Origin of the sequence: Psychrobacter sp. ER1 (assembly GCF_048631835.1) — a bacterium.
Lineage (GTDB): Bacteria > Pseudomonadota > Gammaproteobacteria > Pseudomonadales > Moraxellaceae > Psychrobacter.
The window spans coordinates 3,113,633-3,228,975 of record NZ_CP184640.1; the positions used below are offsets into that span (position 1 = coordinate 3,113,633).

Sequence of the window (115,343 nt, forward strand, 5' to 3'; positions counted from 1 at the left end):
AGCGGCATATCCAAATCAATGACGTTTATCAGTCAGTAGTGTTCACCTAACTAGTAACGTTCAATAGTGTCATATAAGAACAAAAAAATAGCGCCTAATTAAGGCGCTATTTTTGGATGATAGGATCGTATTTTTATGAGCGACGGTCATGATTGTTTCTGTCGTGACTGTTTTTGTCGTGGCTGTTTTTAGCATGGACATTTTTGGCTGTTGCTTTGTGTTTAGCAGCCACTACGTTCGCTTTGTGATGTGACTTTGCTGCCTTAACTTTGGCATGCTTATAGTTATTACTCGCTTTATTGCTGCTGTGTTTTTGTTGCTGTACTTGAGCTGAATGATGCTTATCAAAATTAGGTGCAGCATTGGCTTGACCCACCATCGACAAACAAGCAGTAGCGGCTAAAATCGAACTAACTAGTATCTTTTTCATCATTTTATTCCTTTGAATTCATATTTAGAGTAGTTATAGATAATGCATTTAGTGTTAAATGAACTATCGTGATAAAGCTTTACTCTATCGACAAAGAGAATGATAAATGATTCTAGTATTAAGTAGATTTATGAAACTTGAAGAAAGGTTGCGATTGTTACGAGGGCATACGCGATCAAAGGCATGTTAGGCATTGCCGTAATGTTTGGTTAAATAACAGCGTATTTACGCTTTATCGGTAAGCATCGTAGACAAGGTGTTTACAAAACGCGAATGACTATCTACTTAATGAAGGATATGGATACGGTTAGGCCAAATTTTCTGATATCAATACTTCTGCTATTCGAAAAACCTAACTCATTAGAAGTTAATGGCTAATGTTTAAAGCGAACATAGCAATACTCCATACTGCTATGCTCTAAATGTGCTAAACAGACGTTTTTTGCAAAATATAAACCACAAACTTGGCCTCTGTGCTAAATGCCGCTGTTTCTACGGCAGCCAATAGTACTTGCCTTTTTCGCTGCGGGCACGGTACGCATAAGGCGTCATCGTCATCAAATCAGCCAAATCCTCTGCGGATAACGTTAGCTCTGTACTGACACGGCAGGTCTCAACCAATGTAAAATATGGTGCCAATTCTTGCAAGAATTTATCAGAGTCATGCTCACGCACATCATCAAATAGCGCATCACGCATCGTTGCCAAATGCCCAACATCAGGTTTGGCAATAATTAAATAGCCACTATCCATCAATACATTATCAAACGCCTCGGGCAAAATAGGGCTAAAAATACTACTAATACCCGTCATACTGTGCGGGCGTAATGGTAAATGTGCAGCACTGGTCACTAATGGATAGACCGCTGTCGTCTTGGCAGTACCTTCTTTACGCGGCTGATACCATAGACGACCTGCTACTTTACTGACTTTGGCCAGCTCAACCACTGCAGGCTTACTGATGTCAGCGGCTATCAGCGTGTCTATAACATCCGAGCCCATTTGCGCCATTGCCTGCGTGTAATAGCCTTCTCCGCAGCCAATATCAAGCCAATTGACTGGCTTATTATCTTGCTTATCTATTAACTCATCGTTAGACAGCAACTCTGTCATTTTTTGGCTAATTAGGTTTTGGAGCGGTGCGTAGTGCCCATGATTCAAAAACCGTTTACGCGCATCGATAGATTCTTGGCTATCCCCAGGTGCTTTGGACTTTTTTGTTGTACTGGTAGTAAGTTGACATAGCCTTGACGCGCCACATCAAAGGGATGTGAAGTTTGCTTAGGGTGCAAACTACCATCACAGCGCCAAGTATCTACGGCAGGCTGTAGTGGTGACTGACAAAGTGGACAAATAAATAACGACACGGGCATCTCAAAGTGATAGCAATATGTTTCGCATTTTAACAAAATTCATCTGCCTTGAGCGATAAAAAGCCGTCTCAATCATGATTGAAACGGCTTTTTGGAGTTTTGCAAATTGATATCCATATAGATATTTGGTGGTTATAGCTTAACGCAGTTTTAGCGTCATTAGTCCAAGGATGACAAGAATAATGGCAATAATCCAAAATCTTGCCACCACTTGCGTTTCTTTCCAGCCAATTTCCTCAAAATGATGATGCAGCGGTGCCATACGGAAGACGCGTTTTTTGCGTAGTTTGTACGAGCCAACTTGCAACATCACTGATAGCGCTTCTGCGACAAACAAACCACCCATAATCGCAAAGGCAATCTCTTGACGGGTCATCACGGCGATAGTACCTAGCATTGCACCCAATGCTAGCGCGCCAACATCACCCATAAATACTTGTGCTGGATGCGCGTTGAACCATAAGAAACCAAGACCTGCTCCGACCATTGAGCCACAGACGATGATGACTTCGGAGTTGTAAGGAATATAAGGCACATGTAAGTAATCAGCAAAGCGTACATCGCCTGATACATAGGCCATCGCGCCCAAACCTGCAGCGACGAGAACGACTGGCAAAATCGCCAAACCATCCAAACCATCGGTTAGATTGACTGCGTTAGAAGCACCATTAATCACAAAGTAAGTAAAGATGATGAAGCCAATACCAAATGGCACTACTGAAAATGGAATCATCCAGTCTTTGAATACTGGCAATAGCAGATCCTGCATCTCACGCGTGGTGTTGATATCTGGTTGTAGCGTTGCGATATAATATAAAGACACACCGACAAACAGTGCCCCCATAGACAGCCAAAAATACTTTTTGCGCGCGATTAAGCCTTTTGGATCTTTGTACTTAATTTTTAGCCAATCATCAGCCCAACCGACGGCACCAAAGATAACCATAACCACGAGCAAAATCCAAACATAAGGATTGTTTAGTCGTGCCCATAGTAGCGTCGATATACCAATCGCACTTAGGATCAATACCCCGCCCATGGTTGGCGTACCAGTCTTGGCCAAATGCGACTGAGGCCCATCATTACGAATGGCCTGACCATATTTGAGCGATCGCAAGTGCCGAATGACACGGCCACCAAACATCATGCTAAATACAAGGGCGGTAACAACTGCAAGCAATGCTCGTAGCGTCAACGAAGAAACCGCAGAAAACGGCGTATAATACTGGCCAAGCCAGCCGAACAACCAAACTAACACCGCCTACTCCTCTACTAGCGCATGAATAAGTGTTTCCATTCCCATGGAACGAGAGCCTTTGAACAACACAGTACAAGGCTTAGCTTGTTGCGCCTGCAAATACGGCTGTAAATACTCTAATAAACTGTCTTTGTCGGCGAAAGCATGAGCACTGATATCAGATACCTCTTGCGCACCCGCAACGGTGTAAGGGGCATATTCGCCAACACAAAGCAGCACGTTGATACCTGTGGTCGCAATAGTACGGCCCAAGCTCTGATGCTCACTGATAGCCGCCTCGCCTAGCTCACCGATATCGCCCAGTACCATCACTTGCGTACCCGTTTGCGCAGCCAATACTTTGGCAGCGGCACGTACCGAATGAGGGTTGGCATTATAAGTATCATCAATGAGACGATGCATACCAAGTATCTGGCTATTTAGACGACCTTTAGCAGGACGCGCATTTTCAAGCCCAATGACGATATCACTCACCTCAATATTCAGCGCATGCGCACAGGCAGCAGCGGCCAAGGCATTATTGACATTGTGTTCACCTGCCAATGGTAAGTTGATATCATGGACTTGGTTACCGATATGTAGTTTGAACTCACTACGTTCAGGCTCTACGTCTAGATGGCTTGCGCTCACATCCGTATTACCAAAGCCAATCACATGTGAGGTGTGCTTTTCAGCGATACGGCGTAGCTGATTGGTAAAATCATCCTTATCAGGAACAATCGCAAACTGCGCGTCCGTCAACGTATGGTAAATCTCTGCTTTGGTTTGGCAGATACCTTCACGGCTACCAAATTCACCCAAATGGGCTGTACCGATGTTTAAGATACAGGCCACGTCAGGCTGAACGATTTCAGTCGTATAAGCAATCTCGCCAATATGGTTTGCACCCAACTCTAAAATAGCATAGCGATGATGATCTGATAGCTCAAGCAGCATCATTGGTACACCCAAATCGTTATTGAGGTTACCACGAGTGATTAAGGTCGGTGCCAATCTACCAAAAATACTGCCTAGCATTTCTTTGCAAGTGGTCTTGCCGCTAGAACCCGTAATAGCAATCACGGTTAAATCTGTATGCTGCTGACGACGATACGCTGCCAATTGACCTAGTGCCAAACGAGTATCGCTGACTACCAATTGCGGAATAGCATTTGGGCCAGACAACGAGGTAGGACGCGAGACGACAGCGGCAACAGCGCCTTTTGATATTGCTGTCTCGATATAATCGTGACCATCGAAATTATCGCCGCTTAGCGCCAAAAATATATCGCCTGGCTTTATCGTGCGGGTATCGGTGGCTACACGTTTACTGGACAAGGCCGTCTGCTCTGCTCCATGGCCTTGTGGTAGTTGCCACTGCCCATCGAGCGACGTGGTCGCTGCGAGCAGATTGTCCATTTGCCAGACATAGAGCCCTTGCGACTGGGCAGTATTATCGGTGTCGGCTGTCATAATGATTACCTTATATGATGATTACTTAATTTTTATATTTAATGATCAATTTTTACTAATGCATGTACCGAGGGCCAATCAATTACACACGGCCAGCTTGATTCAATGTCTGCTGCAAAACAACACTGTCATCGAAATCATAGCGGACGTTGTTAATCTCTTGATAGGTCTCATGACCTTTGCCTGCGATGACAACGATATCATCTACACCTGAGTGACTAACTGCATACTCAATAGCGGTTTGGCGGGCAGGCTCGATATGGGTTCGTTGATATTGCTCAGCGGTCATACCAGCCTGCATATCTTGCAAAATCATATTGGGATCTTCGGTACGTGGATTATCCGCAGTCAAAACAACTTGATCAGCACCTGTGAGGCCCGCCTGCGCCATCAACGGTCGCTTGCCTGCATCACGATCTCCGCCGCAACCAAATACCGCCCAAAGCTGACCTTTACAGTGGGTTTTTAAGCTTGCCAACACTTGGCTTAGCGCGTCTGGAGTATGCGCATAATCAACGATAAAGCAGCCATCATTTGACGGTACACGCTGCATACGCCCAACCGCACCTTGCAACTGTGCAACAGTAGGCGCAATACGCTCAATATTTATAGCCAAGTCAACATCAAGTGCTACGACGGCTGCTATCGCTGCGAGCAAATTGGCTACATTGAAGCGACCTAATAATGAACTGATAATCTCTATGTTGTCAGCTTTGTCATCGCCAAAATCAGTACGCAGATTGATTTGGACGCCTTGCAGACTTGGTATGATATCAGCGGCAACGAAAGTCGCAGTTTTTGATGAATCCAAACTGTATGTCCATACCGTTAAACCGCTGGCGTTTGCCATCTCTAACATAACCTGAGCGTGCTCATCATCGATATTGATAATGGCATGGGTCAAATCTGGGAAATGAGCTTTATCAAACAGCTTTGCTTTGGCAGCGGCATATTCTGCCATATCGGCATGATAGTCTAAATGGTCACGACTCAAATTGGTATAAATCGCTACAGTGACTGGCATACCTTGTAGACGTTGCTGGTCCAGCCCGTGAGAGCTGGCCTCTAATGCTAATATTTCTGCTTGCTCTGTTCCCATTTGATATAGGAACTGCTGGACAGCTAACGCATCGCCCGTGGTATGGCTGGCTTGCACCAGAGCACCAAGTCTACCATTACCTGCAGTACCCATTACTGCGCTACTCTGATCCATCAATTGAGTAAGCTGTGCTACTAATTGGCTAATGGTTGTTTTGCCATTCGTACCAGTCACCGCAACCACGGTCGGTAGAGTCACTGGCTGCTGATATTGCAGGCGCGCTTGAATTAAGCTACCCAAAAAGTCGCGAATGTTAGGAACGTATAAGACAGGGCACGGCAATGCTGCTAGTTGCTGCATACTAGCGATACTATCCGTCTGCAGTTCACTACTGGTATTTGAGAGATTTGTTGCTTCGCTAAGCAAAATACTAGGGTCAATCTCTGAGAGAATAAACGCGGCTTGTTCAGCGGCTTGCAGTAAATAGTCGCGACTTTTTTCAGAATTGGCTGTTTGACTTTTTAAAAGGACAAATACGTCATTCGCTTCCAACTGGCGATTGTCTAAGCGAAACTGTTGAAACGGAATATGGGCAATAGATTGAGCTTGATCTAAACTCGCCTGATTAGATGCTTTCTGAATCGATGTTGCTATCATCGCTGTAAGCTGCTCAGCCAGTTTTTGCTGCTGGCTTTTATTGGCATCTATAAGCTGTTGTAAAGTAACAGTAGCGCTATCTAGCGATGATATAGTCATAGATAAATCCTAAACAGTTAAAACGTGTCAGCTCAGTAGAACTGGACATTTAAAATAATTGAACGCTTACTGCGCTTCCGTTTTTAGTGGCTTATCCAAAGGCACATTATACAATCGCAATGCTTCTTTCATCACATTATGGAAGACCGGTGCGACCGTTAGACCAGCATAAATTTGACCGCGCGGGTCTTCGATAAGCATTACGCCTACCAGCTTTGGATTAGATGCAGGCGCCATACCAGCAAAGACGTTACGATACTGATCGGTATAATAGCCACCATCTGGATTGATACGTCGTGACGTACCCGTCTTACCTGCCACGCGATATCCATCAATGGCGGCGGCTTTCGCCGTACCACCAGGCTCAGTCACGCTCTCAAGCATCTGTACAATCGACATTGCCTGCTCATGCGCCATAATACGTTTGCTTGGCTGCGACTTGTCATCTTTAATTAAAGTTAATGGATGCATGACTCCACCTGCTGCTAGGGCTGAATACGCCTGTGCAACCTGTGCCAATGTCACTTGTAGACCATAACCATAACTAACCGTCGCACGACGCGAGGTTTCTTTTTCTTTTGGCGTGACGATTAAACCACTGCCCTCACCTGGGAATTGCAAAGGTGTTTTTGAGCCAAAGCCAAACTGTCGTTGCATATTACTAATAGCATCGGCTGGCAGTGATAGCGCAATCTTGGTCGAGGCAACGTTACTAGATTTCTGTAATAGCGTGGCCATGTTAATCATGCCCAAATTATTATGATCTCGAATGGTATAGCCACGTACGCGAATCGAACCAGGATTGGTATCAATCAAGGTCGTTGGCGTATATTTACCCGAGTCTAGCGCTGCCGCCACGGTAAACGGTTTCATCACCGAACCTGGTTCAAACACATCTAACAGTGCGCGGTTACGCTGGTTTTCACCCGTCATCTCGTTAAGGTTGTTCGAGTTAAACGATGGCCATGTCGATAACGCTAACACTTCACCAGTTTGCACATCAACAATCATACCCGTTGACCAGCGGGCTTTTTGCAAACGCCCAGCTTTTTCTAGCTCTTTATATAGCAAATACTGCAAGCGCGAATCAATCGTCAACGCCACATCTTTGCCAGGTACTTCTGGCTCGATCTGTTTGATTTCTTTTAGGCTGTTTTGTTTGGCGTCTTTTAGAACCAGTACTTTTCCGTCATCACCTGCCAAATCTTTTTCATACTGACGCTCAATACCAGCACGGCCTTCGTAGCCGCCTTCGGGATCCTTGGCGTTTTGACCCATAAAACCTAGCAGCTGTGCATTAGACTGTGGCTGCGGGTAATAACGCTGAAAGAAATTCTTTTCGTAGACGCCTGGGAAATCAAGTGAGCTGACGCTTTGGGCAATCTCAGGTGTGACTTTATTAAGCAATGGCAAATAGTGCGATCCTGCGCCAGATGGCAAAGCAGCTTTTACCGCTTTCTCATCGGTCACATCGATACTGTCATCAATAGCCGTGACTTTTTCAACTCATCGACCGAGATATTGGCAGCAGCGGCTAGCTTGGTCAGGTCCATATTATCTAGACGCTTTTGCATACGCGCCTGTAATTGGGGACTGCTAGGGTTGGTGATGATAATGCGCTTTAGCTCGTAATATTCACGCGAATAATCATGCGGACTAAACGAAACCGTCGCGAGCGGCGCGCTGACCGCAAGCGGTAGATTATTACGATCGGTAATCATACCGCGATAAGATTTTTGGGTGCGCTCACTGGTAATGAGCTCATTACCTTTGTCTTGATAAAACTGTGCATTAGCAACCTGAATATAATAAGCGCGGCTAATGAGTAGCGCTAATATGACCAGCGCTAGACCCCAGACCATACGAAAACGGTTCTTGTCTTGTTCGAAACCACCGAGAGCAGAAGCACCTGACGCTTTGCTCGAAAAAACCATTTTGCTTTTGCGGTTTTTTACACTGGTATAAGCGCCTTGGGTATCGCTTTTTTGATGCGACCAAACAATTTGGCCTTGCGATTACTTACAGCTTTATCGGGCTTGCTACTCGTTTGACCAGATTTAGCAGCACTGGCTCGGCGTAGAGGTTTGGTTACCTTGCCGCTGGCTGGTTTCTTGCTAGTGTTTTTTGCGGTGGATTTAGGCTTCTTCTCACTCATTGTCCTGCCTCCGTCGCTGGTTCTTCAGGAGAAATATCGGTAGAGGCACGTGACCCGATGACGTCAGATGTATCTTCATCTGAGTCTTCCGTAACCACTGGCACCAATGCAGTTGCGACGCCAGGCTGGATAATCAGCTTATCCTTTAATGTTGGCGAATACATACCCAATTCAGCAACCGCTCGACTGGCAATCTGCGGCGTGGCGCTAAAGGTTTGTTGCTCAATTAATAGACGCTGATGCTCTACTTGTAGCTTACGTTCTTGTTTTTTCATGTCTTGCAAAGTTTTGTAGTCCTGATGATATTGCTGAACTTCTTCGGCAGTTTTGATACCACTCCATACAATCGTGGCTGCCAATAGCAATAGCACGACCACATAAATGCTCACCACATTAAACCGGCGCACGAACAGCTCGCCGACATCGGTATTATAAGGTGTAGCAGTGCGGCGATTCGCAGGTTTGTCAGATATTGCCATGACGATCTCAAAAAGGTGAACGTAAACGATAGAGTAGATAACGGATTGCGAAAGATGAACGTGTCATTATTCGGTCATACCATCGATAAATATAAAACCAAAGACACTTATAAGTGTAAAAACCACACTTAAAAAACGAACGTAAAAAACACATCCAATAGCCAATTTACTCAGGAGCCATAAATCATCACAACTCATGGCTATCAATATGTCATACCACAACCAAACACGTTGAATGGCTATACTATATAAAACCATTCAACTATTAAGCAGATAAAAACTAACTGCTGAGCCTAACAGACAATATTTACAGATTTTTAACAGTGGCGTAGCCATTAGGACATTTGCGCATCATTTAGACAAATATTAGCAACCTCAGGCAACTCACTAATCATATTCGACTATGACTTGTGGCGTCGTGATGTTCTTCTATAACCCTGTTGTCTGCTCATAAGCTGTGTCAGTACGCGTTGCCATACGCAACCATGCGCTACGCGCACGTGGGTTTTGACTCGTCTCAGCTTTGCTTGGGCCAACACGTTTTGGCTTGCTAAAATAGCGTGGACGATTCGGCGGCATTGGCAGGTTTTCGTCTTCTGGATACTGCCCTTTGCTATGTCGCTGCAAGAACTGCTTGATACGGCGATCTTCTAATGAATGAAAACTAATGACCGCTAGCTGCCCACCTGACTTTAAGATAGGAATGCTTTGCGCTAAAAAGTCGTCGACATCGCCCAGCTCATTATTAATAAAAATACGCATGGCTTGAAAGCTTTGCGTCGCTGGATGTTTACCGCGTTGCCAATTAGGATGCGCTACTTTGATCACTTCTGCCAACTCAAGCGTAGACTCGTAGCTCTCCATCTGTTTGATAGCTCGTGCAATACGGCGACTGTGACGCTCTTCGCCAAACTCATAAAGCACATTGGCCAACGTTTCATCATCGACTTTTTCAAGCCATTCGGCAACTGACTGGCCACGGCTGGTGTCCATACGCATGTCTACTGCCCCGTCACGCATAAAGCTAAAGCCGCGACTACCGTCATCAATCTGCGGTGATGAAATGCCCAAATCCGCCATTAAGCCATCAACTTCACTGATGCCCATAGCAGCCAGACTGTCGGTCAACGTCGCAAAACTATCGTGAACCACACGCACACGGCTGTCTTTGCTTGCCAGCTCTTGAGCCACGCTAATGGCTGTCGGATCTTTGTCAAAGACAATCAGTGTTGCATCATCGGCGAGTTGACTTAATAGCAGTCGGCTATGGCCACCACGGCCAAAAGTTGCATCAACGTAGATACCACTTATATTTAAGCTATTTTGGTCACCTTCTGTTTGCTTGGGCAAGGATTTTACGCCGAGCACCGCAGCGACAGTCTCTTGCAGCAGCACCGCATCATGGACAAAACTCAATTCATCAGACGTGATATCGCCCTCATGACGGGCGTGAGTAACATCCAGATCGACATCTTGCGTAGACGCACCCTTTACAGCAGAAGGATTAGACACTGACTCAGAGAGATCAGCGGCGGCAGAAGGACTGGCTTTCGATTTTGGCTTAGACTTTGATAGGGACACAAACAACTCAATAGATGACGACCGTACTGGCCAGTAATTAGATGAAAATAAACAAGTTATGACTTGCTTAGCATTATTATCGCAAGGATACACCTGTAGTCAAGCACTAGAAGGGCTTTTCATTAAAAATATCACATGTCTCTGTTATACTAGCGCTATATTTTACGCTATTTCTTAACATCGACTTCATATCTTTCATCGCTATTTATACTAATAGCTTATATCGATAGCAAACTTTGAGACTTTTATCATGCAAACCTCTACTGACAGCACGCGCCCTGTACGTACGCGTATCGCCCCATCACCAACTGGCTTCCCACACGTAGGTACTGCCTATATTGCCCTGTTTAACTTGGCCTTTGCCAAAGCTCACGGCGGCGAATTCATCTTACGTATCGAAGACACTGATCAGACTCGCTCAACTGAGCAATCAGAACAAATGATTTTGGATGCCCTACGTTGGGTTGGTTTAGATTGGAGCGAGGGCCCAGATATTGGCGGCCCACATGCCCCTTATCGTCAGAGCGAGCGTAGCGATATCTACAAAAAACACGCCGAGATACTCATAGGAAAAGACCATGCGTTCCGCTGTTTTTGTACCAGTGAAGAGTTAGACGCTATGCGTGCTGAGCAAATGGCTAATGGCGAAACTCCTCGTTATGATGGTCGCTGTGCTCATCTTGCACCAGAAAAAGCCGAGCAATTGGTAAGCGAGGGCAAGCCGCACGTGATTCGTATGCGCGTACCGACTGAAGGCATCTGTCAGGTACATGACATGCTACGCGGCACCGTTGAGATTCCTTGGACTCAAGTCGATATGCAAGTACTGCTAAAAACAGACGGCATGCCAACGTATCATTTAGCCAACGTCGTTGATGATCATTTGATGGAAATCACTCATGTGATGCGCGGTGAAGAGTGGCTGAACTCTGCGCCTAAGCATCAACTACTTTATGATTATTTTGGTTGGGAAATGCCAACGCTTTGCCACATGCCGCTACTGCGTAACCCTGATAAATCAAAGCTGTCTAAACGTAAAAACCCAACTTCTATCACCTACTATCGTGATGCAGGCGTGCTACCTGAAGCGCTGCTAAACTATCTCGGTCGTATGGGCTACTCAATGCCCAATGATGCTGAGCAGTTTACGCTAGAAGAAATGATTGCCAGCTTTGATATTCAGCGCGTGTCGCTTGGCGGCCCTATCTTCGATATCGAAAAGCTAAACTGGCTCAATGCAGAATGGCTACGTGCGCTTAGCCCTGAAGAGCTAAAGAATAAAATCCTTGAGTGGGCCAGCAACAGTGACAAGCTAACCGCTATCGCAGCGGCGATTCAGCCACGTATCGAGCTATTGTCTGATGCGGTTAATTGGGGTGGTTTCTACTTCCAAAACCTACCTGACATCAATGCTGAGAGCTTCACTCATAAATCACTCACCCCTGAGCAAATTATCGAGATGCTGCAATTAGCGCTTTGGCAATTAGAAGTCTTGCCAACGTGGTCAGAAGAAAATATCTACGCCACGCTAAAAGGCCTTGCTGCTCACCTGGATATTAAGATGCGTGACTTTATGGCACCGTTCTTTATCGCTATCGCTGGTAGCACCTCATCGACGCCAGTCATGAACTCTATGGCGATTATCGGCGCTGACATGACCTTGACTCGCTTACGTCACGCCGTTGATGTATTAGGCGGCCTCGGTAAAAAGAAACTGAAGAAGTTAGAGAAACAAGCGGCAGAATTGCCAGATTTTTTGGCTGCTGCTGAGTAGTTTAGAAGCTGAACAACTTATCTACTAAACAGTTAACTAGCTAAACTTGTCGAATGTAAAAGGGTCAGGCCATCTCTGACCCTTTTTTCGTTAAGCGCAGTTATTACTACCTCAAATTATTAGACATCTTTTACTAAACATTTCAATTGGAAATAAACATGGCTACCAAAACCGTCACGATAGAAAACAAAGATTATGTGTTTAACACCCTAAAAGAAGCGCAAAAATACTACGATACCATCGTAAAAGAGCTTTTTGAGGCAAACCTTACCCTAACCACAGGTCAGGATTTTGAAGATTTAAAATGGATATACCGCACTTACTGCGGTTATACCAAGCATAATCTAGATAAATTAGGCAAATATGATGTCATTGGGGTCAAAAGTATCAGAACAATCCGAGAAAAATGCGGTCAATATGTACCAGCGGAGTGCTGTGCGATTATTTTTTCTGATGGCAGCGAAGCAGAGTTTTATACCGATAAAGCCATCAAAGAGATCGCGCTTAAGCAAAATCCACGCTAATTTAGGTGTGTTGAGCCTTTAAGACAGGCTAAATCGCTTTTTTTGCATATTTATGAATTATTTTTAAAATAGTGGTTGACAAGACTGCCGCTCTTACATAAAATACGCACACTCTTAGCGAGGGGCTATAGCTCAGTTGGTAGAGCACTTGCATGGCATGCAAGGGGTCAACGGTTCGACTCCGTTTAGCTCCACCATACTTATTTATAGCAACGCTCAGTATTACTGAAACGTAATCGTAAATACTCGCTAGTAGGACGATATCAGCACCTAGGCAAGGCTTGCTCTATTATTAATAGATAAGCTATCTGATATTGTGAAGTACCGTTGTAACCACTGGTTATAACACTCTATGCGTCCCCATCGTCTAGAGGCCTAGGACACCGCCCTTTCACGGCGGTAACGGGGGTTCGAATCCCCCTGGGGACGCCACTATTCGGCGTCACTTGTTAGCACTTTTGCTTAGCATCAGGTTAGACTAATAAGCGAACAATAAAAAAGCCCAGTCATCATCCGGTGACTGGGCTTTTTTATGTCTGTCGTTTTTCAACATCCTCTATTCTATTGTCGTTAGCTTATTATTAATAGCTGCTAGCTTGCTGTTGATAGCACTATTGCCAACCTATCTAATACTCGTTAATATCGATCTGACAGACGTATTGATAAAATGCAACCCCATACTAGAAATGATGGGGCTTGGCGTGATTAAAGGGAAGTGATTGCGATGTTTGGTATCGAGAATTATCTGGGGTTTATCTTGGCAGCTATTTTGTTAAACCTAACGCCAGGTACGGATAGCATGTACATCATCACCCGTAGTATTTCACAAGGACAAACAGCAGGGTTTTATTCTGTTCTTGGCATTACTTCGGGTATTTTGGTACATACTTTATTGGCGGCGCTAGGGTTGTCCGTGTTACTTGCCAACTCCCCTACGGCGTTTATGATCGTCAAATATATCGGTGCGGCTTACTTGTGCTATTTGGGTCTAAAAATGCTACTGAGCAAAAACTCGAGCTCGATAGCAAACAATTTGTCCAAAGATCAGAACGTGACTAGCCGAAAGGCTGTAGATGGTTGGCAAATATATAAGCAAGGTGTGTTGACCAATACTTTTAATCCAAAAGTCGCTTTATTTTTCTTGGCGTTCTTCCCGCAGTTTATCGACGCTAGTTATGCTTATGGCATGCTGTCATTTTTGATGTTGGGACTGACTTTTGCCACCACAGGTTTTATATGGTGCTTGTGTTTGGCGCTGCTGGCGTCAAAGTTCAGCAAAAAACTAAGAGAGAATCCAAAAATTGAATCCATGATGAATAAAATAAGTGGTATCGTATTTATGGGGCTAGGAATTAAGTTATTGACTGAAAAGGCGTAGAGTAAAGTAACAAGAAGAAAAAACGTCTTCCATAAAAAAGCCCAATCCCCTACTTTGAAGGAGATTGGGCTTTTTGTCATATAAAGCTTAACTAACTACTAGCCAGCTTCTTTGCTCTCAGCAGCCAATTGACGTAGTACATAGTGCAATACGCCACCATGACGCACATATTCGCGCTCTTTTGGCGTTTGTAGACCGACATTTACCTCAAAGGTTTCTGCCGAACCATCAGCACGTGTAGCCGTAACCGTGGCTGTTTTACTCTCACCATTATCTAGACCCGTGATGCTCAGCACTTCAGAACCATCTAGTTTGTAGGTTTCTGCATTTTGACCATCTTTAAACGTCAATGGCAGCACACCCATACCGACTAGGTTTGAACGGTGAATACGTTCAAACGAGCTGGTTAAAACTGCTTTTACGCCTAGCAGGATGGTACCTTTAGCTGCCCAATCACGGCTCGAACCAGAACCATACTCTGCCCCGCCCAATACCACTAACGGACGCTTATCTTCTTTATACTTCATCGCTGCGTTATAGATAGGCATTTCTTCACCCTCTTGTAGCGTAGCGCTGTCACCCTTGAAGTAATAGGTATAGCCGCCTTCCTTACCGCCCATCATGGTATTTTTGATACGGATGTTGGCAAAGGTACCACGAGTCATGACTGCATCATTACCACGGCGTGAGCCATAGCTGTTGAAGTCTGCTTCCATCACACCGCGCTCTTGCAAGTACTTACCTGCTGGTGAGTCTGGATCGATATTACCTGCTGGTGAAATATGATCGGTGGTGATCGAGTCACCAAACAGACCTAGGATACGCGCGCCTTCGATATCAGGGATACCTTCTGGCTCCATGGTCATACCATCAAAGAACGGTGGGTTTTTGATATAAGTCGACCCTTCATCCCATGGATATAACTGGCTATCGGCTGAACTAATCGCGTTCCACGCGGCACTACCATCAAATACTTCGCCGTAGTTTTTGCGGAACATATCAGCATCGATATTGTTGGCAATCAACTCGTTAATTTCTTCTGAAGTTGGCCAGATATCTTTTAGGAATACATCATTGCCATCTTGATCCTGTCCTAGCGGATGAGTGGTCAGATCGATATCGACTGTACCTGCTAACGCATAAGCAACGACTAACGGTGGTGATGCTAAATAACTGGCTTTGACATGCGAGTGAATACGACCTTCAAAGTTACGGTTACCAGACAATACAGCCGCTGCGACTAAGTCATTTTCCTCAATGCCTTTTTCGATCTCTTCTGATAATGGCCCTGAGTTACCGATACATGTCGTACACCCATAACCGACTAGATAGAAGCCTGTTTTTTCTAGCTCATCCATCAGATGGGTTTTCTCAAGATAGTCGGTGACCACTTTAGAACCCGGTGCGAGCGATGTCTTAACCCAAGGCTTGGCTTTAAGCCCTTTGGCAGCCGCTTTTTTGGCCACTAGACCTGCACCAATCATTACTGCTGGATTGGAAGTGTTGGTACAAGAAGTAATGGCAGCAATAACTACCGATCCGTCTCGTAGTTTGTGTTGCTTATCATCGATACTGACATTTGAGAAGACATTGTTTGCTGGCGCATAACCTGCATTGTCATCACTGGTATCAACTTCGATATTTGGCTCAGCCGCTAAGTGTTCAGCTTGCTCTTGCTCGCCGCCTTCTTGATCAAAGCGTACTTTGCCTTCTACTTCTGACTTGCGATCTTTGGTCATTTTTTCTAGCGTTTCGCCAAACTTCTCATGCATATCAGACAAATTGATACGCTGCTGTGGCAAGTTTGGACCAGCAAGTGCTGGCTGTACTGACGATAGATCTAGTTCTAGCTTGCTCGAATAAGTCGCCGCAGGTGTATCGGCATCGTGCCATAAGCCTTGCGCCTTAGCATATTTTTCAACCAGTTCAATCTGTTCTTCGTCACGGCCAGATAGACGCAGATAATTAATTGCCATCTGATCAATTGGGAAAATACCACAAGTCGCGCCATACTCTGGTGACATATTGGCGATAGTGGCACGATCCGCTAGCGGCATACTATGTAAGCCTTCGCCATAAAACTCGACGAACTTACCGACCACACCATGTGCGCGCAACATCTCAACCACACGTAATACCAAATCGGTCGCCGTGACGCCTTCGGTTAGCTTGCCTTTTAGCTCAAAACCGACTACTTGTGGAATCAGCATCGAAGACGGTTGACCTAACATCGCGGCTTCAGCTTCGATACCGCCCACACCCCAACCAAGCACGCCAATACCATTAATCATCGTAGTATGGCTATCTGTACCAAACACTGTATCTGGATAAGCTGTCAGCTCGCCATCGACGTCTGCTGCCATCACGACACGGGCTAGATACTCAAGGTTAACCTGATGCACAATACCTGTCGCTGGCGGTACCACGACGAAGTTTTCAAAGGCTTGCTTGCCCCAATGCAAAAATTCATAGCGCTCATTGTTACGCTTAAATTCAATCTTTTCGTTCAAATCTAGCGCATCTTCGCGGCCATAAGCATCGACCTGTACAGAGTGATCGACGACCAACTCACTAGGGATAAACGGATTGATCTGCTCAGCCTTTCCGCCAAGCTCGACCACTGCATCACGCATCGCCGCCAAATCGACAACCGATGGTACGCCAGTGAAATCTTGCAATACCACACGCGCTGGCATAAAGGCGATTTCTTTTGATGCCTCAGCCCCTGCATCCCAGTTGGCAACCGCTTCGATATGGTTTTTGCCAACTGACTGGCCACCGTCTTCGTTACGCAATAGGTTTTCTAATACCACTTTCATACAAAATGGTAGTGTCTTGATATGCTCATAAGTTTCGGTCAGCTTTGGCAGACTGTAGTAGGCATGTTCCTTGCCAGCAACCGAAAGGGTGTCTTTTACATCAAAAATATCACTCATGATAGCTTCCTTATCGTTGTTATAAATCCTGGACATAAATTATTATAAGTTTATGTATGACTGGTGGCTCAATAAATGATTGATCTGTCTTGAATCAATATCGCAGTTTCGCAAAACTGTCTGATAGAAGTCAGTGTTAACAAAAGAGATAATCATATCTGTAGTGATTAACAGAGACTCCCTTTTACCATAACAAACATACAAGGCTTTGTTAACGTCTGGACGTTGTCGAATCGTGGCACAATCGTAAACGTAACAACGGTTTAGCGAGCTATCTTTAAATGATTTATTCCTATTTAATTTTTATCTTTTTACGTCGTCCACTGCGAAATACGTAGCTGTCCTCATAGAAGCCAGTATCGGCATTTTTTGCCCAAAAATGCGGTACCCCTAAAATCGGTAACGGCGCAAGCTGGCGCGGCTTGACGTCATCATTGGATAACAATGTGTCCATGTATTTGGCAACCTTGTCATCCAAATAGCTCATACGTTCAGCTAATGATAAGGTAAAGAATTCTTGTGCAACGTGAATGACAATGCTGTGAGCGCATAGAGGTTTGCGTGGGTGTACCAACTGCTCAAGCAATGCATGGCCAAAGATATAAACTGCGGCTTGAGCGCTGTTATCAGGCTGAGTTGGGTTGTCCCATTTAGCACGCGGTTTCACCAAACTTGCCTGCCAGTCAAAATCCACTAATGCTTCACCAATATTTGGGTCTGCCGTGACCAGCACTGCGCCATTCTCATCAAAGACAGTAATAGTGTCGCGCACACGCCCTCGACGCTCACTAATGCCTTGTTTAGCGATTTCTAGCATATGGTAGTAATTGAGCATAGCTTTAGTCTTCGGAAAGGTCAGCCAAATACTGCCATTAAACAAATCATGTAAGTTATCTCGCGTCGGGATATTGCCAGTTGTGCCGATGAAATGCTCATATACTTCCCCTTCAGGCAATGCATTTTGAGAGACGAACTGTAGCGTCTGAGATTTGTGGTCATGAGCAGGTTTAGTATGTGGTAACGGCTGCTCTAAATGATTTGCCTGCTGCGTCATCGCCGTTTTTAAGACTTTGGCAATCGTGTCAGGCGTATTGATGCCAGAAGCATTTATATCGTGTCTATTTGGGCTTTTCACATTATCCAAACTTTCTGAGTCACCCAAATCACCCAAATTATCCAAGCTATTTCTCTGTGATTTCGAGTGACTAAGGTGTTCAATCGTGTTGCTGATATAACTCAATTGAGTAATATGAGACAGCCACGGCACTTGCCAATCAATAGTAGCAAAGCTGTGATCGAGCTGACCTTCTACTACCGGCAGCTGCTTAGTATGAGTATCAGAGTTAAGTGTGGCGGGTAAATCACTGGCAGGCATAGAAGCTCTCTCTTACAGGCTATCTCTATTAGACGTATGGATGGTCTATGGTATCATGGTGCGCTTTTTTACTGCTAGATACGCCGCTCGAAAGGACTTTTTGAGCGCTATGGATGAATGAGTTTTATGGCAAATTTTAATACCCACTTAAATGTCGCCTTTATGGTCAGCGGCACACTGAGTTTGACAGTTTATAAAGCTGGATTGATTGATGATTCAGGATTTTTGGTGTGCGTAGCGCTTGGTACTATCGGTGGATTGCTGCCAGACTTGGATTCTGATAATTCAACACCGATTAAGCTCGGTTTTAATATCACCTCGTTCATATTTGCTTTTGGTCTGGTCATGCATTGGCGTAGTGACTTGAGCTTACTGGCATTGATAGTATTGTGGCTAGCAGGCTACGGTTTCATGCGCTACGTGGTTTTTCATATTTTTACTACTATGACGGTGCATCGCGGTGTCATCCACTCTGTGCCGTATATGGCGATACTGGGATTGGGTCTGACGTGCCTAAGCTATTATGGCTTGCACCTACCACTGACGACTAGTTGGTTTTATGGTCTGTTTTTATTTGGTGGCGCGATGGTACATTTGTCATTGGACGAGCTGTATAGCGTTAATTTGTCCAATATGAAAATGAAACGCTCATCGGGCACAGCAATGAAGTTTTATCAGCCAAAAGATAAATGGTGGTATTTGCTCTTATATACTATCCTTGCGCTACTGGTATATGCCGCCCCGCCTTTTGAGGTGTTTTGGTCACGATTAAGTGATCCTTCCGCATGGGCGCAGCTCAAAGTCGGCATATTGCCAGAATTAATAAAAAGCATGCTGCAATAAAGTTATCAAAAGACCATTAAGCCTAAACGAATAAGCCCAAACAAAAAGTAGAGTAACTCATGCAACCTTACCCAGATACTTGCCCTTGCCAAATCAATCCAACAGCAGAGACGACAGACGGTCCACTATCCTATCAAGACTGCTGCCAGCCTTATCATGATGCTTTTTATAATGATGAGATTGATAAAGCAGATGGTATAAAAGCGGAAACAGCCGAACGGCTCATGCGTACGCGCTATAGTGCCTTTGTATTGATTAAACCAGACTATATCGTCAACACCACAGTACCTGCGCAGCAAGGCTTGCTTGACGTTCAGGCAATTAAAAGTTGGGCGATGGATACAGACTGGGCAGGATTAGAGATTGTAGAACACAAGCCAAAGCTTGGTAAAAGGCATGCACAGGTTGAGTTTAAGGCTTATTTTAATACCAAAGATAATACAAATGATTTAGCAGGAAAAATACAAGCGCATCATGAGCTGTCCACCTTTGTAAAGGTAAAAGACAAGGCTAATAACGATGTGCGCTGGTATTTCTTAGATCCGACGGTTGCGATGACTGTCAGCCAAAAACAACCGTGCATTTGTGGGTCTGGTGAGAAATTTAAGCGGTGTTGTGGGAGTTATATTTAAACAGTATTGGATATTCATTAACCGCTAAACACTCGCCCCAACGGCTCGTGCAATCGCAATGCCTTCGTCCACTGTTAAAAACTTGCGCTGGCTTGGGCTGTCTTTATAAATGACATCGCCATCTTGAAAGATTAAGCATTCATTGACAGCCAATTGCTGCCATTTCTCATTTTCAGTCAATGGCACAGTGACCAAAATCGTGACTTTATCTGTGTCTGTAGTCACATCACCAAAGTTAATCGCCATATCATCATCAGCCAGTTTGGCTTCACCAAATGGCGCTTTACGTGTGAGATAAAACAGCAAGCTACCCGCATAAGCCAGTTGCCACCTGCCATTCGATATTAAGCAATTAAATAACCCATTGGCAGAGAGATAGCGACACTGTGTGGTCAAAAATTAAACAGCGTTTTGTCATCAGGACGCGACTTAAAGCTGCTTTTTAGACGATTGACCAAATAACAGAATGCCATTTCAGAATCAGTTGAACCGACTGGCTGACAGTGTGAGGCATTGCCATTGTCTTGTAAGCGCTGACAGCGTTTGATAAATTCGCTATTCATCTGCCCATTGTGCGCAAATACCCACTGTTCGCCCCATACTTCACGGACGAATGGATGGGTGTTTGCCAAACAGTTCTGCCCTTGCGTCGCTTTACGAATATGCGCGATGACATTCATGGCTTTGATTGGGTAGTTATTGACCAAGTCAGCGACTGGCGACAGATGGCTTGGACGATTGTCATGAAACAGACGCAGACCCGTTGAGTCATTTGCCGTCTCATCGTTGGTTTTGTCGTTATTACTGCATTCGCTGCGCTCAAAAAGGCAATACCAAAGCCATCTTCATGACTGTCCGTCATCCCGCCGCGCTTGCGAAATCCTGCAAAGCTAAAGCCAATATCCGTTGGGGTATTACAGTTCATTCCTAAGAGTTGACACATTTAATCATTACCGCCGTTATTATCGTCTATTATCGAGTTACCTTGAGTAGCATTGCTCTGAGCGGCAGATAGCGCATCAAAGTCAGCATCACTCATCTCATCCAGTAAGGCGGCACCATCAGTTGGGATGGTATCCAAAATGCGCTGAGCTTCTGCCAGATCGGTACTTTCTACCCAAAGAACGATACCCGAGTTCATACCTGGGATAGCGCTTAGCGGTTGCAAGGACACGGTAATGCCGTTATTACGTAGTAGGTTTGCGTGCAGCTCACCCTGCATATTGGTATCGTAGCGCGCCAGTTTGTGCCAGTTATCAAATTGATCGGTCATGGGGTCGCCTCTAAGGTTTCGGTGCTAAAATTATTACTAGCATTGGTACTAGAATAAATGAATAAGCAATGCTTACGATAATTGATCTAGCATATATTCTTTGATTGCGAACTCACTACTATTTAATGTTTCCTGCGCTTGCTCAGCTTGCGAGATACTGCTAAATACACCAACTATTTGATTGTCTGGTTTGCTTAATAGTACAAATACGGTATTTTGCGACTTTTCAACATGCGCCCAATGATAAGCGGCCAAGCGTTTCATCAAGTCAGGATTTTTGACCATGATGTTATCACCCGTACGGCCTTCGGTACGATTGTAGTGAATCACATTTAGGCGTAATAACCAGAAAATCACTGCCGCTTTTGCCAGCATAACAGGTAGTGCACGGTTTTCATCGTTATTTAACGGGCGTATCGATTCATAACCTTGTAAGAACGCCGCCATTTTACTGCGGTCAAAGTTAACGGATTCGCCTTGTTCTGCAACGCCCCACGTGGTACAAAAATCATTGATAGTAATGGCAATATCCATCACATAATGCTCGACACTGACTTCGGTGAAGTCCAACAGACCCGTCAAACGCGCTTCGCCTTTTTGTAGATTCCATAAGGTATTGTCGGCAAACATATCTAGATGACACAGGCCTTTTGGCAAGGTTGCCAGTGGTAATTCCGAATAAGAGCGCCAGATATCGCTCATCAGCTTGGCTTCGTCACCTGGCATAAACTGCATTTCACGGTCGCGCACATCTGCCCATGGGTACAAAGGCACGCCATATTGCTCACTTGGTTGTAGTGCTTGTAGCGTTTCATGCAGCATCGCTAATGCCGCGCCAATATCATGACACATTGCTTGCGTGGTTTGATCTGGATGTGAACCTGTTAGACACGGCACTAGCGTAATCGCTTTGTCTTCATAATGGATGACATAACGCTTATCATCGTTATCCGTTTGCGAACCATTTGATTCAACAACGGCTAGCGGCGCGGCAACTGGTAATTTGCCATTTAATTGATTAAGAATAACGGCCATTTTTTCGATATCAGCAGGTGGACGCTCTTCAAATAAAGTGAATACGTAAGAGTATGTACCATCTACATCGTCAGTCGTTTGAATAAACCAGTTTGAGTTTTTAATACCTTGAGTGATCGGAATCGCGCGGGCAAACGACACGCCAAAGCTTTGGCAAAAGGTGGCAAACTGATCATCGGTTAACTGGGTATAGACGGACATGACATCTCACTTATAGCAATTGGATAAGAAGTTAAATAGGATAAATTTATGCGGTAATGACAGCAATTGTACCGCGCATGATAAAACTATGGTGAAAAGCGTAATAATCTTGCGAAAACCTGCCTGAAATAGCAGTGATTTTGCTAGACTAGCGCCTATGAATTGATTATAAGGTGAAAGACCCTATGTTAGCAAAGCGTATCATTCCTTGCTTGGACGTTGACAATGGCCGCGTGGTCAAAGGCGTGCAATTTGTCGATATAAAAGACGCAGGCGATCCTGTTGAAGTAGCCAAACGCTACAACGAACAGGGCGCTGATGAGATTACTTTTTGGATATTACTGCGACCAATGATGAGCGCGATACCACTTATCATACTGTTGAGCGCATGGCAGAAACGGTATTCGTTCCGCTGACCGTTGGCGGCGGCGTACGAAAAATCGCTGATATCCGCAATTTGCTCAATGCTGGCGCGGATAAAGTGGCGATTAACTCAGCAGCCGTATTTACGCCGGAGTTCGTTGGTGAAGCCGCGCAGAAATTTGGCAACCAGTGTATCGTCGTTGCTATCGATGCCAAACGCGTCGCTGATATCAACGTCGATGGTATTGTCGTGCCACGTTGGGAGATTTTCACCCATGGTGGCCGTAAGCCAACAGGTATCGATGCCGTTGCTTGGGCGAGCAAAATGGCAGAGCTGGGCGCTGGTGAATTACTGGTCACCTCGATGGACGGTGATGGCACCAAAAAAGGCTATGATTTGGCGCTCATGCAGCAAATTACGAGCCGCGTTAATGTACCAGTTATCGCCTCAGGCGGCGTCGGTAACCTGCAACATTTAGCAGAAGGCGTACTAGAAGGCGGCGTCGATGCCGTACTTGCCGCCAGTATTTTTCACTTCGGTGAGTACACGGTATTGGAGGCCAAAGAGTATATGGCAGCGCAAGGAATACAGATGCGTCTTTAGCACGCTCGTAATATACAAATAAAACCTAAAAAATGCTATCATAGCGCTAACCATTTATTTTCGTTCAATTAACTGGGGCAACGCCAAAACAATAGGCGACCGAGTCGATTGAACGCATCAGACTATTTAGCTATTTATTGACGCCTATATTTCAATTGAACGCTTATTAAGCAAAGGATTTTTTATGTCGAATTTACAACAGCAGCGCAACGACGTGACTCATATAGATGGTAACCTACATCAAAACGCTGATGCTCGCATTGGTATCGTTGTTGGTCGTTTTAACGGTTTTGTCGTTGAGTCATTGGTTGATGGTGCAATCGATGCCCTACTCCGTCATGGTGTATTGGGTAGCAACATTACTGTTATTCGTGTACCTGGCGCATTTGAGCTACCACTTGTGGCCCAACGTGCTGCTGAATCAGATCGTTTTGACGCGATTGTGGCACTGGGTGCAATCATCCGTGGCAGCACTCCACACTTTGATATTGTAGCTAGCGAGTCGGCCAAAGGTTTGAGCGCTGTGGCAATGGATTATAATATCCCTGTTGCTAACGGTATCATCACTACTGATAGCATCGAGCAAGCCATTGAGCGCTCTGGTACTAAAGCTGGTAACAAAGGCTCTGAAGCTGCGATGGTCGTACTAGAAATGATCGCTGTTTTGTCACAGCTAGATATTGATGACAGCATCGATGAAGCATAAGCTTTAAAGCTCAAATTTATTAGTTTAACTGGTGCTGCTATCTAGTAATAACAGCACCTTATAGCACTAGCCAGCTATCGAAACAATTGGCTATTTTTTGAATTTTCGCCGTATTTCTATACCCTTTGAAATTTTGAATAAACAAAGCTAAAAAGCTACTTTGTTAATTTATGTTTTGACTGGGTATCATCTCAAAAATTTAGGTACAGACCCCCTATGACTGACCAACTCAAGCGCGCTATTAGCGCTGCGAAAACCGCACAAGCCAATGATGGACAAGCTGAAGCTACCCGTATAGCGAGCAGTAGTGCGGGTGATCAAACATTCGATATGAGTGAGTCTTCTTACAAGACCAGTCACACTGCTATCCGTAAGGCACGTCGCTTTGCGATGCAAGGCCTATACGAATGGCTCGTCACTGATCGCCGCTTTGATGTAGATGGTAAGCTTGGCTGGAAAGCCAATGCTCCGCACGATATTGCTGCTCGCACGCGTGCAACCAATGCCATGCATACCGTCCATATCGGTTATTATCATGAAATGATGCGCGACATCCCAGAGCAAATTGAAGCTCTCGATGCGCTTATCAGTCAGCATCTCGATCGTGAGGTTGATAAGCTAGATACTGTTGAACACGCTATATTATTGATTGGCGCGTATGAGCTACAAAACCGTGTAGAGATTCCTTATAAAGTCGTGCTTGATGAAGCGATGAAGCTAAATAATCACTTTGGGGCGACTGACGCTCATAAATTGATTAATGCGGTACTGGATAAAATGGCTGGTGAGCTGCGTGCTTTAGAGGTACAAGCAGATACCAATGCCAATCTACGTACGTCACAAAAAGCGGCGGCTAAACAGTCTGAAGCAAATCCAGTCGATAGCACCGAAACTGCTGCTGAAACAGAAAGCGCGATCGTCGATGAGCCGACTGCATCAAATAAGCCGCGTATCAGTGCTAACAAAACCAACGTTAAACGCAGTAGTGCCAGTAAAGCCAGTGCAAATATCAGTGACTTTAAGGCGAGCAAGAAAAACGCTAACGATACCAAAGACTAAGACTAGCCATGAACGAGTTTGAGCTGATTGAGCGTATATTCTCACAGATGCAGGCCACGCATGCACCATTAACTGGTATCGAAAAAGGTATCGGAGACGATGCAGCTGTGATGGCATTGCCAGCAGGATCACGCTTGGTTAGCTGTATTGATACACTGGTTCAAGGTCGTCACTTTCATGCTGACTGGCAAAGAGTTGACGAGTTAGCGTTTGCGATTGGCTATAAAGCCGTGGCGGTTAATGTCTCAGACATTGCTGCTATGGGTGCATCGCCGCATAGCATTATGCTAGCGCTGGCATTACCTGAACGTCTAGCAAATCACGAATGGCTCACTGAATTTGCCAAAGGGCTGTTTCATGCGTGCCAGCTGTTTGGCGTGACGCTGATAGGTGGTGACACCACACGCAGTGAGCGTTTAGTACTTAGCATCAGCGCGCAAGGGTTGCTCGCCGCAGATACATCAGCTGTTTATCGATCAGGTACGCAAGTTGGTGATAAGGTTTATGTCTCAGGCACCCTTGGTGATGCCGCTTTTGCCTTACAACATCCTGACAGCGCACAAGGTATCGAGTTAGCTCATCGTCTACATATGCCAACGCCGCGTATTGCACTAGGTGCAGCATTGGCAAAGATGGGTGCAACAGCGATGATAGATATCTCCGACGGTCTTTATCAAGATCTTGGTCATATCTGTCAGCAAAGCTCTGTCGGCATGCGCATCCATTTAGATAAGCTACCGAGTAGCGAGTCATTATCTACTGTCGATTTGTCTGATCGCTTGTTAGGTCAGCTAGCGGGCGGCGATGATTATGAATTGGCATTTACTTTGCCTGCGCATATCAAACCGCCTGTAGGTAACACACCTGTCACCTGTATCGGCGAGGTAATTGCACTATCAGATCCTATAGCGATAGATACCAAGTCTGCTGATAACTCACGTCTTGAACTGTTTTATCAAAATCAGCCAGTGACGCCAACTCAGCCCGCACCGTTTTTAACGTGGCCCAATCTTACTGGTTACCAACACTTTACAGGCTAATCCATGACTGATCACGACTTATCTAAGCCTGACATCCGTAAAGCAAATGACTGCCCACCGCTACCAGACGGTGCCAGTATGCTTGACCGTGCAGTCTATTGGCTTGGGCTAGGTTTAGGTAGTGGTCTGCCGCGCCGTGCACCTGGCACTTGGGGTACTGTTGGTGGGTTAATCATTGCCATACCATTATTGAGCTTGGGCTTTGTACCCTTTCTCATTTTGACAGTTTTATCTTGTATTTTTGGTGTTTGGATTTGCGGACGCACTGCTGAGCTTATGCAAGGTCATGATGATCCGCATATCGTTTGGGATGAGTGGGCAGGTATTTGGATTACCCTACTACCCTTGTCTTATATGGGGATTGCTGACGATAACTTCTGGCAAAATGTGTCTCAAGAGCTTTCTATTGTCGCCATTGTTTTCGCTTTTATCTTATTTCGCTTTTTTGATATCGTTAAGCCGCCACCGATTGGATGGGCTGACAAAAGAGTTGCTGGAGGGTTAGGCATTATGCTTGATGACATCATCGCAGGTATCATGGCAGCAGTAGTATGGGTAGTGGTTATGTTTGGTGTGCTGTTATAAGCTACCCTAACTACTACGATGCTGAATTGGCTACTCTACAACCGCTAATCCTAGCAACGTTATCAATTTGAACGCTACTCTCCTGCATAGACAATTGATCTATTGTTAGCAGGTTGTATTACAAAGCCTGCACATCACAGCATTTTTATAAATGAACATTTGCGCTATAATCCAATATTATATTTTGTTACATTTGTGAGCCTATTATGACATCTCCTCTTTCTGTAATTATTTTAGCTGCCGGTAAAGGCACACGTATGCAATCGGCAAAGCCAAAGGTATTGCAGACATTGGCTGGGAAGTCTTTATTAGGTCATGTGCTAGATACTTGTCATCAGTTAACTGTTGATGAAACCATCATTGTTCATGGATTTGGTGGTGATCAAGTAAAGTCAGAGATTACCAATCAATATACACAAGCATCGATTACTTGGGTTGCCCAAACTGAGCAATTGGGAACTGGCCATGCGGTCAAGGTGACACTGTCTGATTTACCCAAGTCAGGACAAAGTCTCATTCTTTACGGTGATGTGCCATTGGTCAGCTGTGAGACGCTAACGGCATTAAAAACTGCCAATACTAATGGTATGTCGATGCTGACGTTGACTGTCGATAATCCATTTGGATTGGGTCGTATTAAACGCGACCAAGCAGGTAATATTGAAGCCATCGTTGAACAAAAGATGCCGATGCTGAAGAGCAAAGTATTAAAGAAATTAACAGCGGTATCTACTGCGTCGATAATGCATTACTGCACAAATATTTGCCTGAGCTCTCTAACGATAATGCACAGCAAGAATATTATCTGACGGATATCGTCAAAATGGCAGTTGCCGATGGTATTACTATCGCAGCGATTGAGCCTGAGCATACGTTTGAGATTGAAGGAGTTAATAATCGTCAACAGCTTGCTAGTCTAGAACGCACTTGGCAACGTAAGCTAGTTGCTGACTTACAAGAAGCTGGCGTACAGTTTGCCGACCCTACTCGTGTCGATATCCGTGGTACGTTAACCGCTGGTCAAGATGTGTTTATTGACGTTAATGTGGTATTTGAAGGTGACTGTACCTTGGGTGACAACGTCTATATCGAAGCGGGCTGTGTCATCAAAAATGCCAAGATTGGTAATGCCTGCTACATCAAACCGTATTGCGTGATCGATCGCGCTGATATCGGTGCTGGTGTTGATATCGGGCCTTTTGCGCACTTGCGTCCTGATACCGTACTATCTGATAATAGCAAAGTTGGTAACTTTGTCGAAATTAAGAAATCGACTATCGGCAAAGGCAGTAAAGTAAATCACTTAAGCTATGTCGGTGATGCAACTGTCGGTACAGGCGTGAATATCGGTGCTGGTGTCATTACTTGTAATTATGACGGTGCTAATAAATCGCAAACCATCATTGAAGACAATGCTTTTATCGGCTCCAATGCTAGCTTAGTCGCTCCAGTGACGATTGGCGATACAGCTACCGTTGCCGCTGGTTCTGTGATTACCAAAGACGTTGATTGTAGTGCCTTAGCGTTTGGTCGTGCGCGTCAAGTACAAAAAAACGACTTTCAAAGACCAACTAAAAAATAATTGCTCATTGGTGGTTTAGCCAACCTCAGTCATTTTTGAATAAACCTAAGCAGTACGGCAATCTTTGTGGTGCTGCTTCATCATATTTATCTGTTGATGATTCATCATTAGTGACCAACCAAATTTTTTGATCTTGCACCATTATATATTGAACTACTAAAATTTAAATCTAAGGAATAGCCATGTGTGGAATTGTAGGCGCCGTTGCTGAGCGAAATATCGCTAATATCTTACTTGAAGGCCTAAAGCGTTTAGAATATCGCGGCTATGACTCAGCTGGTCTGACCGTTATTCGTGATGGTGAACTACACCGTGAGCGCCAAGTGGGTAAAGTACAGGCACTAGTTAATGCCGTCGCTATCAATCCAGAGTTTTTTGATGGTCATATCGGTATTGCTCATACGCGCTGGGCAACCCATGGCGAGCCAGCACAACGTAATGCGCATCCACACGTGTCAGGCAAAATTGCGGTCGTTCATAACGGTATCGTCGAAAACTACGCTGAACTAAAAGAAGAGCTAATAGCCAAAGGCTACGTGTTTACTTCACAGACAGATACTGAAGTTGTGGCGCATCTAATTCATGATATCTACAAAAAGACACCTGACTTGTTAGAAGCAGTACGCACCATTATCCCGTTACTGCACGGTGCTTTTGCATTGGGTATCGTCCACGTAGATTGCCCTGATGAGCTCATTACTGTACGTCTAGGCTCACCTTTAGTGATTGGTGTTGGTATCGGTGAGAATTTTATCGCATCAGATCAGTTGGCTTTGCTGCCAGTGACTAACCGCTTTATGTATCTAGAAGAAGGCGATATCGCCAAATTAACTCGCAATAGCATTCAAGTTTATGCAGATGGTGTTGAAGTCCAACGTCAGATACATGAGATTGATGCAACCCAGCATAATGCAGATAAAGGCGAGTTCAAGCATTATATGCTCAAAGAAATTTACGAGCAGCCAGATGCCGTCGCTCGTACGATCGAGATGGCTTTGGACAATGGTGAAACGACTAAACTACGCGACGATTTTTTACAGCGTCATGAGACACTGTTGTCAGGTATTCGTCATGTACAAGTGATTGCTTGTGGTACCAGTTATCATGCCGGTATGGTCGCAAAATACTGGTTTGAGAACCTTATCCGTATACCTTGTTCCGTCGAGGTTGCCAGCGAATTCCGCTATCGCAATCCTGTCGTCGTCGATAATACTTTGGTCATCTGTATTTCTCAATCTGGTGAAACGGCTGACACCTTATCAGCATTACGTGATATCCAGAAGCAAACACCAGCAGGCTTAGTCAGCTTGGCACTATGTAATGTACCGACGTCATCGTTGGTACGCGAAACAGATATCTTCTTGCCAACGTTAGCAGGACCTGAGATTGGCGTAGCCTCTACCAAAGCATTTACCACTCAGCTTGTGGCCTTGATACTATTGATATTAAAAGTTGGTGTCACGCAGAAGCGCATGACTGACGAACACTTAAATACGTTATTAAGTGAGTTACATCAATTGCCAGGACAACTCTACGCCAGCTTAAACCTTGATGCTCCTATCAAAACCATGAGTGAAAGCTTTGAAGATAAGAAAAGCTGTCTATTTTTAGGTCGCGGGCTACAGTTCCCGATTGCGCTAGAAGGCGCGTTAAAGCTAAAAGAAATCTCTTACATTCATGCAGAAGGTTATGCAGCAGGCGAGCTCAAACACGGTCCATTAGCATTGGTCGATAAAGACATGCCCATCGTCGTATTGGCGCCCAAAGACAGTATGTTTGATAAATTAAAAGCCAACATGCAAGAAGTGCATGCGCGTCATGGCGAGCTATTTGTATTTGCTAGCGAAGCCAGTCAAATGGTCGCGGAAGATAGACTACACTTAGTATATGTACCCGATGTTTGCGAGACGCTTGCCCCTATTGTCTACAGCGTGCCTGTGCAGCTGTTGTCATACCATGTAGCAGTAATGCGTGGCACAGACGTCGACCAGCCACGCAATTTGGCAAAATCAGTCACGGTAGAATAAGAAACACTACTCTATGCTAATCTGAAAAAGACAAGTATTTACCCCTGCTATTGTAAACTCAGTAGCAGGGGGTTTTTACGATTTTAAAACGACCTACTAGCAGTTTAAAAAAGTAGTAATAATTACCTGAGCAAAAATTAAATAAAGATACTTAGATCCAGCTCCAAATAATCCTCATATTTTAAAAACTGGTGAAAAGTAGAATTTCGATACAAAAAATAGTGACACTCTATCTATTAATTAGAGCATCACTATTATTGTGCTTATTTAGTGGCTACATTGAGTTGCCTGTAACGACGTTTAGTCTCTTTCTAGCACCACTCTATAGCGAGCATTACCACTCTCTAGTCGCTCAAATGCTTCATTAATCTCAGACATTTTATACGTTTCAGTGACTGGCTGAATATTATGTCGCGCAGCAAAATCTAGCATTTTACGCAGCGTCGCTGGTGAGCCAACTGGCGAGCCTGATAGACTGTTCTGAGCCATAATCATTGGCGCAGCCGATATCTCTAGTGGCGCTTCTAACAGTCCAACAAAATGCAGCTTACCTTTTGGTCTTAGCGTCTTGATTACGACATCCCAGTTCATATCAACGTTCACTGTTGAAATGATTAAATCAAAAAGAGCCTGCAGCCTTTTCAATTTCGCTATCATCTCTTGAGTTTAGTGAATGGTGAGCACCCATCTCTTTTGCTTCTTCCATTTTTGATTCACTGGTAAATGCCGTCACTTCACAGCCCCACGCATTGGCAAACTGCAATGCCAAATGACCCAAACCACCAATACCAATTACAGCCACTCTAGAATTTGGTTTGATGTCGTACTGCATAAGTGGGTTAAACACTGTGATACCGCCACATAGCAGTGGTCCTACTGCGTTAAAATCAAGCCCTTCAGGTATCTTAATAACGCTAGTATCTTTTGCGCGTACTTTATCTGCAAAGCCGCCGTGGTTACCGATAATTGTACCTTCTTGCTCAGGGCATAAGTTATGATCTCCATCGATACATAGATCGCAGACGTTGCAATACCCTTTATGCCAGCCAAATCCGACTTTATCGCCCAACTCTAGATGCTTGACGTGTTTGCTCTTGTTAAGGACTTTACCTGCAACCTCATGCCCACCGACAAACGGATATTGAGTCATACCCCTTTCGTTTTGCCACATCGATAAATCACTATGGCAGATACCGCAGCTGTGTACTTCGATTTCTACTTCGTGATCGCCTAGCCTAGAGCACCTGGGTCATATTCATAAGGCTCAAATTTGCCACCTTTCTCTTGTGCTGCATATGCGTTAATCATAGTTATTCCTTATTTTCTAGTTTTTTAGAGATTAGTTTGTAGAGATTGGTTTATCGTTCTAGCAGCTACTCACCTATTAGTAAAATTAAAATAGTGCTATAAGATATAAACAATTTCTTCAATTAATTTGATTGGACAGACTATAGAAAAGACTAACCCAACTAATCCATTCAACTTACCAGTTTTAGACTAACGTCATACAAAGAGTCATACTTAATAGGCAGTAACTCATCAAAAATACTGCTTATCGTCAGAAATATTGCTTTGTTACTTATATTGCTTTGTTACTTGTACAGTGCACGCCTTCCTCGATAACCTGTCAGTTTTGGCGTCTTTATTACTTGCAGCAAGAGACAGATTATCATGAGTGATATTCCTAGCCAGCCGATAGGAGAGAATGTTTCACCGATTATAATGATAGCCAATATAGTGGCTACAATAGGTTCTAATAACGTAATAAGCGTCGCTTTGCTCGCCTCAATCACTCTCAACGCTTGACCAAAAGTAAATAACCAAAGAACATCGGCGCAATTGCCAGATATAGGGCAACGCTTATATGTTTTGCATCCAAAAACAGGTTCTCCCCTGTTAATAATAATGATGGCAACAATAAGATGGCCGACAGACCAAACATACTGGCCATTGCTGATTTAGAATTTACCCCGTTCTCTATCATCTGACGTGCTGTCCATGAATATGTGGCATAGGTCAATCCTGCGACTAATCCTAATAAAATGCCTAATATTCGATTATTCGCTTGTGCGTTTATATCTAAATATTGGGTTTTCCCTAAAGTCAGTAAAATAACGCCAACCACACCAAATATAAAACTTACCACCCATCGACTAGTGACTCTTTTATTGCTAATCAGACGCTCCATGACGACAGTGAAAAATGGCGCGCTGGCAATTGAGATCACTGTACCAATAGCGACACCTGCCAATCTCATAGAGGAATAAAAAGCTAAAGGATAGATAGCAACGCATAGGCTACCGATGAATAAGAGACTAGGTTTGGAAAGTAGTTTCTGTCTATCGCTTAATAAATCATTCTTAGCATTCAATACTAGCAATACACCACCCACCCCCATGGAAAATGCACCAACGGCTAATGGGCTAACGTCAGGTATAAAAGCAGAGGCTGTACCTGTCGTTCCCCAAAGGACACTGGCAGCTATCACACATAAAATAGCACTTAGACTAGATTTATTCTGCAGCATAGTAGCTACCTCTAACGTTATAATGAATAACATCATTATAGAGAGTTATAGACTACTATTTATGCAGATTAGACGGTTTGCATGTCTGGTTAGACGTGTTTTAATTTGGAAGGGGCAATACCGAAATATTTAGAAAAGCGGCGGCTAAAAGCGCTAATATCGGTATAACCAACCAGTTCGGCTATGATAGCGATAGGTGAATCAGTATGTAGCAACAAAGCTTGCGCCTTTTGCATTCTGATCTTTGTAATGTACTCAGTGACGGTCTGGTTTGTTTGCGATTTGAAGTTCTTTTTAAACTGTGTGGCACTGAGACAAGAGATATCCGCCAATACTTCAACAGAAAGGTTTTTAGCAAAATTATGATGAATATATGCGACGACTTCTCTAATTCGAGCGTCATATTGCACAAATAGATTTTGTTGTTCTAGAAGCTTATAAAAGGTATCAAACATCAGTCTCTCAACTTCAGGATTGATTTGATACCTTAACTGACTTTCTGAAAACTCCAAAAATGCCAACAATGGCGAACTTATAGAAAAGACAATTTGTGATGAATGAAACACATTTTCTGGCAACAGATCTGTATCCACAACGATAAACTTTGCATTCTCTTCAGCGCTAAAGTAGTGCTTTTCATTTGTCTTAACCACAACACATTCGCTTGGGATAACTTTTCCAGTATAGCTCCCAACTTCGATATTGATTGCCCTCGCAAAGGCAAAACAATCTGATGAAAGTCATGAGAATGCCCTCTAGTCTGACGAGTATATGACCTGATTGAGAGCGTGTTAATCATACAGCGTTTTCCAGATTGCTATTATTGTGTCGTGTCTTGGCCAACTGTTTGGTTAGCTATTTGGCTCTCTATGAGAAGTGACTATTAGAAGTCACTAGGCTTACCATGTGGAGCCAGCCATTTAGCAAACCATCCAGATAAATCATCCATCAAGGTATAGACGACAGGAATGACAACCAAGCTCAATAGCGTAGAAGTTACCAGACCACCCAATACCGCTGCTGCCATCGGTCGCCTAAAAGTAGGATCTGCATCGCCCCAACCAAATACCAATGGCAACATACCTGCACCCATCGCAATGGTCGTCATGATAATAGGCCGTGCACGCTTGCGGCATGCATCTACGATAGCTTCAAAGCGTGCCAGACCTCGGCGCTGGGCAATCAACGCGTAATCGACCAGCAGGATTGAGTTTTTGGTCGCAATACCCATGAGCATAATAAAACCAATCATCGAAGGCATAGATAAGCTGCTATTAGTAATAACCAAGCCGACAAAGGCACCACCAATAGATAATGGCAACGCCATCAAAATAGTAAAAGGCTGCAATAAACGCCCAAATAGTAGAATCAGCACACCTAAAATACAAACCACACCGACGGACATCGCAATGATAAAGCCACTAAAGAGGTCTGCCATGTTTTCGGCTTGGCCTTGATCAATGATGGTAATCGAAGGCGGCAGTTGCTGCATGGTCGGTACTGCTTTTACCGCCTGTACCAAATCGCCAAGCTCGCCACTAGCAGGTTGTACCGTGATACTAATAGCACGCTCTCGATCCAGTCTACTAATCTGCGCAGGTCCAGTGCCAAAGTCTAGCGTAGCTACCTCACCGACGCGCACGCCTTGACCGGCAGGCATAGTACTCGGCACGTACAAACCTTCTAGCTGGCTAACATTTTGCTTAGCCACGTCAGGTAGACGTACGACGATTGGTACTTGGCGCGTATCAAGATTGAGCTTGGACAATTGCTGCTCATAGTCGCCTACGGTCGCCACACGTAGAGTCGTAGCGATATCTTGCGTGGTCACCCCTTTATCAGCCATTGCCAATCTATCTGGTGTTACCGTTAGCTCTTGGCGTGGTAGACTGCGATCACTGGTCACAGCGCCTGCACTTGGTAGCCCCCGAATCTCAGACATGATTTTTTGTGCAGTTTGTTCAAGCAGTTGCGGATTGGTACTAGTCAATGAAAAGTTATAGCCACTCTCACCACCACTCGATAAGCCGACTGTAAACCGTGCTCCTGGCACTTCTGTCATCAGCTTACTAATTTTGCGTTCTATCTCTTGCTTAGTGCCTCGTTCTACACGCGGAGCAAGCACGATATCCAAACCTGCGATATTTTCAGCCTTACCGCCACCACCATCTGACGCACCCATCGACGCCTGCGCCTCTCCCACTGAGGTAAAAATGTTGGTCACCTCAGGCATGGCCAAAATGCGATCACTTGCTAGCGCCGCCACGCGCTCAGTATCTGCCAAAGAGACGTCAGGTGTCAGCTCAATAGCCACTCGGGTTTGATCGATATCATTATCAGGGATAAATGACGTCGGTAGCAGCTTAACCAAAGCTAGCGATGCCACAAATAAAACAAGCGTTGCACCCATGGTCAACCAACGATGATGTAGGGTCCAAGACACAATCTTAAGATAGTACTTCATCATCGCGCTTTGTTTTTCGACGTGCTTTTTCTCAGGTCGTAAGATATAAGCTGCCATCATCGGGGTAATCAGGCGAGCTACCATCAGCGAGGCAAAAATTGATAAGGCAGCCGTCCAACCAAACTGACGGAAAAACTGTCCAACGATACCGCCCATAAAGGCTGTTGGTAAAAACACCGCAATCAAAGTAAAGGTAGTGGCGACAACAGCGAGACCGATTTCATCAGCGGCTTCCATCGCCGCTTCATAGGGTGTCTTACCCATGCGTAGATGGCGTATGATGTTTTCGACCTCAACAATCGCATCATCGACCAGCACCCCAATAACCAATGACAATGCCAGTAGTGAGATGATATTAAGACTAAAGCCAAACAGATACATACCCAAAAAGGTTGGAATGACTGATAGCGGTAAAGCGACTGCAGCGACGATAGTCGCTCGAATATTGCGCAAAAACAGGAAGACTACCACTACAGCCAACAGACCACCCTCGATGAGCATTCTTAATGAGGCTTCATAATCTTCTGCAATGGGTGTGGCTCGGTCATAGACTTTTTCAATACTGATATTGCCGACATCAGCAGTCAGCTTGGCAAGCTCCTCATCAACCAGATCCATCACGTCGACCTCACTGGCACCGCGCGAGCGAGTGATGTTAAATGCCACCACTGTTTGACCATCTAGCTTGGCAATCGAGCTTGGATCTGCTGCGCCGTCAGTGATTTCTGCCATACGTCCTAAAGCTTGTGTGCCCCCTGTAGGGACAGCCACTTGCAAATCGCTTAGCTCATTTGCTCGCTCAACAGCACCGAGAACACGGATGGTCTGAGTCGTATTGCCAACTTCCGCCTCCCCACCAGAACTGTCTTGCTGGATACCAGCGATTTGCTGTGATAATTGCGAAATAGAAAACTTTAGACCACTTAACGCAATCGGGTCGGCAGCAACCGTGATTTCACGCTGCAACCCGCCAACACGGCTCACGGTACTAACGCCTGGTATGTCTGATAGCCGCTTGGTAACGGTATCATCAACAAACCAAGATAAATCCTCCACGCTCATATTCTCAGCAGCGACAGAGTAAGTAACCACTGGAAACCCAGCAGTAGATACTTTGGTAATAATAGGATCATTAGCCGCAGCTGGTAGATCACCACGTACTTCACCGACTGCTGACCGCACATCGTCTACCGCTTCTTGAATGTCTTTTTCTAAGGTAAATTCAGTGGCAATGGTTGCCGCACCCGTTTGTAGCGTGGTGCGAATATGACTCACGCCTTCGATACTGGTCAGTTTATTTTCAATCTTTTTGGCGATATCGTTTTCGAGCTGTGAAGGCGCAGCACCCGGTAGCGTCACCGTGACTACCACCGCTGGCAAGTCTATATCCGGAAACTGCTGGACTTTCATTTTCATGAAACCGTAAATGCCGCCCAACGTCAGCAGCACAAACAGCAAGATAGCAACGAGCGGGTTCTTTATCGAATAAGCGGAGACGTTTAAGCTCATGGCTGTGCCTGCACTGGCTTACTAGTTTGAGTTACATCATCAACAACGCGCACTAGGTCACCATCATTTAAGAAGCTACCGCCCTGTTTTACGATACGACTGTCACTTGGCAAAGGCTCTAACACTGCTACGCTCTCGCCCAATCGCTCACCCAATGTGACTCGCTGCTGCTTGATACGTCCCATTGATCGATCGTCTCGAGTAGTCGATTCAGTAACGAGCATCACATAATCATAACCATCATTACTGACCACGGCGCTATTAGGAATCGTTTGCGTGCTGGTACTTCCTAATAGGAATTCGCCTGTTTGATACATGCCTGCACGTATCTTTGAGTTGCTAGCTAGGCTGGCATAAATCGTAATCTGACGGTTGTTGTCTGCGGTTGGTGCGATGCGGTTTACTTGCCCCATCACTGTATCACCACCCGGTAGACTGACTTGTACAGGCGTACCGACGTTTATATCCCCGATAAGCTTAGGATCTATATCTGCTCGCCATTCCAAAATGCCGCCTTTGATAATCGTAAATAACGGATCCCCGCCTGCCACCTGCCCGACTTCTACCATTTTTTCACTGATAATACCGCTGACAGGAGCGACGACTTTTGCATTCTCTAATGTTAAACGCTGATTGCTCAAACGAGCTTTGGATGCTTGCAAAGAAGCTCTGGCACGTACTTCCGAGGTACGGTAGCGGTCGGCTTCTTGTTTGCTGATGGCATCGATATCGATCAATGGCAACACACGTGCAGCATCAGCGCTAGCATTGGCAAGAGTGGCTTCCGCTTCTGCGACATCTGCTTGCGCCTGTAGCACTTGCTGCTCCATGGCATCAGTATCGAACACAGCTAAAACTTGACCTGCTCTGACGCGGTCGCCTTCTTCGACCAAAATACGCTCGATAGCCACACCATTGACTTTTGCACTGACGTTCGCAGTATCCTTAGCATTGATGGTTCCATCGGCACTGAGCGTGCTACCGATATCATCTTGGCTTGGACTGACTGTTTCTACTGAGAGTACCGATTGCTCAATACTGGCATCGCTACCAGTTGCCTGATCGTTTGCGACAGAATTAGAAGTTGCTGACTCATCTGTAGCTGCATTACTCTCATTGCCCCAATATTTGCCAAGCAGCACCCCTATCACTAGCACGGCTGCCAACACGGGCCACAACCATATTGGTGGTTTTGCGGATGGTCTTTGAGATACAGTGTCAGTTTGACGATATGGCGGCAACTCAGCTTCAGCTGACGGCTTAGAATGGGTTTCTTCAAAATCGCTCATGATAACTCTCTGTAGGTACAGTCAATATGGAAATACTCGATATAGAATGACTAAAAATATCAATCAGTCATAGCAATAATAAAAAGTGGCACGCAATCGAAGCAATTTTTGGATAGCCTGATATAGGGCTATGAGCGTTACTTACAGAGAGTGTTACGATGTTCTCTAAAGCACTGTTTATTATTATAATAGTTCATCAAATTATCGAGAATAGCATATATTTAGTCATCATCTTATTTTTATATATAGTGTCTAGCGTTCATAAATTTAATTGAAACTTAGACCGAGTATCTGTGCAATACTAAAGGCATATCGACTGATTTAAAGAAATAAGAGAGCATGTAGCCAGTCGCTGAATATCCGATGTATTCAGTGACTGACTATGGATGGAGTATCGTCTATAAATAATTTTAACGTTGTGGCCATACTGTTTGATTATATCCAGAGCTATATTCAATGACATATTAAACCCACTTGCCGATACCGATACTAAGCACTGATTACTAGGCATTGGTATAGCGACTTGCCTCAGGCATCCAGCGATGAATCAATTGACTGACATCTGCTTTTCGCGCAGGGTCTGCTATCAAATGCTTCGCTAACCGCTGAGCAATGGCAAATAATTGCTCATCACGGATTAGATCAGCCAAATAGTAGCCAACATTACCCGTTTGACGTTTGCCTAACAGCTCTCCTGGCCCACGTAGCTCTAAGTCTTTTTGAGCAATGACAAATCCATCAGTACTATCGCGTAGGACATTTAGCCGCTCTGTGCCAGTCTCTGATAGCGGTTTTTGATATAACAGTACACAGAAGCTTTTGGTCGAGCCACGTCCGACTCGCCCGCGCAGCTGATGCAATTGGGATAACCCTAAACGCTCCGCATTTTCGATAACCATCAATGACGCATTGGGCACATCAACCCCTACCTCGATGACAGTCGTCGCAATCAATAAGTCCAGATTACCTGCTTTGAACTCTTGCATGATGGCTTGCTTATCGGCAGACTTCATTTTGCCATGCACCAGTCCAATGCGAATATCTAGACGTTCGTTTAAGTCCTCATAAGTGGCTTCGGCTGCCTGCGCATCCAATACGCTAGATGCCTCTACCAGTGAGCATACCCAGTACGCTTGCCTGCCCGCTTCGCAATTAATCGCAATACGTTCTATAACCTCGTCGCGTCGATTGCGATCGATAGTTACCGTCGTAATTGGCGTGCGCCCCGGTGGCAACTCATCAATAATTGAGGTATCCATATCGCCATAAACGCTCATCGCTAAGGTTCTTGGAATCGGTGTTGCGGTCATGATTAGCTGGTGTGGGGTACTGTTAGCCACGCCTTTATTGGTCAATGCCATACGCTGCTCAACACCGAATCGATGCTGCTCATCAATGATAACCAAGCCTAATTTAGCGAACTGAACTTGCTCCTGAAACAGTGCATGAGTACCGACCACCACTTGTACGGTATTTTCCGCGACTGCTTCCAACGCTTCGCGGCGCTGTTTGGCCGTTTGCTTACCTGCGAGCCAACCGACACCAATGCCCAATGGCTCAAACCATTGCTTAAAATTCAGTAGATGCTGCTCTGCCAAAATCTCAGTCGGTGCCATTACCGCGACCTGCCAGCCACTATCGAGCGCATAACCCGCTGCTCCTGCTGCAACCAATGTCTTGCCAGCACCCACATCTCCCTGTACCAGTCTTAGCATCGGAATTGAGGTCGCCATATCCGCAGTGATGTCTTTCATCACTCTTTTTGCGCACCCGTTAGATCAAAAGGCAATGCAGAAAACAGCTTGTCAGCAAGAGGACTATTGATAGTGCATTTAGGCGCTTTATGTTGATGCAGCTGTTGGCGACGATATAGCAGACTGAGCTGATGCGCAGTCAACTCTTCAATAATCAAGCGCTGGCAGGCGGCATGCGTACGGGCACTGAGTTGAGTGAATAGTTTGTACTGCTGAGACGCACTGGTATAAGTAGGCGGCGTATGCAGCAGTACCAATGCTTCGAATATCGTTAAATTATAGACATTGTGCTGAGCAATACTGGCAGCGACGTTATGTATGTCATTATCTGCCTGATAGGTAGAAGGATTGGGTTTATATACGCTATTGCCAATCGCATTGCTAGTCACATTGTCAGGCACGCTGCGTGCTAACGTCGAAAAAATATCTTCGGTATAGTCGGCCTCTGACACCGCTGATTTAGATGGCTCAAAAGGCACTAATGGCAAATCGGATACAACTGCAAAATCTTCAGCCGTAAACAATGTCATGGGTAGACCTTGGCTCCGAACCGTTTGCAATGCCAGCTTAATTAAAGTACGCAGCTTGTTTTGATGTAAACCTTTGACAGTAGGATAAATAGGCTGCAATCCCGTATCAGTCATAACTGCATTGTCAGTGATAATTTGATATTCAGGATGATGTATCTGCTTGCCGTAACGGCTGACTTTGACTTCACCAAATAGCTGTAAGCGTGTTCCCAAATTCATGGTCTGTACCAGACCACGATAGACCTTAAAAACCGCAACGATATCGTACCCGTATCATCGTCCACCGTCACAGTCATCCCACTGCGCTTGGTATCGACATGGACGATGTGACCAGTAATTAGCGCTGATTGTCCATGCTCTACATCGGCGATTGATACCAGTCGACTACGATCTTCATAATCACGGGGCAAATGTAATAGCAAATCGAATATCCGCTTGATATTCAATTGCGCCAACTGCTCTGCGACTTTTACCCCCACACCTGCTAGCGCAGACACTGGCATATCTAGTGCTGACAACGGCATGTCAGATCTAAAGTGATCTAATGAGTTGGCTGAGGCATGACTCTCCGATATTGGCATTAAAGATCCTAACAATATTATTTTTAATTTTTGTATGCTAAATCGAGCATTTTTAGTAGGCTGCATATAATGGCTTATGCCATAAAATAGCGATAACAATAGTATGCATAAAGACATCGACTCATTTCATTATAGCTGACAATACAATTGCTTATGCTAGGCTATTTAGTAAAATAGCATCTATACAGTCCATCTACTATAGATAAACCGCTTCTTCTCATCATATCAATAACTGATGTCTTATTTTTTGAGTTCTGGCAATTTCGTAAGGTGTTTTTCTATGCTTATTTCTATTTTGCCTCGTCAGTTTCGTCACAATCTGATTCGTCATAATCTAAAAATACTGAGGTTGAGTTTAATACCTATTCTCGGTTTTTATATTAGTGCGTGTAGCACGTTGACATCTACTACTCCCAAAACTCCAGAGCCTGTTATTAAAGCCCCTACTGTCGCACTGGTGTTGGGTGGTGGCGGTGCAAAAGGGTTTGCCCATGTGGGCGTCATCAAAGCTCTAGAGGAAAACGGTATCAAACCAACATTGGTGGTCGGTACAAGTGTGGGGAGTTTGATTGGCAGCTTGTACGCCAGTGGTTACACGCCTGCCCAGCTTGAGCAATTGGCATTGACTACTACTGATAGCCAGCTCACAGACTTTACCTTGTCCAATCAAGGATTTATCGAAGGTATTAAGTTAAAAAACTTTATCAATAGCAAAGTGAATGCGCGTGCTATAGAGGATTTCCCTATTGCTTTTGCGGCAATCGCAGCAGAAAAACACACACTAAAGAAAACAGTCTTTACCACTGGCGACGCTGGGCTTGCCGTACAAGCATCCTGTAGCGTACCCAATATTTTTATTGCCCCACGCATTCCTGAAAAAGTCGGTAAAAAATATATCGATGGTGGTGTGGTCAGTTTAGTACCAGTGGATAGCGCCTATGACTTGGGTGCTGATATTGTCATTGCTGTAGATGTGACGGGAGCTCAAGGCAGTGATAGTACTAATAATCTAATACCGACTATGAACTCATTGAGTGACTTTTGGGGCTTTCTAGAAACCAATATTCTAGCTACCAACCTGACGGCTAAGCGCTCCGCATCAAGTCAGAGTGAGCGGAATCGAGCGGATATTGTTATTACTCCTAATATCGGTCGTAACAGTTCAATAGATACTAGGCAGCGACGCAGTCTAATACAAGCAGGCGCTCAAGCCACAACACCGCAAATCAATGCTATCAAACAACTTATCCAAGAGAAATCTAATAGCCAATATACCACGCTGTAGCTCAGTATTTTTACTTACTTATCAGCAAAATTATCAAACGTCCTGACATACAGTAAAAAAGCACCGCAGCTATAAACTGTGGTGCTTTTTTATTGATAGCTTTCAATACTAAATGGATAGTTTTTAGTGCTAATTATATCAATACTAGCTAAATTCTAATCCAAAAATTCAGAACTATTTAACGCGCGCACGATATTTTACAGCGACAGTATCATTTAGACCTACGCCTTCTAGGTCCCAACGTACCGCTTTATAGTATTTAAGCGCGACATCTTGTAGCTGATTATCTACTTTGGTACGTAGTGGCATACGAGCAAAGTTATTGCCATCTACACTGCCGTACGGAAATTCAGGAGCAACTGTCTTCAGCAGCTCTACCTGCTCTGGGATGCTCATCGTAACGGTCATTTTACGGACGCGATCTGCATTAGTATTGGTAAAGTATCCTTGATATTCCAATACATTGCCTGACTGCAAACGAGTATTGGTATCTACAGGGACAAGTACTTCTTGACCATTGGCATCAACGCTGACCAACGACGCTGTAATTCTGCTGTTAACGGCTTGAGCACTTGAGTTGCTGTTCTTGTTGGCATTTGTCTGAATAGCCATTGAGCTATCAACCGCTTGCTCTGGTGTTGGTAACATCGCTGAGGCTTGTGTGACTACCATTGCACCGATGAGCGTACCGGCAACAACGTGAAATAAGCGGTGGCCGCTCCAAGCACTGAACGGGCTAGCAAACTGGTTACTTTTTTTCATGATTTTCATTATCCCTGGTTGATATATCGGTAAAACACAGATGGTGCAACTTAAGTTATTTTTATAATTTGTTCAACAGATAAAAAGCATTGCGATATCTATAAAATATTGCTGTGAAATAGTTCATACAATCCATTAAAAACCTGAACTCACTTATCTAACCTGATTATCTTCGCTCAGCATCTGTAAAGCAATAGCACTTAGCATAACAAAAAGCATTTGTGCGTACATTAACCCAGTGTTGAGGTTGTGTATATCAGCGATTGGCAATCAGAATGCTTGAATACAGCTGAAATAAAAGATAGCTCATAACCGCGTTTTTTGCTATGGTAAATCTTTAGCGTTAGGCATTTTTTGCTGCGCCCCTTTTCTTATTCTAACGACTACTGCTCCCATTATGACTACTAGCTCCATGCCCCAGATCAACCCTGAATACGTCCATTGGTTCCGTAACTCTGCACCCTACATTAATACTCATCGCGGCAAAACTTTCGTGATTATGTTTGGTGGTGAAGCGGTCAATCATGCGAACTTCAGCACACTTATTCATGATTTTGCCTTGTTGCATAGCTTGGGCATCAAGCTAGTACTGGTACACGGGGCACGACCGCAAATCGAGAAGAACTTAAAAGACGCTAATATTGAATCGCCGCTACATCAAGACATCCGTATTACGCCACGTGCAGCGATGCCATCTATCTTACAAGCCGTTGGTGCTATTCGTTTACAGATTGAAGCTCAGCTATCAATGGGGCTGGCCAACTCTCCGATGTATGGTTCGCGTATCGATGCGATTTCAGGTAATTTCGTGACAGCGCGCCCATACGGTATCCGTGAAGGTATTGATTATCAAATGACGGGTGAAGTGCGTTCTATCGATGTGGAAGCCATCAAAAATAACCTACTTCATGACCATATCGTTGTACTAGGCTCGATGGGCTACTCTGCAACTGGCGAAGTATTTAACTTGTTGGCGGAAGATGTTGCCCTAAGCGCTGCCGTAGCACTGGGTGCTGACAAGCTTATATTCTTAGGTGAAGAAGCGGGTATCAACGACGATGATCGTTTATTACGTGAAATGATTCCAAACGAAGTTGATCGCTTCTTACGTGACCGTGATCTAAATTGCGAAATCAATTATTTCTTAAACTGTGCAAGCTTGGCCTGTCGTCAAGGCGTGCATCGCACGCATATTATCTCGTATGCCAAAAACGGTGCATTACTAGAAGAGCTATTCACACGTGATGGTTCTGGCACGCTTATTAGCCACGACCCTTATGAAGAAATTCGCCGTGCCAATATCGATGATGTGGTTGGTCTTATTGAGCTGTTGTCACCTCTAGAAGAGCAAGGCATCTTGGTCAGCCGCTCACGTGAGCGCTTGGAGCAAGAGATTGACAACTATAGTGTGATTGAGCGTGATGGTATGATTTTGGGCTGTGCAGCATTGCATACGCTAGATTCAGAGTCAGCGGAAGTTGCCTGTGTTGCCGTACGTCCTGAGTATCGTAGTGGTAGCCGCGGCGCAGATTTGTTAGCGTTTCTAGAACAGCAAGCGCGTAGCCATGGCTTGTACAAGTTATTTGTTTTGACCACTCGTACTGCCCATTGGTTCGTCGAGCAAGGCTTCGCTGAAGTTGAAGCCAGCGCTTTACCTGAAGCACGTTTAGAAAAATACCATAACGGCCGTAACTCTAAAGTCTTTCAAAAGAATCTATAATTTATCACCAACTTGATATCGGCTTTGTAAGATCGAGATCAGTCTGAGATAAAATATTAGTCGTAAAAAAGCCTTCATAATTATATGAAGGCTTTTTTAGGTTAAGTATTTAAATTAAACAATATCTGCTTTAGATACTTATTTTACTTTTAATAGCTCAACAGTAAAGATAAGGGTGCTGTTAGGCTCGATACCAGCGTTACCCGCTTCGCCATAAGCGATGTCTGATGGGATATAGAACTCGTATTTTCCGCCTTCTTTCATCAACTGTAGACCTTCAGTCCAGCCAGCGATTACTTGGTTTAGTGGGAACTCGATTGGCTCACCGCGCTCATAAGAGCTGTCAAATACTGTACCATCAAGCAATTTACCTTCGTAGTTTACTTCAACCACGTCAGTTGCCTTTGGCGATTTACCAGTACCTGCTTTGATGACTTTATACTGTAGACCAGACTCTGTTTGCTTCACACCTTCTTTTTTAGCGTTTTCTGCTAAGAATGCAGTACCAGCGGCTTTATTTTCTGTCGCTTTGGTTTCCATGTCTTTAACAAACTGCTCTTCTTGCTCTTTTTGATAGTCCATCAATACTTGTTGCATCTGCTCTTGGGTCAATGCTGATTCATTGCCTTCGTAGCCATCACGGAAGCCTTTTTCAAAAGTATTTAGGTCTAAATCTTTGACAGCGTCTTTGTTACCTTCTGCCATCATGAAACCTAAGCTATAACCTACTTTTTCACTAACTGTGCTTTGTTCAGTAATGGAAACGCTTTGAGCGGCTGTTTCTTGATTGCCATTGTTGGTGCTACAGCCTGTTACTAACAACATAGCGCTAGCAAGTGCACTAACGCCTAAAGTAGTGATTTTTTTCATAAAGTACTCTCTAATTGTAAGAATAGTGGCGAGATGTCACATTCCTCTATAATAACAAATCTTAGTTTTGGGAACTACGCTTTGCACGAAATTATCGGGTCAATGTATAGTCTATGTTAATATCTTCTATCATAATAACAAGTTATCACACAAATATAGTAACAGGTAAAGCTTTCTGTCTTTAAATCCATCAATACATCAGCTAAGCTGAATTAGTTAAGGAGATAAGTAACTGAGCATTAATTTTTATCAAAATAAGCAGATATCGATAGGGAAGTCACTGTAATATAAATAAGAGATACTGCTGATAACAGTTTATGCTCAAAAACGATAATATCTCTATATAACTGATTCTAAAAATACTATTTATGACAACCATCTGTATGTCTTGCTCACTAATCGCTGTATGAACATTGTTTTTGGCGAGTTATATAAGATGCTTCAAGGAGGATAAGATGAACCCAATGTACACATCTTTTAACGGCTATCTCGGTGGACCTATCGGCTCCATCATTGGTGCTATTTTGATATTCGTTATTGGTTGGCTAGTAGCCCTTGGTATCGCAGCACTGGTACGCGGCGTACTCTCTAAAGTTAATCTCAATCAGCGTATGAACTCTTCAACAGGTAAAACCTACGACCTTGAAGGTATCATCTCCAAGATTGTTTTCTGGTTTATTTTCATCATTGCTATCTCAGGCGCACTTAGCCAATTAAACTTAAACTCTATCTCAGCACCATTCGCAAATATGGTTAATCAAGTATTGGCATTTATCCCTAATCTTATCGGCGCTATCGCACTTGGTGTGATCGGTTGGGTCGTGGCTACTGTTGCACGCACAGCGATCAACGCAGCTCTTGCAAAAACCTCTATGGATGAGCGTTTAAGTGCACAAGCTGGTGTAAAACCAATGAGCAGCACGATTGCTGATATGGTTTACTGGTTCATCTTATTGGTTGTGTTGACCATGGTACTTGGTCAATTAGAGCTTGATGGTTTGTTTGCACCACTGACTAATATGGTCGACAAAATCTTTAGCTTTATCCCTAATATCTTGATTGCTGGTGTGGTCTTCGTCGTTGGTTATATCATTGCCAAAGTCGTACGCGGCATCGTAACCAACCTTGTTTCTACTTTTAATGTACAAGAATTGGCGTCAAAAGCAGGTTTAAGTGAGCAAAACAGCCTACCTAACATTGCAGGTTCATTAGCATTTTTAGTGGTTATCATTCCAACCATTATTGCTGCTCTAAACGCATTAAAAATCGAAGTAATTGCTCGCCCTGCGACCAATATGCTGAACAAAATCATGGAAGCATTGCCAAACATCTTTATGGCAGTCGCTATCCTAATAGTGACTTTCTATGTTGTACGTATGGTTGCCAACATCATCAAGGGTCTGATTGAGAACACTCAAATCAATCAATTACCTGCGAAAGTTGGTCTACAAGAAACCATGGGTGATAAGAAAATCTCTGACCTAGTTGGTTATGCGATTATCTTCTTCGCTATGCTATTTGCCGCTATTGCAGCTGCTGACTTGTTAGGTTTCGAGCCTATCTCAGCTATTATCACAATGTTTATCGCATTCGGTGCAAACATCATCCTAGGCGCAATTATCCTATTCATCGGATTCTGGCTTGCCAATATCATTGCAGGTGTGGTTGAACGTTCTGAGCAAGGTTCACAATTCCTAGCAAACATCGTACGCGTATTGATTATGGGCCTAGTATTAGCAATGGGTCTAAAAGCGATGGGTATTGCCGATTCGATCGTTAATCTAGCATTTGGTCTGACACTAGGCGCGGTAGCCGTTGCCTTTGCCTTATCATTTGGTCTTGGTGGTCAAGAAGCTGCAGCTCGCTTCCTACGTAAAATGCAGGATAAGATGGATCATGAACGCACTGAAGCGAAAGCAAAATCTGCGCTACAGCCAAGTTCATCAACTCAAGAAAAAGTTGCTGATTCAGTTCATGAAAACACACCATCTGCTGCTAGCACCCCTACCACTGATTTACGTACCGATGTAGTTGATACACCACGTGTTGATACTAATGACATTTACAACAGTGATGACGTACTTCCTGATAGCGGTCTCAATGACGACCTCAATAAATAAGTATTTTTTGATTGTTTAGTTTAGATACGAAAAAGACAGCCTAGGCTGTCTTTTTTATGTCAGTAAATATATTAATAAATTTGTCGTTCTTATTATTAAGAAACGGGTAGAAAGCTAACTACGTCTATCTACTACTTATCTTTTCGCGCTGGAATCGTCAAGCTCATCTGTACTTGAGGTAATTTTTCTTTTTGTGCCTTCGCAGGTTTACCATCTTCCACGCTACTAGCAGCTGGTGTATTTTGCTTATCTAATTCTTGTTGCTTTAGCTTCTGCATTTGCTTAGTAAGTTGGCGCTCCCTTTGAGTCATCGCATCAACTGGCTGAATCCACAAATCAATATCGAAAAAATTCTCATTATTCTCAGTGATAAAGTCGATACCAAGCACGACTACGTGATGTAGCTCAATAATTGGCAAACGTGTGGCAACGTCCTGTGCGATCTTTGCTAGCTTTGGTTGGACAGCGGCTTTGCTGTTAGGCCCTTTTGACTCCTGACCGTAAAACACCAGTACATAATGTCGTCCCAAACTTTCATAAGAATGTTGATGTACCACATAGCCATCTTTTTGCAGCGCTGCGCTTTGTTTAGGGTGTCTATATAGCGTACGAATAAGCTCGTGACGTGAAAACAAAGACTCATCTAGCAGTTGCTGTTGCCAGTGAGCGAGCGGTATTTCTGTCTGCTCTTCATTATTAGCTATGTGCTTTTTACCATACGTATCTATCATCTGCATACTTAGCTGAGACCATATCGTGGCCGCTTGTATCATATGTTGATGGTACATCTGAGCAGTTGAACTTTGGTTCTTGTAGGCAAGCGTAATGGCGACCAGTGCTGAGTTAGGTTCGTCTTGTACTTCATTTTTGATGAGCGCATTGTCGACTACAATGGCAGGAGCAAACAAATCTGAGCTTTGTAAGAAACGCTCAACCAAAGCGTCTTCCGACTCGAAACTTGGAATATGGTTTACGGCCGACTGCTGTAGCTGCTCCAGATGATAAGCTAAGAAACGCCATAATTCACATGGGGTGCGTACTGCTGCTGCTATCGAGTACCAATCATCCCAGCTAAAGACTTGCAGCTGCTGCATGCTTTCGCTCATGTCGACAACTAAATCTTCTAAAAAGTAACGAACACCAAAATTATGTTTAAGTCGCTGTATAGCACTGTTTGAAGGGTTTGCACTGTCACCGTTATCATCTTGATTGAGACTGCTACTTCCTCCGACAAGCTGAATATCAAAAATCATGGCTTCATAACCAGCTGAAGCATTGCCTTCATTTTGAGACGATAATGACTTGTACCACGTAAGTGCTGACTTTACCGCAGTCATACGTACAGCCTCAATATCAACTGACTCTGTATCATAGGGTAAATACAGTGTCAGCTCCAACAACTGTAGCTTGCCAAGTGGCAACTGATATTGATAGTGACGAGCGATATACTGAGCATTGTATTCATGCTCAATCGTATGCATGCCTGCTAAAGTCACTGCCATAGCGTCTGCTTGTAAATAACTGACTAGCTCGGTCGTCAGGTAGCCCCAGTCGGGCATAGTAGTAATCGAATGGGACACAAGTTCCAACCTTCTATTATCGTATGGTGAATATCGCACATGTCAGCTCGTAATAATAACAACATGATTGTCGCGTATTACAAATATCTGAATGATGCAAAATTATGCTACATAAGCACTATCAGAGACAGTCGCTTTCAAAGCGATCACTTGTTATGATGATATCAAAGCAGTATTGCTTGCGTGCAAGTTTATGGATGACAAACTGTACTTAGTTATATTTATCGAAACCGTAGTCATTGAAATTTTAATCATCGAATTTTTAATGACTATTATATAATAATAAGGATTAAACATTATGAAGCGTTTTAAAGAAAAGACCGTCGTTGTAACGGGTGCAGGCTCTGGTATTGGCCGTGCGACTGCCATTCGCTTTGCCGAGGAAGGCGCTAGTGTGGTTTTAGTAGGACGTACGGCAGCAACACTAGAAGAAACTGCCAAAGAGTTGCCGCAAGATCGTACCTGGATTCATACCGATAATTATCTCATTATTACATGCGATATCAGTGTCCAAAGCCAAGTACAAGAGATGGTTGAGCGCGCTATCGACAAATTTGGCAAAATTGATATCTTGGTCAATAATGCTGGTAAGGCAACCCAAGGTAAAATCACCGAATTGTCTGCTGATGATTGGCGCTCTGCTATCGATGTAAATCTAAACGGGACCTTCTACGTCTCTCAAGCGGCTATGCCTCATTTGATTGCATCAAAGGGTAATATCGTCAATATTTCATCGCTCTCGGGCGTAGGTGGTGACTGGAATATGGCTGCTTACAATGCTGCTAAAGCGGGTGTGACCAATTTGACCCGCACATTGGCATTAGATCATGGTTCAGATGGTGTTCGCGTCAATGCGGTCAATCCAAGTGTCACCAAAACCGATATGACTACGGCTATCCAAGATAATGAGTCTAAGACGGATAAGTTATTAGCTCGCTGTCCACTTGGACGTTTGGCAACCCCAGAGGATATCGCCGCTGCTATTACCTTTTAGCAAGCGATGATGCCTCTATGATTACTGGTGTCAATCTACCTGTCGACGGTGGTGTTAGCGCTTCTAACGGCCAACCACAGTTTTAGACTTTTGCACTGATAAGCATTCAAATATTACTCAAAAAAGCCCCTGATATCATCATATCAGGGGCTTGTTAAATATGAATTACTGGAACTTATTTGTAGACAGCTTTGAGTTTTCATACCTGTCATACAACCAGTTCTGTTAATTCACCTAATTGAATTAATATTTATATCATTTGGCTTATTCAGCTGCATTATTGATGTCTTGTAGTGGCTGCGACAAACGCGCAAGGTGTCTTGGTAGCACCCCTTTATACTGAGAATATATTTTTGGTAAATCCGCTTCAATATCACCTGTAGGATAAACTAGCGACATAAACCGTATTTCTTTAGTATTGTAATCCATCGCTACTGGCAAAATCGGTACACCAGCGCCCACTGCTAAATAATAAAAACCTGTCTTCCACGACTCAGTATATTGCCGTGTACCCTCTGGCGATAATCCCAAAAATAATGGTTCACCAATTTTGAACTTATCTATACTGGCTTGCAGCACAGAGCCTTTGTTACCACGATCGATAGGAATGACCCCTATCCAATTTAATAACTGTGCAAACACAGGCACTTTAAATAGCGTGTGCTTGCCCATAATGCTGATTTTAATGTCTAATGCAAACAGACTTGGAATCGCATAAATACCATCCACATTAGAAGTATGGGGTAGAGCAAGCACTACAGCTTGTGAGATATTTGGAATCTCGCCTACCGTACGCCAACCTGACGCCTTTAATAGCGCGGATGCAATAACAGGCGCAAACTTGTTGCCACGCTTTGGAACCTTGTCTCCCAAATGCTTTTTGCTAAGTTTTGGGAGTACTTTGGAACGCGCAGGTTTAGAAACAACAGACTTAGAACGGTTAAAAATCTTCGGTATCATGACAGCACAATATAATGAAAGGTACTGACATAATACCATTAAGCCTTTGTGGCTAGGCTAAATTTTGCGTGCTTTTATTATGTGATAGATCGTTTAGCCATAAAGATAAGTAATGGCCTGTTACGATACTCTGTACCCATATTTCTTTAGATTCCTTGCTAATCCTTAAGAAATATCGGCCAAATCACCTTTACTCTCAAGCCATGATTTGCGATCAGAGGCACGCTTTTTAGCCAGTAGCATATCCATCACACTATTGGTCAGTACCATGTCATCCATATCTAACTGTACTAAGCGGCGTGTATCACGGCTCATCGTCGTCTCACGTAGTTGCTCAGCGCTCATTTCACCAAGTCCTTTAAAACGTGTAATCTGGGCTTTTTTATTACCCGGCACATTGGCTAAAATATGTGCAAGCTCCGGCTCATCCAGTGCATAGTGAACCTCTTTACCCACATCTACTCGGTACAATGGCGGCATGGCCACAAATAAATGACCCGCATCCACTAGCGCAGGGAAATGCTTCACAAACAAAGCGCAGATCAATGTCGCAATATGTAGTCCATCAGAGTCAGCATCCGCTAAAATACATATCTTGTCGTAACGCAGCTCGGATAAATCATCAGAGGCAGGATCCACACCGATAGCAATGGCAATATCATGAATCTCTTGGCTTGATAACACCGTATCTGATGATACTTCCCATGTATTTAAGATTTTGCCGCGCAGAGGTAATATAGCCTGATAATGACGATCTCTGGCCTGCTTAGCACTACCACCCGCAGAGTCACCCTCTACTAAGAACAGCTCAGCGCCATCACGCAAATCACCACGGCAGTCTGCCAATTTACCAGGCAATGCGGGTCCCTGAGTAATTTTCTTACGAGCAACTTTTTGGCAGATTTCAGACGACGACCTGCTTTATTAATCGCCAGTTCAGCGATTTGCGTGCCCATGTCCGCATGTTGGTTTAACCAGAGGCTAAAGGCATCTTTTGCCAATGTCTGTACAGCGCCTGCAGCTTCACGGCTAGATAAACGTTCTTTGGTCTGTCCAGAAAACTGCGGCTCAGAGAACTTCAGAGACAGGATATAGTTCACCCCATCCCAGACGTCTTCCGCGGTTAGTTTCACACTACGTGGTAGCAAATTATGGATGTCACAGAACTCACGCAGCGCTTCTAAGATACCCGTGCGCAGACCATTGACGTGTGTACCGCCTTGAGCTGTGGGAATCAGGTTTACATAGCTTTCTTGAATCGGCGTACCACCATCAGGCAACCAAGACAAGGCAAAGGTAATAGCCGCTCGTTCGCCCGCTTTTGCATCGTAATTATAATAAAACGGTGCTTCAGGTATTGTTTCCAAACCATCTAGTTGTTCGCTTAGATACTCGACTACCCCATCCGTAAACTGCCAAACGACCTTTTCATCATTGATATCGTCAGTGAATTCAATCGTCAGTCCAGCAGCCAAAACAGCCTTTGCTTTTAAATTATGCTTGAGCTGTTTTACATTGAATTTGGGCGTATCAAAGAAACTACCATCTGCCCAAAAGTGTACTCTAGTGCCACGTTTACGCTTATTTGAGCTAACTGCTTCCGTTAATGGCGTAACTGGTGCACCATTTTCAAATGCCATGTCGAACTGTGTGCTATCACGCCATACCGTAACCTCAACGCGGGTTGATAGCGCATTGACGACAGAGATACCCACTCCATGTAGACCACCTGACACTTCATAATTAGAGGTCGAGAACTTTCCACCTGCATGCAAGCGAGTTAATATCAGCTCAATACCAGATTGACCAAACTCAGGGTGAATATCAGTTGGCATACCGCGCCCGTCATCTTCGACAGACAACGATCCATCACTATGCAATTGCACCTTAATGGTTTTCGCATAACCAGCCAACGCTTCATCTACTGAGTTATCAATAACCTCTTGCGCCAAATGATTCGGGCGCGTGGTGTCGGTATACATACCCGGACGACGACGGACTGGCTCAAGACCTTCTAAAACTTCTAACGATTGCGCATTATATTGACTCACAAATGCATCCTTAACTGTTCGCGTGCGTTTAATTCTATTAAACCATTATAACGAAAAATAGCGACGTTAACGTCAATACTCCATCGCTTACGTCATATAATGTCGTCTATTTAAGGCTGTACTAAACTCTGTAAGATATTCATCACCATGGGCAACTGCTTATCAAAGTCACTGAACCGATGATCGCCACCCTCTTGCACCGTTACCGATGCGCCCTTACCTTGATAAAAAGCTTTAGACAATTCAGAATTTAACAGCTCGTCGCCCTCTTTTAGCAGTACAGCAACTTTATCAGGATAATTTACTGATAAAAGCTGATTATCTGCAAACCACTGTAAATCTGCAGGCGTAATACTCCAGCCGCCCGCTGTTGTATGCAAGACTTTGCTAGTAGATGACTCATTTAAGTTATCTTGACTTGATACTGGTTTATTAGAGAAACGCTGTAAGGTGATATGGGGCTGGACACTAGGGTTAAGCAATAAAACTGGGCAACCTATCTGATTGCTTATCAAAGTAGAAAAATACCCACCTAGCGAACTACCGATTAATACTGTATTTGACAACTCAGTCTGCTTATCTGCTGATTTTCTATCTTCACTATTGTTTAGCGCTTTAATTAAAGACAGTAATTGCTCACACACTTGCGCAGGGGTTTTATTTAAATCAGGACGCAGCACATTAATATCAGGATGATGTCGCTGGCAATATTTTTTAACAACACCCCTTTGGTCGAATTAGCATCACTGTCCAATCCATGGATATAAATCAAGTTCACGTATCATCTCACTTATTAATTTTGTTATGATTATCTTATAAAGGCTATCAAAGCTAAGCATAGCACCCGCTAGACGGAAATAATAACAATAAAATGGCACACTATTAGTCAGTATTTGCGACATAATAATGTTGTACAGTGATTTTATGCAGGTCAAAGGAATGACGGTAGTCATTATGGAGGAGTCATGAATCAACAGTTTGAGCTGTTCGAGATTGCCAATCCATGTATTGGTCTTTGTCAAAGCAATAAAAAGGGTTATTGCTTTGGTTGCCTGCGTAGTCGAACTGAGCGCCAGCTATGGCATGACATGACGACAGAGCAGCAACGCGAGGTGCTACGGCTTATCGCAGGACGTAAGCTACGTATAGAACAAATGAAACAGCGTAAAGATGAACAGTTAGGATTTGATTTTGAAGAGATACCTGAGATAGGTGAGTTGTTTTGAGAAATAATTAATCAGGCCAGACATGCCAACAGTATCCTCAAAATGCGTTAAATTTCGCCAAAATATATGCCCAATAACCTAAGAGTAAAGTCAGTAGTCCCCACGGTATGGCGAAACACCAATAATATAAATCGCTAGTAGTAAATACGTAAAAATAAACAGCCATTCCAACACTGATTACAAGTGAAGCTGCATATCCAATCAACAAGGTAAAGAGAACATTATTTTCAACTTTGGTTAAGCTTGGGCTATTTTCTGCACATATATAGAAAAGAAACCCGAAGGCGAAAGCCCCGCCAATAGTAATATGCAAAAATGATATTAGAACTAGCAACCAAATTGACACGCATACTTCCTTATTAGTCTAATATCCATTTCAAAAGATTGTCGGAAATTTTGTATTTCTTAGGGTCGGTACTAAAATTCAATGCTTTAACGCTCTGTAACTCAATAAAATTAGAAGGAAGCTTTTCGAACACTTCATCCAAGGTATCATTGAACACTTTTAATTCAAAATTCGTTTTCATACCTTCTTGCCAATTATTCCAAGTCTTCTTACTAACTCGGTTAGACATGCGTAGATAGATTTGTTCGTTGCATAAGTCCATATAATTATATATTTCATTATGAACAGCATTAGCTTCAGATAAAGGAACTTCATCACCAATTAATACTTTATAAGGTATACGCTGGATTATATCTCGATATTCTTTGTTGATTGAATCTTCGAAAATTACTCTCTGTTGTATATTACTTCGCCTTATTTGGTAAGCAGCAACACCTACACCAAAGACAATGGCATACGGAACTAAAGTATTCAGGACTTCGATAATAAAAGTTATCAAGTTGATAATAATGAACTCCTAGAAATATGAAGAACAAAGTTAATAAAAAATATAACTAAGCAAATTATAAGTAAAACTGTCCGTTATCATAATGATTTATTATTTAAAGGCTAGCAAACTATAAATCTAACAATACGATAGAAAAGTGCCGTCAACTATTCTTTGATTTGTATGAATAAAGCATGTGAAAGATAATATCTTCAAAGATATACTCCTAAACATAAGGGAAAATATTACGCACAAAGAAAAACCCCCGACAAGCTAATGTCGGGGGATATTTCAGAATAGAGAGCTGACGATGACCTACTCTCACATGGGCGAACCACACTACCATTGGCGCTACGATGTTTCACTTCTGAGTTCGGGAAGGGATCAGGTGGGGCCATCGCGCTATTGTCGTCAGCAAAGGGGTTAGATATGAGTCTGTTGTTGTTATTGTTGACTTCAAGTTTAAGCTTGTTGTCGATCAACTTGTAACCTAACTGAATCAAGGTTAAAGGTGATATCGAAATATTCTTTCTTATTCTATAGCCTGAGCTATACAAGATAGATTAATTAGACTTGCATACAAACCACTTGGGTGTTGTATGGTCAAGCCAAACGAGCAATTAGTACAGGTTAGCTACACACATCGCTGCGCTTCCACACCCTGCCTATCAACGTCCTAGTCTTGAACGGCTCTTTAGGGAAATCTAATCTTGAGGTGGGCTTCCCGCTTAGATGCTTTCAGCGGTTATCCCATCCGAACGTAGCTACCGGGCAATGCCACTGGCGTGACAACCCGAACACCAGAGGTTCGTCCACTCTGGTCCTCTCGTACTAGGAGCAGATCCTCTCAAATTTCCAACGCCCACGGTAGATAGGGACCGAACTGTCTCACGACGTTCTAAACCCAGCTCGCGTACCTCTTTAAATGGCGAACAGCCATACCCTTAGGACCTGCTTCAGCCCTAGGATGAGATGAGCCGACATCGAGGTGCCAAACACCGCCGTCGATATGAACTCTTGGGCGGTATCAGCCTGTTATCCCCAGAGTACCTTTTATCCGTTGAGCGATGGCCCTTCCATACAGAACCACCGGATCACTAAGACCTACTTTCGTACCTGCTCGACTTGTGGGTCTCGCAGTTAAGCGCGCTTTTGCCTTTATACTCTACGACCGATTTCCGACCGGTCTGAGCGCACCTTCGTACTCCTCCGTTACTCTTTAGGAGGAGACCGCCCCAGTCAAACTACCCACCATACATTGTCCTCGGTATTGTTATACCTGAGTTAGAACCCCAACATGACCAGGGTGGTATTTCAAGATTGGCTCCACCGAGACTAGCGTCTCGGCTTCAAAGCCTCCCACCTATCCTGCACAAGTCAGGTCAAAGTTCAATGTAAAGCTGTAGTAAAGGTTCACGGGGTCTTTCCGTCTAGCCGCGGGTACACAGCATCTTCACTGCGATTTCGATTTCACTGAGTCTCTGCTGGAGACAGCGCTGCCATCATTATGTCATTCGTGCAGGTCGGAACTTACCCGACAAGGAATTTCGCTACCTTAGGACCGTTATAGTTACGGCCGCCGTTTACTGGGGCTTCGATCAAGAGCTTCGCTTACGCTAACCCCATCAATTAACCTTCCAGCACCGGGCAGACATCACACCCTATACGTCCACTTTCGTGTTTGCAGAGTGCTGTGTTTTTAATAAACAGTTGCAGCAGCCTGGTATCTGCGACTGCCAGCAGCTCAAGGAGCAAGTCCTATCACCACCAACAGCGTACCTTCTCCCGAAGTTACGGTACCATTTTGCCTAGTTCCTTCAGCAGAGTTCTCTCAAGCGCCTTGGTATTCTCTACCTGATCACCTGTGTCGGTTTAGGGTACGATTCGTTTATAACTATTGCTTAGAAGCTTTTCCTGGAAGCATGGTATTTGCCACTTCGCTGTACAAGTACAGCTTGCTATCAGATCTCGGTATAGAATAGCCCGGATTTACCTAAGCTATAAACCTACATCCTTTCACCTGGACAACCAACGCCAGGCTGACATAACCTTCTCCGTCCCTCCATCGCATTATAAACAAGTATCGGAATATTAACCGATTTCCCATCGACTACGCCTTTCGGCCTCGCCTTAGGGGTCGACTCACCCAGCCCCGATTAACGTTGGACTGGAACCCTTGATCTTCCGGCGTGCGAGCTTTTCACTCGCATTATCGTTACTCACGTCAGCATTCGCTCTTGTGATACCTCCAGCATGCTTTACAACACACCTTCACAGGCTTACACAACGCTCCCCTACCACTTGAAAACAAATTCAAATCCGCAGCTTCGGCTCCTAGTTTGAGCCCCGTTACATCTTCCGCGCGGGCCGACTCGACTAGTGAGCTATTACGCTTTCTTTAAAGGATGGCTGCTTCTAAGCCAACCTCCTAGCTGTCTATGCCTTCCCACCTCGTTTCCCACTTAACTAGGAATTTGGGGCCTTAGCTGGCGGTCTGGGTTGTTTCCCTCTCCACGATGGACGTTAGCACCCACCGTGTGTCTCCCGGATATCACTCATCGGTATTCGGAGTTTGCATCGGTTTGGTAAGTCGGTATGACCCCCTAGCCGAAACAGTGCTCTACCCCCAATGGTGTTCGTCCGAGGCGCTACCTAAATAGCTTTCGGGGAGAACCAGCTATCACCGAGTTTGATTAGCCTTTCACCCCTATCCACAAGTCATCCCCTGGCTTTTCAACGACAGTGGGTTCGGTCCTCCGGTGCCTGTTACGGCACTTTCAACCTGCTCATGGATAGATCACTCGGTTTCGGGTCTATACCCTGCAACTAAACGCCCTATTAAGACTCGGTTTCCCTACGGCTCCCCTAAACGGTTAACCTTGCTACAGAATATAAGTCGCTGACCCATTATACAAAAGGTACGCGGTCACCCAACAAGTGGGCTCCCACTGCTTGTACGCACACGGTTTCAGGTTCTATTTCACTCCCCTCACAGGGGTTCTTTTCGCCTTTCCCTCACGGTACTGGTTCACTATCGGTCAGTCAGGAGTATTTAGCCTTGGAGGATGGTCCCCCATCTTCAAACAGGATTTCTCGTGCCCCGCTCTACTTAATATGTTAACTCTAATGTTTCGAATACAGGACTATCACCTACTACGGTCAGCTTTCCCACGCTGTTCTTCTACATTAGAATTAATCGGCTTCTCCCCGTTCGCTCGCCGCTACTAGGGGAATCTCAATTGATGTCTATTCCTAAGGGTACTGAGATGTTTCACTTCCCTCGTTCGCTTCCTAATAAATTAGGATACCTACCTTATGGTAAGTGGGTTTCCCCATTCAGAAATCTCCGGATCACAGGATATTGCCGCCTCCCCGAAGCTTATCGCAGGCTGTCACGTCTTTCATCGCCTCTGACTGCCAAGGCATCCACCATGTGCGCTTCATTACTTGACCATACAACCCCAAGTAGTCTTTCGACTTCTAAGTGTCATACAATCTAATTATGATAACGATATCACCTATGTTTATACGCTTGATTCAGTTCTCTTTACTTTTTTAATAACTCACCCCTGGGATAACAACTGATGTCGTTAAGAGGTGAGTTATTAAGGTTAAAGTGCGCGTGAACACGCTCTTCCTAACCCAGACTCATATCTATGTTTTTAAATAGTCTCTATGCTCTCGTCGAGTCACAGATTCTGTATAAAACAGAAAGAAGTAATCAGTTAAAATCACTTGTTTCTATTTAATACCTATTTATTTATTAGCATCTAAAGCTTACTTAACCGTCTTAGTAGTGGTGGAGCCAAACGGAGTCGAACCGTTGACCTCCTGCGTGCAAGGCAGGCGCTCTACCAACTGAGCTATGGCCCCATTGTAAAATGGTGGGTCTAGGTGGACTTGAACCACCGACCCCCGCGTTATCAACACGGTGCTCTAACCAGCTGAGCTACAGACCCTAATACGTTTGTTAAAAACGTAAGCTTAAACTAAAGAACAACTTGTTGTGAATTCTTGCTGACCGAATGCGTCTATAAGGAGGTGATCCAGCCGCAGGTTCCCCTACGGCTACCTTGTTACGACTTCACCCCAGTCATCAACCACACCGTGGTGAACGCCTCCCCGAAGGTTAAGCTATCCACTTCTGGTGCAATCAACTCCCATGGTGTGACGGGCGGTGTGTACAAGGCCCGGGAACGTATTCACCGCGGCATTCTGATCCGCGATTACTAGCGATTCCTACTTCATGGAGTCGAGTTGCAGACTCCAATCTGGACTACGATAGGCTTTTTGAGATTCGCATCACATCGCTGTGTAGCTGCCCTCTGTACCTACCATTGTAGCACGTGTGTAGCCCTGGTCGTAAGGGCCATGATGACTTGACGTCGTCCCCGCCTTCCTCCAGTTTGTCACTGGCAGTATCCTTAGAGTTCCCGGCTTAACCCGCTGGTAACTAAGGACAAGGGTTGCGCTCGTTGCGGGACTTAACCCAACATCTCACGACACGAGCTGACGACAGCCATGCAGCACCTGTATTCTAATTCCCGAAGGCACTCCCGCATCTCTGCAGGATTCTAGATATGTCAAGACCAGGTAAGGTTCTTCGCGTTGCATCGAATTAAACCACATGCTCCACCGCTTGTGCGGGCCCCCGTCAATTCATTTGAGTTTTAACCTTGCGGCCGTACTCCCCAGGCGGTCTACTTATTGCGTTAGCTGCGTCACTAAGTCCTCAAGGGACCCAACGACTAGTAGACATCGTTTACGGCGTGGACTACCAGGGTATCTAATCCTGTTTGCTACCCACGCTTTCGAGCCTCAGTGTCAGTATGATGCCAGGAAGCTGCCTTCGCCATCGGTATTCCTTCAGATCTCTACGCATTTCACCGCTACACCTGAAATTCTACTTCCCTCTCACCTACTCTAGCCTAACAGTTTCAGATGCAGTTCCCAGGTTAAGCCCGGGGATTTCACATCTGACTTATCAAGCCACCTACGCTCGCTTTACGCCCAGTAATTCCGATTAACGCTTGCACCCTCTGTATTACCGCGGCTGCTGGCACAGAGTTAGCCGGTGCTTATTCTGCAGCTAATGTCATCGTCTCCGGGTATTAACCGAAGAGTCTTCTTCACTGCTTAAAGTGCTTTACAACCAAAAGGCCTTCTTCACACACGCGGCATGGCTGGATCAGGGTTTCCCCATTGTCCAATATTCCCCACTGCTGCCTCCCGTAGGAGTCCGGGCCGTGTCTCAGTCCCGGTGTGGCTGATCATCCTCTCAGACCAGCTACAGATCGTCGCCATGGTAGGCCTTTACCCCACCATCTAGCTAATCCGACTTAGGCTCATCTAATAGCGAGAGCAGTAAACTGCCCCCTTTCTCCCGTAGGTCGTATGCGGTATTAATACGAGTTTCCCCGTGCTATCCCCCACTACTAGGTAGATTCCTAAGTATTACTCACCCGTCCGCCGCTCGACGCCTGGTAGCAAGCTACCATCGTTTCCGCTCGACTTGCATGTGTTAAGCCTGCCGCCAGCGTTCAATCTGAGCCATGATCAAACTCTTCAGTTTAATCTTGCTATGAAGCTCTTTAAAGAAGCTTCTAAACTTGGCTCATCTAATCTGGCAAAATCGCTAAAAATTATGTTCGTAATGAATTAACTTTGAGTTTTTCTGCTGTCTTAAATGATAATTTTTATAGTTAATAATCTTCCCGAAAAGAAAAGATAGTCAACTTTATTTTTTAGCATTCTGAATCAGCAAAAATCCACACAAGTTGTTCTTTAGTTATGCTTTTAAATAATGTCTAACACTGTCGTCCAGTGCTAGTATTTCAAACTAAATAAGTTAGCCAATGTGGTTTATCCTATTTAGCGAGCTGACCATCATATCATGATTTAATAGTCTGTCAACTTCTTTTTTTAATTTGTTTCAACAAGTTAACTGGGTTATCAATGTGTAATCTACACACTAGCTACTTCCAGCTCGTCTTGATGAGGTGCGTATTATAGACGCTATATTTATTTAGTCAAGAAGTATTTTCTATTTAATTCAAACAATCTACATCGTCCAAATTAGTAAACCACTTCCCTTTCGACTGGGTGGCATTATACGCTTGTTTGAGGCTGGGTCAAGGTTAATTGAGCTTTTTTATAATTATTTTACTGTATGAGATTGGCGGCTAGTAATCGAAGAATCATTACTGATTTTTAGCCAAAGAAAATCCCCCGACAAGCTAATGTCGGGGATATTTCAGAATAGAGAGCTGACGATGACCTACTCTCACATGGGCGAACCACACTACCATTGGCGCTACGATGTTTCACTTCTGAGTTCGGGAAGGGATCAGGTGGGGCCATCGCGCTATTGTCGTCAGCAAAGGGGTTAGATATGAGTCTGTTGTTGTTATTGTTGACTTCAAGTTTAAGCTTGTTGTCGATCAACTTGTAACCTAACTGAATCAAGGTTAAAGGTGATATCGAAATATTCTTTCTTATTCTATAGCCTGAGCTATACAAGATAGATTAATTAGACTTGCATACAAACCACTTGGGTGTTGTATGGTCAAGCCAAACGAGCAATTAGTACAGGTTAGCTACACACATCGCTGCGCTTCCACACCCTGCCTATCAACGTCCTAGTCTTGAACGGCTCTTTAGGGAAATCTAATCTTGAGGTGGGCTTCCCGCTTAGATGCTTTCAGCGGTTATCCCATCCGAACGTAGCTACCGGGCAATGCCACTGGCGTGACAACCCGAACACCAGAGGTTCGTCCACTCTGGTCCTCTCGTACTAGGAGCAGATCCTCTCAAATTTCCAACGCCCACGGTAGATAGGGACCGAACTGTCTCACGACGTTCTAAACCCAGCTCGCGTACCTCTTTAAATGGCGAACAGCCATACCCTTAGGACCTGCTTCAGCCCTAGGATGAGATGAGCCGACATCGAGGTGCCAAACACCGCCGTCGATATGAACTCTTGGGCGGTATCAGCCTGTTATCCCCAGAGTACCTTTTATCCGTTGAGCGATGGCCCTTCCATACAGAACCACCGGATCACTAAGACCTACTTTCGTACCTGCTCGACTTGTGGGTCTCGCAGTTAAGCGCGCTTTTGCCTTTATACTCTACGACCGATTTCCGACCGGTCTGAGCGCACCTTCGTACTCCTCCGTTACTCTTTAGGAGGAGACCGCCCCAGTCAAACTACCCACCATACATTGTCCTCGGTATTGTTATACCTGAGTTAGAACCCCAACATGACCAGGGTGGTATTTCAAGATTGGCTCCACCGAGACTAGCGTCTCGGCTTCAAAGCCTCCCACCTATCCTGCACAAGTCAGGTCAAAGTTCAATGTAAAGCTGTAGTAAAGGTTCACGGGGTCTTTCCGTCTAGCCGCGGGTACACAGCATCTTCACTGCGATTTCGATTTCACTGAGTCTCTGCTGGAGACAGCGCTGCCATCATTATGTCATTCGTGCAGGTCGGAACTTACCCGACAAGGAATTTCGCTACCTTAGGACCGTTATAGTTACGGCCGCCGTTTACTGGGGCTTCGATCAAGAGCTTCGCTTACGCTAACCCCATCAATTAACCTTCCAGCACCGGGCAGACATCACACCCTATACGTCCACTTTCGTGTTTGCAGAGTGCTGTGTTTTTAATAAACAGTTGCAGCAGCCTGGTATCTGCGACTGCCAGCAGCTCAAGGAGCAAGTCCTATCACCACCAACAGCGTACCTTCTCCCGAAGTTACGGTACCATTTTGCCTAGTTCCTTCAGCAGAGTTCTCTCAAGCGCCTTGGTATTCTCTACCTGATCACCTGTGTCGGTTTAGGGTACGATTCGTTTATAACTATTGCTTAGAAGCTTTTCCTGGAAGCATGGTATTTGCCACTTCGCTGTACAAGTACAGCTTGCTATCAGATCTCGGTATAGAATAGCCCGGATTTACCTAAGCTATAAACCTACATCCTTTCACCTGGACAACCAACGCCAGGCTGACATAACCTTCTCCGTCCCTCCATCGCATTATAAACAAGTATCGGAATATTAACCGATTTCCCATCGACTACGCCTTTCGGCCTCGCCTTAGGGGTCGACTCACCCAGCCCCGATTAACGTTGGACTGGAACCCTTGATCTTCCGGCGTGCGAGCTTTTCACTCGCATTATCGTTACTCACGTCAGCATTCGCTCTTGTGATACCTCCAGCATGCTTTACAACACACCTTCACAGGCTTACACAACGCTCCCCTACCACTTGAAAACAAATTCAAATCCGCAGCTTCGGCTCCTAGTTTGAGCCCCGTTACATCTTCCGCGCGGGCCGACTCGACTAGTGAGCTATTACGCTTTCTTTAAAGGATGGCTGCTTCTAAGCCAACCTCCTAGCTGTCTATGCCTTCCCACCTCGTTTCCCACTTAACTAGGAATTTGGGGCCTTAGCTGGCGGTCTGGGTTGTTTCCCTCTCCACGATGGACGTTAGCACCCACCGTGTGTCTCCCGGATATCACTCATCGGTATTCGGAGTTTGCATCGGTTTGGTAAGTCGGTATGACCCCCTAGCCGAAACAGTGCTCTACCCCCAATGGTGTTCGTCCGAGGCGCTACCTAAATAGCTTTCGGGGAGAACCAGCTATCACCGAGTTTGATTAGCCTTTCACCCCTATCCACAAGTCATCCCCTGGCTTTTCAACGACAGTGGGTTCGGTCCTCCGGTGCCTGTTACGGCACTTTCAACCTGCTCATGGATAGATCACTCGGTTTCGGGTCTATACCCTGCAACTAAACGCCCTATTAAGACTCGGTTTCCCTACGGCTCCCTAAACGGTTAACCTTGCTACAGAATATAAGTCGCTGACCCATTATACAAAAGGTACGCGGTCACCCAGCAAGTGGGCTCCCACTGCTTGTACGCACACGGTTTCAGGTTCTATTTCACTCCCCTCACAGGGGTTCTTTTCGCCTTTCCCTCACGGTACTGGTTCACTATCGGTCAGTCAGGAGTATTTAGCCTTGGAGGATGGTCCCCCATCTTCAAACAGGATTTCTCGTGCCCCGCTCTACTTAATATGTTAACTCTAATGTTTCGAATACAGGACTATCACCTACTACGGTCAGCTTTCCCACGCTGTTCTTCTACATTAGAATTAATCGGCTTCTCCCCGTTCGCTCGCCGCTACTAGGGGAATCTCAATTGATGTCTATTCCTAAGGGTACTGAGATGTTTCACTTCCCCTCGTTCGCTTCCTAATAAATTAGGATACCTACCTTATGGTAAGTGGGTTTCCCCATTCAGAAATCTCCGGATCACAGGATATTGCCGCCTCCCCGAAGCTTATCGCAGGCTGTCACGTCTTTCATCGCCTCTGACTGCCAAGGCATCCACCATGTGCGCTTCATTACTTGACCATACAACCCCAAGTAGTCTTTCGACTTCTAAGTGTCATACAATCTAATTATGATAACGATATCACCTATGTTTATACGCTTGATTCAGTTCTCTTTACTTTTTTAATAACTCACCCCTGGGATAACAACTGATGTCGTTAAGAGGTGAGTTATTAAGGTTAAGAAGTGCGCGTGAACACGCTCTTCCTAACCCAGACTCATATCTATGTTTTTAAATAGTCTCTATGCTCTCGTCGAGTCACAGATTCTGTATAAAACAGAAAGAAGTAATCAGTTAAAATCACTTGTTTCTATTTAATACCTATTTATTTATTAGCATCTAAAGCTTACTTAACCGTCTTAGTAGTGGTGGAGCCAAACGGAGTCGAACCGTTGACCTCCTGCGTGCAAGGCAGGCGCTCTACCAACTGAGCTATGGCCCCATTGTAAAATGGTGGGTCTAGGTGGACTTGAACCACCGACCCCCGCGTTATCAACACGGTGCTCTAACCAGCTGAGCTACAGACCCTAATACGTTTGTTAAAAACGTAAGCTTAAACTAAAGAACAACTTGTTGTGAATTCTTGCTGACCGAATGCGTCTATAAGGAGGTGATCCAGCCGCAGGTTCCCCTACGGCTACCTTGTTACGACTTCACCCCAGTCATCAACCACACCGTGGTGAACGCCTCCCCGAAGGTTAAGCTATCCACTTCTGGTGCAATCAACTCCCATGGTGTGACGGGCGGTGTGTACAAGGCCCGGGAACGTATTCACCGCGGCATTCTGATCCGCGATTACTAGCGATTCCTACTTCATGGAGTCGAGTTGCAGACTCCAATCTGGACTACGATAGGCTTTTTGAGATTCGCATCACATCGCTGTGTAGCTGCCCTCTGTACCTACCATTGTAGCACGTGTGTAGCCCTGGTCGTAAGGGCCATGATGACTTGACGTCGTCCCCGCCTTCCTCCAGTTTGTCACTGGCAGTATCCTTAGAGTTCCCGGCTTAACCCGCTGGTAACTAAGGACAAGGGTTGCGCTCGTTGCGGGACTTAACCCAACATCTCACGACACGAGCTGACGACAGCCATGCAGCACCTGTATTCTAATTCCCGAAGGCACTCCCGCATCTCTGCAGGATTCTAGATATGTCAAGACCAGGTAAGGTTCTTCGCGTTGCATCGAATTAAACCACATGCTCCACCGCTTGTGCGGGCCCCCGTCAATTCATTTGAGTTTTAACCTTGCGGCCGTACTCCCCAGGCGGTCTACTTATTGCGTTAGCTGCGTCACTAAGTCCTCAAGGGACCCAACGACTAGTAGACATCGTTTACGGCGTGGACTACCAGGGTATCTAATCCTGTTTGCTACCCACGCTTTCGAGCCTCAGTGTCAGTATGATGCCAGGAAGCTGCCTTCGCCATCGGTATTCCTTCAGATCTCTACGCATTTCACCGCTACACCTGAAATTCTACTTCCCTCTCACCTACTCTAGCCTAACAGTTTCAGATGCAGTTCCCAGGTTAAGCCCGGGGATTTCACATCTGACTTATCAAGCCACCTACGCTCGCTTTACGCCCAGTAATTCCGATTAACGCTTGCACCCTCTGTATTACCGCGGCTGCTGGCACAGAGTTAGCCGGTGCTTATTCTGCAGCTAATGTCATCGTCTCCGGGTATTAACCGAAGAGTCTTCTTCACTGCTTAAAGTGCTTTACAACCAAAAGGCCTTCTTCACACACGCGGCATGGCTGGATCAGGGTTTCCCCCATTGTCCAATATTCCCCACTGCTGCCTCCCGTAGGAGTCCGGGCCGTGTCTCAGTCCCGGTGTGGCTGATCATCCTCTCAGACCAGCTACAGATCGTCGCCATGGTAGGCCTTTACCCCACCATCTAGCTAATCCGACTTAGGCTCATCTAATAGCGAGAGCAGTAAACTGCCCCCTTTCTCCCGTAGGTCGTATGCGGTATTAATACGAGTTTCCCCGTGCTATCCCCCACTACTAGGTAGATTCCTAAGTATTACTCACCCGTCCGCCGCTCGACGCCTGGTAGCAAGCTACCATCGTTTCCGCTCGACTTGCATGTGTTAAGCCTGCCGCCAGCGTTCAATCTGAGCCATGATCAAACTCTTCAGTTTAATCTTGCTATGAAGCTCTTTAAAGAAGCTTCTAAACTTGGCTCATCTAATCTGGCAAAATCGCTAAAAATTATGTTCGTAATGAATTAACTTTGAGTTTTTCTGCTGTCTTAAATGATAATTTTTATAGTTAATAATCTTCCCGAAAAGAAAAGATAGTCAACTTTATTTTTTAGCATTCTGAATCAGCAAAAATCCACACAAGTTGTTCTTTAGTTATGCTTTTAAATAATGTCTAACACTGTCGTCCAGTGCTAGTATTTCAAACTAAATAAGTTAGCCAATGTGGTTTATCCTATTTAGCGAGCTGACCATCATATCATGATTTAATAGTCTGTCAACTTCTTTTTTTAATTTGTTTCAACAAGTTAACTGGGTTATCAATGTGTAATCTACACACTAGCTACTTCCAGCTCGTCTTGATGAGGTGCGTATTATAGACGCTATATTTATTTAGTCAAGAAGTATTTTCTATTTAATTCAAACAATCTACATCGTCCAAATTAGTAAACCACTTCCCTTTCGACTGGGTGGCATTATACGCTTGTTTGAGGCTGGGTCAAGGTTAATTGAGCTTTTTTTATAATTATTTTACTGTATGAGATTGGCGGCTAGTAATCGAAGAATCATTACTGATTTTTAGCCAAAGAAAATCCCCCGACAAGCTAATGTCGGGGGATATTTCAGAATAGAGAGCTGACGATGACCTACTCTCACATGGGCGAACCACACTACCATTGGCGCTACGATGTTTCACTTCTGAGTTCGGGAAGGGATCAGGTGGGGCCATCGCGCTATTGTCGTCAGCAAAGGGGTTAGATATGAGTCTGTTGTTGTTATTGTTGACTTCAAGTTTAAGCTTGTTGTCGATCAACTTGTAACCTAACTGAATCAAGGTTAAAGGTGATATCGAAATATTCTTTCTTATTCTATAGCCTGAGCTATACAAGATAGATTAATTAGACTTGCATACAAACCACTTGGGTGTTGTATGGTCAAGCCAAACGAGCAATTAGTACAGGTTAGCTACACACATCGCTGCGCTTCCACACCCTGCCTATCAACGTCCTAGTCTTGAACGGCTCTTTAGGAAATCTAATCTTGAGGTGGGCTTCCCGCTTAGATGCTTTCAGCGGTTATCCCATCCGAACGTAGCTACCGGGCAATGCCACTGGCGTGACAACCCGAACACCAGAGGTTCGTCCACTCTGGTCCTCTCGTACTAGGAGCAGATCCTCTCAAATTTCCAACGCCCACGGTAGATAGGGACCGAACTGTCTCACGACGTTCTAAACCCAGCTCGCGTACCTCTTTAAATGGCGAACAGCCATACCCTTAGGACCTGCTTCAGCCCTAGGATGAGATGAGCCGACATCGAGGTGCCAAACACCGCCGTCGATATGAACTCTTGGGCGGTATCAGCCTGTTATCCCCAGAGTACCTTTTATCCGTTGAGCGATGGCCCTTCCATACAGAACCACCGGATCACTAAGACCTACTTTCGTACCTGCTCGACTTGTGGGTCTCGCAGTTAAGCGCGCTTTTGCCTTTATACTCTACGACCGATTTCCGACCGGTCTGAGCGCACCTTCGTACTCCTCCGTTACTCTTTAGGAGGAGACCGCCCCAGTCAAACTACCCACCATACATTGTCCTCGGTATTGTTATACCTGAGTTAGAACCCCAACATGACCAGGGTGGTATTTCAAGATTGGCTCCACCGAGACTAGCGTCTCGGCTTCAAAGCCTCCCACCTATCCTGCACAAGTCAGGTCAAAGTTCAATGTAAAGCTGTAGTAAAGGTTCACGGGGTCTTTCCGTCTAGCCGCGGGTACACAGCATCTTCACTGCGATTTCGATTTCACTGAGTCTCTGCTGGAGACAGCGCTGCCATCATTATGTCATTCGTGCAGGTCGGAACTTACCCGACAAGGAATTTCGCTACCTTAGGACCGTTATAGTTACGGCCGCCGTTTACTGGGGCTTCGATCAAGAGCTTCGCTTACGCTAACCCCATCAATTAACCTTCCAGCACCGGGCAGACATCACACCCTATACGTCCACTTTCGTGTTTGCAGAGTGCTGTGTTTTTAATAAACAGTTGCAGCAGCCTGGTATCTGCGACTGCCAGCAGCTCAAGGAGCAAGTCCTATCACCACCAGCAGCGTACCTTCTCCCGAAGTTACGGTACCATTTTGCCTAGTTCCTTCAGCAGAGTTCTCTCAAGCGCCTTGGTATTCTCTACCTGATCACCTGTGTCGGTTTAGGGTACGATTCGTTTATAACTATTGCTTAGAAGCTTTTCCTGGAAGCATGGTATTTGCCACTTCGCTGTACAAGTACAGCTTGCTATCAGATCTCGGTATAGAATAGCCCGGATTTACCTAAGCTATAAACCTACATCCTTTCACCTGGACAACCAACGCCAGGCTGACATAACCTTCTCCGTCCCTCCATCGCATTATAAACAAGTATCGGAATATTAACCGATTTCCCATCGACTACGCCTTTCGGCCTCGCCTTAGGGGTCGACTCACCCAGCCCCGATTAACGTTGGACTGGAACCCTTGATCTTCCGGCGTGCGAGCTTTTCACTCGCATTATCGTTACTCACGTCAGCATTCGCTCTTGTGATACCTCCAGCATGCTTTACAACACACCTTCACAGGCTTACACAACGCTCCCCTACCACTTGAAAACAAATTCAAATCCGCAGCTTCGGCTCCTAGTTTGAGCCCCGTTACATCTTCCGCGCGGGCCGACTCGACTAGTGAGCTATTACGCTTTCTTTAAAGGATGGCTGCTTCTAAGCCAACCTCCTAGCTGTCTATGCCTTCCCACCTCGTTTCCCACTTAACTAGGAATTTGGGGCCTTAGCTGGCGGTCTGGGTTGTTTCCCTCTCCACGATGGACGTTAGCACCCACCGTGTGTCTCCCGGATATCACTCATCGGTATTCGGAGTTTGCATCGGTTTGGTAAGTCGGTATGACCCCCTAGCCGAAACAGTGCTCTACCCCCAATGGTGTTCGTCCGAGGCGCTACCTAAATAGCTTTCGGGGAGAACCAGCTATCACCGAGTTTGATTAGCCTTTCACCCCTATCCACAAGTCATCCCCTGGCTTTTCAACGACAGTGGGTTCGGTCCTCCGGTGCCTGTTACGGCACTTTCAACCTGCTCATGGATAGATCACTCGGTTTCGGGTCTATACCCTGCAACTAAACGCCCTATTAAGACTCGGTTTCCCTACGGCTCCCCTAAACGGTTAACCTTGCTACAGAATATAAGTCGCTGACCCATTATACAAAAGGTACGCGGTCACCCAACAAGTGGGCTCCCACTGCTTGTACGCACACGGTTTCAGGTTCTATTTCACTCCCCTCACAGGGGTTCTTTTCGCCTTTCCCTCACGGTACTGGTTCACTATCGGTCAGTCAGGAGTATTTAGCCTTGGAGGATGGTCCCCCATCTTCAAACAGGATTTCTCGTGCCCCGCTCTACTTAATATGTTAACTCTAATGTTTCGAATACAGGACTATCACCTACTACGGTCAGCTTTCCCACGCTGTTCTTCTACATTAGAATTAATCGGCTTCTCCCCGTTCGCTCGCCGCTACTAGGGGAATCTCAATTGATGTCTATTCCTAAGGGTACTGAGATGTTTCACTTCCCCTCGTTCGCTTCCTAATAAATTAGGATACCTACCTTATGGTAAGTGGGTTTCCCCATTCAGAAATCTCCGGATCACAGGATATTGCCGCCTCCCCGAAGCTTATCGCAGGCTGTCACGTCTTTCATCGCCTCTGACTGCCAAGGCATCCACCATGTGCGCTTCATTACTTGACCATACAACCCCAAGTAGTCTTTCGACTTCTAAGTGTCATACAATCTAATTATGATAACGATATCACCTATGTTTATACGCTTGATTCAGTTCTCTTTACTTTTTTAATAACTCACCCCTGGGATAACAACTGATGTCGTTAAGAGGTGAGTTATTAAGGTTAAGAAGTGCGCGTGAACACGCTCTTCCTAACCCAGACTCATATCTATGTTTTTAAATAGTCTCTATGCTCTCGTCGAGTCACAGATTCTGTATAAAACAGAAAGAAGTAATCAGTTAAAATCACTTGTTTCTATTTAATACCTATTTATTTATTAGCATCTAAAGCTTACTTAACCGTCTTAGTAGTGGTGGAGCCAAACGGAGTCGAACCGTTGACCTCCTGCGTGCAAGGCAGGCGCTCTACCAACTGAGCTATGGCCCCATTGTAAAATGGTGGGTCTAGGTGGACTTGAACCACCGACCCCCGCGTTATCAACACGGTGCTCTAACCAGCTGAGCTACAGACCCTAATACGTTTGTTAAAAACGTAAGCTTAAACTAAAGAACAACTTGTTGTGAATTCTTGCTGACCGAATGCGTCTATAAGGAGGTGATCCAGCCGCAGGTTCCCCTACGGCTACCTTGTTACGACTTCACCCCAGTCATCAACCACACCGTGGTGAACGCCTCCCCGAAGGTTAAGCTATCCACTTCTGGTGCAATCAACTCCCATGGTGTGACGGGCGGTGTGTACAAGGCCCGGGAACGTATTCACCGCGGCATTCTGATCCGCGATTACTAGCGATTCCTACTTCATGGAGTCGAGTTGCAGACTCCAATCTGGACTACGATAGGCTTTTTGAGATTCGCATCACATCGCTGTGTAGCTGCCCTCTGTACCTACCATTGTAGCACGTGTGTAGCCCTGGTCGTAAGGGCCATGATGACTTGACGTCGTCCCCGCCTTCCTCCAGTTTGTCACTGGCAGTATCCTTAGAGTTCCCGGCTTAACCCGCTGGTAACTAAGGACAAGGGTTGCGCTCGTTGCGGGACTTAACCCAACATCTCACGACACGAGCTGACGACAGCCATGCAGCACCTGTATTCTAATTCCCGAAGGCACTCCCGCATCTCTGCAGGATTCTAGATATGTCAAGACCAGGTAAGGTTCTTCGCGTTGCATCGAATTAAACCACATGCTCCACCGCTTGTGCGGGCCCCCGTCAATTCATTTGAGTTTTAACCTTGCGGCCGTACTCCCAGGCGGTCTACTTATTGCGTTAGCTGCGTCACTAAGTCCTCAAGGGACCCAACGACTAGTAGACATCGTTTACGGCGTGGACTACCAGGGTATCTAATCCTGTTTGCTACCCACGCTTTCGAGCCTCAGTGTCAGTATGATGCCAGGAAGCTGCCTTCGCCATCGGTATTCCTTCAGATCTCTACGCATTTCACCGCTACACCTGAAATTCTACTTCCCTCTCACCTACTCTAGCCTAACAGTTTCAGATGCAGTTCCCAGGTTAAGCCCGGGGATTTCACATCTGACTTATCAAGCCACCTACGCTCGCTTTACGCCCAGTAATTCCGATTAACGCTTGCACCCTCTGTATTACCGCGGCTGCTGGCACAGAGTTAGCCGGTGCTTATTCTGCAGCTAATGTCATCGTCTCCGGGTATTAACCGAAGAGTCTTCTTCACTGCTTAAAGTGCTTTACAACCAAAGGCCTTCTTCACACACGCGGCATGGCTGGATCAGGGTTTCCCCATTGTCCAATATTCCCCACTGCTGCCTCCCGTAGGAGTCCGGGCCGTGTCTCAGTCCCGGTGTGGCTGATCATCCTCTCAGACCAGCTACAGATCGTCGCCATGGTAGGCCTTTACCCCACCATCTAGCTAATCCGACTTAGGCTCATCTAATAGCGAGAGCAGTAAACTGCCCCCTTTCTCCCGTAGGTCGTATGCGGTATTAATACGAGTTTCCCCGTGCTATCCCCCACTACTAGGTAGATTCCTAAGTATTACTCACCCGTCCGCCGCTCGACGCCTGGTAGCAAGCTACCATCGTTTCCGCTCGACTTGCATGTGTTAAGCCTGCCGCCAGCGTTCAATCTGAGCCATGATCAAACTCTTCAGTTTAATCTTGCTATGAAGCTCTTTAAAGAAGCTTCTAAACTTGGCTCATCTAATCTGGCAAAATCGCTAAAAATTATGTTCGTAATGAATTAACTTTGAGTTTTTCTGCTGTCTTAAATGATAATTTTTATAGTTAATAATCTTCCCGAAAAGAAAAGATAGTCAACTTTATTTTTTAGCATTCTGAATCAGCAAAAATCCACACAAGTTGTTCTTTAGTTATGCTTTTAAATAATGTCTGACACTGTCGTCCAGTGCTAGTATTTCAAACTAAATAAGTTAGCCAATGTGGTTTATCCTATTTAGCGAGCTGACCATCATATCATGATTTAATAGTCTGTCAACTTCTTTTTTTAATTTGTTTCAACAAGTTAACTGGGTTATCAATGTGTAATCTACACACTAGCTACTTCCAGCTCGTCTTGATGAGGTGCGTATTATAGACGGTTTAACTTTTGTGTCAACCCGTTTTATTAATGTTTTTGAAGTTATTTTAGGAGATGAATAAATCTGTATTTTTTTCAATGGGTTATAAATTCGAGGTTGTTTATTTTCTTTAATACTAATGTGTAATACGGTTTAATTCACCAATTTTTAGTAAAGGTAAGCTTTATCTAATCCTTATGACTGGATCTATTCGTTCTGTCATTCTTGAGTATTTCCCCTGAGCAAACTGTCTCTCATTCTTCTAGTTGTTGATATTCATATAATTAGCACTATATAGAATCTAGGTAATTCGAGTTTATATGATGTTTTCTAGATTCAGTCTTATATAGTTCAGTATTTGATACTACCTTTATCATAATATATGGCTCTTATATTATTATCATAATATATGGCTCTTATATTAGTCGTCGCCCAATCCCTTGATATCTAGTGTTGAGAGACGGTTTTTGCTATAATAGGTATTTTGCTGCATTACTTATATATTTTGGCTGTTATGTTACTTCTATAGCGAAATGCGTTTTGCTGCAATGCTATTGATTAACTGGCTTTAAGCCTTGCATCAGCTCTAGCATATATAGTCATAATAAGTCTTTAGGTAATGCGTCCCTTTCACAACATATCACGATGATTAGATATAATTGATGTGGTCTCACGGTTATATGATTGATGGTTGCAATCATCACTGCCAACGGACCCAATAATAGGCGAATAGATTATGGTAGCGATTACTTTACCCGATGGTAGTGTAAAAGACTTTGAAGGTCATACAACAGTCATGGAAGTGGCGCAAAGTATTGGGACAGGACTCGCTAAAGCGACGGTTGCTGGACGTGTAAATGGTCATCTCGTAGACGCTCATGATCCTATCGTCGCTGATGCCAACGTTGAAATCGTAACGCCAAAAGACGACGACGGTGTCGATATTATCCGTCACTCATGTGCTCACCTATTAGGTCATGCGGTTAAGCAGCTCTACCCTGATGTGAAGATGGTCATCGGTCCTGTTATTGATGATGGTTTTTATTACGATATCTTTAGTGAAACGCCATTCACGCCTGAGCATATGGAAGCGATTGAAAAACGCATGATGGAGCTGATCAAGCAAGATTATGACGTTATCAAAAAAATGACGCCACGTGCCGAAGCGATTGAGATATTTGAATCACGTAACGAAGACTATAAGCTAAAACTTATTAATGATATGCCAGGTGAAGAAGCGTTTGGCTTGTATCATCACCAAGAATACGTCGATATGTGCCGTGGCCCGCATGTACCAAACACGCGCTTTTTGAAAGTATTTAAACTGACCAAAATGTCAGGTGCCTATTGGCGCGGTGACGCCAAAAATGAGCAGTTACAGCGCATCTATGGTACTGCGTGGGCTGATAAGAAACAGTTAAAAGCTTATATCCAGCGTATTGAAGAAGCAGAAAAACGTGACCATCGTAAAATCGGTAAAGCGCTGAACCTATTTCATATGCAAGAGCAAGCGCCAGGTATGGTGTTCTGGCACGCCAATGGCTGGACGATTTATCAAGTACTTGAGCAATATATGCGTAAAGTACAGTACGATAATGGCTACGAAGAGATTAAAACACCTCAAATCGTTGATCGTAGTTTGTGGGAGCGTTCAGGACATTGGGGCAACTATGCAACCAACATGTTCACGACTGCTAGTGAAAACCGTGATTATGCGGTAAAACCGATGAACTGCCCTTGTCACGTGCAAGTGTTTAACCAAGGCTTAAAATCTTACCGTGATCTACCATTACGTATGGCTGAATTTGGTTCTTGCCATCGCAATGAGCCATCAGGATCATTACATGGTCTGATGCGTGTACGTGGTTTTACGCAAGATGATGCGCATATTTTCTGTACGCAAGCACAGATTCAACAAGAAGTTGCTGACTTTATTAAGCTAACGCTCGCTGTCTATGAAGATTTTGGTTTTGATAATATCATCATGAAGCTCTCTACCCGTCCTGAAAAACGTGTCGGTAGTGATGAGTCTTGGGATTTTGCAGAAAAAGCTTTATCGGATGCGCTAGATAGCTCTGGGCTAGATTGGGATTACTTGCCTGGTGAAGGTGCATTCTATGGTCCAAAGATTGAGTTCAGTCTAAAAGACTCGTTAGGACGTATTTGGCAGTGCGGTACCATCCAGGTTGATCCAAACATGCCTGAACGTCTCGATGCTGAGTTCGTTAATGAGCAAAACGATCGTGAAGTACCTATTATGTTGCACCGTGCAATCTTAGGTTCGTTTGAGCGTTTCATTGGTATTTTGATCGAAAACTATGCCGGTTGGATGCCAGTATGGCTAGCACCGCAGCAAGTTGTGGTCATGAACATCACTGATAAACAGGCTGATGCATGCAAAAACGTAGTTAGCGAGCTCAAAAATGCAGGTTTGCGCGCTATTAGCGACTTGCGTAACGAAAAGATTGGATTTAAGATACGAGAGAAAACATTAGAACGTATTCCCTATATGCTAGTATTAGGGGATAAAGAAGTCGAATCGGGCAGTGTCAACGTCCGAACTCGCGAAGGTGAGAACCTTGGCGTGATGAGTGTTTCTGAATTTATTACATTAGTACAGACCGCTGTCAGTAAAAAGGCCGACAGACCCCAAAAACAGATGAGGAGTAATACCTATTAAACAGTCCAACCGTTTGAACATCAACGAAGATATCAATGTCAAAGAAGTCCGTCTCGTTAAAGAAGATGGCGAGCAAATGGGCGTGGTTGATATCGCAACCGCGATGAAAGCGGCACGTGATGAAAATCTAGATTTGGTTGAATTAGTTCCTGAAGCTAAGCCACCAGTATGTAAGATCATGGATTATAAGCACTTCCTCTATGATCAAAAGCAAAAGGCTAAAGAAGCTAAGAAAAACCAAAAGCAGACTCAGCTTAAAGAGATGAAGCTACGTCCTAGTACCGAAGAGGCCGATTATCAGGTTAAACTGAGAAAAATCGTGAGCTTCTTGGAAGATCAAGATAAAGTTAAAATTAGCATCCGTTTCCGCGGACGTGAAATGGCGCACCAAGATATCGGTCGCAAACAACTTGATCGTATCATTGAAGATACTGCTGATATCTCAAACGTCGAACAGTACCCTAAGATGGAAGGTCGTCAGATGGGTATGCTGCTTGGACCCACTAAGAAAAAGTAATCTGTTTATTGGATTGCTTTGAGTGGTGGCTGTTAGTCTATATAGCTATTTATAACTCTAACCATCAATATGCTGCGGGATATTGATGGTTTTTTATTATTTGGACTCAAAAACGGCAGTAATGAACGCAGCTATATTGAACATAAATAGCCTAGCATCATTGATTGACGCTATTTTACAAAACCCACCTTCTCAACTTTCTGATTACACGGTAATCTAAAGGTCTAGTTATATTTACTAGTTAGTATTTAGCAGTAACTAATGATCATTTGATAAAAATTAGTACGAGCTAAAAACATTTTATAAATGCATAAAAGCTAAGTGTATAAATAAAAACAATGTATACCACGACTGTCAGAGTCGTTGACAAAAAACACTTCCCTTCTCCGATATCAGAGGATATTTCATGCAAGAATTGACACCACCAGAAAACGCTACAACTCCCAGTATCTCTCTAACAGCACCTGAACCTGTCAAAGAAATACAAAAAAGTGAAGCAGATCAGATGGTCAAATTGGATGAAAGCCAAATTCCTGAGCTCGATGCCAAGGTTGATGCTTTTGTTGATCATGTGCTTACCAACTCTGTGCATAGCGATGAATTTCGACAGAACGTGCAGTCTATTCATAACCTAGGTACCAAAGAGATTCGCGAATCTGCACAAGTATCTAACCGAATGTTAGATTTGCCCGCAAAAAGTTTGAATGACAGCTTATTTGATAATTCCCCTATCGCCAAATCATTGACGGAACTACGCGGGATTGTCGAAGACTTAGATCCGAGCAAAAAAGAGCTGACCAGCTCACGCAAGCTGTTCGGTCTCATCCCATTCGGTAATAAAGTACAAGATTATTTCCGTCAGTATGAATCTGCACAATCACATATTAATGCCGTTGTAACCAGTCTCTATAATGGTAAAGACGAATTGCTCAAAGACAATGCGATGATTGAGCAAGAAAAAGTCAATATGTGGGAGCTGATGCAGTCTATTCGCCAGTATGTCTACGTTGGCAAAAAGATTGATGAGCAACTTGAGCAGAAGGTCTATGCGATAGAAGCAACAGATCCAGAAAAAGCGCGCATCATTAAAGAAGAGATGTTGTTTTATGTCCGTCAAAAAAACACTGACTTTTTAACTCAGTTAGCAGTGAATGTACAAGGCTATTTGGCGCTTGACACCATTCGCCGTAATAACTTAGAGCTGATTAAGGGTGTCGATCGCGCAACAACGACCACAGTGTCAGCTTTACGCACGGCTGTTGTTGTTGCCCAAGCAATGACCAATCAAAAATTGGTATTAGATCAAATCACTGCTTTGAATAAAACCACCAGTAGTTTGATTGAATCAACTTCAGCGATGCTCAAGCGTCAGTCAGGTGAGATTCATGAGCAAGCGACCAGCAGTAGTATTGAGCTTGATAAACTGCAAAATGCCTTCAATAATGTCTATGACACTATGGATATGATTAGTAATTACAAAATTGAAGCGCTAGAGAATATGAAGCAAACGGTCAATACACTGACCACTGAAGTAGATAAAGCACAAAAATACTTGGATAAATCGAATCAGACTACGGTATTAGAAGTCTCAAAAGAGTTGGATAGTAAAAAGATCACTAACCAATCGAGCAATGTCGATATTGATATTTGATTTATCCCTATAGCGGTCGTTAGAAAACTGACCGCTTCCTGCTACCAAATACACATAAGACAATTGACGCAAGATATTGCGACGTCGTTCGTGTTAAGATAGCCACTATTAATAATTTTAAAAATAGATACGGTAATTTATGAGTTGGAATGATCCAAACGCCTCAAGTGAGGCAAAAAAATATGACAACCCGATTCCTAGTCGTGAGCTGATACTCAGCACGATTAATGAGCATGGGGAAGTCACGCATCAACAGTTGGCAAAAGCCTTTAACATTGATGATCCTGATCAGTTTGATGCTTTGGGCAATCGCCTAAAAGCAATGGCGCGTGATGGCCAAGTGAATCGTGATGGTCGTCCTTATCGCTATCGTACAGTGACTAAGCAAGATATCGTCTCAGGTACAGTTTCTGCCCATCCAAAAGGTTTTGGTTTTGTAGTGCTAAGTGATATGCCAGATTTGTTTTTGCATGAAAAACAAATGCGCTGGGTATTCAATGGCGATACAGTAGCAGCCGTCGGCACTTCGACAGACAATCGTGGACGTACCGAAGGGCGTATCGTCGATGTTGTCGAACGTCGCCAAAACAACTTTATCGGTACACTTGCTCGTGATGAAGACGGCTATTGTGTTGAGCTTGGTAGCCCAAACAATCATCAACCGATTACGGTTACTGATGACAATGTTCAGGCGCTAAATATCAAACAAGGCGCTCCTGTCAAAGTCGATATCATTGACTGGCCAAACCAGCATGAATTTGCCACTGGTAAAATCACTGAAGTGCTGTCTGATGACAATGACCGTGAATTGATTATTGAGACTACCCTGCTCAACTATGATATTCCATCAGATTTTAGTGAAGCTGCGCTTAAGCAAGCTGATGACTATCAAGAGCCAACCGAAAAAGACATAAAAGGTCGTACAGACATACGTCATCTACCGCTTGTCACTATCGATGGCGAAGATGCTCGTGACTTTGATGATGCTGTATTTGCTGAAAAGCGCTCTGGTGGTAACTACCGTGTTGTGGTTGCGATTGCGGATGTCAGCTATTATGTGACACCGAATTCACCACTTGACCAAGATGCCTATGAGCGTGGTACTTCAGTATATTTCCCGCATCGCGTGATTCCGATGTTGCCTGAAGTGTTATCTAACGGTCTATGTTCACTGAACCCTAATCTAGATCGCTTATGTATGGTTGCTGATATCAAGATATCGCGCGCCGGTAAAGTGACTGGATATGAGTTCTATCCGTCAGTGATGCACTCACAAGCACGGCTAACTTATAATCAAGTAAACGATTATCTTGTGAACCCAAATGATAAGAGATTACCTAAATCACTAACAGGTAATAAAGACGTTAAAAAATCTGTTGATACGTTACATCAGCTGTATGAGCTACTACTTAAAAAGCGTGAAGAACGTCATGCAATGGAATTTGAAACGGTTGAAACGTATATCAAGTTCAATGAGAAAGGCGGAATCGAAGCGATTTTACCACGCACTCGTGGCGACTCTCAGAAGCTAATCGAAGAATGTATGTTGCTTGCAAATACTTGTGCTGCAAACTTCGCGCTTAAACATGAGTTACCAGTTTTGTATCGTAACCATGATAAGCCTGATAATGAGAAGTCGATGCGTATTCATGAGTATGCGAAAAACTTTGGCTTACCATTCCCAGAAGAGAATCCAACGCAAGCGGATTATCAGCGCATTATCGAAGCGACTAAAGATAGGCCAGATGCCATCAGTATTCATAGCATGCTGCTGCGTTCAATGATGCAAGCAAACTACGCACCTGACAATATTGGTCACTTTGGCTTGGCATATGACGAATATAGCCACTTTACCTCGCCGATTCGCCGTTATCCAGATTTGATGCTGCATCGCGCGATTAAGGCAAAAGTCACCAACAGCCAACAACCTGTGATGGACTTTTCTCTTGAAGGTGCTGGTACACAAACATCAGATACAGAACGCCGTGCAGAAAAAGCATCACGTTATGTAGAATCTTGGCTTAAGTGTCATTATATGACCGATCATGTGGGTGAAGAGTTCGAAGGCGTTGTGACTACGGTTACTAGCTTTGGTTTATTCGTCACATTGACTGACTTATATATCGATGGTTTGGTTCATATCTCAAACGTTGGCGATGACTTCTTCGTCTATGATGAGCAGCAGCAGCAGCTTATCGGTAAAGATAAAGGTACGCTATTTGGACTTGGCGATTCGGTTAAAGTGAAGGTTGCGGGTGTCAATATGGATCTGCTACAAATTGATTTTGATTTGAAGGCTAAATTGCAATCTAGTGCAATGAACCAAAGCAAAAAAGCTCAACCGAAGAAAGAGCAGCCTAAGAAAGCTCCAGCGAAAAGAAGTAGTAACCGCAGAGGCGCTGCCAAAAAAGCTAAGCTTAGACTGATACTTAGATACTGATGTTGTAATACAATAAAAAAGGCTAACGTAATCGTTAGCCTTTTTTATGCTGTGTACTTTTCAATCATCAATGATATAGCTATTTATTGTGCCTATTGCGCATCGTCCAATTGGTCTACACGGTCTTGTTCGGCTTGCTGCGCTTGGTCAATTTTACTGGTAGCACTATCTACGATAGCTTTCGGCTGTTGGCTAAGTGGCTGGCTAGTAATATCTGTATCAGAGGTAGCTACTGTAGAATCAGGCTGTTCAGCGGCTACACTACTGGTTGCAATCTCTCTGTTTTGTTCGCGACTATTACCATTGATAATGTTAAAGCCAAGCAATGCCACAATACCAATAACTGCAAAGATAATAACGTGTTTCATTTCCATAAAAGCCCCGTATTTGAATAACCATCAAATATAGATTCTGTTGCACTTTTTATGCCTAAATCTTATTTAACGTCTAGTACCTATTCTTGCGGGCTATTATTATTCAATAAATCCGTCTCATCTGAGCTTTGAGCAATCTCTTGCTCGACTTTTTCCATCAGCTTATCGTCAGGACGGGCGTCGAGAACCTCATTAGCACTGCGACCTTGTAAAATGGTTTTGGCTCGAGCCTTGGCTTGTTTTTTATCTTGGTCATCCGTATGACTCCCGCTGACCTGATTTGTTTCAGCAGGTTTAGGAATCGTCGGCGTAATCGTTATATCGGATTGAATATTATTAGCATTGCTAACACTGCTTTGCATGTGCTCAAAGGCTTTTTCTAACTTATTGTTGAAGCGCAGACGATAAATAGGCTCAGGCAAGCTAAACCCCTCATTTTCTAATGCATGCTTGGTTTCACGAATAGCGATACTGCGCGCTTTGGCAAAGTCAGTCTCTGATTGGTCTACCCAAACCTGAAATTCCAAAACAATATTAGAATCACCCACATTGGTAATGACCGCAATCGCCTTTGGTTCATTCAACACAAACGCCAGCGTATGTATCGCATCCAATCCGACTTTGATTGCTGCTAATGGATCATCATTGGCATCAACGCCCAATTCAAAAGTAAATCGGCGCTCAGGGTTTTTGGTGTAATTTAGAATGGTACCTTTAAAGACTTCAGCATTAGGAATGCGTAACTGATTACCATCTAATGTCATCAGTATCGTCGCACGCGATGTCAAACGAACCACGATGCCCTCTTGCCCATTAATCACGATATGGTCACGAGCACGAAAAGGTTGGCGAATGCTCAGCATTAATGAAGCGATATAATTCTCAATGGTATCTTTGACTGCGAAACCAACCGCAATACCAATGACACCTGCCCCACCAAGCAATGTGCCTAAAATAGTCTCTGCCCCTATCAGACTTAGTCCTAGAATCAGACCAAAGATAATAAAGATGACTTTGACCGTTTGTGACAGCAGCTCAGCGACAAATGGATTGGGTGTTAGACGTTGCCACATTTTTTTGCGATTAGATAACCAACTGCCAAACCATGCTACCAAGGCAAATATAACAATGCCGACCAATAGTAGCGGCAGAGCCTTCACAAGATTGGTCACCTGCGCTTTTAGACCTTGATAGACCGTTGAGACATTCTCTTGGACATCTAGTGTACGGTTAATTCTATCTTCTACAGTGACGACATCTGTTAGTCTGTTGGTTAAGTTAATCGCTTGCTGTGCTTTTTTTCGTTAGCTGTTTCCCCAGTTAGGGTAACAACGCCTTGGGTGACACTAACATTGACGGCTTGTAAACCTTCGATTTCAGAGAAAATACCGCTGATACGTTGACGAATGTCGTTGTCTTTTTGCGGTGTGGGTGTGGTCTCGATTTGAGCATTATTAGTGCTTTCGCCACTGATTATTGGTGGCGTAGCTGGTGCTGGCAATGAGCTGTCCAGTTCTGTAGTATCAACTGTTGATGCTTCATTTTCTGATGTGGCAGAATTATTGTTAGATACGCTTGCCTCTGTCGTCTCTACACCTTCAGTTGTCTCTATACCTAACGCCGTTGCGATACCAGAAATTTCTTCACTGGCAGCATGCGCTGAGAACGCAAAAAGGATGCTTAGTAGCAACACCATTTGACCCCACGCTTTTATAGAACTGCGTATTATTGGACGGTCAATGTAAGTGGCCATAAGCATCCTTTATTTTTTACGGATTTTTCTCGCTTAGCTGATTGCTGATAATTAGCTGTCTGATTTTAACCGACTAATTTTTGATTTATTTAGCTATCTAAGTAAAGCTGCGCTTCGCTCAAGTTCAATGTGCCTTCATAGATAGCGCGACCGGTAATGATACCTTCGATACAGTCATCGTAAGGCTTTAGCAGCTCAATATCTTTCATATCGGTAACGCCACCTGATGCAATCACAGGTAATCCGCCTTCACGCGCCAAATTAACAGTTTGTTCGACGTTAACGCCTTGCATCATGCCATCGCGGGCAATATCAGTATAAACGATTGAAGACACGCCGACATCTGCAAAGCGCTTAGCAAGCTCGGTCGCTTTGGTATCTGTCACGTTTGCCCAGCCATGAGTGGCTACCATACCGTCTTTGGCATCGATACCGACGATGATATGTCCTGCAAATTCGCGGCAAGCTTCAGCGACAAAATTAGGATCTTCAACGGCTTTTGTACCGATAATGATATACGTCAAACCTGCGGTAATATATTGCTCGATAGTGTTCATGTTGCGTACACCGCCACCTAGTTGAATAGGCAGGTTCGGGTATGCTTTGGTAATATCATTGACTACTTGTCTATGTACTGGCACGCCATCAAAAGCACCATTCAAATCGACCAAATGCAATCGACGAGCGCCTTCATCTACCCAACGCGCTGCCATAGCAACTGGGTCATCAGAGAACACCGTATCATCTTCCATACGGCCTTGTTTTAAACGTACACACTTACCATCTTTTAAATCAATAGCCGGGATAATGACAGGCACAGCACACATATAGCATTCCTTATAAAGCACAAGATTGGCAATAAATTTAATAAATTAAAATTTTGAGAATGAAACGTTATTGAAGCGTCAAATAACGAGAGAAAACGTTGCTTAAAAGTAGCATGAATTATGGACAGATCGAAAACCAAGATATTGCTAAGTTAGCAATATCTTTGAATACAAATAAGAAAGACAGAAACTAGACAATCATAACCATAAGTTTTAGTACGTAGAATCACTACCAACAATCGTTAAATTCTATTACTGACTGGCAATTTTAGGTCAATTTAGCGTATAATCCTAGGTAAATTTTTATTTGTTTCTATGTGATAGTAACCATGTGTTACGCTTTTTGTTGAGTTGTTACGACTCACTAATACAGCATGGTGATCAGGATGGATCGAGCAATCGCTCAATATGCCAATAAAATATTGGCTAAGAAATTGCTAAAAAGGACTATCTGAAAAAATCTCAACCAATAGTCTCTAAACCATCGATTCTGCGGTATTTAACCTTAATTAGATGTCTTGCAAGTCCCTATCACTAGCTAACTATATTAAAACCGTTACGATTAAAACTATAGCAGCTTATAATAAGTGAAGTTTGCTTATCAGTTGCTTAGCTAGTTTGTCTTTTAACCAGTATATCATCTACCTTAATAGATCGTTATTTGGCCACACTCTTATTCTATCGAATATCTTTAGACGATATTCGTAAGCGAGAAAGGGTCAAACATACTGGTGTTACAAGTTTTAAATTTCAATGAAACGTGTGATAAAGCCATTTGTATTTAAACCAGTCTCTTTTAGCCATGTGCTGTAGCGATTGATTTCGATGAAACGGTTTTAGCATACACCTTGGTAGCCAGTCGCCACTTTGGTAATTCGAATAAGACGTTAACGTGTTGTTAAGGAGTCTAAGGTCAGCGTTAATACTCTTACTAGTAGTTATGATCATGTATTGTCTTCACAGAGCTTTCATCCCTATTTCACTATAAAGGAAATAGACGATTGAAGGCTTTGTTGAGTGATACAAACGTTCATGCTACCGATATACCAAACAGGACGTCTGGTATCGTTTTAGACTATGGACTAAGTTTTCGCTTATGATTACCATCAAAAAGGTTTGGATTTGCCCATCACTGGTGAACCCTCCCGCGAGATATCTGAGCACCAACCGACACATGTAGCACTTGTTGGCTATGATTATGTGGGTATGAAGCCCACTATGAATGTCAAAGAAGGTGACATTGTAGCCAAAGGTCAGCCCGTTTATGAAGACAAAAAACGTGTTGGCGTGATCTACACTGCCCCTGCTGCCGGTAAGGTCGTCGCTGTTAAACGTGGCGAACGTCGAGTGTTTGAGAGTCTTGTGATTGAGGTCGACCCGAATGGTGAAGAAGTAGACTTTGAGCGCTATGACTCACAGCAGCTTGCTGACCTAGACTCTGAAGTCGTTGAAACCCAACTGATTGCCTCTGGCGAATGGACGGCGTTCCGTACGCGTCCTTATAGCCGCGCACCCGAAATCGGTGCTCGTCCACATGCTATCTTTGTCACAGCAATGGATACCAATCCACTTGCCTTTGACCCGATGCTTGTGATCAATGAGCAGCTACAAGCGTTTAATGATGGACTTGCTGTATTATCTACGCTCAGTCCAAAGACCTTTGTCTGCCATCACGGCGATACCCAACTGACACCAGTTGCAAAAACTGCAGCGAATAACGTCACTGAGTATCATGGTTTTGCTGGTAAGCATCCAGCTGGTCTTGCTGGTACGCACATTCATTTCTTGCATCCTATCAGCCGCGGTGTGACCGTATGGACGATTGGTTATCAAGACGTGATCGCCATCGGTAAATTGTTTACGACAGGTCGTCTATATACACGTCGCATGGTGAGCTTAGCAGGTCCTGCTGTCACTAACCCGCATTTGGTTATGACTGAGCGTGGTGCTGATATCACTGCATTGACCAAAGGTAAACTGGCTGCTGGCGAGAACCGTATCATTTCAGGTTCAGTATTGTCTGGTCGCAAAGTGTTTGAAAACATCGCCTATTTGGGTCGTTTTCACAATCAGATCAGCGTATTGACTGAAGGCCGTGAGCGTCCTGCGTTCCACTTCTTTACTCCAGGTAAAAACCGCTTCTCAAAACTGCCTATTTATATTTCGCAGTTCTTTGGTGGTAAAAATACGACTTTACTACCACAAGTAACGGCTCACCACGAGCGATGGTACCAATCGGTGTCTATGAAGAAGTCATGCCACAAGATTATCTACCAACTCAATTACTACGTGCATTGATTGTCGAAGACATCATTAGTGCCGTAGATTTGGGTGTGCTTGAACTGGACGAAGAAGATTTGGCACTATGCACCTTTGTATCTCCTGGCAAATATGAATTCGGTGATATTTTGCGTGATAACTTAACGCGCATTGAGCTGGAGGGCTAACCACGATGAAATTTTTACACAATATGTTCGATCGTATGGAGCCATCTTTCACCAAAGGCGGCAAACACGAAAAGTACTACGCTATTTTTGAGATGTTTGATACGTTCTTACGTCAACCAAGCTCAACCACTTATGCGTCATCACATGTACGTGACGGGATTGATCTAAAACGTATTATGATTACCGTATGGCTATGTACCTTCCCAGCGATGTTTTGGGGTATGTACAACATTGGTCATCAAGCACTAACCGCTATCGCTCAGCTTGGCTTGCAGCCTGAAGGCTGGCGTACTGTGATCACTAGCATGGCAGGCTATAACCCAGACAGTATCTGGGCAAGCTTCGTCTATGGTGCGATGCAGTTTTTGCCTATTTACATCGTGACGTTTGCGGTAGGTATTCTCTGTGAGATTATATTTGCTGTCGTCCGTGGACACGAAGTTAACGAAGGTTTCTTTGTGACTTCAGTTCTATTTGCATTATGTCTACCACCTGATATTCCTTTATGGCAAGTTGCCCTAGGTATTATCTTCGGTGTGGTTGTCGCAAAAGAAGTGTTCGGTGGTACTGGTAAAAACTTCCTTAACCCTGCCCTATCGGGTCGTGCATTCTTATACTTTGCTTATCCAGCCTATATGTCTGGTGACTCAGTATGGACAGCAGTAGATGGTTTCTCAGGTGCGACGCCTCTTGGCCTTGCAGCCCTCGGTGTAGTACCTCAGGACTTCGTCGACGTCTATGGTAATGCCATCACGTGGAGTGATGCATTCTTAGGTAACATGCAAGGCAGTATCGGTGAAGTATCGACGCTGGCTATCCTAATGGGTGCGGCAGTATTGCTATGGACGCGTATCGCTTCTTGGCGCATTATGGCAGGTTGTGTGGTCGGTTTAATTGCTACGTCTCTTGTCTTTAATATGATTGGCTCTGAAGACAACATGATGATGAGCTTGCCGTTCTACTGGCACTTGGTTATCGGTGGCTTTGCTTTCGGTGCTGTATTTATGGCAACCGATCCAGTATCAGCTGCGCATACAAACAAAGGCCGCTGGGCTTACGGTATCTTGATTGGTTTTATGACCGTATTGATTCGCGTCATCAACCCTGCTTTCCCAGAAGGCATCATGCTGGCCATTCTATTCGCCAACTTATTTGCTCCATTGTTTGATTACTTTGTGACTCAAGCAAATATCAAACGCCAAACCGCTCGGAGGGTTCGCTATGTCCAAGCCCAAAAGTAATAACGCGAAAACCATCAGTGTGGCTTTGACGCTATGCTTGGTGTGTTCAGTGTTGGTTTCAGCAGTGGCTGTTGGTCTAAAGCCTGCGCAAGTCGAAAACGCACGTTTAGACCGCAACAAAAACATCTTAGTCGCGGCTGATATGTATGACGCTGAGTCTGATACAGCAGATGATGTCGCCGAACGTTTTAAAGATTTTGAAGTCAAAATCATTGATTTAAACGAAGGTACTTATCTCGATGATGATGCGCTAAAAACTGCTGGCATCCCTGATCGTAATGCTTATGACGCCAGTCAAGCGACAAAAATCAAGCTTTAAGTGAAGACTTGGGTGACAACGATCCTGCTGGTATTGGTCGTAAGCCAAAATATGCCAAAGTCTATGTCAAGAATGATGACGCAGGTCAGCCAGAAACGGTTGTATTGCCAATTCAGGGCTACGGTCTATGGGGCACTATCTATGGTTTCTTAACGCTCGAAAGTGATATGAATACCATCAAAGGTATCAGTTTCTACGAACATAAAGAAACCCCAGGTCTTGGCGCTCGTATCGAAGAGCCAGAATGGCGTGCAAAGTGGAGCGGTATCGAGTCTTATGATGAGAATGGTAACGTTGCCACTGGTGTAACCAAAGCTGGTAACCCAAAAGAGAACTGGGTTGATGGCATTAGCGGTGCAACATTGACTAGCCGCGGCGTCAGCAACATGATTCAGTTTTGGTTGGGTGAGCAAGGTTATAAGCCTTATCTAGATACGCTACGCGAAAAGAGCGGCCAAACGGTTGAAGGTGCAGACACGCAAGCAAATCAATCAAAGCCGGCAGCTCAACCTAAAACCGAATTGGCAGCCAAGCTACCAGTAGCAAATGGCAAGGAGGCATAACATGGCTGACACTAAAAGCATTTTAACCACGCCTATCTTTGATAATAACCCTATTGCCCTACAGATCCTTGGTATCTGTTCGGCATTGGCTGTCACCACCAGCATGGCTAACGCTATGGTCATGTGTGTGGCATTGACCTTGGTAACGGCATTTTCAAGCTTCTTTATCTCGATTATCCGTAAGCAGATTCCATCAAGCATTCGTATCATCGTACAGATGACGATTATTGCTTCGTTGGTTATCTTGGTTGATCAGGTACTAAAAGCAGTGGCTTATGACGTCAGTAAAGGTTTGTCAGTTTTCGTTGGTTTGATCATCACTAACTGTATCGTTATGGGCCGTGCTGAAGCATTTGCTATGAGCAACCCACCAGTCCCAAGCTTTTTAGACGGTATTGGTAACGGTCTTGGTTACTCAGCAGTATTACTATTCGTTGCAACTATCCGTGAGCTATTGGGTGCTGGTACTTGGTTCGGTATTACGATTCTACAGCCAGTTACTGATGGCGGTTGGTACATACCAAACGGTCTATTACTGTTACCACCATCAGCGTTCTTTATCATTGGTTTGTTCATCGCTGTTGTCCGTATCTGGAAACCAGAACAAGTTGAAGAAGCTGAGTTTGTAATGAAGCCGCAGTCTAAAGGCATGGCACATGGAGGCGGTCACTAATGGGACATTATGTTAGTTTATTTATAACCTCAGTCTTTATTGAGAACATGGCGCTTGCCTACTTCTTAGGCATGTGTACTTTTTTGGCCGTATCCAAAAAGTCTCTACAGCGATTGGTCTAGGTGTTGCTGTTGTTGTCGTGATGGCAATTACCGTTCCACTAAACAATTTACTATTCCAGTTCATCCTAAAAGATGGTGCGCTGGCATGGGCAGGTTTCCCTGATATCGACTTGAGCTTCTTAGGATTGCTAAGTTATATCGGTTTGATTGCAGCCACCGTACAGATCCTAGAGATGTTCTTGGACAAGTTTGTACCGAGTCTATATAACGCGCTTGGGGTATTCTTACCACTAATCACCGTAAACTGTGCCATCTTAGGTGGTGTATTATTTATGGTTGAGCGTGACTATAACTTTGGTGAATCTGTTGTCTATGGTGTGGGTGCAGGCTTCGGTTGGGCACTTGCTATTACAGCATTGGCGGGTATCCGTGAAAAGCTAAAATACTCAGATATTCCAGCACCGCTACGTGGTCTTGGTATTACTTTTATCACGGTTGGTCTTATGTCGCTCGGCTTTATGTCGTTCGGTGGTATGTCCATCTAAACCGCTAAGCTCAAAGCTTTCATTAGCTATTTGACTTATTTAATTCATTTATTCGGTAGAGGTTTGGGTACAGCATAGATTATGCCCACACCCCTACCCCATAGATTAAGGATACCTACCATGGATTACGCTACGGCGATTGGTGGCGTTGCTATGTTTACCTTGATCATCATGGGCCTTGTCGCTATTATTTTGGCGGCACGCTCAAGACTGGTCAGTTCAGGCGATGTTACTATCCATATTAATGATAATCCCGATAATGATGTGGTGACACCAGCTGGCGGCAAACTACTACAAACGCTAGCGGGCGAAGGTATATTTTTATCTTCAGCTTGTGGTGGTGGTGGTACTTGTGCGCAGTGTCGTTGCCGCGTTATTGAAGGTGGTGGTTCTATTTTGCCCACCGAAGAAGGCTATTTTACTCAAGGTGAAATCCGCAATCACATGCGCTTAGCTTGTCAGGTAGCTGTTAAGCAAGACATGAAAATTGAGATTGACCCTGAGTTCTTTGATGTACAGAAATGGGAATGTGAAGTTATCTCTAACGATAACGTTGCCACTTTCATTAAAGAGCTGGTACTAAAAATTCCAGAAGGCGAAGAAGTAAACTTCCGCGCTGGTGGTTATGTACAGTTGGAAGCGCCACCGCATGAAGTACACTACAAAGACTTTGTGGTTGATGAAGAGTATAGAGAAGACTGGGAAAAATTCGGTATCTTCAACTATGTCTCAAAAGTTGATGAGCCAGTTATCCGTGCTTACTCAATGGCTAACTATCCTGAAGAGAAAGGCCTCATCAAATTTAACATCCGTATCGCAAGTCCACCGCCACGTGGTCCTGACGGTATTCCACCAGGCAAAATGTCTTCATGGGTATTTAGCTTAGTACCTGGTGACAAAGTGACAGTTTCAGGTCCTTATGGTGAGTTCTTTGCCAAGAAGACCGAAGCTGAAATGATATTTGTCGGTGGTGGTGCTGGTATGGCCCCAATGCGCTCACATATCTTTGATCAGCTCAAACGCCTGAACACTGACCGTAAGATTAGCTTCTGGTATGGTGCTCGTTCTATCCGTGAGATGTTCTACGTTGAAGACTACGATCAGCTAGAAGAAGAGTTCGATAACTTTGAGTGGCATGTTGCGCTGTCTGACCCATTACCAGAAGATAACTGGGAAGGTCCAACAGGCTTTATCCATAACGTATTGCTCGAAAACTATCTGAAAGATCATCCAAACCCAGAAGACTGTGAATACTACATGTGTGGGCCACCGATGATGAACGCTGCTGTGATCGATATGCTACACAGCTTGGGCGTAGAAGACGAAAACATCATGCTTGATGATTTCGGTGGTTAAGTTAGAGACTTAATCTGACAGCACAAATCTAAGAATAAAAAAGAGTCTCAATTGAGGCTCTTTTTTTGTGTGATTTTAGCAATCATTGTGGTTGTTGAGACTACAAATCTAACTGGTAGATCAGCATTGCTATCCTATATCATGAACGCTCTAAATATTAAGAAAGGATGCTTATGAAAACCAAATACAAAGATCTAACCATTTGGATAACGGGTGCTTCTAGTGGTATTGGGCAAGCATTGGCGATTGCCTTTGCCAAGCGTGGTGCTAGAATTATTCTCAGTGGCCGTGATAACCAAAAACTAGAATCCGTCAAGAAAAGCTGCAAGCGTGCGAATAGGCATATTGTCATTCCGTTTGATATCAGTGATGCCAATCAAACCAAAGAAGCTTATGCTACTGCTAAAGCTCAGGTAGGAAAAATCGATTGGCTCATTAATAATGCTGGCATCAGTCAGCGTTCGCTCATCATGGACACGGCTGAAGAAGTTGAACGCCAAATCATGGAAATAGATTACTTTGCTCAGACGCGTCTTACCAGACTTGCGTTGCCTGACATGATTGCACAAGGCGGCGGCAAAGTAGTTATGATATCTAGTGTGGCAGGTTTATTGGGTACGCAATATCGCGGTGCTTATGGGGCAGCCAAGGCAGCGCTGCATATGTGGGCAAACAGTTTGCGAGCTGAGCTATATGACCAAGGTATCGAAGTAGCCACGATATTCCCCGGGTTTATCCAGACTAATATCTCTATCAATGCGTTGACTGGCGACGGTAGCGCACAGGGTACGATGGATGAGGCAACCAATAACGGTCTAACTGCGACTGAGTTTGCTAAACAAGTCGTGAAGGCGCTCACCAAGGGAGAGGAATATATCATCGTCGCTGGTCGTAAAGAAAAACTGGCCACACGGGTCAACCGCGTCTCTCCACCAAAACTCTATAAGCTCATACGTGAGTCACAAGTGAAATAATTCGCTCAACCGAACGAATTGTCGCTGAATGGTGCCTACATTGGTATTTTTGGGTTCAAGGGGTGTAAAATAAGCGTGGTTTGTTTTACACCCTACTCATTTCTACGCCATACCGAAAATATTATGAAAAACACTATATACAGCTCATCTTCCAAAAAACCTCTGCACCTTACCTTAGTAGGCGTCGTCAGCCTTGCTAGTACTTTAGGACTCAGCGCTTGCCAGCAAACCCCAGACTATAATTATCTGATCGGTGAGACGATGGGGACGAGCTATCATATTAGCTATCAGTTGCCTGATGATGCGGACGAAGCTGCCATACAAGCTGCGGTAGACGAGCGTCTAAAACAAATTAACGATAGCATGTCTACTTATCAAAATGACTCAACGATATCTACATTCAATCGTTTGGGCAAAGACAAACCTATCACTATCGATGCTGATTTTAGTCGTGTGCTAGATGTCTCGAAAATTGTCTATCAGCAATCTGGCGGTGCCTTTGACCCTACTGTTATGCCACTCGTAAACACATGGGGCTTTGGGAGTACCATGACGGTCGAGCGCCTACAAAGTCCACCGACTGCCGTTGAGATTGCTCAAGCAAAAGCATTGGTCGATTTTGAGAGTATCATAAAGAAAGATGACACCATCTATAAAACCAAAGACGGCGTTGGTTTAGATTTTTCTGCTGTTGCCAAAGGTTATGGCGTCGATGTCATCGCTGACGTATTGAGAGAGGATTATCAAATTCGTAATTATATGGTTGAGATTGGCGGTGAAATAGCCACTTCTGGTGTCAATAATCAGCAGCAACCATGGCAAATTGCGATTGACGCTCCTATTGAAGGCAGTACTGTCAGTGAACGTCAAACCATATCTGCTATTCGCCAACCAAAGAATACGGCTAGCCAAATGCATCTAGCGACCTCTGGTAACTATCGCAACTCTGTTATATTCGATGGCAAACGCTATAGCCATACTATCGACCCGACAACGGGTAACCCTATTGCAGGCGGCGCACCTTCAGTCACTGTCGCAGCTGACTCTGTGGCGTTAGCGGATGCATGGGCAACCGCCCTTACCGCGATGCCTTATCACAAAGCACTAGATCTCGCTAAAACGCAAAATCTAGCAGCCATGTTTGTGGTGCTAGCTGATGATGTAAAAGCAAAAGGTTCTGACGATATGTCTAACGAAGCTGCTGACGATGATATTGACGACTGGCAGGTGGTACAGACACCAGCGATGAAAGCGTTACGTGCTGATAAAAAGCTATAAACGTTCTTCAAGATCTAGACAGCACACTCTAAAAGCCATTAATGAGTGATAGATGTGAAACAAGAGAATACGTTAACGCACAACGAGCCGCACTAAAATTTGCTATACTATTATACAGTTGTTATTAACGGTGCTTAGCTGTCATCAACTTAGACAGCACTACTAATAACTGCCCTATTTTTTAAAATGAGGTTTCCTCTATGCTTAGCCAACTGCTTCCTATGCTTGCCATTACTTTTACCGTATTTGTCCTATTCTTTATTTTTATGGGCGTCGGTTATATGGTCAAAAAAAGCCGCTTAGAGGATCTTGTGGCGGTGTTGCCAAATTGATGGGCGATGAAAATTGCTCGTTTTGTGGTAATGATCCCAATAAGTGCGATTCACTAATCGCTGAACAGCAAGAGAATGCATTAAGAGCTGCTCAATTGGGTAAATCGGTTTAATAGCCTATTGGTTACCATACGCTGGTAGCGTTTACCTGACATATTTTCTTATAATAGCGTCAAGTCCTGTAAAAGTGACTTGGCGCTATTTTTATTGTGCGATAAGACTGCTCATTTAAGATTCCTTATTATCGCCATCTCTTATTATCACTGTTCTAAAGCCGTAACTCGAAGTAACCACACATACATTTTGACTAACTTGCCTGCCAATTTAGCAAAGTCAGTTAAGCGAATGTATGTCTTACGCGCTACATATATTTTTCGGTCGCATTTAAGATATCGATTACCGTTTAGGTACGTGTCTGGGTAAATGCTCTCTGGTGTTATTTTATAAGCGGCGATTTCTTGGCGCTGTCTAATAACGTGTTCTTTTTCGCTGTCATCGTTGTGCTGCTATGTCTACCTCGTCCAATCTATCTGCTTCATCTAGCCTGCCATCCTCGCGCTTTACCTTTTGGTTGGTGCTGTGTGCCATGGTTCTGCTAGCCACCAATATGCGTGCGCCTATCGTCGCACTAGGTTCTATCGCCCCAGTGGTAAAAGACGCGCTTGATATCTCTGAGTTTCAGATAGGCTGGCTAGGGGCAGTACCTATGCTGAGCTTTGCCGTTGGTGCGCTGATTTCCCCAACCATTGGCAAGCGATTCGGACTAGAAAACACACTGATTGCTATGATTGGGCTATTGACGGTAGGAATGGTTATCCGTACTGCTATCCCGACGTGGAGTGGGTTTTTAATTGGTACTTTGCTACTTACCCTCGCCATCGGCTTCGCTAATACTTTAGCAGCACCGGTCATTAAACAACGTACCCCTCAACATATTCCGCTAATTACAGGGTTGTTCAGTTTAACGATGACCACAGCAGCAGGTATCGTTGCAGGCGTCGTATTACCGTTATCTGCGCAAGTAGGTTGGCAGTGGGCATTAGGCGGTTGGACAATACTGGGTGTTTTTGCTTTCGTGATTTGGTTGTTCTTACGTGTGCGGTTGGGTTCATCCAACCATCAAGCAGTTATCCCTGCGGCGTTAGGTTCTTCTGATATCTCTATGTGGCGAACCACATTTGCGTGGCAAATTGCGATTTTTATGGGATTGCAGTCATTATTGTTTTACACCGTTGCCAGTTTTTTACCATCGATTTGGGTCAGTAAGGGACTATCTGCCGTCAGTGCTGGACAAATGGGTTCTGTATTTCAGTTTATGGCACCGGTTTCTATCTTAAGTTTAACTTGGTTGGTCAATCGTGGCCGCCCTATTCAAGCGCTAGCGGTGTTCGCCGCTGTGCTAAATGTCATTGGTATATTGGGCGTCAGTTATCTATCGACTGACTTGGCATGGCTATGGTCAGGTATGATGGGCATGGGCTGTTCGGCGATTTTCACCTTGAGCATGATGCTGTTCTCTATGCGCACCTATACGACCAATCAGGCAAGTGAGCTGTCTGGTATGGCTCAAGCAGTTGGTTATATCATTGCGTTTTTGGCCCATTGGGCACAGGCTGGCTCCATGAAACAACGGGCAGTTGGAGTATGCCGCTTTTTATTATGTTGATACTGATGATTGTCAACGTCGTGATTGCTTGGCTTGTTAGTCGTCCAGTGATGGTCGATGGCAAATATATTTGATTGCTATAAGCCTTTGTTATTCATAAGGCCATAATTGCTAACGCGCAATAAAGCGGCTTTAAATTAACCTTAGGGCAATATAGGTCACTGTCTTATTTTGCTATAGTCAGTTCAATATAACTTAGATACTTAATATAAGCTGGATACTCAATATAATCCGGATAAAAGGAAGGTGAGTGACAGTACTACCAATAGTAGACTGAGCGAGCCTGACGATTCATCCGACTGATACCGTATCTGATTTAGATAGGATTTGACTATACCTTGGTTTGATTGCATATAGGACATAACACCCATGATGAATTTCCCTTCTCGTTTTGCTCAGCCCTTGCCTGCTATCGCCATGCTCGCAGCTGTAATGGCTATCAGTGGCTGTCAAAAAGATACTGAAACCACATCTGCTACTGATACGCAGAGTACCAATACTGAAGTGACCAACAGTCAAGCTAGCACTGCTCCAGTAGCAACTGAAAACGCAGCATCAACTGATCAACAGGTCAATTCGTCATCACTTACTATTTTAGCGCTTGGTGACTCACTGACAGAAGGTCTGGGAGTGGATAAAGATGACAACTATCCTGCTCAGTTAGAAGATCGTCTGCAAGAGATGGGCTACGCTAACGCCAAAGTTATCAACTCAGGCTTGAGCGGTGAAACCAGTACGGGATTGGTCAATCGACTGGACTGGGTATCGCAAACCAAACCTGACATCACCATATTGACTATCGGTGCCAACGACGCCATACGTGGTATCGATGTGGCAACCATTGAAGCCAATATTCGTACTGCGGTTAAGCACCTACAGGACAATGGCAGTGTCGTCATCTTAGGCGGTATGTCGATCTATGACAATCTAGGCAGTGAATACGTTGCGGCATTCTCAGACATTTATCCTCGTGTTGCTAAAGACATGAACCTGACACTTATTCCGTTTTTCTTAGAAGGCGTTGGCGGTGACCGAGAGCTCAACCAAGCGGATGCGATTCACCCGACTAAAGAGGGCTACGAGATTATCGTTAATAACAATATCTTGCCTATTCTAGAGCCTAAATTAAATGAACTAGAAGAGTTAAAAACAGCCGATACCGATAGCATAGCTACGACTGCTCAAGACAATACGATAAAAAATAAGACAAACGAGACTACTTAACGAGACCATTAAACGAGATACTGTAATGACATCATCATCTTCGACTGCCACAGCAACGCCACAAGCAGACGCTAAGACACAAGCCCTACTGACCGCCTCACAATTAAATAAAACCGTGCAAGTCGGTGAGCAAAAGTTGTCCATCATTAAAGACGTGGATATTTATGTCAATGCTGGCGAGTTTGTGGTCATCATGGGTAAATCAGGCTCGGGTAAATCTACTTTGTTAGGACTACTTGCCGCGCTAGACTATCCCGATAGCGGTACGGTATCGCTGGCAGGTCAAATGCTTAGCAATCTTGACGAAGATGCGCTAGCCGTCATTCGTCAGCAAGATATGGGCTTTGTCTTTCAGTCGTTTCATCTACTGCCCACACTAACCGTCGCTGAAAATATTGCCTTTCCACTTGATATTGCCAGACGTCCAAACCCAACACGAGTAGACGAGCTGATAGATGCGGTCGACTTAGGTCATAGACGTCACAGCTTACCAAATCAGTTGTCAGGTGGTGAGCAGCAGCGTACAGCGGTGGCACGTGCGCTAGTATCGCATCCAAAGATTGTGTTTGCAGATGAGCCAACGGGCAACTTAGACGAGCAAAATGCCGATCAAGTCATGCAGCTACTATTGGACTTACGCCAACAGGTTGGCTCGGCACTGGTGGTCGTGACTCATGACCCTGCACTTGCCGAGATGGCAGATCGCGTCATCACCATGCATGACGGCCGCATTGTACCTACATGAATAACTGGATTGTATCTTAATGAATAGTAAGCCCACAGACAACAAATCGACTGATACAGAAAAAACTGATACCAGTATGCATCAAGAGTCCAGTTATCCCAGCGGCATCCTTAGTCAACTATTTACCCGTACCCTAGGCTCGCAAGCACTCAGCCGTAGCTGGTGGCAGCGCTGGGTATATCCTGTGTTGTTTCTACTGACTTTGACCTTGTCGCTTGCAACCTACCTGACCCTCGACTCTGTGCAGCAGTCTGTCGATAGCTACATCAATGACAATCAGCGCGCGCTCGTTGGTGGGGATCTAATCCTAAACAGTAAACAAGACTGGCCAAGCGAAGTATTGTCACAGGTAGAAACTCTCCCTAATACACAGACCGTGTATGACTATCAGTTTAGCGCCATGCTGGTCAACGATGAGCAAACCTTGCTTGCCAGCGTTAAAGCCGTCTCGCCCTCGTATCCCCTATACGGCACAGCGGAGCTTGCTTCCAGGACAGCCACTGTGGAATCAGCTAACATCTGACAGTGTGATCGTCGCGCCAGAAGTACTCAGTAGTCTACAGGCCGATATCGGCGACCGTATCACCATTGGCGATGCGCAGTTTACGATCAGTGATGTACTGACCAAAAAGCCTGACCGTCCGCTGACTACCTTTGGTTTTGGTGGGCGTGTGTTAATGAAACAAGATGCACTTCCGTCAACCAACCTATTGGGTCAACGTAGCCGCATAAACTATCGTATCGAGATGGCAGGCGACCCAGAGCTAATAACCACGCAGCGTGAGCAGCTTACAGATATCCTGACCAATTATTCTGATATCGAGCTCTCTGATGCAGAGTCCGCAGACACTTCTGTCTCGCGTATCTCTGATAATGTGCTGATGTTCTTAAAGCTACTGGTCATCGCGGTGTTGCTACTATCTGCGGTCGCTATGTATGGCGTCATTAGTGCGTTTGTTAGCAAGCAGCAGTCCAATAATGCCATTCGCTTGGCGCTAGGCGAACCGCTTGGCTCACTCAAACGTAGCTACTATCAATTGCTCATCGTAACGACCGTCATCGCTTGTATCGCAGCGATTGCCCTTAGTCTGGGCTTGCTCAAAATCGGCCAGCCATATCTGGTGGCTATCTTGCCTGCCGATGTGGGTCTAGCCATCAATCCAATCAGTGCTATTAAAACCATTGTGATTGCCTTAGCTCTGACACTACTGATTGCACAGCGTGGTTTAAGCGCACTTAACACGACCAAACCCGCTACCTTACTCAATCAAGGAGCGAGCACGCAGACACAAAATTTGCCTTGGTATCGACGCGTGCCGCTACTGTGGTATGGCTTGGTGCTGGCAGGGTTGTATGCTTTCTTTGCTTATGAAGTTGGCTCACTGTCATTAGGCGCACAGTTATTGGGCGGCTTGATTGGCTTTGTGGCGATATTTTGGTTATTGGCGCGTGGGTGGCTCTGGTTGCTTAACAAGTTAGCAAGCAATACTAAGGTCAGTTGGATGCAGCGTATCGCCATCCATAACCTTGCGCGTAAAGGCAACCAATCAGCGTTGTTCTTTGTCACCTTATCACTATCGGTAGCGGTGCTGACGCTCATTACCACGCTCAATCACAGTATCAATGCGCAGTTTATCAATGCCTATCCTGAAGACGCGCCTAATCTGTTTTTGCTCGACGTGCAGAGCGATCAACATGACGATATTGATGCAATCATTGGAGCGCCTGTCACTTATTATCCCGTCATTCGTGCGCGTGTGGAGACAGCAAATGATGTGGCGGCAAAAGATATCGAGCCTGCTGATGGGTTTGATGATCCCACGCGTGTCTTTAACTTGAGCTATGCCGATACGGTCATGGAGACCGAATACATCACTGAATCGCTCACAGACGACGCGCTATACACCCCTATCGATGCGACAAATGAGCAAATCAAACCATTGTCTATCTTGGACACTGCTGCCAGTATGCTCAATGTCGGTATGGGTGATCAGGTACGTTTTAACATTCAAGGTATCGAAATCATCGGGCAAATTACCAGTATTCGCACGCGCTATGAGCGTGGCCCAAGTCCGTATTTTTATTTCTTGTTTGAACCGTCTGTCCTATCCGCTGCCCCGCAGATTCAGTTTGCCACTGCCCACGTATCAGAAGACGCCATTCCAGAACTACAAGGCAAACTGGTACGCGAGTTCCTGCTGTCACTACGATTGATGGGACGGCTATTGCGAAACAAATTCAAGAGCTGGTGGTACAAATGAGCCGCTTGGTCTATGTGTTTACCTTGCTTGCCCTACTCACTGGCGTCATGGTGCTGATCAGCTCGCTGTTGTCTACTTCGCAAGATCGTATGAAAGACAGCGCGTCATTTAGACTGCTCGGTATGCAAAAGCGCGATCTGTATATGCTCAATATCCTAGAGCTGGGTGTGCTTGGTCTTAGCGCGGCGACGTTTGCGGTGGTCATCGCCAGCGTTGGCGCATGGGCAGCAATCACGCAATGGTTTAATCTACAATTTAGTGTGCCGTGGACGAGCTTGGCTATTGGCGGTGCGGCATTAGTTGTATTACTGTTTGCCATTGCCATTATTTATGTGAGATTGGTGATTGGACGCGGGATTATGGCTAGGGTTAGGGCGATGATTTAGAGGTTATATTTGAAGACTTAGCAGAGATTAATGAAAGGTTAGTTTTTACAGCTAATCCTGCTTCAGATCGATAAGCTATAAGATGATATAGTTGAATGTGATTTAACGTTTTGAAAACAATTTCAAAATTAGAAAAATCGACTTTACTTCTATTAGGCTCTATTACTCTCTCTAAAAACTCTTTTTTACCATAAAATTTTGTTTGATCGGTTTTTTTATTAGAAGGATTAAATATTCGCTGATCAACTTTGGTTTGAAGTACATTTGAATCATATAGCTTTTCTACATCAACATCTTTATCCAGCTGCAGAATATAAAGGTTATTGTAAACGTGATAAAACAACATTATCCCTACTGTCGGAATATTTATTTTTTAATAGTTTTATCGAATAATTTCTCAGCCATTTTGATGACATCGTTACCTGCTTTATCACCATCTAGAAGAATAATGCAAGGGAACTTGCTGATAGCTATTGATTTATCTATAAGCTGATATTCACTTAGAAATTTGTTTATCAGACCTGTTCCACCTTTCATACCAGTGAAATGCGAAAAACGTTTAGTATTACCTAAGTAGGTAAACTTTATACTGGTATTATGAGCATTATAGATAACTTTGTAAGCAATTCTCAAATGACGAGGGTCAGTAAAACCTTCACCTATCACTATTGTTCTGTATGGATAAATAAAATTGTAATGGAATAAAAATTTCGTATATAATTTTTGAAGACCTTTCATATCGCAATATTTAATATGGCCGTCATCTACCACCAGGTTTCTATCACGTTTAATATAATAAATAAAACTAAGTATTCCATTCAATGAGTTATCATTCGCTATGTTAACTCTCCTATGCTCAGAAGATTTGAAATACATACCTGTCATACAATATTGATTTACCATAGACCTAGTATATCTATAGTCAGTCCAAAATAGAAAAGGTACAATGCTTTTAAACCAAGCAAAGAGAAATATAAAAGATGACCTACTCAGCAGATTTTCGAGCACAAGTTATCAAAAACATTGAGCAAAAGACATGAGCATCCGTCAGGCCTGTATTTTTTATAATATCAGCAAGAGTACACTACAGCGCTGGCTTATAGACCCAAGCATCCAAACGACCAGAGTCAAAACGCCAAGCAGTATACCCAATGAAGCTCTTCTACAAGACGTTAATCAATACCCAGATGACTATCTATATGAGCGAGCTCGTCGTTTAAACTGTAGTAAATCAGGTATTGGCTATGCCTTAAAAAGATTAAATATCAGCCAAAAAAAGACCTTAGCACATCCAAAAGCGTGTTCAATAAAAAGAGCGGTATATAAGAATAAGCTTGATCATTTTAAGCAGCAAGGCTATCCCGTTGTCTATATGGATGAGAGTGGCTTTGAGGCTGAAACTATTCGTCCTTATGGCTACGCACCGATAGGTAAACCTTGTATTGATAGCTATAATTGGCAAGCTAAAAAACGTACCAATGTCATCGGTGCTCTGTATGAAAAGATGCTTTTTGCGCTTGATTACTTTGAGAAAAACATCAATGGCGATATATTCTATGACTGGTGCAAATATACGCTCATTCCAAGCCTTAAAACTAAATGCGTAATCGTCATGGATAATGCCAGCTTTCATAAACGAGTGAAAAGTCTTCTGAATAGGCATGGTCACAGGCTTTTATTTCTACCATCCTATAGTCCTGACTTAAATCCTATTGAAAAGAAATGGGCACAAGCTAAGTTTCTACGACAAGGTTGGATGGAGAATAATCTACCTAAACTATTTCATAATATGGGTTGTACTTCTTTTATTTTGGATTGACTATAGTATTCTTTTCTTATATTTACTTTTTTGTTTACGGATAAAGAAGTTACTTCTTGTCTTTCATTATTAGTATAAAGACGTGTTTTAGACTTATTTACTTCAAATCCTGAGGATTTAATAATTTTTTCTAATTGAAGACCTACAATCCAACGATCTTGTCGATGTACAGCAATTTGATATGGGAAGTCTTTGAGATTCGTAGAAAGTGTAATGTCATCCGCATATCTCGTATAATCAAGCTGATACTTTTTAGCTAAACGTAGAATCCTAATATCAAGGATACTGCTTATTAGATTACTAATAATAGGTGATAAAGGACTTCCTTGTGGTAGATATCCTTTCGTATTACCTGACTCTCTGTAAGTTGCAATTTGAGCTATAGTAACTGCAACGTCCACGTCTAAAAGAAAGTCATTATTTTTGACGAAGTAACCTACAATACGGGGAAAATCTATACTTTTGAAAAAATCTTTAATATCTAAATTAAATACGTACTTCTTATTTGTATGATTTTTTGCATTGCTGTAGATATCAAAACTAAACTTATTTAAATAATGCTCATTATCTATTGTGCGTCTAAAGCCATGAGAAGAAAAACTTAAAATTGAGACAGGTTTCGTTAACTTTGATATTCTGTTGCACTCTATTTCTTCGTAACAATTACTTAAGAGCGTTGCAAGTTTTTGTTGTAACCGCTTTAAATCAGTTTTAGGAGCTAATATATCTCTGCTTCCTCCTGTCTTCTTCGGGATAGTAAAGCTATGATATTTATTTTGTGGGCTTTGGGCATAGATTATTGCTGTAAATTGCTTAAGGGAATAGCCTAAAATAGTAGCTAAATCTTTTCTATCATTACATTTCTTTAGTGCTATTAAACTGCTCATGTTTTACATCATCTTGTTTGGTTCCTTCTGGGAACTCATGTGGTCACAGTACAAATAACATTAATACCAGTCGAACCCTCCAAAGCCTTATAGGACTCAGACAGAAGTTCTTACATTGTCAGAACAGGTTGCGATACGCATCCCAAGGATCTTCCCAGAAGGGAATAGTCAGGTTATATCAAACTTGTTGTTTATTCAAGATTATAGTTAAAAAGACAACATGAGTTACGTATTGACTTTATGCTCTATGAGAACTTGACAAATTTGAACCATCCTACGTCAAACCAAAACGCCCTCTATTCATCTAGAGGGCTTTTTTTGGTTCATAAGCTGTATAGACATTTAAACCAACATCAGCCACGCACTTTGCTTATTTTATAGCCCTCATTTGCTATACTAGCCCAACTTTATCGGTTAAATACCAACTTATAACACTTTCCCAAACAGCATGGTAGCCTTATGAAATTCTCAAAGTTCGGTCAAAAATTTACCCAGCCCACTGGCATCTCACAATTGATGGATGATCTGGGCGATGCGCTAAAAAGCGATCAGCCAGTCAACATGCTGGGCGGTGGTAACCCTGCCAAAATTGATGCCGTTAATGAGTTGTTCTTGGAGACCTATAAGGCGCTGGGTGTTGATAATGATGCAGGCGTGCCCAATAGTAGCGCGATTATCAGCATGGCGAACTACTCTAATCCGCAAGGGGATGCCGCTTTTATCGACGCCTTAGTTGGCTTCTTTAACCGTCATTATGATTGGAACCTCACCTCAGAAAACATCGCTCTGACCAATGGCTCACAGAATGCGTTTTTCTATCTATTTAATCTGTTTGGTGGTGCTTTCGTTGATGAAAACAGTCAAGATGAAAAGAACCAATCTATCGACAAGTCCATTCTACTGCCATTGACCCCTGAGTATATTGGCTATAGCGATGTGCATGTGGAAGGTCAGCATTTCACCGCGGTATTACCGCATATCGATGAAGTGACGCATGATGGCGAGGAAGGTTTCTTTAAATATCGTGTGGATTTTGACGCATTAGAGAACTTGCCAGCCCTAAAAGAAGGTCGTATCAGGGCGATTTGCTGCTCACGCCCGACCAGCCCGACTGGCAACGTGTTGACTGATGACGAAATGGCGCATTTGGCTGAGATTGCCAAACGCTATGACATTCCCCTTATCATCGATAACGCCTACGGCATGCCCTTCCCCAATATCATCTACTCTGACGCGCATCTGAATTGGGATAACAATACGATTCTCTGCTTTAGTCTATCGAAAATTGGTTTGCCCGGTATGCGTACTGGTATTATCGTGGCCGATGCAAAAGTAATCGAAGCGGTTAGCGCAATGAATGCCGTGGTCAATCTAGCACCGACACGCTTTGGTGCAGCGATTGCTACGCCATTGGTAGAAAACGATCGTATCAAGCAATTATCTGATAACGACATCAAGCCGTTTTATCAAAAGCAGGCCACCCTTGCTGTGAAGCTATTAAAAGAAGCCTTGGGCAATTATCCGTTGGTCATTCATAAGCCTGAGGGCGCGATATTCTTATGGTTATGGTTCAAAGACTTGCCGATTAGCACGCTGGATCTATACGAGCGCCTAAAAGAAAAAGGCACGCTTATTGTACCAAGTGAGTACTTCTTCCCTGGCGTCGATGTTAGCGATTATCAGCATGCGCACGAGTGTATCCGCATGAGTATCGCCGCTGATGAGCAGACACTGACTGATGGTATCAAAGCCATTGGTGAAGTGGTACGTGAGCTTTATGATGAGAGATAGGTTGGCACTATAATATGACTTTGCGTGAGGCCTCTATGCGTTACGAATTTGAAAATTTGAAAATCAGTAGAGAAAAAGATACTCGCTAGGTAAAGAAACCACTACTAATAAATATTACTTATCTTTTCCAGTTAGTCCGCCAAATCATAGGTATGTTGAGTATGAAGAATATTATGAAATTTCTTTTGAACAGCTCAATGACTTTTTAGAAAACGAAGATTCATTAATAGAATTTTTGGATAAATGTAGAAGAAGAAAAATGGATAATTTATTTCTCTTTTATCCTATAGCTCTTATTAGAGGTTATCCAAATTAGATTACCCGCTTGAAAAAAACGGACTTATTAATAGTCTGTTTTTTTATGTCGCTTGGTCAGTGAGGCAGGCTTGCTGGTTGGATGGAATATCTTAGTCCACTTATTTAACGCATAAAGCACATAAGACAGCATGCACGTATTGATCAAATCACGGATGCTGGCGGTCAGCTGCTCACGGCTTAAACCAGCCAAACCAAGCGACTCAATCGTCTCTCGATTGTCCAAATATTCACCCAATAATGCAATACAAGTCACTATTACTAAGGCGACAAAAGACCTGATACCTTGCTTTTTAAAAATAGGACGCAGTAATACCAAACACAGCAAATAGACACCAATACCGACATAGATGTGCAAAGCATCTTTGGCCAGCCCTGTTGTCTCGATAATGTTCATTTTAAAGGCAGTAAAATCCACTATATATTCCAAATATAAGCCAGTAGAAAACAACTGAGGGTATCACTAAACAATGATGGCTAAAAGTAGTCGCTAAAAAGTGATAGCTGAGAATAAAAAAGGCAGATTATATAATTGATAATCTACCTTATGCTAAATTAAATATTCACTGCGCGTTTATCATCTACTTACACATCCCACTCGACGAAGTTCTTTAACAACTGCAAACCAGCAGTATGGCTCTTTTCTGGATGGAATTGAGTCGCAAATAGATTGTCTTGGATGACACTGGCACAAAATGGCTGACCATAATCACAAACGGCGGCCACTTGCGCGCTATCGGCAGGCTCACAGTAGTAACTATGCACAAAGTAAAAATGTGCATTGTCTTGAATACCATTCCACAATGGATGGTCAAAGTCCATGCCACTGATGGTATTCCAGCCCATGTGCGGTACTTTGATAGTCGCGCCTTGCTGGTCTTTCCACGTAGGGTCAAATGCTTCTACACTGCCCTTTAAGATGCCAAGACAATCTGTACCACCATTTTCCGCTGACTGCTCAAACAATGCCTGCATGCCTACACAGATGGCCATAACAGGCTTGTTAAATACTGCATGACGTATGACCTCATCAATCCCAGCATCATGCATACCAGCGATACAGTCACGCATGGCACCGACACCAGGGAAGACTATTTTATCTGCTGCAGCGACGACTTTGGGGTCGTTGGTGATAGAGACGTCTGCCCCGACCACTGACAAGGCTTTACTGGCGGAATGCAAATTACCCATACCATAATCTAGTAGTGCAACTTTGGTCACTTTAGCCATTAAAAGCCTCTTTGGTCGATGGCAAGGTATTCAACGCACGCTCATCATATTCACAAGCCATACGTAATGCACGAGCAAAGGCTTTAAAGGTGGATTCGATCTGATGATGGCTGTTTTTGCCTTTTAGGTTGTCCAAGTGCACCGTCATCCATGAGTGATTGACAAACCCGTAAAGAACTCACTGAACAAATCAACATCGAAACGGCCCACATGCGAGCGCGTAAAAGGGATATCCATGTGCAGTCCAGGACGACCTGATAGATCGACGACTGCACGAGTCAATGCTTCATCGAGCGGCGCATAAAAATGCCCGTAACGACGGATGCCTTTTTTGTCGCCCAATGCTTTGTTGAATGCTTGACCAAGCGTAATACCAGTATCTTCGACGCTATGGTGGTCGTCGATAAAGGTATCGCCGTTGCATTTGATGTCCAAATCAAACAAACCGTGACGCTTGATTTGATCAATCATATGATCCAAAAATGGTACACCAGTGTCTACCGTGCCTTTACCTGTACCATCCAGATTAACGGTACAGGTGATTTGCGTTTCGGCAGTGATACGCTCAACAGTCGCGATACGTTCAGGGCGACCATATAGATTTACGTTTTTTGACTCAGTTTGCTCAGATGTGGCAGCAGTCGTCGTTGCATTGGCTGTCATGGCTACTCTCTATCAGTTTTTTATCAGTGAAAAGCGGTCAATAAATAAGGCAAAAACCTGCCCAAAATATTTTACTAGTGTCTGGGTCCGCCCCTAGCAAAAATGTATTAGAAAATGATATATACAAAAAGATATCAACATATTAGGGCTTATATACCCTACATATTATATAACCTCATCATAGCAAACCCTAACATTTACTGCCACGACCAAGCGGTAAACCACGCACAAAATCACGTCATTCTGCTAAAATAGTGTGTTCAGTATTATCAATCATGACTCGCGCCGACTTTGAAGACCCTTATTTACGGTATTGCACGCTATGACATCGTGCTGTCTCATACTGCTTATTTATACTATAGAAACCCTCTATTTATAGGAACTGCTATGCCTTTAGAAGCGATCGCCATTAATAGTTTGGATGCGCCACTTATCAAAAAACCTGCTCGCGACAATGAGCTAGCAGAGCGCTTAGCAAGCGTTATACGATAGCGATGATGCGCAGCCTGACGGTCTCGAGGTATTAAATATCGTTGAGCAAGGGTTTAAACGTGGACAGTACCTCTATGTCGGTATGTTCAATGATAAGCCTATCGCCGCTGTCGCCTGCTTTGATGACGGGCAGACCAATGCTAAGCGCCTGCAATATCTCACTGTCCATCCGGAGAATCGTAAACGTGCTATCGATGCCAAGTTTATTAAACTGGTCTATGATTGCGAAGTTAGAAAAGGCGTACGTGAATTTGTCCCCGCGGACGCCGATATTCACCGTATCATGAGCGAGTACGAACTATTGCGTGTGAAAGACTAAACTGAGCGCTAAAACGGTGAATTTTACCAATATCTAATTATTTATCGTCTTTTATCAGATATAATGCAAAAATTGCTTGACAGCTGAGCCTATATTTAGTTTAATAGCGCCTCAACGAAGACGGCTCGATAGCTCAGTAGGTAGAGCAACGGATTGAAAATCCGTGTGTCGGCAGTTCGATCCTGCCTCGAGCCACCATTCGTTAATAGAATTCTAAAAAGCCCTGAACAGCAATGTTCGGGGCTTTTTTTATGTTTAAATTTTACCGTACTCTTTAGCGTTCGTTCTATTCATATGTTGCTCTTATTCGTATAGCCGACTACTATTCGTAAAAACGACCACGTAATAGTAAATTACAGCGCTCACGCGAATCCAAGTCGTATATAGTTGCGCGGTAATCAATACCGTGACGCCCCTCAAAAAATATCACTCGGTCGCCCACTGCCAAAAAACGAGACGTGCGCGCATCGTAGATAAAGCCATCTATCACAAATGCTAAATCGCGATCTATCTCGCGTACCGTATACGTCTCACCTTGCGGAATCAAACGTTCAAACCACGCGCTGTGGGCAGCCGTAGTAGCTAGTACGCTTATTGTTAACAACAGCCATGCTGCCGATATATTGCTAGGTAATAAAAAACGGTTCGGCTTCATGACACTTATCTTATTTCTGAACATAACATTTCTCGTAGCGCTCATCATATTAATAGCTTTTATACGTCTCAAAGCTAACTTTATCATAACCATTTTCACTTATCGCTTTTGATGCTAAATACCTACTGTCACGGTTGTATAACATTTCTATCCTGTTTTCTAAACAGCTTGGCTAAGTATACTCAATAACCATATACGAATAGATAAAAATAATAGGTCATAGATATGAGAGAGTTTGATTACGACTTGGATTATAAGAGTTTGGATTTGCGCGCTCAGCCCGAGTTGTACCGTGTCGGTCGCGGTGAGCAAGGCGTATTACTGGTAGAGCCTTATAAGTCTGAGATTTTACCCCATTGGCGTTTTGCGACTCCCGATATCGCCCGCGAGAGTAGTGAAGCTATCTATCAGATGTTTTTAGATTACTTGGCTGACGATGACTTCGTCGGTGCAGATATGGCGCGTAAGTTTATCCAAATGGGCTATACCCGTGCTCGTCGTTATGCCAATCACAAAGGTGGTAAAAAATATAAAGGCGCAGTACCTGATGACAAAAAAGGTCAAAGCGGTGCTCATGGCCGCGAAGAATTGCCACGACAAGAGGAAGATCCGAATCAAGGCAGAATCTGCACGGATTTTTAAAGTTAAATGGGATGAATGCCGTGAGAACGAAGATTATTTAAGAATGAAGAAAGAGCATCGTGAACGCTATAAAGATGTCGAATAGATGCTAATGCTCAAGACATTAAGCACAACAGATAAACTAAATTGACTGGTCTCAAAACGCTACTGTGCTAAGGTATGGCACGGTATGCTCAATATAATAAATACAACGATTTCCAATAGTGAGGAATAATGAATAAGCAGCTTTTAATTTTTGATTTTGATGGAACACTCATTGATAGCGTACCTGATTTGGCCGACGCAACTAACGCCATGCTAACCACATTGGGCAAAGAGACCTACCCTATCGAGACGATACGTAACTGGATAGGCAATGGTTCACGCCTGCTTGTAGAGCGCGCTTTGGTCGGCAAGGTAGAAGTAGCAGATGGCGAGCTAACGGTTGAGGAAGCCGATCATGCAGAGCAAATATTTTTGAGGCTTATAAGAATCTTAGTGGTAGTAAAACCGTTGCCTATCCAGATGTCGATGACGGACTCAAAAAACTGCATGCAGCTGGATATACACTTGCTTTAGTCACCAACAAGCCCATTCGATTTGTACCGAAGATATTGCAGTCGTTTGGCTGGCAAGACTTATTTAGTGAAGTGATGGGCGGTGACAGTTTAGCTGTCAAAAAACCAGACCCCGCGCCCCTACTACACGTCTGTGAGACTCTCAATGTCAGTGTTGATCAGGCAGTGATGATTGGAGACTCTAGAAACGATATGTTGGCTGGACAGAACGCCAATATGGACACGCTCGGCCTATCTTATGGTTATAACTACGGGCAAGACATTCGCGAATTAAATCCGACCGAAGCATTTGACCACTTTGCTGACTTAGTTGCTTGGATTATGAAAAATAAAATCTAGTCTATATGAAATCTATCGAATTATTATGATGTAACTTGCTCAAACATAGATTACGCTTTATTGCGATAGCTCAGCGCCTCAGATACGTGGGCGCTGTTGATATCGGTACTATTAGCCAAATCCGCGATTGTACGAGCCACCCGTAATACTCGGTGGTAGCCACGCGCGGACAAATTCAAACGCTGCTGAGCAAGTTGCAATAACTGCTTTTCATTGTCGCCTAGTTGGATATACTCATCGATTTCGCTAGGGCTAAGCTCATTATTAACCTTTTGCTGGCGCTGCATTTGATGCTGATGCGCGACTACTACCCGAGACCGTACTTGCTTGGAGGTTTCACCTACTTGACTATTTTGCAAATCGGCAATCGGTAATGCAGGCACGGTAATATGTAAGTCAATACGATCTAAGAGAGGACCAGATAACTTATCTTGATAGCGTTTGATCTGCTCAGGTCGACAGCGGCAGCGACCTGAAGTATCACCATCATAACCACACGTGTAATAATCCCAAATTACTGGCACAATACCCTTCAATATCACCTCTTTTCTATTCCAATACTTACCAATTAAATGGCAAAGATATACCAAATAGCTGTCATAAAATTTAATAAATGCTAAATAAGCGACAAATTATTATGAGACAAATGCGCAAAATAAAACCGACTAGAATGAGCGTATCAGGAAGAATTCCATATAAAGGTAAATCATTACCTTATGAATCAACTTTAGAGCGCGATTTAATTATAGTCTATGCCTTTCGAGAAGATGTGGAGGATATAGTTGCTCAACCAATTACTGTACCCTTCGTCAAGAATGGCGTTACTTATAAGTATACCCCTGACTTTTTTATCAAGTTTGTAGAAGATGCTGGTAAGCCAAATATGATTATTGAGGTTAAACCACATGATCTATGGCAAGCGAACTGGAGAGACTGGTCGGATAAGTGGAAGACGATGCAGCGCTATTGCAAAGACAATGGTCATGTATTTCATATTTATGATGAGAGTCGTATTAAGAATACAGCTTTAGACAATATCAATCTCTTAATGAAATTTAAGAACTCTGCAATCGAACAAGAGGATAAGGAAGCGGTTTTAGAGCAGGTTAGGCTTATGGGTACAACTACCATAGATTACCTATTAACCCGTTTTTACATAGGCTCTTTCTTGCACAATCACGGATTACGAGTAATTTATCATTTACTTGCTACTAAACGATTAAAATTTAATTTATTCCTTAAAATTAACGACTTAACAGAGGTATGGGTGGATTATGAATAATAGTAGTAGTGTAGAAACTGATTCATCTATCTTTGACAGGCATTTAGATGATTTTCAAAAATTAGGTATTGATATAGATACAATAGATGAGTCAGTACCAACAACGAAAGGATATGGTTTCATGATTGACCATGATGATGAGGGTTTAGATAGGTTTGAAATCAGGCGCGGACGTATTGATTTGCGTAAAGGAAAAACCTATCTAAATAAGTCTGATAATAGACATTATGAGCTAGTCGAGTACCTAAACGAGAGTACAGAGGTCGTAGTTCGTAGTGTTGAAACGGGTAAAACCAGTATTGTTAATATACAAAGTTTGTCAAACATTAAAGATCAGAATAATGATCATATCAATGTCGATATTAGTGCTATTGGCGATGAAGAGTGGCAAAAAGCACAGTCAAAGTTTGAGGCAATCAAACCTATTATCAATACTGAGCATAGCTATAATCATCGAAAATTAATCATGGAACGCTCAAAGGAGATCAATGTCTCAATTCGTTCATTATATCGTTGGATCAAGCAATATCAGACTGTTGGCTCTATTGCAGGACTGGTAGAGAAAAAACGAGGTTGGAAGGAAGGTGGATCGCGTCTAACTAAAGTTCAGGACGATGTTATTCAAAGAGCCATAAAAGCATTTTATTTGACCAAGCAAAGGGCTAGTTTAGAGCAGACTTATCGCGAAGTTTTTCGCATTTGCTCCATGGAAAAGATCGACAAACCAAGTAAAAAAGCTATCAAATTACGTATTGATCAAATTTCAGAGTATGAACAGCTTAAAAAGCGTGGCCAAATAGAGCAAGCTAGAAAAAATTCAAACCCACACCCCATTCCTTTCCTAACGCAGATTATCCATTAAGCGTGATTCAAATAGACCATACACCTGTTGATTTAATGCTAGTCGATAACGAACACCGAAAATCTATTGGTAGACCATATTTAACACTAGCTATCGATGTCTATAGCCGAATGATTACGGGATATTACTTATCATTAGATCCACCATCAGCGACCTCAGTTGCAATGTGTGTCGCAAGAAGTATCTTACAAAAAGAGAGTCTTTACTTGAACATGGTATTGATCATACAGAATGGCAAGTGTATGGCTATCCTCAAAAGATACACGTTGATAATGGTGCTGACTTTCGATCAAACACCTTGGCTCGTTCGTGCGAAATTCATGGGATTAACCTTGAATTTAGACCAGTAGCAAGACCTCAGTTTGGTGGACATATTGAACGTCTCATTGGTACGTTTATGAAAGAGGTTCATGGCATCAACGGTACAACATTTTCTAATATTAAGGAAAAAGACAATTATGACTCTGAAAAAGAAGCGACACTTACCTTGGATGAGTTTGAGGTTTGGCTTCTTACCTTTATAACCAAGGTTTATCACAAGCGAATCCATAGCACTTTAGGGCGAAGTCCTACGGAACAATGGTATCTAGGTATTCATGGTGATGGTGAAAGCATTGGTACAGGCTTACCATCATTACCAGAAGACTCAAAAACCTTACTATTAGACTTCATGCCAAGTTTTGAGCGAACCATCCAGCATTTTGGCGTGACTATAGACTCCTTACGCTATTACGACCCCTGCTTAAATATTTTTATTAACGCCAAAATAAAGATGGAAGTAAGAAACACTTCTTATTCAGACGTGATCCAAGAGACATTAGTAAAATTTGGTTCTACGATCCAAGTTTACACCAGTACTTTACAGTCCCCTTTGCTAACCAGCAGCTACCAAGTATGAGTCTGTGGGAATATAAACAGATTCGTAAGCAGATTTCTGATAAAGGGAATGAGTATATAAATGAACATCAAATTTATGAAGCTTTAACCGAGATGCGAGACTTAATCGAAGATTCTTCTAAAAAAACGAAGTCTGCTCGTAGACAAGCGCAACGTCAAAAGACACATGCAAAAGTCAAACTATCGTAGCCAAAACAATAATGGCGAGTAAAAGAAACAATGCCAATACTAGCAGCGATCTAGAACCGACTAACAGTGATGATATTCAAACAAATTTACAGCCATCAATACAAGCTTCTAAAAACCTGAAAAGAGTGTCGTTGAACAAAATGGTCTACTTCTAGATACGACTGATTTTGATTTTGGAGATATTGAATAATGAATGAAATTATCACTGATAACAAAACGTCTTACCTCCATGTATATAAAGATTTCCGTCATCTTGTAGAATATTCTGATGACGATCGATTAGATTTTATTAACGAAGCTCGCTGGGTCAATTATGAGGTAGCAGACAATATAATTTTAGAGCTAAACGGGCTTTTGAGGTTCCCAAAAGACTAAGAATGCCTAACCTTTTAATAGTCGGTGATTCAAATAACGGCAAAACCAGTATTGCTCATCGTTTTTTAGAAAACATGGCATGCCAATCGAAGAGAATGGCATTTTAGTCAAGCCTGTTATTTTTGCAAATGCTCCTTCAAGCACTAATGAAAAAGACCTCTATATGTCCATTCTAGAGGCACTTCATATGCCCTATAGAACGAAAGATTCAGCATCTTCATTGCTCTATCAAGTACTTCATTTATGCCGCGAGTATCAAGTCAAAATGATCATGGTTGATGAGCTTCATTCATTACTTACAGGTACACCAAGACAGCAACGTCAGGTAATGAATGCTTTGAAGACATTATGCAATGAATTACAGATACCGATTTGTCGGTATTGGAACGCAGGATGCGAAACGTGTACTACACACTGATCCTCAGCACGCTAGTCGATTCGATATTGTAGAAGTCCCTCTTTGGAAATTAGATAAAAGATTTCAAGAATTACTTTTTCGACTCGAAAGTGTTTTTCCGCTTAAGAATCCATCAGAATTGCATCAACCCAAAACTGCTGCCCTTATTCATGCCGTTTCAAAAGGAAATTTAGGCAATATTCATAGGCTTCTGTCAGTTTGCGCCAAAGATGCCATTCTTAGTGGCACAGAACAAATTACCGAAGACATTCTGACTAAAAATAAAGATGTTCGCTCAACCGAAGGACTCAGGTAATGGTTAGCGTAAAACCATTACCTGTTGCTACGCCTCTTTTAGATGATGAAAGCATAAGCTCATGGTTACTACGGGTATCTTTAAATCAAGGCTGCGACCTTTCTACAATTCTTTTTTATCACTGGTCTAAATACAATTTGCGTCATCATGATTTTGATAAAGGCTTTAATCATATTAATAAGCAAATACATCAAGATATGGCTGTACTTGCTCAAACTGATACTAAATTTTTTGATAATAGAAGCTTGATACAGTTCAATGAAGATATTGGATTAGAGTATCGACCAAATATTAGCCTTACTTGGGTGTTACCTATTCCCAAATTTCATTCTAAAACGATGGTAGGCCATCAATATTGCGCTCAATGTATGCAAGAGGACAAAAGTGCGTATTTGAGATTAAAGTGGCGATTTAGTTGGATTGTTTACTGTGAACAGCACTTAATTTCACTACAAAGTTCGTGTTCTAGCTACGGATTGCCGTATCAACCACATTTGATCAAAGCGAATCACCGATTTATCAATAGATGTCCTCATTGTCGAGAAAAGCTAAGCGCTGAAGCAGTAAATCAACTTTTATGTACAGATGCTTATGAGTTTCAATTGAAGGCTGAACAAGTATTGAGCGCTAATCAAGCAATAGTTTTTGGACATTCAATAACCTCTGGTGACTGGTTTGAGCTGACATTATTTTTCATCAACCTCATAAGGAAGAGTACTTTAGAAAAAGAATTAATCTATAAAAATTTAGTAGAAACCCTTGGTATATGTGGTATCGATGGTCTTAGGCTAAGCAAAACTAGAACGGGGCTAAAGTTTGATTACTTATCCTACGAGGAAAGAGTAATGCTTATCGCCTACACCAACCAGATGCTCAAAATCAAATTTGATGACTGGCTATTAGCTTGTAAGAAAAATAATTTAACGCAAAATAGCTTTAGGCTGGGTAAGCGACCCATCATACCAAAAGCCTTTTACCTATCTACAATGAGCTTCCTTCAGCTGTAAAGCGTCAAATTAAAGCAAACAGGATATCTGCTAAACCTAAGTCAGCAAGGGCGGTTAATAATTCTTGGGAAAGAATGCAATTACGAATTGAGAAGTTGAAAATATATGATAAATCAAAACCCAACAAGAGAGCTAGAAGAGCAACTAAGTCATAGTATATTCCAAAGCTACACTGATTTTAGTAAATTTCTTCGTAGTCGGACGGGCAAAAGAAACTTCGTTGCCCCTGCACTACAGGTTTGATGAGTTTTTCAAAGAATGCGACTTACAATGGGGCAAGATACCCTCCTATAAGATTATAACTCACACCTTTGATAATCACTTTGTCCAAAAAAATATGCCTGTACTTGGATGGCTTTTAAAAACTCGTCAAATCTTTGTCGATGATACAACAGAGCAAATTATTATTTCACAAGCAGCTATCCAAGAAATGTTCGTCGCCTTTGATGATGATCCACCAAGCATACTGCAAGAATACTTACTTTTTTGAATCAAAGACAGAAGCGTCGTCAGAGTAAGCCAAGTTCTGTTAGAACGGTCTTTCAACCCATAATTA

73 protein-coding genes, 9 tRNA genes, 9 rRNA genes and 17 pseudogenes (1 of these 108 cut by a window edge) are annotated in these 115,343 nt (G+C 43.8%); 53 read left to right on the plus strand and 55 right to left on the minus strand.

Annotated elements, in window-relative coordinates; translation table 11 throughout:
* A protein-coding gene (locus ACOBWA_RS14490; protein WP_420229749.1) for a hypothetical protein crosses the window boundary here: on the plus strand, nt 1-39 show its end. The gene continues 681 nt to the left of window position 1, outside the view; 39 of the gene's 720 nt are visible here — the last part of the coding sequence; its start codon lies beyond the left edge, outside the window; its stop codon occupies nt 37-39.
* Between the two features lie 94 nt (nt 40-133).
* On the opposite strand, the gene ACOBWA_RS14495 is transcribed toward ACOBWA_RS14490, so the two are convergent.
* The 11 genes from ACOBWA_RS14495 to rsmH form a co-directional block, all read right to left on the minus strand.
* The gene (locus ACOBWA_RS14495) at nt 134-430 is read right to left on the minus strand and encodes a hypothetical protein (RefSeq protein WP_420229750.1); all 297 of its coding nucleotides are present in this window, start codon (nt 428-430) and stop codon (nt 134-136) included.
* A gap of 492 nt (nt 431-922) precedes the next feature.
* Nucleotides 923-1,543 (minus strand): methyltransferase domain-containing protein, encoded by a 621-nt coding sequence (locus tag ACOBWA_RS14500; protein WP_420229751.1) that lies wholly within the window; start codon nt 1,541-1,543, stop codon nt 923-925.
* 44 nt (nt 1,544-1,587) lie between these two features.
* Nucleotides 1,588-1,797, minus strand: coding sequence for a putative RNA methyltransferase (locus tag ACOBWA_RS14505; RefSeq protein ID WP_420229752.1), 210 nt, complete (start codon nt 1,795-1,797; stop codon nt 1,588-1,590).
* A gap of 145 nt (nt 1,798-1,942) precedes the next feature.
* Nucleotides 1,943-3,061, minus strand: coding sequence for a phospho-N-acetylmuramoyl-pentapeptide-transferase (gene mraY, locus ACOBWA_RS14510; protein WP_238050561.1), 1,119 nt, complete (start codon nt 3,059-3,061; stop codon nt 1,943-1,945).
* A 3-nt stretch (nt 3,062-3,064) separates the two neighbouring features.
* On the minus strand, nt 3,065-4,513 hold the full coding sequence (locus tag ACOBWA_RS14515; RefSeq protein ID WP_420229753.1) for a UDP-N-acetylmuramoyl-tripeptide--D-alanyl-D-alanine ligase: 1,449 nt from the start codon (nt 4,511-4,513) through the stop codon (nt 3,065-3,067).
* Between the two features lie 82 nt (nt 4,514-4,595).
* Nucleotides 4,596-6,308 carry a UDP-N-acetylmuramoyl-L-alanyl-D-glutamate--2,6-diaminopimelate ligase gene (locus tag ACOBWA_RS14520; protein WP_420229754.1) on the minus strand — a complete coding sequence of 571 codons (1,713 nt, stop codon included), beginning with the start codon at nt 6,306-6,308 and terminating at the stop codon, nt 4,596-4,598.
* A gap of 66 nt (nt 6,309-6,374) precedes the next feature.
* Nucleotides 6,375-7,778 carry a peptidoglycan D,D-transpeptidase FtsI family protein gene (locus ACOBWA_RS14525; protein WP_420229755.1) on the minus strand — a complete coding sequence of 468 codons (1,404 nt, stop codon included), beginning with the start codon at nt 7,776-7,778 and terminating at the stop codon, nt 6,375-6,377.
* Nucleotides 7,775-8,242: a hypothetical protein gene (locus tag ACOBWA_RS14530; protein WP_420229756.1), complete on the minus strand. Its 468-nt coding sequence runs from the start codon at nt 8,240-8,242 to the stop codon at nt 7,775-7,777. Before ACOBWA_RS14530 ends, ACOBWA_RS14525 begins: the two co-directional genes overlap by 4 nt.
* Nucleotides 8,243-8,259: 17 nt before the next feature.
* Entirely contained in the window at nt 8,260-8,463 is a 204-nt protein-coding gene (locus ACOBWA_RS14535; RefSeq protein WP_420229757.1) for a hypothetical protein, read from the minus strand.
* Nucleotides 8,460-8,942 (minus strand): cell division protein FtsL, encoded by a 483-nt coding sequence (gene ftsL, locus ACOBWA_RS14540; protein ID WP_420229758.1) that lies wholly within the window; start codon nt 8,940-8,942, stop codon nt 8,460-8,462. The genes ACOBWA_RS14535 and ftsL overlap by 4 nt, the downstream gene beginning before the upstream one ends.
* Nucleotides 8,943-9,371: 429 nt before the next feature.
* Nucleotides 9,372-10,406 carry a 16S rRNA (cytosine(1402)-N(4))-methyltransferase RsmH gene (gene rsmH, locus ACOBWA_RS14545; protein ID WP_420230792.1) on the minus strand — a complete coding sequence of 345 codons (1,035 nt, stop codon included), beginning with the start codon at nt 10,404-10,406 and terminating at the stop codon, nt 9,372-9,374.
* Nucleotides 10,407-10,770: 364 nt separating this feature from the next.
* On the opposite strand from rsmH, the gene gltX reads away from it, so the two are divergent.
* The 5 genes from gltX (at nt 10,771) to ACOBWA_RS14570 (ending at nt 14,199) form a co-directional block, all read left to right on the plus strand.
* On the plus strand, nt 10,771-12,297 hold the full coding sequence (gene gltX / locus ACOBWA_RS14550) for a glutamate--tRNA ligase (RefSeq protein ID WP_420230793.1): 1,527 nt from the start codon (nt 10,771-10,773) through the stop codon (nt 12,295-12,297).
* A 158-nt stretch (nt 12,298-12,455) separates the two neighbouring features.
* The gene (locus tag ACOBWA_RS14555; RefSeq protein WP_420229759.1) at nt 12,456-12,821 is read left to right on the plus strand and encodes a hypothetical protein; all 366 of its coding nucleotides are present in this window, start codon (nt 12,456-12,458) and stop codon (nt 12,819-12,821) included.
* A 121-nt stretch (nt 12,822-12,942) separates the two neighbouring features.
* A tRNA-Ala gene (locus ACOBWA_RS14560) sits at nt 12,943-13,018 on the plus strand.
* Nucleotides 13,019-13,177: 159 nt separating this feature from the next.
* Nucleotides 13,178-13,253 (plus strand) — tRNA-Glu (locus ACOBWA_RS14565).
* Nucleotides 13,254-13,545: 292 nt separating this feature from the next.
* A complete protein-coding gene (locus ACOBWA_RS14570) occupies nt 13,546-14,199 on the plus strand; it encodes a LysE family translocator (protein WP_420229760.1) in 654 nt (217 codons plus the stop codon).
* 98 nt (nt 14,200-14,297) lie between these two features.
* Here the strand turns inward: ACOBWA_RS14570 and ACOBWA_RS14575 are convergent, their stop codons facing one another.
* Together ACOBWA_RS14575 and ACOBWA_RS14580 are read right to left on the minus strand one after the other, a co-directional pair.
* Complete coding sequence (locus tag ACOBWA_RS14575) at nt 14,298-17,135, minus strand: aconitate hydratase (RefSeq protein WP_420229761.1); 2,838 nt, start codon at nt 17,133-17,135, stop codon at nt 14,298-14,300.
* A gap of 292 nt (nt 17,136-17,427) precedes the next feature.
* Complete coding sequence (locus ACOBWA_RS14580) at nt 17,428-18,510, minus strand: DUF3025 domain-containing protein (RefSeq protein WP_420229762.1); 1,083 nt, start codon at nt 18,508-18,510, stop codon at nt 17,428-17,430.
* Between the two features lie 126 nt (nt 18,511-18,636).
* Between ACOBWA_RS14580 and ACOBWA_RS14585 the strand changes: the two genes are divergently transcribed.
* Nucleotides 18,637-19,353 carry a hydrolase gene (locus ACOBWA_RS14585; RefSeq protein ID WP_420229763.1) on the plus strand — a complete coding sequence of 239 codons (717 nt, stop codon included), beginning with the start codon at nt 18,637-18,639 and terminating at the stop codon, nt 19,351-19,353.
* 59 nt (nt 19,354-19,412) lie between these two features.
* Nucleotides 19,413-19,985 carry a YchJ family protein gene (locus tag ACOBWA_RS14590; protein WP_420229764.1) on the plus strand — a complete coding sequence of 191 codons (573 nt, stop codon included), beginning with the start codon at nt 19,413-19,415 and terminating at the stop codon, nt 19,983-19,985.
* Nucleotides 19,986-20,009: 24 nt separating this feature from the next.
* Here ACOBWA_RS14590 and ACOBWA_RS14595 read toward each other — a convergent pair.
* The 3 genes and pseudogenes from ACOBWA_RS14595 to ACOBWA_RS14605 all read right to left on the minus strand — a co-directional run bounded on the left by ACOBWA_RS14595 (nt 20,010) and on the right by ACOBWA_RS14605 (nt 22,494).
* Nucleotides 20,010-20,928, minus strand: a pseudogene (locus ACOBWA_RS14595) (class II glutamine amidotransferase).
* Nucleotides 20,929-21,258, minus strand: coding sequence for a hypothetical protein (locus ACOBWA_RS14600; protein WP_420229765.1), 330 nt, complete (start codon nt 21,256-21,258; stop codon nt 20,929-20,931). It abuts the pseudogene before it with no gap.
* A gap of 72 nt (nt 21,259-21,330) precedes the next feature.
* Entirely contained in the window at nt 21,331-22,494 is a 1,164-nt protein-coding gene (locus tag ACOBWA_RS14605) for a homoserine kinase (RefSeq protein WP_420229766.1), read from the minus strand.
* Nucleotides 22,495-22,679: 185 nt separating this feature from the next.
* On the opposite strand from ACOBWA_RS14605, the pseudogene hisF reads away from it, so the two are divergent.
* From hisF to glmS, 7 genes and pseudogenes are all read left to right on the plus strand, one after another.
* Nucleotides 22,680-23,461 (plus strand): annotated as a pseudogene (hisF, locus tag ACOBWA_RS14610) (imidazole glycerol phosphate synthase subunit HisF).
* A gap of 184 nt (nt 23,462-23,645) precedes the next feature.
* The gene (gene ribE / locus ACOBWA_RS14615) at nt 23,646-24,167 is read left to right on the plus strand and encodes a 6,7-dimethyl-8-ribityllumazine synthase (RefSeq protein ID WP_075106501.1); all 522 of its coding nucleotides are present in this window, start codon (nt 23,646-23,648) and stop codon (nt 24,165-24,167) included.
* A 216-nt stretch (nt 24,168-24,383) separates the two neighbouring features.
* Complete coding sequence (gene nusB, locus ACOBWA_RS14620; protein WP_420229767.1) at nt 24,384-25,226, plus strand: transcription antitermination factor NusB; 843 nt, start codon at nt 24,384-24,386, stop codon at nt 25,224-25,226.
* 8 nt (nt 25,227-25,234) lie between these two features.
* The gene (thiL, locus tag ACOBWA_RS14625) at nt 25,235-26,266 is read left to right on the plus strand and encodes a thiamine-phosphate kinase (RefSeq protein ID WP_420229768.1); all 1,032 of its coding nucleotides are present in this window, start codon (nt 25,235-25,237) and stop codon (nt 26,264-26,266) included.
* 3 nt (nt 26,267-26,269) lie between these two features.
* Entirely contained in the window at nt 26,270-26,851 is a 582-nt protein-coding gene (locus tag ACOBWA_RS14630; RefSeq protein ID WP_420229769.1) for a phosphatidylglycerophosphatase A, read from the plus strand.
* A gap of 206 nt (nt 26,852-27,057) precedes the next feature.
* Nucleotides 27,058-28,433, plus strand: a pseudogene (gene glmU, locus ACOBWA_RS14635) (bifunctional UDP-N-acetylglucosamine diphosphorylase/glucosamine-1-phosphate N-acetyltransferase GlmU).
* Between the two features lie 182 nt (nt 28,434-28,615).
* Nucleotides 28,616-30,460 carry a glutamine--fructose-6-phosphate transaminase (isomerizing) gene (gene glmS, locus ACOBWA_RS14640; RefSeq protein ID WP_102078391.1) on the plus strand — a complete coding sequence of 615 codons (1,845 nt, stop codon included), beginning with the start codon at nt 28,616-28,618 and terminating at the stop codon, nt 30,458-30,460.
* Nucleotides 30,461-30,760: 300 nt separating this feature from the next.
* On the opposite strand, the pseudogene ahr reads toward glmS, so the two are convergent.
* From ahr to recG, 6 genes and pseudogenes are all read right to left on the minus strand, one after another.
* Nucleotides 30,761-31,768 (minus strand): annotated as a pseudogene (gene ahr, locus ACOBWA_RS14645) (NADPH-dependent aldehyde reductase Ahr).
* Nucleotides 31,769-32,052: 284 nt separating this feature from the next.
* Nucleotides 32,053-33,023 (minus strand): annotated as a pseudogene (locus tag ACOBWA_RS14650) (DMT family transporter).
* A 53-nt stretch (nt 33,024-33,076) separates the two neighbouring features.
* Entirely contained in the window at nt 33,077-33,640 is a 564-nt protein-coding gene (locus ACOBWA_RS14655; protein WP_420229770.1) for a helix-turn-helix domain-containing protein, read from the minus strand.
* A 230-nt stretch (nt 33,641-33,870) separates the two neighbouring features.
* Complete coding sequence (locus ACOBWA_RS14660; RefSeq protein WP_420229771.1) at nt 33,871-36,960, minus strand: efflux RND transporter permease subunit; 3,090 nt, start codon at nt 36,958-36,960, stop codon at nt 33,871-33,873.
* Entirely contained in the window at nt 36,957-38,249 is a 1,293-nt protein-coding gene (locus ACOBWA_RS14665) for an efflux RND transporter periplasmic adaptor subunit (protein ID WP_420229772.1), read from the minus strand. Before ACOBWA_RS14665 ends, ACOBWA_RS14660 begins: the two co-directional genes overlap by 4 nt.
* A gap of 503 nt (nt 38,250-38,752) precedes the next feature.
* Nucleotides 38,753-41,114 (minus strand): annotated as a pseudogene (recG, locus tag ACOBWA_RS14670) (ATP-dependent DNA helicase RecG).
* Nucleotides 41,115-41,394: 280 nt separating this feature from the next.
* Here recG and ACOBWA_RS14675 point away from each other — a divergent pair.
* The gene (locus ACOBWA_RS14675; RefSeq protein WP_420229773.1) at nt 41,395-42,399 is read left to right on the plus strand and encodes a patatin-like phospholipase family protein; all 1,005 of its coding nucleotides are present in this window, start codon (nt 41,395-41,397) and stop codon (nt 42,397-42,399) included.
* 174 nt (nt 42,400-42,573) lie between these two features.
* On the opposite strand, the gene ACOBWA_RS14680 is transcribed toward ACOBWA_RS14675, so the two are convergent.
* Nucleotides 42,574-43,161: a hypothetical protein gene (locus ACOBWA_RS14680; protein ID WP_179799601.1), complete on the minus strand. Its 588-nt coding sequence runs from the start codon at nt 43,159-43,161 to the stop codon at nt 42,574-42,576.
* Between the two features lie 397 nt (nt 43,162-43,558).
* Between ACOBWA_RS14680 and argA the strand changes: the two genes are divergently transcribed.
* On the plus strand, nt 43,559-44,881 hold the full coding sequence (gene argA / locus ACOBWA_RS14685) for an amino-acid N-acetyltransferase (RefSeq protein WP_057762129.1): 1,323 nt from the start codon (nt 43,559-43,561) through the stop codon (nt 44,879-44,881).
* Nucleotides 44,882-45,019: 138 nt separating this feature from the next.
* On the opposite strand, the gene ACOBWA_RS14690 is transcribed toward argA, so the two are convergent.
* Nucleotides 45,020-45,751: an FKBP-type peptidyl-prolyl cis-trans isomerase gene (locus tag ACOBWA_RS14690; protein ID WP_420229774.1), complete on the minus strand. Its 732-nt coding sequence runs from the start codon at nt 45,749-45,751 to the stop codon at nt 45,020-45,022.
* Nucleotides 45,752-46,206: 455 nt separating this feature from the next.
* On the opposite strand from ACOBWA_RS14690, the gene ACOBWA_RS14695 reads away from it, so the two are divergent.
* On the plus strand, nt 46,207-47,871 hold the full coding sequence (locus ACOBWA_RS14695; RefSeq protein WP_420229775.1) for a mechanosensitive ion channel: 1,665 nt from the start codon (nt 46,207-46,209) through the stop codon (nt 47,869-47,871).
* 131 nt (nt 47,872-48,002) lie between these two features.
* Here the strand turns inward: ACOBWA_RS14695 and ACOBWA_RS14700 are convergent, their stop codons facing one another.
* Complete coding sequence (locus tag ACOBWA_RS14700) at nt 48,003-49,451, minus strand: hypothetical protein (protein WP_420229776.1); 1,449 nt, start codon at nt 49,449-49,451, stop codon at nt 48,003-48,005.
* A gap of 298 nt (nt 49,452-49,749) precedes the next feature.
* Between ACOBWA_RS14700 and ACOBWA_RS14705 the strand changes: the two genes are divergently transcribed.
* On the plus strand, nt 49,750-50,445 hold the full coding sequence (locus tag ACOBWA_RS14705) for an SDR family NAD(P)-dependent oxidoreductase (protein WP_420229777.1): 696 nt from the start codon (nt 49,750-49,752) through the stop codon (nt 50,443-50,445).
* 264 nt (nt 50,446-50,709) lie between these two features.
* Here the strand turns inward: ACOBWA_RS14705 and ACOBWA_RS14710 are convergent, their stop codons facing one another.
* The 3 genes and pseudogenes from ACOBWA_RS14710 to ACOBWA_RS14720 form a co-directional block, all read right to left on the minus strand.
* A complete protein-coding gene (locus tag ACOBWA_RS14710; RefSeq protein WP_420229778.1) occupies nt 50,710-51,405 on the minus strand; it encodes a lysophospholipid acyltransferase family protein in 696 nt (231 codons plus the stop codon).
* Between the two features lie 165 nt (nt 51,406-51,570).
* Nucleotides 51,571-53,456, minus strand: a pseudogene (gene parE, locus ACOBWA_RS14715) (DNA topoisomerase IV subunit B).
* Nucleotides 53,457-53,566: 110 nt separating this feature from the next.
* A pseudogene (locus ACOBWA_RS14720) lies at nt 53,567-54,234 on the minus strand (YqiA/YcfP family alpha/beta fold hydrolase).
* Nucleotides 54,235-54,421: 187 nt separating this feature from the next.
* Here ACOBWA_RS14720 and ACOBWA_RS14725 point away from each other — a divergent pair.
* A complete protein-coding gene (locus ACOBWA_RS14725) occupies nt 54,422-54,682 on the plus strand; it encodes a DUF1289 domain-containing protein (protein WP_057762147.1) in 261 nt (86 codons plus the stop codon).
* Between the two features lie 359 nt (nt 54,683-55,041).
* Here ACOBWA_RS14725 and ACOBWA_RS14730 read toward each other — a convergent pair whose 3' ends face one another.
* From ACOBWA_RS14730 to ACOBWA_RS14805, 16 genes are all read right to left on the minus strand, one after another.
* Entirely contained in the window at nt 55,042-55,527 is a 486-nt protein-coding gene (locus ACOBWA_RS14730; RefSeq protein WP_420229779.1) for a hypothetical protein, read from the minus strand.
* Nucleotides 55,528-55,817: 290 nt separating this feature from the next.
* Nucleotides 55,818-55,931 (minus strand): 5S ribosomal RNA (gene rrf, locus ACOBWA_RS14735).
* Between the two features lie 183 nt (nt 55,932-56,114).
* Nucleotides 56,115-58,968 (minus strand): 23S ribosomal RNA (locus ACOBWA_RS14740).
* Nucleotides 58,969-59,312: 344 nt separating this feature from the next.
* A tRNA-Ala gene (locus ACOBWA_RS14745) sits at nt 59,313-59,388 on the minus strand.
* Nucleotides 59,389-59,397: 9 nt separating this feature from the next.
* Nucleotides 59,398-59,474 (minus strand) — tRNA-Ile (locus tag ACOBWA_RS14750).
* Nucleotides 59,475-59,549: 75 nt separating this feature from the next.
* Nucleotides 59,550-61,087: ribosomal RNA gene (locus tag ACOBWA_RS14755) — 16S ribosomal RNA — on the minus strand.
* A 692-nt stretch (nt 61,088-61,779) separates the two neighbouring features.
* Nucleotides 61,780-61,893 (minus strand): 5S ribosomal RNA (rrf, locus tag ACOBWA_RS14760).
* Nucleotides 61,894-62,076: 183 nt separating this feature from the next.
* Nucleotides 62,077-64,930: ribosomal RNA gene (locus tag ACOBWA_RS14765) — 23S ribosomal RNA — on the minus strand.
* A 346-nt stretch (nt 64,931-65,276) separates the two neighbouring features.
* Nucleotides 65,277-65,352: transfer RNA gene (locus ACOBWA_RS14770), tRNA-Ala, on the minus strand.
* A 9-nt stretch (nt 65,353-65,361) separates the two neighbouring features.
* Nucleotides 65,362-65,438 (minus strand) — tRNA-Ile (locus tag ACOBWA_RS14775).
* Nucleotides 65,439-65,513: 75 nt separating this feature from the next.
* Nucleotides 65,514-67,052, minus strand: a 16S ribosomal RNA gene (locus ACOBWA_RS14780).
* A 694-nt stretch (nt 67,053-67,746) separates the two neighbouring features.
* Nucleotides 67,747-67,860, minus strand: a 5S ribosomal RNA gene (gene rrf / locus ACOBWA_RS14785).
* Nucleotides 67,861-68,043: 183 nt separating this feature from the next.
* Nucleotides 68,044-70,897: ribosomal RNA gene (locus ACOBWA_RS14790) — 23S ribosomal RNA — on the minus strand.
* Nucleotides 70,898-71,243: 346 nt separating this feature from the next.
* Nucleotides 71,244-71,319, minus strand: a tRNA-Ala gene (locus tag ACOBWA_RS14795).
* A gap of 9 nt (nt 71,320-71,328) precedes the next feature.
* Nucleotides 71,329-71,405 (minus strand) — tRNA-Ile (locus ACOBWA_RS14800).
* Between the two features lie 75 nt (nt 71,406-71,480).
* A 16S ribosomal RNA gene (locus ACOBWA_RS14805) occupies nt 71,481-73,016 on the minus strand.
* The 16S, 23S and 5S rRNA genes sit together here with 6 tRNA genes alongside, the layout of an rRNA operon.
* 1,159 nt (nt 73,017-74,175) lie before the next feature.
* Here ACOBWA_RS14805 and thrS point away from each other — a divergent pair.
* From thrS to rnr, 4 genes are all read left to right on the plus strand, one after another.
* Nucleotides 74,176-76,119 (plus strand): threonine--tRNA ligase, encoded by a 1,944-nt coding sequence (thrS, locus tag ACOBWA_RS14810; protein ID WP_420229780.1) that lies wholly within the window; start codon nt 74,176-74,178, stop codon nt 76,117-76,119.
* 13 nt (nt 76,120-76,132) lie between these two features.
* Nucleotides 76,133-76,636: a translation initiation factor IF-3 gene (gene infC, locus ACOBWA_RS14815; RefSeq protein WP_057762155.1), complete on the plus strand. Its 504-nt coding sequence runs from the start codon at nt 76,133-76,135 to the stop codon at nt 76,634-76,636.
* A gap of 406 nt (nt 76,637-77,042) precedes the next feature.
* The gene (locus ACOBWA_RS14820) at nt 77,043-78,287 is read left to right on the plus strand and encodes a toxic anion resistance protein (protein WP_057762157.1); all 1,245 of its coding nucleotides are present in this window, start codon (nt 77,043-77,045) and stop codon (nt 78,285-78,287) included.
* 139 nt (nt 78,288-78,426) lie between these two features.
* Nucleotides 78,427-80,727 carry a ribonuclease R gene (gene rnr, locus ACOBWA_RS14825; protein ID WP_420229781.1) on the plus strand — a complete coding sequence of 767 codons (2,301 nt, stop codon included), beginning with the start codon at nt 78,427-78,429 and terminating at the stop codon, nt 80,725-80,727.
* Between the two features lie 92 nt (nt 80,728-80,819).
* Here the strand turns inward: rnr and ACOBWA_RS14830 are convergent, their stop codons facing one another.
* The 3 genes and pseudogenes from ACOBWA_RS14830 to hisA all read right to left on the minus strand — a co-directional run bounded on the left by ACOBWA_RS14830 (nt 80,820) and on the right by hisA (nt 83,681).
* Nucleotides 80,820-81,101 carry a hypothetical protein gene (locus ACOBWA_RS14830; protein WP_420229782.1) on the minus strand — a complete coding sequence of 94 codons (282 nt, stop codon included), beginning with the start codon at nt 81,099-81,101 and terminating at the stop codon, nt 80,820-80,822.
* Between the two features lie 80 nt (nt 81,102-81,181).
* Nucleotides 81,182-82,854, minus strand: a pseudogene (locus tag ACOBWA_RS14835) (mechanosensitive ion channel domain-containing protein).
* 89 nt (nt 82,855-82,943) lie between these two features.
* Complete coding sequence (gene hisA / locus ACOBWA_RS14840; RefSeq protein ID WP_420229783.1) at nt 82,944-83,681, minus strand: 1-(5-phosphoribosyl)-5-[(5-phosphoribosylamino)methylideneamino]imidazole-4-carboxamide isomerase; 738 nt, start codon at nt 83,679-83,681, stop codon at nt 82,944-82,946.
* 1,116 nt (nt 83,682-84,797) lie between these two features.
* On the opposite strand from hisA, the pseudogene ACOBWA_RS14845 reads away from it, so the two are divergent.
* From ACOBWA_RS14845 to ACOBWA_RS14915, 15 genes and pseudogenes are all read left to right on the plus strand, one after another.
* Nucleotides 84,798-86,128, plus strand: a pseudogene (locus ACOBWA_RS14845) (Na(+)-translocating NADH-quinone reductase subunit A).
* Between the two features lie 5 nt (nt 86,129-86,133).
* Nucleotides 86,134-87,369, plus strand: coding sequence for an NADH:ubiquinone reductase (Na(+)-transporting) subunit B (locus ACOBWA_RS14850; protein WP_057762164.1), 1,236 nt, complete (start codon nt 86,134-86,136; stop codon nt 87,367-87,369).
* Nucleotides 87,350-88,251, plus strand: a pseudogene (locus ACOBWA_RS14855) (Na(+)-translocating NADH-quinone reductase subunit C). The gene ACOBWA_RS14850 and the pseudogene ACOBWA_RS14855 overlap by 20 nt, the downstream one beginning before the upstream one ends.
* Nucleotide 88,252: 1 nt before the next feature.
* A complete protein-coding gene (locus tag ACOBWA_RS14860; RefSeq protein WP_101204727.1) occupies nt 88,253-88,924 on the plus strand; it encodes an NADH:ubiquinone reductase (Na(+)-transporting) subunit D in 672 nt (223 codons plus the stop codon).
* Nucleotides 88,924-89,531 (plus strand): annotated as a pseudogene (gene nqrE, locus ACOBWA_RS14865) (NADH:ubiquinone reductase (Na(+)-transporting) subunit E). Before ACOBWA_RS14860 ends, nqrE begins: the two are co-directional and overlap by 1 nt.
* 120 nt (nt 89,532-89,651) lie before the next feature.
* Nucleotides 89,652-90,887, plus strand: a complete 1,236-nt coding sequence (gene nqrF / locus ACOBWA_RS14870; RefSeq protein ID WP_201580160.1) for an NADH:ubiquinone reductase (Na(+)-transporting) subunit F — start codon at nt 89,652-89,654, stop codon at nt 90,885-90,887.
* A 173-nt stretch (nt 90,888-91,060) separates the two neighbouring features.
* Nucleotides 91,061-91,861 (plus strand): SDR family oxidoreductase, encoded by an 801-nt coding sequence (locus tag ACOBWA_RS14875; RefSeq protein ID WP_420229784.1) that lies wholly within the window; start codon nt 91,061-91,063, stop codon nt 91,859-91,861.
* Nucleotides 91,862-91,984: 123 nt separating this feature from the next.
* The gene (locus ACOBWA_RS14880; protein ID WP_420229785.1) at nt 91,985-93,139 is read left to right on the plus strand and encodes an FAD:protein FMN transferase; all 1,155 of its coding nucleotides are present in this window, start codon (nt 91,985-91,987) and stop codon (nt 93,137-93,139) included.
* Between the two features lie 200 nt (nt 93,140-93,339).
* Nucleotides 93,340-93,584: pseudogene (nqrM, locus tag ACOBWA_RS14885) on the plus strand ((Na+)-NQR maturation NqrM).
* Between the two features lie 395 nt (nt 93,585-93,979).
* Nucleotides 93,980-95,137 carry a CynX/NimT family MFS transporter gene (locus tag ACOBWA_RS14890; protein WP_420229786.1) on the plus strand — a complete coding sequence of 386 codons (1,158 nt, stop codon included), beginning with the start codon at nt 93,980-93,982 and terminating at the stop codon, nt 95,135-95,137.
* A gap of 369 nt (nt 95,138-95,506) precedes the next feature.
* Nucleotides 95,507-96,361 carry an arylesterase gene (locus ACOBWA_RS14895; protein ID WP_420229787.1) on the plus strand — a complete coding sequence of 285 codons (855 nt, stop codon included), beginning with the start codon at nt 95,507-95,509 and terminating at the stop codon, nt 96,359-96,361.
* A gap of 25 nt (nt 96,362-96,386) precedes the next feature.
* Nucleotides 96,387-97,106 (plus strand): ABC transporter ATP-binding protein, encoded by a 720-nt coding sequence (locus tag ACOBWA_RS14900; protein WP_420229788.1) that lies wholly within the window; start codon nt 96,387-96,389, stop codon nt 97,104-97,106.
* A 19-nt stretch (nt 97,107-97,125) separates the two neighbouring features.
* Nucleotides 97,126-97,629, plus strand: a complete 504-nt coding sequence (locus ACOBWA_RS14905) for a hypothetical protein (RefSeq protein WP_420229789.1) — start codon at nt 97,126-97,128, stop codon at nt 97,627-97,629.
* Nucleotides 97,520-99,367 carry an ABC transporter permease gene (locus ACOBWA_RS14910; protein ID WP_420229790.1) on the plus strand — a complete coding sequence of 616 codons (1,848 nt, stop codon included), beginning with the start codon at nt 97,520-97,522 and terminating at the stop codon, nt 99,365-99,367. The genes ACOBWA_RS14905 and ACOBWA_RS14910 overlap by 110 nt, the downstream gene beginning before the upstream one ends.
* Nucleotides 99,364-99,753: an FtsX-like permease family protein gene (locus ACOBWA_RS14915; RefSeq protein WP_420229791.1), complete on the plus strand. Its 390-nt coding sequence runs from the start codon at nt 99,364-99,366 to the stop codon at nt 99,751-99,753. The genes ACOBWA_RS14910 and ACOBWA_RS14915 overlap by 4 nt, the downstream gene beginning before the upstream one ends.
* Here the strand turns inward: ACOBWA_RS14915 and ACOBWA_RS14920 are convergent.
* Nucleotides 99,737-100,099 carry a hypothetical protein gene (locus ACOBWA_RS14920; protein WP_420229792.1) on the minus strand — a complete coding sequence of 121 codons (363 nt, stop codon included), beginning with the start codon at nt 100,097-100,099 and terminating at the stop codon, nt 99,737-99,739. The two genes, ACOBWA_RS14915 and ACOBWA_RS14920, sit on opposite strands and share 17 nt — an antisense overlap.
* Nucleotides 100,100-100,119: 20 nt before the next feature.
* Nucleotides 100,120-100,638: a hypothetical protein gene (locus ACOBWA_RS14925; RefSeq protein WP_420229793.1), complete on the minus strand. Its 519-nt coding sequence runs from the start codon at nt 100,636-100,638 to the stop codon at nt 100,120-100,122.
* Between the two features lie 151 nt (nt 100,639-100,789).
* Between ACOBWA_RS14925 and ACOBWA_RS14930 the strand changes: the two genes are divergently transcribed.
* Nucleotides 100,790-101,572, plus strand: a complete 783-nt coding sequence (locus ACOBWA_RS14930) for an IS630 family transposase (RefSeq protein WP_420229794.1) — start codon at nt 100,790-100,792, stop codon at nt 101,570-101,572.
* On the opposite strand, the gene ACOBWA_RS14935 is transcribed toward ACOBWA_RS14930, so the two are convergent.
* The gene (locus ACOBWA_RS14935; RefSeq protein ID WP_420229795.1) at nt 101,536-102,459 is read right to left on the minus strand and encodes a reverse transcriptase domain-containing protein; all 924 of its coding nucleotides are present in this window, start codon (nt 102,457-102,459) and stop codon (nt 101,536-101,538) included. The genes ACOBWA_RS14930 and ACOBWA_RS14935 overlap by 37 nt on opposite strands.
* Before the next feature lie 459 nt (nt 102,460-102,918).
* Between ACOBWA_RS14935 and ACOBWA_RS14940 the strand changes: the two genes are divergently transcribed.
* Nucleotides 102,919-104,250: a valine--pyruvate transaminase gene (locus ACOBWA_RS14940; RefSeq protein WP_420229796.1), complete on the plus strand. Its 1,332-nt coding sequence runs from the start codon at nt 102,919-102,921 to the stop codon at nt 104,248-104,250.
* A 343-nt stretch (nt 104,251-104,593) separates the two neighbouring features.
* Here the strand turns inward: ACOBWA_RS14940 and ACOBWA_RS14945 are convergent, their stop codons facing one another.
* The 3 genes and pseudogenes from ACOBWA_RS14945 to hisB all read right to left on the minus strand — a co-directional run bounded on the left by ACOBWA_RS14945 (nt 104,594) and on the right by hisB (nt 106,458).
* Nucleotides 104,594-104,983 carry a hypothetical protein gene (locus ACOBWA_RS14945; RefSeq protein ID WP_420229797.1) on the minus strand — a complete coding sequence of 130 codons (390 nt, stop codon included), beginning with the start codon at nt 104,981-104,983 and terminating at the stop codon, nt 104,594-104,596.
* 167 nt (nt 104,984-105,150) lie between these two features.
* Entirely contained in the window at nt 105,151-105,795 is a 645-nt protein-coding gene (hisH, locus tag ACOBWA_RS14950) for an imidazole glycerol phosphate synthase subunit HisH (protein ID WP_420229798.1), read from the minus strand.
* A pseudogene (hisB, locus tag ACOBWA_RS14955) lies at nt 105,788-106,458 on the minus strand (imidazoleglycerol-phosphate dehydratase HisB). Before hisB ends, hisH begins: the two are co-directional and overlap by 8 nt.
* 574 nt (nt 106,459-107,032) lie before the next feature.
* On the opposite strand from hisB, the gene ACOBWA_RS14960 reads away from it, so the two are divergent.
* Nucleotides 107,033-107,269 carry a hypothetical protein gene (locus tag ACOBWA_RS14960; RefSeq protein WP_420229799.1) on the plus strand — a complete coding sequence of 79 codons (237 nt, stop codon included), beginning with the start codon at nt 107,033-107,035 and terminating at the stop codon, nt 107,267-107,269.
* A 122-nt stretch (nt 107,270-107,391) separates the two neighbouring features.
* Nucleotides 107,392-107,467, plus strand: a tRNA-Phe gene (locus ACOBWA_RS14965).
* A 124-nt stretch (nt 107,468-107,591) separates the two neighbouring features.
* Here the strand turns inward: ACOBWA_RS14965 and ACOBWA_RS14970 are convergent.
* Nucleotides 107,592-107,924 (minus strand): hypothetical protein, encoded by a 333-nt coding sequence (locus ACOBWA_RS14970; protein WP_420229800.1) that lies wholly within the window; start codon nt 107,922-107,924, stop codon nt 107,592-107,594.
* 225 nt (nt 107,925-108,149) lie between these two features.
* On the opposite strand from ACOBWA_RS14970, the gene ACOBWA_RS14975 reads away from it, so the two are divergent.
* The 3 genes and pseudogenes from ACOBWA_RS14975 (at nt 108,150) to ACOBWA_RS14985 (ending at nt 109,462) form a co-directional block, all read left to right on the plus strand.
* Nucleotides 108,150-108,566: a DUF4385 domain-containing protein gene (locus ACOBWA_RS14975; RefSeq protein WP_420229801.1), complete on the plus strand. Its 417-nt coding sequence runs from the start codon at nt 108,150-108,152 to the stop codon at nt 108,564-108,566.
* Nucleotides 108,499-108,651, plus strand: a complete 153-nt coding sequence (locus ACOBWA_RS14980; protein ID WP_420229802.1) for a DUF4385 family protein — start codon at nt 108,499-108,501, stop codon at nt 108,649-108,651. Before ACOBWA_RS14975 ends, ACOBWA_RS14980 begins: the two co-directional genes overlap by 68 nt.
* Before the next feature lie 128 nt (nt 108,652-108,779).
* Nucleotides 108,780-109,462, plus strand: a pseudogene (locus tag ACOBWA_RS14985) (phosphoglycolate phosphatase).
* Between the two features lie 50 nt (nt 109,463-109,512).
* Here ACOBWA_RS14985 and ACOBWA_RS14990 read toward each other — a convergent pair.
* Nucleotides 109,513-109,959: pseudogene (locus ACOBWA_RS14990) on the minus strand (ATP-binding protein); the annotation flags it as partial.
* Nucleotides 109,960-110,099: 140 nt separating this feature from the next.
* Here ACOBWA_RS14990 and ACOBWA_RS14995 point away from each other — a divergent pair.
* The 7 genes and pseudogenes from ACOBWA_RS14995 (at nt 110,100) to ACOBWA_RS15025 (ending at nt 115,277) form a co-directional block, all read left to right on the plus strand.
* Nucleotides 110,100-110,744: a TnsA endonuclease N-terminal domain-containing protein gene (locus ACOBWA_RS14995; RefSeq protein ID WP_420229803.1), complete on the plus strand. Its 645-nt coding sequence runs from the start codon at nt 110,100-110,102 to the stop codon at nt 110,742-110,744.
* Entirely contained in the window at nt 110,737-111,606 is an 870-nt protein-coding gene (locus ACOBWA_RS15000; RefSeq protein ID WP_420229804.1) for a helix-turn-helix domain-containing protein, read from the plus strand. The genes ACOBWA_RS14995 and ACOBWA_RS15000 overlap by 8 nt, the downstream gene beginning before the upstream one ends.
* 166 nt (nt 111,607-111,772) lie before the next feature.
* Nucleotides 111,773-112,504 carry a hypothetical protein gene (locus ACOBWA_RS15005; RefSeq protein WP_420229805.1) on the plus strand — a complete coding sequence of 244 codons (732 nt, stop codon included), beginning with the start codon at nt 111,773-111,775 and terminating at the stop codon, nt 112,502-112,504.
* A gap of 565 nt (nt 112,505-113,069) precedes the next feature.
* Nucleotides 113,070-113,485: pseudogene (locus tag ACOBWA_RS15010) on the plus strand (TniB family NTP-binding protein).
* The gene (locus tag ACOBWA_RS15015) at nt 113,421-113,780 is read left to right on the plus strand and encodes a TniB family NTP-binding protein (protein ID WP_420229806.1); all 360 of its coding nucleotides are present in this window, start codon (nt 113,421-113,423) and stop codon (nt 113,778-113,780) included. The pseudogene ACOBWA_RS15010 and the gene ACOBWA_RS15015 overlap by 65 nt, the downstream one beginning before the upstream one ends.
* The gene (locus ACOBWA_RS15020) at nt 113,780-114,787 is read left to right on the plus strand and encodes a TniQ family protein (RefSeq protein WP_420229807.1); all 1,008 of its coding nucleotides are present in this window, start codon (nt 113,780-113,782) and stop codon (nt 114,785-114,787) included. Before ACOBWA_RS15015 ends, ACOBWA_RS15020 begins: the two co-directional genes overlap by 1 nt.
* Before the next feature lie 220 nt (nt 114,788-115,007).
* Nucleotides 115,008-115,277 (plus strand): hypothetical protein, encoded by a 270-nt coding sequence (locus ACOBWA_RS15025; protein WP_420229808.1) that lies wholly within the window; start codon nt 115,008-115,010, stop codon nt 115,275-115,277.
* Nucleotides 115,278-115,343: the final 66 nt, after the last annotated feature.

Bases quoted from the DNA above. Each gene is read 5' to 3' on its own strand.
- ACOBWA_RS14495 (WP_420229750.1), bottom strand. From the start codon at position 430: ATGAAAAAGATACTAGTTAGTTCGATTTTAGCCGCTACTGCTTGTTTG.
- ACOBWA_RS14500 (WP_420229751.1), bottom strand. From the start codon at position 1,543: ATGACAGAGTTGCTGTCTAACGATGAGTTAATAGATAAGCAAGATAAT.
- ACOBWA_RS14515 (WP_420229753.1), bottom strand. From the start codon at position 4,513: ATGACAGCCGACACCGATAATACTGCCCAGTCGCAAGGGCTCTATGTC.
- ACOBWA_RS14520 (WP_420229754.1), bottom strand. From the start codon at position 6,308: ATGACTATATCATCGCTAGATAGCGCTACTGTTACTTTACAACAGCTT.
- ACOBWA_RS14530 (WP_420229756.1), bottom strand. From the start codon at position 8,242: ATGGTTTTTTCGAGCAAAGCGTCAGGTGCTTCTGCTCTCGGTGGTTTC.
- ACOBWA_RS14535 (WP_420229757.1), bottom strand. From the start codon at position 8,463: ATGAGTGAGAAGAAGCCTAAATCCACCGCAAAAAACACTAGCAAGAAA.
- ftsL (WP_420229758.1), bottom strand. From the start codon at position 8,942: ATGGCAATATCTGACAAACCTGCGAATCGCCGCACTGCTACACCTTAT.
- ACOBWA_RS14555 (WP_420229759.1), top strand. From the start codon at position 12,456: ATGGCTACCAAAACCGTCACGATAGAAAACAAAGATTATGTGTTTAAC.
- ACOBWA_RS14570 (WP_420229760.1), top strand. From the start codon at position 13,546: ATGTTTGGTATCGAGAATTATCTGGGGTTTATCTTGGCAGCTATTTTG.
- ACOBWA_RS14575 (WP_420229761.1), bottom strand. From the start codon at position 17,135: ATGAGTGATATTTTTGATGTAAAAGACACCCTTTCGGTTGCTGGCAAG.
- ACOBWA_RS14580 (WP_420229762.1), bottom strand. From the start codon at position 18,510: ATGCCTGCCAGTGATTTACCCGCCACACTTAACTCTGATACTCATACT.
- ACOBWA_RS14585 (WP_420229763.1), top strand. From the start codon at position 18,637: ATGGCAAATTTTAATACCCACTTAAATGTCGCCTTTATGGTCAGCGGC.
- ACOBWA_RS14590 (WP_420229764.1), top strand. From the start codon at position 19,413: ATGCAACCTTACCCAGATACTTGCCCTTGCCAAATCAATCCAACAGCA.
- ACOBWA_RS14600 (WP_420229765.1), bottom strand. From the start codon at position 21,258: ATGACCGATCAATTTGATAACTGGCACAAACTGGCGCGCTACGATACC.
- ACOBWA_RS14605 (WP_420229766.1), bottom strand. From the start codon at position 22,494: ATGTCCGTCTATACCCAGTTAACCGATGATCAGTTTGCCACCTTTTGC.
- ribE (WP_075106501.1), top strand. From the start codon at position 23,646: ATGTCGAATTTACAACAGCAGCGCAACGACGTGACTCATATAGATGGT.
- nusB (WP_420229767.1), top strand. From the start codon at position 24,384: ATGACTGACCAACTCAAGCGCGCTATTAGCGCTGCGAAAACCGCACAA.
- thiL (WP_420229768.1), top strand. From the start codon at position 25,235: ATGAACGAGTTTGAGCTGATTGAGCGTATATTCTCACAGATGCAGGCC.
- ACOBWA_RS14630 (WP_420229769.1), top strand. From the start codon at position 26,270: ATGACTGATCACGACTTATCTAAGCCTGACATCCGTAAAGCAAATGAC.
- glmS (WP_102078391.1), top strand. From the start codon at position 28,616: ATGTGTGGAATTGTAGGCGCCGTTGCTGAGCGAAATATCGCTAATATC.
- ACOBWA_RS14660 (WP_420229771.1), bottom strand. From the start codon at position 36,960: ATGAGCTTAAACGTCTCCGCTTATTCGATAAAGAACCCGCTCGTTGCT.
- ACOBWA_RS14665 (WP_420229772.1), bottom strand. From the start codon at position 38,249: ATGAGCGATTTTGAAGAAACCCATTCTAAGCCGTCAGCTGAAGCTGAG.
- ACOBWA_RS14675 (WP_420229773.1), top strand. From the start codon at position 41,395: ATGCTTATTTCTATTTTGCCTCGTCAGTTTCGTCACAATCTGATTCGT.
- ACOBWA_RS14680 (WP_179799601.1), bottom strand. From the start codon at position 43,161: ATGAAAAAAAGTAACCAGTTTGCTAGCCCGTTCAGTGCTTGGAGCGGC.
- argA (WP_057762129.1), top strand. From the start codon at position 43,559: ATGACTACTAGCTCCATGCCCCAGATCAACCCTGAATACGTCCATTGG.
- ACOBWA_RS14690 (WP_420229774.1), bottom strand. From the start codon at position 45,751: ATGAAAAAAATCACTACTTTAGGCGTTAGTGCACTTGCTAGCGCTATG.
- ACOBWA_RS14695 (WP_420229775.1), top strand. From the start codon at position 46,207: ATGAACCCAATGTACACATCTTTTAACGGCTATCTCGGTGGACCTATC.
- ACOBWA_RS14705 (WP_420229777.1), top strand. From the start codon at position 49,750: ATGAAGCGTTTTAAAGAAAAGACCGTCGTTGTAACGGGTGCAGGCTCT.
- ACOBWA_RS14710 (WP_420229778.1), bottom strand. From the start codon at position 51,405: ATGATACCGAAGATTTTTAACCGTTCTAAGTCTGTTGTTTCTAAACCT.
- ACOBWA_RS14725 (WP_057762147.1), top strand. From the start codon at position 54,422: ATGAATCAACAGTTTGAGCTGTTCGAGATTGCCAATCCATGTATTGGT.
- thrS (WP_420229780.1), top strand. From the start codon at position 74,176: ATGGTAGCGATTACTTTACCCGATGGTAGTGTAAAAGACTTTGAAGGT.
- ACOBWA_RS14820 (WP_057762157.1), top strand. From the start codon at position 77,043: ATGCAAGAATTGACACCACCAGAAAACGCTACAACTCCCAGTATCTCT.
- rnr (WP_420229781.1), top strand. From the start codon at position 78,427: ATGAGTTGGAATGATCCAAACGCCTCAAGTGAGGCAAAAAAATATGAC.
- ACOBWA_RS14830 (WP_420229782.1), bottom strand. From the start codon at position 81,101: ATGGAAATGAAACACGTTATTATCTTTGCAGTTATTGGTATTGTGGCA.
- hisA (WP_420229783.1), bottom strand. From the start codon at position 83,681: ATGTGTGCTGTGCCTGTCATTATCCCGGCTATTGATTTAAAAGATGGT.
- ACOBWA_RS14850 (WP_057762164.1), top strand. From the start codon at position 86,134: ATGAAATTTTTACACAATATGTTCGATCGTATGGAGCCATCTTTCACC.
- ACOBWA_RS14860 (WP_101204727.1), top strand. From the start codon at position 88,253: ATGGCTGACACTAAAAGCATTTTAACCACGCCTATCTTTGATAATAAC.
- nqrF (WP_201580160.1), top strand. From the start codon at position 89,652: ATGGATTACGCTACGGCGATTGGTGGCGTTGCTATGTTTACCTTGATC.
- ACOBWA_RS14875 (WP_420229784.1), top strand. From the start codon at position 91,061: ATGAAAACCAAATACAAAGATCTAACCATTTGGATAACGGGTGCTTCT.
- ACOBWA_RS14880 (WP_420229785.1), top strand. From the start codon at position 91,985: ATGAAAAACACTATATACAGCTCATCTTCCAAAAAACCTCTGCACCTT.
- ACOBWA_RS14890 (WP_420229786.1), top strand. From the start codon at position 93,980: ATGTCTACCTCGTCCAATCTATCTGCTTCATCTAGCCTGCCATCCTCG.
- ACOBWA_RS14895 (WP_420229787.1), top strand. From the start codon at position 95,507: ATGATGAATTTCCCTTCTCGTTTTGCTCAGCCCTTGCCTGCTATCGCC.
- ACOBWA_RS14900 (WP_420229788.1), top strand. From the start codon at position 96,387: ATGACATCATCATCTTCGACTGCCACAGCAACGCCACAAGCAGACGCT.
- ACOBWA_RS14905 (WP_420229789.1), top strand. From the start codon at position 97,126: ATGAATAGTAAGCCCACAGACAACAAATCGACTGATACAGAAAAAACT.
- ACOBWA_RS14910 (WP_420229790.1), top strand. From the start codon at position 97,520: ATGAGCAAACCTTGCTTGCCAGCGTTAAAGCCGTCTCGCCCTCGTATC.
- ACOBWA_RS14915 (WP_420229791.1), top strand. From the start codon at position 99,364: ATGAGCCGCTTGGTCTATGTGTTTACCTTGCTTGCCCTACTCACTGGC.
- ACOBWA_RS14920 (WP_420229792.1), bottom strand. From the start codon at position 100,099: ATGTTGTTTTATCACGTTTACAATAACCTTTATATTCTGCAGCTGGAT.
- ACOBWA_RS14925 (WP_420229793.1), bottom strand. From the start codon at position 100,638: ATGACAGGTATGTATTTCAAATCTTCTGAGCATAGGAGAGTTAACATA.
- ACOBWA_RS14930 (WP_420229794.1), top strand. From the start codon at position 100,790: ATGAGCATCCGTCAGGCCTGTATTTTTTATAATATCAGCAAGAGTACA.
- ACOBWA_RS14935 (WP_420229795.1), bottom strand. From the start codon at position 102,459: ATGAGCAGTTTAATAGCACTAAAGAAATGTAATGATAGAAAAGATTTA.
- ACOBWA_RS14940 (WP_420229796.1), top strand. From the start codon at position 102,919: ATGAAATTCTCAAAGTTCGGTCAAAAATTTACCCAGCCCACTGGCATC.
- hisH (WP_420229798.1), bottom strand. From the start codon at position 105,795: ATGGCTAAAGTGACCAAAGTTGCACTACTAGATTATGGTATGGGTAAT.
- ACOBWA_RS14960 (WP_420229799.1), top strand. From the start codon at position 107,033: ATGTTCAATGATAAGCCTATCGCCGCTGTCGCCTGCTTTGATGACGGG.
- ACOBWA_RS14970 (WP_420229800.1), bottom strand. From the start codon at position 107,924: ATGAAGCCGAACCGTTTTTTATTACCTAGCAATATATCGGCAGCATGG.
- ACOBWA_RS14975 (WP_420229801.1), top strand. From the start codon at position 108,150: ATGAGAGAGTTTGATTACGACTTGGATTATAAGAGTTTGGATTTGCGC.
- ACOBWA_RS14980 (WP_420229802.1), top strand. From the start codon at position 108,499: ATGGCCGCGAAGAATTGCCACGACAAGAGGAAGATCCGAATCAAGGCA.
- ACOBWA_RS14995 (WP_420229803.1), top strand. From the start codon at position 110,100: ATGAGACAAATGCGCAAAATAAAACCGACTAGAATGAGCGTATCAGGA.
- ACOBWA_RS15000 (WP_420229804.1), top strand. From the start codon at position 110,737: ATGAATAATAGTAGTAGTGTAGAAACTGATTCATCTATCTTTGACAGG.
- ACOBWA_RS15015 (WP_420229806.1), top strand. From the start codon at position 113,421: ATGAATTACAGATACCGATTTGTCGGTATTGGAACGCAGGATGCGAAA.
- ACOBWA_RS15020 (WP_420229807.1), top strand. From the start codon at position 113,780: ATGGTTAGCGTAAAACCATTACCTGTTGCTACGCCTCTTTTAGATGAT.